Annotated in this window: 105 protein-coding genes and 2 tRNA genes (2 of these 107 running past the window's edge); 55 read left to right on the top strand and 52 right to left on the bottom strand. The window is 60.1% G+C overall.

Annotation, left to right across the window (positions count from 1 at the left end; translation table 11 throughout):
- From SULPSESMR1_RS05950 to SULPSESMR1_RS05940, 3 genes are all read left to right on the top strand, one after another.
- Positions 1–1,017, top strand: partial view of a tripartite tricarboxylate transporter permease gene (locus SULPSESMR1_RS05950; protein WP_089419989.1) — the 3' portion only. The gene continues 474 nt to the left of window position 1, outside the view; the window shows 1,017 of its 1,491 coding nt (coding positions 475–1,491); the start codon falls outside the window, past its left edge; it ends in the stop codon at positions 1,015–1,017.
- Positions 1,018–1,342: 325 nt separating this feature from the next.
- Positions 1,343–2,383: an IS110 family transposase gene (locus tag SULPSESMR1_RS05945; RefSeq protein WP_089419988.1), complete on the top strand. Its 1,041-nt coding sequence runs from the start codon at positions 1,343–1,345 to the stop codon at positions 2,381–2,383.
- 255 nt (positions 2,384–2,638) lie between these two features.
- A complete protein-coding gene (locus SULPSESMR1_RS05940) occupies positions 2,639–3,667 on the top strand; it encodes an IS110 family transposase (protein ID WP_089419164.1) in 1,029 nt (342 codons plus the stop codon).
- A gap of 916 nt (positions 3,668–4,583) precedes the next feature.
- Here the strand turns inward: SULPSESMR1_RS05940 and SULPSESMR1_RS05935 are convergent.
- Positions 4,584–5,603, bottom strand: coding sequence for an IS110 family transposase (locus SULPSESMR1_RS05935; protein ID WP_089419987.1), 1,020 nt, complete (start codon positions 5,601–5,603; stop codon positions 4,584–4,586).
- A 216-nt stretch (positions 5,604–5,819) separates the two neighbouring features.
- Positions 5,820–7,205 (bottom strand): IS1182 family transposase, encoded by a 1,386-nt coding sequence (locus SULPSESMR1_RS05930; RefSeq protein ID WP_089419986.1) that lies wholly within the window; start codon positions 7,203–7,205, stop codon positions 5,820–5,822.
- Between the two features lie 27 nt (positions 7,206–7,232).
- On the opposite strand from SULPSESMR1_RS05930, the gene SULPSESMR1_RS24925 reads away from it, so the two are divergent.
- The gene (locus SULPSESMR1_RS24925) at positions 7,233–7,526 is read left to right on the top strand and encodes a hypothetical protein (RefSeq protein WP_157728973.1); all 294 of its coding nucleotides are present in this window, start codon (positions 7,233–7,235) and stop codon (positions 7,524–7,526) included.
- A 130-nt stretch (positions 7,527–7,656) separates the two neighbouring features.
- Here SULPSESMR1_RS24925 and SULPSESMR1_RS05925 read toward each other — a convergent pair whose 3' ends face one another.
- Entirely contained in the window at positions 7,657–8,379 is a 723-nt protein-coding gene (locus SULPSESMR1_RS05925) for a glycosyltransferase (protein ID WP_240311251.1), read from the bottom strand.
- A 247-nt stretch (positions 8,380–8,626) separates the two neighbouring features.
- Between SULPSESMR1_RS05925 and SULPSESMR1_RS05920 the strand changes: the two genes are divergently transcribed.
- Complete coding sequence (locus SULPSESMR1_RS05920) at positions 8,627–9,970, top strand: sulfatase family protein (RefSeq protein ID WP_217621148.1); 1,344 nt, start codon at positions 8,627–8,629, stop codon at positions 9,968–9,970.
- A 240-nt stretch (positions 9,971–10,210) separates the two neighbouring features.
- Here the strand turns inward: SULPSESMR1_RS05920 and SULPSESMR1_RS25340 are convergent, their stop codons facing one another.
- On the bottom strand, positions 10,211–10,420 hold the full coding sequence (locus SULPSESMR1_RS25340) for a hypothetical protein (RefSeq protein ID WP_157728971.1): 210 nt from the start codon (positions 10,418–10,420) through the stop codon (positions 10,211–10,213).
- A gap of 46 nt (positions 10,421–10,466) precedes the next feature.
- Here SULPSESMR1_RS25340 and SULPSESMR1_RS05910 point away from each other — a divergent pair, with 46 nt between their 5' ends.
- The 4 genes from SULPSESMR1_RS05910 (at position 10,467) to SULPSESMR1_RS05895 (ending at position 13,303) form a co-directional block, all read left to right on the top strand.
- Positions 10,467–11,243: a chromosome partitioning protein ParB gene (locus SULPSESMR1_RS05910; protein WP_217621147.1), complete on the top strand. Its 777-nt coding sequence runs from the start codon at positions 10,467–10,469 to the stop codon at positions 11,241–11,243.
- Positions 11,244–11,494: 251 nt separating this feature from the next.
- Positions 11,495–11,740: a hypothetical protein gene (locus tag SULPSESMR1_RS05905; protein ID WP_157728969.1), complete on the top strand. Its 246-nt coding sequence runs from the start codon at positions 11,495–11,497 to the stop codon at positions 11,738–11,740.
- 242 nt (positions 11,741–11,982) lie between these two features.
- Complete coding sequence (locus tag SULPSESMR1_RS05900; RefSeq protein ID WP_089419980.1) at positions 11,983–12,210, top strand: helix-turn-helix transcriptional regulator; 228 nt, start codon at positions 11,983–11,985, stop codon at positions 12,208–12,210.
- Positions 12,200–13,303 carry a tyrosine-type recombinase/integrase gene (locus SULPSESMR1_RS05895; protein ID WP_089419979.1) on the top strand — a complete coding sequence of 368 codons (1,104 nt, stop codon included), beginning with the start codon at positions 12,200–12,202 and terminating at the stop codon, positions 13,301–13,303. Before SULPSESMR1_RS05900 ends, SULPSESMR1_RS05895 begins: the two co-directional genes overlap by 11 nt.
- 66 nt (positions 13,304–13,369) lie before the next feature.
- On the opposite strand, the gene SULPSESMR1_RS05890 is transcribed toward SULPSESMR1_RS05895, so the two are convergent.
- The 4 genes from SULPSESMR1_RS05890 to proC form a co-directional block, all read right to left on the bottom strand.
- Positions 13,370–13,445 (bottom strand) — tRNA-Val (locus tag SULPSESMR1_RS05890).
- A 44-nt stretch (positions 13,446–13,489) separates the two neighbouring features.
- The gene (locus SULPSESMR1_RS05885; RefSeq protein WP_089419978.1) at positions 13,490–14,062 is read right to left on the bottom strand and encodes a histidine phosphatase family protein; all 573 of its coding nucleotides are present in this window, start codon (positions 14,060–14,062) and stop codon (positions 13,490–13,492) included.
- Positions 14,063–14,158: 96 nt separating this feature from the next.
- Positions 14,159–15,439, bottom strand: coding sequence for a glutamate-5-semialdehyde dehydrogenase (locus SULPSESMR1_RS05880; protein WP_089419977.1), 1,281 nt, complete (start codon positions 15,437–15,439; stop codon positions 14,159–14,161).
- A 22-nt stretch (positions 15,440–15,461) separates the two neighbouring features.
- Positions 15,462–16,241 (bottom strand): pyrroline-5-carboxylate reductase, encoded by a 780-nt coding sequence (proC, locus tag SULPSESMR1_RS05875; RefSeq protein WP_089419976.1) that lies wholly within the window; start codon positions 16,239–16,241, stop codon positions 15,462–15,464.
- A gap of 273 nt (positions 16,242–16,514) precedes the next feature.
- Between proC and proB the strand changes: the two genes are divergently transcribed.
- A complete protein-coding gene (proB, locus tag SULPSESMR1_RS05870; protein WP_089419975.1) occupies positions 16,515–17,675 on the top strand; it encodes a glutamate 5-kinase in 1,161 nt (386 codons plus the stop codon).
- Positions 17,676–17,804: 129 nt separating this feature from the next.
- On the opposite strand, the gene SULPSESMR1_RS05865 is transcribed toward proB, so the two are convergent.
- The 4 genes from SULPSESMR1_RS05865 to tgt form a co-directional block, all read right to left on the bottom strand.
- A tRNA-Val gene (locus SULPSESMR1_RS05865) sits at positions 17,805–17,879 on the bottom strand.
- A 75-nt stretch (positions 17,880–17,954) separates the two neighbouring features.
- Complete coding sequence (locus tag SULPSESMR1_RS05860; RefSeq protein WP_089419974.1) at positions 17,955–18,407, bottom strand: HU family DNA-binding protein; 453 nt, start codon at positions 18,405–18,407, stop codon at positions 17,955–17,957.
- Positions 18,408–18,647: 240 nt separating this feature from the next.
- On the bottom strand, positions 18,648–21,053 hold the full coding sequence (lon, locus tag SULPSESMR1_RS05855; RefSeq protein ID WP_089419973.1) for an endopeptidase La: 2,406 nt from the start codon (positions 21,051–21,053) through the stop codon (positions 18,648–18,650).
- A gap of 507 nt (positions 21,054–21,560) precedes the next feature.
- Positions 21,561–22,688: a tRNA guanosine(34) transglycosylase Tgt gene (tgt, locus tag SULPSESMR1_RS05850; protein ID WP_089419972.1), complete on the bottom strand. Its 1,128-nt coding sequence runs from the start codon at positions 22,686–22,688 to the stop codon at positions 21,561–21,563.
- Between the two features lie 121 nt (positions 22,689–22,809).
- On the opposite strand from tgt, the gene SULPSESMR1_RS05845 reads away from it, so the two are divergent.
- The 5 genes from SULPSESMR1_RS05845 (at position 22,810) to SULPSESMR1_RS05825 (ending at position 26,830) form a co-directional block, all read left to right on the top strand.
- A complete protein-coding gene (locus SULPSESMR1_RS05845; RefSeq protein ID WP_089419971.1) occupies positions 22,810–23,703 on the top strand; it encodes an SPFH domain-containing protein in 894 nt (297 codons plus the stop codon).
- Complete coding sequence (locus SULPSESMR1_RS05840) at positions 23,703–23,978, top strand: NfeD family protein (protein ID WP_089422179.1); 276 nt, start codon at positions 23,703–23,705, stop codon at positions 23,976–23,978. The genes SULPSESMR1_RS05845 and SULPSESMR1_RS05840 overlap by 1 nt, the downstream gene beginning before the upstream one ends.
- Positions 23,979–24,090: 112 nt before the next feature.
- Positions 24,091–24,885 carry an enoyl-CoA hydratase-related protein gene (locus tag SULPSESMR1_RS05835; RefSeq protein ID WP_089419970.1) on the top strand — a complete coding sequence of 265 codons (795 nt, stop codon included), beginning with the start codon at positions 24,091–24,093 and terminating at the stop codon, positions 24,883–24,885.
- Between the two features lie 75 nt (positions 24,886–24,960).
- Positions 24,961–26,340: a 30S ribosomal protein S6--L-glutamate ligase gene (gene rimK / locus SULPSESMR1_RS05830; RefSeq protein ID WP_089419969.1), complete on the top strand. Its 1,380-nt coding sequence runs from the start codon at positions 24,961–24,963 to the stop codon at positions 26,338–26,340.
- A gap of 127 nt (positions 26,341–26,467) precedes the next feature.
- Positions 26,468–26,830: an SUF system Fe-S cluster assembly protein gene (locus tag SULPSESMR1_RS05825; protein ID WP_089419968.1), complete on the top strand. Its 363-nt coding sequence runs from the start codon at positions 26,468–26,470 to the stop codon at positions 26,828–26,830.
- A 152-nt stretch (positions 26,831–26,982) separates the two neighbouring features.
- On the opposite strand, the gene SULPSESMR1_RS05820 is transcribed toward SULPSESMR1_RS05825, so the two are convergent.
- Positions 26,983–28,503, bottom strand: a complete 1,521-nt coding sequence (locus SULPSESMR1_RS05820) for a catalase (protein WP_089419967.1) — start codon at positions 28,501–28,503, stop codon at positions 26,983–26,985.
- Positions 28,504–28,715: 212 nt separating this feature from the next.
- On the opposite strand from SULPSESMR1_RS05820, the gene SULPSESMR1_RS05815 reads away from it, so the two are divergent.
- The 5 genes from SULPSESMR1_RS05815 to SULPSESMR1_RS05795 all read left to right on the top strand — a co-directional run bounded on the left by SULPSESMR1_RS05815 (position 28,716) and on the right by SULPSESMR1_RS05795 (position 32,224).
- A complete protein-coding gene (locus SULPSESMR1_RS05815; RefSeq protein ID WP_089419966.1) occupies positions 28,716–29,927 on the top strand; it encodes a glycerophosphodiester phosphodiesterase family protein in 1,212 nt (403 codons plus the stop codon).
- 197 nt (positions 29,928–30,124) lie between these two features.
- The gene (locus tag SULPSESMR1_RS05810) at positions 30,125–30,730 is read left to right on the top strand and encodes a hypothetical protein (RefSeq protein WP_089419965.1); all 606 of its coding nucleotides are present in this window, start codon (positions 30,125–30,127) and stop codon (positions 30,728–30,730) included.
- Between the two features lie 69 nt (positions 30,731–30,799).
- Positions 30,800–31,462, top strand: a complete 663-nt coding sequence (locus tag SULPSESMR1_RS05805) for a hypothetical protein (protein WP_089419964.1) — start codon at positions 30,800–30,802, stop codon at positions 31,460–31,462.
- 51 nt (positions 31,463–31,513) lie between these two features.
- On the top strand, positions 31,514–31,894 hold the full coding sequence (locus tag SULPSESMR1_RS05800; protein WP_089419963.1) for a HesB/IscA family protein: 381 nt from the start codon (positions 31,514–31,516) through the stop codon (positions 31,892–31,894).
- 6 nt (positions 31,895–31,900) lie between these two features.
- The gene (locus SULPSESMR1_RS05795) at positions 31,901–32,224 is read left to right on the top strand and encodes a TfoX/Sxy family protein (RefSeq protein WP_089419962.1); all 324 of its coding nucleotides are present in this window, start codon (positions 31,901–31,903) and stop codon (positions 32,222–32,224) included.
- Here the strand turns inward: SULPSESMR1_RS05795 and SULPSESMR1_RS05790 are convergent.
- Positions 32,221–33,129, bottom strand: coding sequence for an isopenicillin N synthase family dioxygenase (locus SULPSESMR1_RS05790; RefSeq protein WP_089419961.1), 909 nt, complete (start codon positions 33,127–33,129; stop codon positions 32,221–32,223). The two genes, SULPSESMR1_RS05795 and SULPSESMR1_RS05790, sit on opposite strands and share 4 nt — an antisense overlap.
- A gap of 125 nt (positions 33,130–33,254) precedes the next feature.
- Between SULPSESMR1_RS05790 and tpiA the strand changes: the two genes are divergently transcribed.
- Positions 33,255–34,013 (top strand): triose-phosphate isomerase, encoded by a 759-nt coding sequence (gene tpiA / locus SULPSESMR1_RS05785; protein WP_089419960.1) that lies wholly within the window; start codon positions 33,255–33,257, stop codon positions 34,011–34,013.
- Positions 34,014–34,154: 141 nt separating this feature from the next.
- Here tpiA and SULPSESMR1_RS05780 read toward each other — a convergent pair whose 3' ends face one another.
- On the bottom strand, positions 34,155–34,784 hold the full coding sequence (locus tag SULPSESMR1_RS05780; protein WP_089422178.1) for a LysE family translocator: 630 nt from the start codon (positions 34,782–34,784) through the stop codon (positions 34,155–34,157).
- Positions 34,785–35,080: 296 nt separating this feature from the next.
- Between SULPSESMR1_RS05780 and SULPSESMR1_RS05775 the strand changes: the two genes are divergently transcribed.
- Positions 35,081–35,404, top strand: a complete 324-nt coding sequence (locus SULPSESMR1_RS05775; protein WP_089419959.1) for a YciI family protein — start codon at positions 35,081–35,083, stop codon at positions 35,402–35,404.
- A gap of 202 nt (positions 35,405–35,606) precedes the next feature.
- Here SULPSESMR1_RS05775 and SULPSESMR1_RS05770 read toward each other — a convergent pair whose 3' ends face one another.
- The 5 genes from SULPSESMR1_RS05770 to SULPSESMR1_RS05750 form a co-directional block, all read right to left on the bottom strand.
- Complete coding sequence (locus SULPSESMR1_RS05770) at positions 35,607–36,986, bottom strand: TRAP transporter large permease (RefSeq protein WP_089419958.1); 1,380 nt, start codon at positions 36,984–36,986, stop codon at positions 35,607–35,609.
- Positions 36,987–36,989: 3 nt separating this feature from the next.
- The gene (locus SULPSESMR1_RS05765) at positions 36,990–37,679 is read right to left on the bottom strand and encodes a TRAP transporter small permease (protein ID WP_089419957.1); all 690 of its coding nucleotides are present in this window, start codon (positions 37,677–37,679) and stop codon (positions 36,990–36,992) included.
- 77 nt (positions 37,680–37,756) lie between these two features.
- Complete coding sequence (locus SULPSESMR1_RS05760; RefSeq protein ID WP_089419956.1) at positions 37,757–38,761, bottom strand: DctP family TRAP transporter solute-binding subunit; 1,005 nt, start codon at positions 38,759–38,761, stop codon at positions 37,757–37,759.
- 251 nt (positions 38,762–39,012) lie between these two features.
- Entirely contained in the window at positions 39,013–40,242 is a 1,230-nt protein-coding gene (locus tag SULPSESMR1_RS05755) for a sigma-54-dependent transcriptional regulator (RefSeq protein WP_089419955.1), read from the bottom strand.
- Complete coding sequence (locus tag SULPSESMR1_RS05750; RefSeq protein WP_198362858.1) at positions 40,239–41,990, bottom strand: sensor histidine kinase; 1,752 nt, start codon at positions 41,988–41,990, stop codon at positions 40,239–40,241. The genes SULPSESMR1_RS05755 and SULPSESMR1_RS05750 overlap by 4 nt, the downstream gene beginning before the upstream one ends.
- Positions 41,991–42,050: 60 nt before the next feature.
- On the opposite strand from SULPSESMR1_RS05750, the gene SULPSESMR1_RS05745 reads away from it, so the two are divergent.
- Positions 42,051–43,217, top strand: a complete 1,167-nt coding sequence (locus tag SULPSESMR1_RS05745) for a cytochrome P450 (RefSeq protein WP_089419954.1) — start codon at positions 42,051–42,053, stop codon at positions 43,215–43,217.
- Here the strand turns inward: SULPSESMR1_RS05745 and SULPSESMR1_RS05740 are convergent.
- Entirely contained in the window at positions 43,212–43,673 is a 462-nt protein-coding gene (locus tag SULPSESMR1_RS05740) for an Lrp/AsnC family transcriptional regulator (RefSeq protein ID WP_089419953.1), read from the bottom strand. The genes SULPSESMR1_RS05745 and SULPSESMR1_RS05740 overlap by 6 nt on opposite strands.
- 146 nt (positions 43,674–43,819) lie before the next feature.
- Here SULPSESMR1_RS05740 and cysG point away from each other — a divergent pair, with 146 nt between their 5' ends.
- The 6 genes from cysG to SULPSESMR1_RS05710 all read left to right on the top strand — a co-directional run bounded on the left by cysG (position 43,820) and on the right by SULPSESMR1_RS05710 (position 49,314).
- Positions 43,820–45,214: a siroheme synthase CysG gene (gene cysG / locus SULPSESMR1_RS05735; RefSeq protein WP_089419952.1), complete on the top strand. Its 1,395-nt coding sequence runs from the start codon at positions 43,820–43,822 to the stop codon at positions 45,212–45,214.
- Positions 45,214–45,513 (top strand): DUF2849 domain-containing protein, encoded by a 300-nt coding sequence (locus tag SULPSESMR1_RS05730; protein WP_089419951.1) that lies wholly within the window; start codon positions 45,214–45,216, stop codon positions 45,511–45,513. Before cysG ends, SULPSESMR1_RS05730 begins: the two co-directional genes overlap by 1 nt.
- Positions 45,513–47,180, top strand: coding sequence for a nitrite/sulfite reductase (locus tag SULPSESMR1_RS05725; protein WP_089419950.1), 1,668 nt, complete (start codon positions 45,513–45,515; stop codon positions 47,178–47,180). Before SULPSESMR1_RS05730 ends, SULPSESMR1_RS05725 begins: the two co-directional genes overlap by 1 nt.
- A gap of 15 nt (positions 47,181–47,195) precedes the next feature.
- Positions 47,196–47,966 (top strand): phosphoadenylyl-sulfate reductase, encoded by a 771-nt coding sequence (locus tag SULPSESMR1_RS05720; protein ID WP_089419949.1) that lies wholly within the window; start codon positions 47,196–47,198, stop codon positions 47,964–47,966.
- Complete coding sequence (locus SULPSESMR1_RS05715; RefSeq protein WP_089419948.1) at positions 47,963–48,385, top strand: DUF934 domain-containing protein; 423 nt, start codon at positions 47,963–47,965, stop codon at positions 48,383–48,385. Before SULPSESMR1_RS05720 ends, SULPSESMR1_RS05715 begins: the two co-directional genes overlap by 4 nt.
- Positions 48,386–48,456: 71 nt before the next feature.
- Positions 48,457–49,314 (top strand): ferredoxin--NADP reductase, encoded by an 858-nt coding sequence (locus SULPSESMR1_RS05710; protein WP_089419947.1) that lies wholly within the window; start codon positions 48,457–48,459, stop codon positions 49,312–49,314.
- A 98-nt stretch (positions 49,315–49,412) separates the two neighbouring features.
- Here SULPSESMR1_RS05710 and SULPSESMR1_RS05705 read toward each other — a convergent pair whose 3' ends face one another.
- Positions 49,413–50,141: a hypothetical protein gene (locus SULPSESMR1_RS05705; protein WP_089419946.1), complete on the bottom strand. Its 729-nt coding sequence runs from the start codon at positions 50,139–50,141 to the stop codon at positions 49,413–49,415.
- Between the two features lie 200 nt (positions 50,142–50,341).
- Between SULPSESMR1_RS05705 and infC the strand changes: the two genes are divergently transcribed.
- Positions 50,342–50,896, top strand: a complete 555-nt coding sequence (infC, locus tag SULPSESMR1_RS05700; RefSeq protein WP_434223017.1) for a translation initiation factor IF-3 — start codon at positions 50,342–50,344, stop codon at positions 50,894–50,896.
- A 73-nt stretch (positions 50,897–50,969) separates the two neighbouring features.
- Here the strand turns inward: infC and SULPSESMR1_RS05695 are convergent, their stop codons facing one another.
- From SULPSESMR1_RS05695 to SULPSESMR1_RS05670, 6 genes are all read right to left on the bottom strand, one after another.
- Positions 50,970–52,922 carry an OmpA family protein gene (locus SULPSESMR1_RS05695; RefSeq protein ID WP_240311252.1) on the bottom strand — a complete coding sequence of 651 codons (1,953 nt, stop codon included), beginning with the start codon at positions 52,920–52,922 and terminating at the stop codon, positions 50,970–50,972.
- Between the two features lie 193 nt (positions 52,923–53,115).
- Positions 53,116–53,904, bottom strand: a complete 789-nt coding sequence (locus tag SULPSESMR1_RS05690) for an FAD binding domain-containing protein (RefSeq protein WP_089419944.1) — start codon at positions 53,902–53,904, stop codon at positions 53,116–53,118.
- Between the two features lie 106 nt (positions 53,905–54,010).
- Positions 54,011–56,371: a xanthine dehydrogenase family protein molybdopterin-binding subunit gene (locus SULPSESMR1_RS05685; RefSeq protein ID WP_089419943.1), complete on the bottom strand. Its 2,361-nt coding sequence runs from the start codon at positions 56,369–56,371 to the stop codon at positions 54,011–54,013.
- A 100-nt stretch (positions 56,372–56,471) separates the two neighbouring features.
- Complete coding sequence (locus tag SULPSESMR1_RS05680; RefSeq protein ID WP_089419942.1) at positions 56,472–56,957, bottom strand: (2Fe-2S)-binding protein; 486 nt, start codon at positions 56,955–56,957, stop codon at positions 56,472–56,474.
- 106 nt (positions 56,958–57,063) lie between these two features.
- Complete coding sequence (locus SULPSESMR1_RS05675; RefSeq protein WP_089419941.1) at positions 57,064–58,077, bottom strand: molybdopterin-binding protein; 1,014 nt, start codon at positions 58,075–58,077, stop codon at positions 57,064–57,066.
- Complete coding sequence (locus SULPSESMR1_RS05670; RefSeq protein ID WP_089419940.1) at positions 58,074–59,042, bottom strand: XdhC family protein; 969 nt, start codon at positions 59,040–59,042, stop codon at positions 58,074–58,076. The genes SULPSESMR1_RS05675 and SULPSESMR1_RS05670 overlap by 4 nt, the downstream gene beginning before the upstream one ends.
- Before the next feature lie 161 nt (positions 59,043–59,203).
- Here SULPSESMR1_RS05670 and SULPSESMR1_RS05665 point away from each other — a divergent pair, with 161 nt between their 5' ends.
- The 4 genes from SULPSESMR1_RS05665 (at position 59,204) to SULPSESMR1_RS05650 (ending at position 61,559) form a co-directional block, all read left to right on the top strand.
- Positions 59,204–59,446, top strand: a complete 243-nt coding sequence (locus SULPSESMR1_RS05665; protein WP_089419939.1) for a BolA/IbaG family iron-sulfur metabolism protein — start codon at positions 59,204–59,206, stop codon at positions 59,444–59,446.
- 5 nt (positions 59,447–59,451) lie between these two features.
- On the top strand, positions 59,452–59,697 hold the full coding sequence (locus SULPSESMR1_RS05660) for a hypothetical protein (protein WP_089419938.1): 246 nt from the start codon (positions 59,452–59,454) through the stop codon (positions 59,695–59,697).
- Positions 59,694–60,056 carry a Grx4 family monothiol glutaredoxin gene (grxD, locus tag SULPSESMR1_RS05655; RefSeq protein ID WP_089419937.1) on the top strand — a complete coding sequence of 121 codons (363 nt, stop codon included), beginning with the start codon at positions 59,694–59,696 and terminating at the stop codon, positions 60,054–60,056. Before SULPSESMR1_RS05660 ends, grxD begins: the two co-directional genes overlap by 4 nt.
- Before the next feature lie 615 nt (positions 60,057–60,671).
- On the top strand, positions 60,672–61,559 hold the full coding sequence (locus SULPSESMR1_RS05650; RefSeq protein ID WP_089419936.1) for a hypothetical protein: 888 nt from the start codon (positions 60,672–60,674) through the stop codon (positions 61,557–61,559).
- Between the two features lie 376 nt (positions 61,560–61,935).
- Here SULPSESMR1_RS05650 and SULPSESMR1_RS05645 read toward each other — a convergent pair whose 3' ends face one another.
- Both SULPSESMR1_RS05645 and SULPSESMR1_RS05640 read right to left on the bottom strand, forming a co-directional pair.
- Positions 61,936–62,340 carry a cell division protein ZapA gene (locus SULPSESMR1_RS05645; RefSeq protein WP_089419935.1) on the bottom strand — a complete coding sequence of 135 codons (405 nt, stop codon included), beginning with the start codon at positions 62,338–62,340 and terminating at the stop codon, positions 61,936–61,938.
- Complete coding sequence (locus SULPSESMR1_RS05640) at positions 62,340–62,837, bottom strand: hypothetical protein (protein ID WP_089419934.1); 498 nt, start codon at positions 62,835–62,837, stop codon at positions 62,340–62,342. The genes SULPSESMR1_RS05645 and SULPSESMR1_RS05640 overlap by 1 nt, the downstream gene beginning before the upstream one ends.
- 260 nt (positions 62,838–63,097) lie before the next feature.
- Here SULPSESMR1_RS05640 and tkt point away from each other — a divergent pair, with 260 nt between their 5' ends.
- Positions 63,098–65,116 carry a transketolase gene (gene tkt, locus SULPSESMR1_RS05635; protein ID WP_089419933.1) on the top strand — a complete coding sequence of 673 codons (2,019 nt, stop codon included), beginning with the start codon at positions 63,098–63,100 and terminating at the stop codon, positions 65,114–65,116.
- 191 nt (positions 65,117–65,307) lie between these two features.
- On the opposite strand, the gene SULPSESMR1_RS05630 is transcribed toward tkt, so the two are convergent.
- Positions 65,308–66,291: a DUF808 domain-containing protein gene (locus SULPSESMR1_RS05630; protein ID WP_089419932.1), complete on the bottom strand. Its 984-nt coding sequence runs from the start codon at positions 66,289–66,291 to the stop codon at positions 65,308–65,310.
- A gap of 172 nt (positions 66,292–66,463) precedes the next feature.
- Here SULPSESMR1_RS05630 and gap (SULPSESMR1_RS05625) point away from each other — a divergent pair, with 172 nt between their 5' ends.
- The 3 genes from gap (SULPSESMR1_RS05625) (at position 66,464) to gap (SULPSESMR1_RS05620) (ending at position 68,795) form a co-directional block, all read left to right on the top strand.
- On the top strand, positions 66,464–67,465 hold the full coding sequence (gene gap / locus SULPSESMR1_RS05625) for a type I glyceraldehyde-3-phosphate dehydrogenase (RefSeq protein ID WP_089419931.1): 1,002 nt from the start codon (positions 66,464–66,466) through the stop codon (positions 67,463–67,465).
- 74 nt (positions 67,466–67,539) lie between these two features.
- A complete protein-coding gene (locus SULPSESMR1_RS25205) occupies positions 67,540–67,683 on the top strand; it encodes a hypothetical protein (RefSeq protein ID WP_198362857.1) in 144 nt (47 codons plus the stop codon).
- Between the two features lie 113 nt (positions 67,684–67,796).
- Positions 67,797–68,795 carry a type I glyceraldehyde-3-phosphate dehydrogenase gene (gene gap, locus SULPSESMR1_RS05620; protein WP_089419930.1) on the top strand — a complete coding sequence of 333 codons (999 nt, stop codon included), beginning with the start codon at positions 67,797–67,799 and terminating at the stop codon, positions 68,793–68,795.
- Between the two features lie 8 nt (positions 68,796–68,803).
- On the opposite strand, the gene SULPSESMR1_RS05615 is transcribed toward gap (SULPSESMR1_RS05620), so the two are convergent.
- From SULPSESMR1_RS05615 to SULPSESMR1_RS05595, 5 genes are all read right to left on the bottom strand, one after another.
- Positions 68,804–69,610, bottom strand: a complete 807-nt coding sequence (locus SULPSESMR1_RS05615) for an extensin-like domain-containing protein (RefSeq protein ID WP_089419929.1) — start codon at positions 69,608–69,610, stop codon at positions 68,804–68,806.
- Positions 69,607–70,878 (bottom strand): L,D-transpeptidase family protein, encoded by a 1,272-nt coding sequence (locus SULPSESMR1_RS05610; RefSeq protein WP_240311253.1) that lies wholly within the window; start codon positions 70,876–70,878, stop codon positions 69,607–69,609. Before SULPSESMR1_RS05610 ends, SULPSESMR1_RS05615 begins: the two co-directional genes overlap by 4 nt.
- A gap of 37 nt (positions 70,879–70,915) precedes the next feature.
- A complete protein-coding gene (gene coaD, locus SULPSESMR1_RS05605; protein WP_089419928.1) occupies positions 70,916–71,410 on the bottom strand; it encodes a pantetheine-phosphate adenylyltransferase in 495 nt (164 codons plus the stop codon).
- Between the two features lie 108 nt (positions 71,411–71,518).
- On the bottom strand, positions 71,519–71,953 hold the full coding sequence (locus SULPSESMR1_RS05600; protein WP_089419927.1) for a CBS domain-containing protein: 435 nt from the start codon (positions 71,951–71,953) through the stop codon (positions 71,519–71,521).
- Between the two features lie 63 nt (positions 71,954–72,016).
- Complete coding sequence (locus SULPSESMR1_RS05595; protein ID WP_089419926.1) at positions 72,017–72,916, bottom strand: LysR family transcriptional regulator; 900 nt, start codon at positions 72,914–72,916, stop codon at positions 72,017–72,019.
- A 126-nt stretch (positions 72,917–73,042) separates the two neighbouring features.
- On the opposite strand from SULPSESMR1_RS05595, the gene SULPSESMR1_RS05590 reads away from it, so the two are divergent.
- The 6 genes from SULPSESMR1_RS05590 to SULPSESMR1_RS05565 all read left to right on the top strand — a co-directional run bounded on the left by SULPSESMR1_RS05590 (position 73,043) and on the right by SULPSESMR1_RS05565 (position 79,862).
- Complete coding sequence (locus tag SULPSESMR1_RS05590) at positions 73,043–74,542, top strand: CoA-acylating methylmalonate-semialdehyde dehydrogenase (protein ID WP_089419925.1); 1,500 nt, start codon at positions 73,043–73,045, stop codon at positions 74,540–74,542.
- Between the two features lie 115 nt (positions 74,543–74,657).
- Positions 74,658–75,800 (top strand): acyl-CoA dehydrogenase family protein, encoded by a 1,143-nt coding sequence (locus SULPSESMR1_RS05585; protein ID WP_089419924.1) that lies wholly within the window; start codon positions 74,658–74,660, stop codon positions 75,798–75,800.
- Positions 75,797–76,843 (top strand): enoyl-CoA hydratase/isomerase family protein, encoded by a 1,047-nt coding sequence (locus SULPSESMR1_RS05580; RefSeq protein ID WP_089419923.1) that lies wholly within the window; start codon positions 75,797–75,799, stop codon positions 76,841–76,843. Before SULPSESMR1_RS05585 ends, SULPSESMR1_RS05580 begins: the two co-directional genes overlap by 4 nt.
- Positions 76,744–77,712 carry a 3-hydroxyisobutyrate dehydrogenase gene (gene mmsB / locus SULPSESMR1_RS05575; RefSeq protein ID WP_240311254.1) on the top strand — a complete coding sequence of 323 codons (969 nt, stop codon included), beginning with the start codon at positions 76,744–76,746 and terminating at the stop codon, positions 77,710–77,712. Before SULPSESMR1_RS05580 ends, mmsB begins: the two co-directional genes overlap by 100 nt.
- A 72-nt stretch (positions 77,713–77,784) precedes the next feature.
- The gene (locus SULPSESMR1_RS05570; protein WP_089419921.1) at positions 77,785–78,912 is read left to right on the top strand and encodes an AI-2E family transporter; all 1,128 of its coding nucleotides are present in this window, start codon (positions 77,785–77,787) and stop codon (positions 78,910–78,912) included.
- Positions 78,909–79,862: a transketolase gene (locus SULPSESMR1_RS05565; protein WP_240311255.1), complete on the top strand. Its 954-nt coding sequence runs from the start codon at positions 78,909–78,911 to the stop codon at positions 79,860–79,862. The genes SULPSESMR1_RS05570 and SULPSESMR1_RS05565 overlap by 4 nt, the downstream gene beginning before the upstream one ends.
- Positions 79,863–79,880: 18 nt before the next feature.
- Here SULPSESMR1_RS05565 and uvrA read toward each other — a convergent pair whose 3' ends face one another.
- On the bottom strand, positions 79,881–82,781 hold the full coding sequence (gene uvrA, locus SULPSESMR1_RS05560; RefSeq protein ID WP_089422173.1) for an excinuclease ABC subunit UvrA: 2,901 nt from the start codon (positions 82,779–82,781) through the stop codon (positions 79,881–79,883).
- A gap of 200 nt (positions 82,782–82,981) precedes the next feature.
- On the opposite strand from uvrA, the gene SULPSESMR1_RS05555 reads away from it, so the two are divergent.
- On the top strand, positions 82,982–85,678 hold the full coding sequence (locus SULPSESMR1_RS05555; RefSeq protein ID WP_157728968.1) for a VWA domain-containing protein: 2,697 nt from the start codon (positions 82,982–82,984) through the stop codon (positions 85,676–85,678).
- On the opposite strand, the gene SULPSESMR1_RS05550 is transcribed toward SULPSESMR1_RS05555, so the two are convergent.
- From SULPSESMR1_RS05550 to SULPSESMR1_RS05520, 7 genes are all read right to left on the bottom strand, one after another.
- Positions 85,668–86,837 carry an MFS transporter gene (locus tag SULPSESMR1_RS05550; RefSeq protein WP_089419919.1) on the bottom strand — a complete coding sequence of 390 codons (1,170 nt, stop codon included), beginning with the start codon at positions 86,835–86,837 and terminating at the stop codon, positions 85,668–85,670. The genes SULPSESMR1_RS05555 and SULPSESMR1_RS05550 overlap by 11 nt on opposite strands.
- 355 nt (positions 86,838–87,192) lie before the next feature.
- Positions 87,193–87,957: an SDR family NAD(P)-dependent oxidoreductase gene (locus SULPSESMR1_RS05545; RefSeq protein WP_089419918.1), complete on the bottom strand. Its 765-nt coding sequence runs from the start codon at positions 87,955–87,957 to the stop codon at positions 87,193–87,195.
- Positions 87,958–88,148: 191 nt separating this feature from the next.
- Positions 88,149–89,543: a dihydrolipoyl dehydrogenase gene (gene lpdA / locus SULPSESMR1_RS05540; RefSeq protein WP_089419917.1), complete on the bottom strand. Its 1,395-nt coding sequence runs from the start codon at positions 89,541–89,543 to the stop codon at positions 88,149–88,151.
- 95 nt (positions 89,544–89,638) lie between these two features.
- Positions 89,639–90,235 carry a DUF924 family protein gene (locus tag SULPSESMR1_RS05535; RefSeq protein WP_089419916.1) on the bottom strand — a complete coding sequence of 199 codons (597 nt, stop codon included), beginning with the start codon at positions 90,233–90,235 and terminating at the stop codon, positions 89,639–89,641.
- 115 nt (positions 90,236–90,350) lie between these two features.
- The gene (locus tag SULPSESMR1_RS05530; RefSeq protein WP_089419915.1) at positions 90,351–91,619 is read right to left on the bottom strand and encodes an MFS transporter; all 1,269 of its coding nucleotides are present in this window, start codon (positions 91,617–91,619) and stop codon (positions 90,351–90,353) included.
- A 102-nt stretch (positions 91,620–91,721) separates the two neighbouring features.
- Positions 91,722–92,798, bottom strand: coding sequence for a tRNA preQ1(34) S-adenosylmethionine ribosyltransferase-isomerase QueA (gene queA / locus SULPSESMR1_RS05525; RefSeq protein ID WP_089419914.1), 1,077 nt, complete (start codon positions 92,796–92,798; stop codon positions 91,722–91,724).
- Positions 92,799–92,807: 9 nt separating this feature from the next.
- Positions 92,808–96,260, bottom strand: coding sequence for a YhdP family protein (locus SULPSESMR1_RS05520; RefSeq protein ID WP_089419913.1), 3,453 nt, complete (start codon positions 96,258–96,260; stop codon positions 92,808–92,810).
- 81 nt (positions 96,261–96,341) lie between these two features.
- On the opposite strand from SULPSESMR1_RS05520, the gene SULPSESMR1_RS05515 reads away from it, so the two are divergent.
- The 4 genes from SULPSESMR1_RS05515 (at position 96,342) to SULPSESMR1_RS05500 (ending at position 99,674) form a co-directional block, all read left to right on the top strand.
- Positions 96,342–96,803 carry a peroxiredoxin gene (locus SULPSESMR1_RS05515; RefSeq protein WP_089419912.1) on the top strand — a complete coding sequence of 154 codons (462 nt, stop codon included), beginning with the start codon at positions 96,342–96,344 and terminating at the stop codon, positions 96,801–96,803.
- Positions 96,804–96,814: 11 nt separating this feature from the next.
- Positions 96,815–97,624 carry a ferritin-like domain-containing protein gene (locus SULPSESMR1_RS05510; protein WP_089419911.1) on the top strand — a complete coding sequence of 270 codons (810 nt, stop codon included), beginning with the start codon at positions 96,815–96,817 and terminating at the stop codon, positions 97,622–97,624.
- A 198-nt stretch (positions 97,625–97,822) separates the two neighbouring features.
- Positions 97,823–99,154 (top strand): M23 family metallopeptidase, encoded by a 1,332-nt coding sequence (locus SULPSESMR1_RS05505; RefSeq protein ID WP_089422172.1) that lies wholly within the window; start codon positions 97,823–97,825, stop codon positions 99,152–99,154.
- Positions 99,144–99,674, top strand: a complete 531-nt coding sequence (locus SULPSESMR1_RS05500) for a bactofilin family protein (protein ID WP_089419910.1) — start codon at positions 99,144–99,146, stop codon at positions 99,672–99,674. Before SULPSESMR1_RS05505 ends, SULPSESMR1_RS05500 begins: the two co-directional genes overlap by 11 nt.
- A 78-nt stretch (positions 99,675–99,752) precedes the next feature.
- On the opposite strand, the gene SULPSESMR1_RS05495 is transcribed toward SULPSESMR1_RS05500, so the two are convergent.
- From SULPSESMR1_RS05495 to SULPSESMR1_RS05485, 3 genes are all read right to left on the bottom strand, one after another.
- Complete coding sequence (locus SULPSESMR1_RS05495; RefSeq protein ID WP_089419909.1) at positions 99,753–100,922, bottom strand: HPP family protein; 1,170 nt, start codon at positions 100,920–100,922, stop codon at positions 99,753–99,755.
- Positions 100,923–101,100: 178 nt separating this feature from the next.
- The gene (locus tag SULPSESMR1_RS05490) at positions 101,101–101,652 is read right to left on the bottom strand and encodes a peptidylprolyl isomerase (protein ID WP_089419908.1); all 552 of its coding nucleotides are present in this window, start codon (positions 101,650–101,652) and stop codon (positions 101,101–101,103) included.
- On the bottom strand, positions 101,642–102,151 hold the full coding sequence (locus SULPSESMR1_RS05485; RefSeq protein WP_089419907.1) for a peptidylprolyl isomerase: 510 nt from the start codon (positions 102,149–102,151) through the stop codon (positions 101,642–101,644). Before SULPSESMR1_RS05485 ends, SULPSESMR1_RS05490 begins: the two co-directional genes overlap by 11 nt.
- 131 nt (positions 102,152–102,282) lie before the next feature.
- Between SULPSESMR1_RS05485 and SULPSESMR1_RS05480 the strand changes: the two genes are divergently transcribed.
- The 6 genes from SULPSESMR1_RS05480 to SULPSESMR1_RS05460 all read left to right on the top strand — a co-directional run bounded on the left by SULPSESMR1_RS05480 (position 102,283) and on the right by SULPSESMR1_RS05460 (position 108,054).
- Entirely contained in the window at positions 102,283–103,473 is a 1,191-nt protein-coding gene (locus tag SULPSESMR1_RS05480; RefSeq protein WP_089422171.1) for a phosphoglycerate kinase, read from the top strand.
- Between the two features lie 168 nt (positions 103,474–103,641).
- Positions 103,642–103,941: an FtsB family cell division protein gene (locus SULPSESMR1_RS05475; RefSeq protein WP_089419906.1), complete on the top strand. Its 300-nt coding sequence runs from the start codon at positions 103,642–103,644 to the stop codon at positions 103,939–103,941.
- Positions 103,942–104,038: 97 nt separating this feature from the next.
- Positions 104,039–104,203, top strand: coding sequence for a hypothetical protein (locus SULPSESMR1_RS24915; RefSeq protein WP_157728967.1), 165 nt, complete (start codon positions 104,039–104,041; stop codon positions 104,201–104,203).
- Between the two features lie 119 nt (positions 104,204–104,322).
- Positions 104,323–105,333 carry a pyruvate dehydrogenase (acetyl-transferring) E1 component subunit alpha gene (gene pdhA / locus SULPSESMR1_RS05470; RefSeq protein ID WP_089419905.1) on the top strand — a complete coding sequence of 337 codons (1,011 nt, stop codon included), beginning with the start codon at positions 104,323–104,325 and terminating at the stop codon, positions 105,331–105,333.
- Between the two features lie 3 nt (positions 105,334–105,336).
- Positions 105,337–106,722 carry a pyruvate dehydrogenase complex E1 component subunit beta gene (locus SULPSESMR1_RS05465; protein WP_089419904.1) on the top strand — a complete coding sequence of 462 codons (1,386 nt, stop codon included), beginning with the start codon at positions 105,337–105,339 and terminating at the stop codon, positions 106,720–106,722.
- Positions 106,723–106,734: 12 nt separating this feature from the next.
- Positions 106,735–108,054 carry a pyruvate dehydrogenase complex dihydrolipoamide acetyltransferase gene (locus SULPSESMR1_RS05460; protein WP_089419903.1) on the top strand — a complete coding sequence of 440 codons (1,320 nt, stop codon included), beginning with the start codon at positions 106,735–106,737 and terminating at the stop codon, positions 108,052–108,054.
- Positions 108,055–108,130: 76 nt separating this feature from the next.
- On the opposite strand, the gene cysE is transcribed toward SULPSESMR1_RS05460, so the two are convergent.
- The 5 genes from cysE to SULPSESMR1_RS05435 all read right to left on the bottom strand — a co-directional run.
- Positions 108,131–108,946, bottom strand: a complete 816-nt coding sequence (gene cysE, locus SULPSESMR1_RS05455; protein WP_089419902.1) for a serine O-acetyltransferase — start codon at positions 108,944–108,946, stop codon at positions 108,131–108,133.
- Between the two features lie 92 nt (positions 108,947–109,038).
- Positions 109,039–109,353 carry a DUF7742 family protein gene (locus SULPSESMR1_RS05450; protein ID WP_089419901.1) on the bottom strand — a complete coding sequence of 105 codons (315 nt, stop codon included), beginning with the start codon at positions 109,351–109,353 and terminating at the stop codon, positions 109,039–109,041.
- Positions 109,353–113,276: a baseplate multidomain protein megatron gene (locus SULPSESMR1_RS05445; protein WP_089419900.1), complete on the bottom strand. Its 3,924-nt coding sequence runs from the start codon at positions 113,274–113,276 to the stop codon at positions 109,353–109,355. The genes SULPSESMR1_RS05450 and SULPSESMR1_RS05445 overlap by 1 nt, the downstream gene beginning before the upstream one ends.
- Complete coding sequence (locus tag SULPSESMR1_RS05440; RefSeq protein ID WP_089419899.1) at positions 113,276–113,716, bottom strand: NlpC/P60 family protein; 441 nt, start codon at positions 113,714–113,716, stop codon at positions 113,276–113,278. The genes SULPSESMR1_RS05445 and SULPSESMR1_RS05440 overlap by 1 nt, the downstream gene beginning before the upstream one ends.
- Positions 113,713–114,355: the 3' portion of a DUF2163 domain-containing protein gene (locus tag SULPSESMR1_RS05435; RefSeq protein ID WP_089419898.1), read on the bottom strand. The gene runs 245 nt beyond the window's last position; only the last 643 of its 888 coding nucleotides appear in the window; its start codon lies off the right edge, out of view — the gene reads right to left on this strand; it ends in the stop codon at positions 113,713–113,715. The genes SULPSESMR1_RS05440 and SULPSESMR1_RS05435 overlap by 4 nt, the downstream gene beginning before the upstream one ends.

Here is a 114,355-nt window from a genome sequence, read left to right as displayed (position 1 = left end):
GTAGGCTCTGATCCAGTCAAAGGTATTATGGCCGCGGTGCTGGGGTTGTTAATCGGTACGATGGGTATAGACAATCTGTCGGGTCAGGCGCGGTTCACCTTCGGGCAGACATGGCTTTTGGGCGGTCTTGATCTGATCGTCGTTCTGGTTGGTCTCTACGCATTGCCGCCCGTGCTGCAACTGGCCGAAAAATGTGATCTCAAGGGGCTCTCGGCGGCGCAATTGAAATTGGCGGGCGCGCCGTTCGAGAAGGGCGAGATTCGTGGATTGATCCCGACCTGGCTGCGCGCGTCGGGCATCGGCATCGGCGTTGGCATCCTGCCCGGTGCGGGCGGAAATATCGCGGCTTTCCTCAGCTATAACGCGGCCAAAAACGCCTCGGACGACCCCTCGAGCTTTGGCAAGGGCAACCCCCAAGGCGTTGCCGCCGCCGAATGCGGCAACAATGCCGACAATGCAGCGTCGATGATCCCTGCGTTGGCTTTGGGTATCCCCGGCAACGTTGTTGCGGCGTTGGTACTGAGCGCACTGACCATCCACGGCCTGCAACCGGGCCCGCAACTGTTCCATCAGAACCCGACCCTTGTTGGTGGCTTTATGATGGAAATGCTGATCACCTCAGTCCTGATCTTCGCCCTTGGTGGTGCTCTGGCGACCCGCGTTTTTGCGCAGTTCCAGCGCCTGCCGGGTGTTCTTTTGGTGCCAACAATCCTGATCCTCATGTGCGTCGGGGTTTATGTCATCAATGGGCGGCCTGTCGATTTATGGGTGATGCTTGCCACTGGCTTTGCGGGGTATCTTCTTGAAAAGGTGAATTTTCCGCTGGCCCCTGTTATTCTGGGGATGATCTTGGGACCGATGGCCGAGCAAAGCGTGCGTCGTGCCCTGCTTATTAGTCGCGGTGACCCGACCGAGCTAGTGACGCGCCCTATCTCAGCTGTTCTGGCGATTGTGACGGTTCTTGTGATCGTCTGGCCGCTAGTCAAAATGATCCGTCGGCGTCGTCGGGTGAATTGAATGGTGCTGCTTAAGGCGTAACCGTGCCGGTGGTCGGCTTACGCCCCTTCATGCAGGCAGTCCCTTCATTGTCCCAAAGGGCTTTCCCCTTGGGCTTTTTTCTCCAATTTCGCGCTCGTGAAAAGAAAGGTTCCCCCGCCGGTCCTATGTTGGACTGCTGAGTTTTTGGGATACCCCCCGGGGGGAGGTCATCCCAGACCCCGCATAAGAGACGTCGCTAATGACGTCTTTAACGACATGGTGTGATTGCGGCGGTCGCCCTCCAGTGGCGAACGAGGTCCGGTATACTGGCCTCATGGGAAAACAAGCCGTGAGGAGAACGACTATGAAAAATTATGCCGGACTTGACGTGTCTCTTAAAGAAATTTCGATCTGTATTGTTGACCAAGATGGGAAGGTGGTGGCCCATGGCACCACGCCAGCCGATCCGGAAGGTGTCGCAGGTTGGCTGAAGAACAGGTCACTGAAACCTGAGAGCATCGTGCATGAAAGTGGCCAGTTGTCGACCTGGCTTCAACGCGGTCTGGTTCACTTGAAGTTACCCGCCATCTGCATCGACGCACGCAAAGCGCACAAGAGCTTGTCTGCCCGGCTAAACAAGTCGGACGCCTCTGATGCCGAAGGTCTGGCACAGCTCGCACGAACGGGCTGGTTCACGCCGGTCCATGTGCGCAGCCAAGATTCGGACCGGCTGCGTGCCCTTGTAGGCGCTCGCGAACGGCTGATCCGGCTGCGCAAGGATCTGGAAGGCCACGTACGTGGGGTGTTGAAAACCTTTGGTATCCGCATGAGGGCCGTCAGCCAAGGGCAGCAACGGCAAGACTTTCGCGATCAGCTTGCTGCCGCCGGAGAAACCGATCCAGTTCTCCGCACCATCGCAGACGGGTTTATCGCTGCTCACAGCACGCTGTGCAAAGCCACAGCTGATCTTGATCGTGCGTTGAAGGCGATGTCCAAGAGCCATCCGGTCGCACGTCGGCTGATGACGATCCCGGGCGTTGGCCCGATCGTCTCTCTCAGTTTTGTAGCGTTTGTCGATGACCCTTGCAGGTTCGGAAGGACTTCGGATGTGGGGGCCTTCTTGGGTCTTACACCAAGACGGCACCAGTCTGGCGAAATGGATTGGTCAGGCCGGGTCTCGAAGTGCGGTGATACTGCAATGCGGAGCCTGCTGTTCGAGGCGGCGACCAGTGTTATTCGGCAGGTCAAGCGCTTCTCGACGTTGAAATCATGGGCGGTTCGACTGGCGGCACGGCGAGGGTTTCGAAAGGCCGCAGTTGCCACCGCGCGCAAGATCGCTGTGTTGATGTTGACGTTGTGGAAGTCGGAGACCGACTTCAAATGGACAAAGGAGGCCGCAGCCTGACCTGAATTCCCGCAGCACGCATGGGCGGGAAGCGAAGTCCCGACGGGACGGAGGCAGATTGATCTCGTAAGATACGTTGGGGCGGAGTAACCCTCCTCACCCCGCTAACGACATTGGAGACGATCCGCCACCGAACGCCATAATGAGGCGTAGAACCTACGACCTCGGAGAGATGGGATGGTTGCCGCCCTCCCGAAACGGCATCGCAATGTGCCATATTGATTTTGTTGATGATCAATAAGAGAGGACGGCAAAATGAAGGATACAATGATTGGCGTTGACCTGTCGAAGTCAGTTTTTCAGCTGCACGGCACATCAATGACGGGTGAACTGAAGTTCCGAAAGAAACTGTCGCGACAGGGATTTGTGCGGTTCATGGAATCGCATGATCCAGCGGTGGTCGTTATGGAAGCCTGCGGCGGTGCCAACTTCTGGGCAAGGGAATTGGCCGGGCTGGGCCATGATGTCAAACTCGTAGCACCTCAGTACGTTCGACCGTTTGTTAAGCGGCAGAAAAACGACGCGGCGGACGCGGAAGCGATTGTCATTGCCGCGCAACGTCCGGAAATGCGCTTCGTCGAGCCGAAGACGGAAGAACAGCAGGCAAGAGCAGTTGTCTTCCGTGCACGCGAGCGACTGCTCTACCAAAGGACCGAACTGGTCAACGTTGTTCGCTCCATTCTCTATGAGCATGGCCTCACGTTCCCGACAGGCTTCGAGCAAATCGGACGCATTGAGGCAACGCTTCGTGATCCCGCCACCGTGTTGTCCGATATTGTCCGCACAGAGTGTCTAGATTTGATCGAGCAGATCGCAGAAAAGACAACGCGTATCAATACGAAGACGCAGATGGCCAGGGAACTCGCAAAAGATGCGGAAACGGCGAGACGGCTCCAGACGATGCCCGGTCTCGGACCGATCACGGCATTGGCCATCGAAACCTTCGCGCCGCCAATGGAGACTTTCAAATGCGGCCGCAGCTTCGCAGCCTGGCTTGGTATCGTCCCTCGGCAGCATTCCTCCGGCGGCAAAGCCAGGCTGGGACGTATCTCCAAGGCAGGACAGGCAGACATCCGAAGACTGTTGATCACCGGCGCGATGACGCGATTGAACTGGCTCGGCCGGAAAAGAATCCAGCCCGGTTCATGGTTGGCAAAGATGCTGGACAGAAAACCGAGGCTCCTTGTCGCGATCGCCCTGGCAAACAAGATGGCACGCGCGATCTGGGCGATGCTCACCAAAAAGGAAGACTACCGGGACCCCGCACAAGTTGCGATCGCCTGACAGCACAGCATAACGAAACCCAAAGGGCGGAAAGGAATAGTCCAAGAAGTCGATCCCTCGAATGGGCAAAATGATCGAACAGATCTGGATCGGGAAAACCAGAGTGGTTCTGTGAGCGCTTCAGCTCTGCGGAGAGATTTGGACCCGACCCGCTGATCACCATACCGGCCAGCGGCTTCTTTAGCGCCGCACACCAAGGCCTTATAGAAGACCGCACTCGATCACTCGCCAATAAAGGGAAAGAGTTCTTGCACTACGGGCGGCAACCATAGAAGAACCATGACCCCGGACGGACGCCGCGATCACCCGCTTGACAAAGCCGCAAACAGAGAACGTCTCTTAGATCATCGCCCCAGCCTCAGGCAGGCGGTGCCAATGGCGCGGTTACGATGAAGCCGAATTTGCAGATTTTATCAGGAACTCTGGCACCACGATCTCCGATCTCAGGTGATTGGATAACAGTTCGTAGCCTTGACGCGCGCGAACCGCAAATGGTCAGATATGTCGCGTGGTAACTAAGGGCACTCTACCGTCGTTCGCCGCAGTCTACACGAAGGTCCGCTGTCGGGAAACGGGCCAAACTTTGCAAATTCCGCTTTCTGCGCATCGCTGACCTTGGTGCCTGGGTGCAGCAAGGGGGGCGTTGAACCTGAGCCGTGAATGACCTGTGTGGATAGCTGCTGCAAAGCAAGACATATTTGAAGCTGATTTGCACTGGTCAGAAGCAGACGTGTGTCCGGCCTGTTTGCGCGGCGCACGCGGCCGCTGGCCCTGATGGTTTCCGCAAACCAAGTCCCAAACCGCTTTTCGGACAATAGGGTGTCCCTGACATTCGACGGGGTGTCTTGGCTGACGGGCTGACTGTGCTCCATCATTTCAATGGTCTTGCTGTCTCATGTGTTCTGTTCACCTCTGTTTAGGCAGTGTGCGCTCTGTAGTATTCGTTCTTGGTCAAGACAGCCCAAATGATCCGCGCTGTCTTGTTCGCCATTGCCACGGTGGCAAGGCGGACTGGTTTGCGTTCAAGCAGAGCTCGCGCCCACGGGTCCACGCGTTCCGGGTGTGTCTTCATCTGCCTCAGTCGCGAGGTCATTCCCGTGACGAGCAAACGCCTGATATATTGGTCCCCCATCTTTGAGATGCGTCCAAGCCTTTCCTTGCCGCCACTTGACCGGTTGAGCGGTGTCAGGCCCAGCCAGGCGGCAAATTCGCGACCGTTCCTGAACTGGCTGGCGTCTCCGGCTGTTGCGACGATCGCCGACGCCGTCACTGGCCCGACGCCGGGGATTGTGCGTAGCAACATCACATGGGGGTCCTGCCTCGCCTGGAGGCGCATTCGCATTTCGTACCAACGGACGCGAGGGTGCAGGGCAACAAGCTGATTGCTGAGGTTGCCGAGCACATCAATAGCAACTTCTGGAATGCCTGGCTTGTCGCCATCAAGCACACCCTTCGCGAACTTGACTGCGCTGCCGATCCCCTGCGCAATCACGATGCCGAACTCAGCCAATAGGCCGCGCAGCATATTGCTCAGCTGGGTTCTTTGCCGAACGATCAGATCGCGGGCACGGTGAAGAAACAGGACGCCTTGCTGTTCTTCCGATTTGATCGCGACAAACCGCATCGTCGGACGCGTCACCGCCTCGCAGATGGCAGCAGCGTCGACCGCATCGGATTTCCCCCGCTTCACATAGGGCTTCACATACATCGCTGGGATCAGACGCACATCGTGCCCTAACTTGCTCAGCTCTCGCGCCCAATAATGGCTGGAACCACAAGCCTCCATGCCAACCAGACAAGGCGGCAGTTTTTCAAAGAATGCGAGCAATTGCGCGCGTCGCAAAGCTTGGTTGAAAGCGACTTCGCCATTCTCACTCACGCCGTGGACCTGAAAGATATTCTTGGCCAAATCGAGGCCGACAGTTGTAACCTGCATTGGGTAGCTCCTCTCATAAGCAGTCAATAACAACTGCAGTATGGCGCATTGCGACGCCGGTTGGAGCAGGAGCTATCCACACCATCCGCTTTGTCTGTATTGAGCGTAAAATTTCGCGAATGCAGCGAATGTCGGCAATCCGCCGATTCTGTGGAAAAACAACGTGTTGCAACTGCAGAAAGAAGCGTACTGAACAGGGCGCGAGCGCCTTTCTGGTCAGGCTTTGCGCGTTTGCTGCGGTGCAGGAAAGATCTTGGCTAGTTTGCGGAGATTTTGGGCGGTGGCGGCGAGGAGGAATTCGTCATTTGCGCCGCATGGGCCACGTAATCGCAGGCGCCTCAGTCCGAGAATACGCTTAAGGTGCGCGAAGAGCATTTCGACCTTCTTCCTGAGCTTCATTGCGATCTGGTACTCTTCGGTCTTGGCCAGATCCCTGGCGACCTGACGCGCATCTTCGTGCTCCTCGCGGGTGATCTTGCGCGCATCAGCGTTGGGGCAGCATTTTTGCTTGGACGGGCAGATCTGGCAGACTTCTTTCAAGGCGCGATAGCGTGCGGTGCCCTTGCCCGTCGGTCCCCGGTTCGGATCAGAGTAATTCCGGCGGAACTGCTTGAGCGCGTGACCCTCGGGGCAGATGTATTGATCATTCTCAGCATCCCATTCGAATTCCGTGCGTGTCCAAGTGTCGTCGGGGCGTGCGGCCTTATCGATTACCGGGATGTAGGGGGCGATGTCGCGACCTACGAGCCAGCCGAGCATCGGGCCTGAACCATAGGCGGTATCGGCGATCATCCAGTCAGGGACCAGGCCGAACTTGTCTTTCACCCGTGTTAGCATCGTTTGCGTCGATCCAACCTCAGCTTGCCGGATGGAACGTGTGGGTTCCACATCCAAGATGACACCGTGATCCGTGTCGATGAGATAATTGTCGGAATAGCTAAAGAATGCAGGGCCTTTGCGGGCTGCTGTCCATTGGCTGGCGGGGTCGGAATGTGAGGTGAACTTCGGCTGTACCTCGCTGGCCGCACCGAATGCCGCCTCATCGAGTGTGTCGAGATACTCGCGAACGGCACGAGGCGCATCCGCTGGATCGATACTTGCCGCGTCCCAATCTTCCTTCGGTGTCGAGTTCTGCTTGTTGGCGTCTGCTTCGATCAGGCTGGCGTCCACTGCCATGCGCTGCCCGCTGGCGAGGCCTTCTTCGATACAGCAGGCTACGGTCGTCTCGAACAGATGGCGTAGCAACTCACTCTCTCGAAAACGGCCATGACGGTTCTTTGAGAAGGTCGAATGGTCAGGAATACGGTCGTTCAGATCGAGCCGACAGAACCAGCGATAGGCAAGGTTCAAATGCACCTCTTCGCAGAGCCGTCGTTCGGATCGGATGCCAAAGCAATAGCCCACCAAAAGCATGCGGATCAAAAGCTCGGGATCGACCGATGGACGTCCGGTGTGACTGTAGAAATCCGCCAGATGCGAGCGGATGCTGCTCAGTTCGACGAAGCGATCAATCGACCGCAGCAGGTGATCTTGGGGTACGTGATCTTCCAACGAGAACTCATAAAACAACGCCGCCTGCGCTTCCTGTCTCGGTCCCAACATTCGACAATCCCCCGCTTAATACAGGAATTGAATCAGCAGTTCACTCGTCGATCAAGCAAGAGTTTTTCAACAAAATACGCCGTTGGTGTCGATCAACGCGAACGACCCGAAGCCGCCTTCCAGCAACAACCCCGGATGCTGTGGTGCGGCCCGTCGAAGCGCCCTTTGGTGCATGGTGCAGCATTTTTGTCCACTGAAACGTTGGTGTGCCGGACCTTTGCTGCAATTGCGCCAAGGTCTGCAACGGCGAATCGTTCAACAATTGGTGGTTTGAACCGTTCGACAAACGGTGATTTTTGGAAGACGGTGCAGCGCAGCTAAGGCCTAGCTGAATAACATGGTGGCATTGCTACGGCCGTTATTGGATGAAAAGATAACATTCCCCTACGCGCTCCAATCATTTCTGGACAAGATGTAACTCTAGATTCGAGATCGGAATCTGTCGCGCCTGTCACTTATTTTTCGGCACCTCTAGCACCTTCCATTCAGTAACAATATGTTTCAGGAAGGGAAAATACTTCATCATACTGTCCGGCGAAACAGCATCTTCCTGATAGCGCCCACGACTGTCGTTATCATCATGCAGCGACCGGATATAATACGGCGTCTGCGAATATATTACCCGCGTTGGTCGGTCTCGGGGCACGTTGTTATGCGAGATATTAAACAGATTGTAGCGCGATTTCGACGGCGCCACAATCGCCAGACCAAGGTTGATCGCAGGCTTGTTCAGCCGATGCAGCTCCAGCGTTTCATCCCGAAACAAAGCCGTCAGCCCGTTGGCAAACGAAATGCAGCCGAATTTTTCACCGCGCGACCGCAGGCTTTCAACCGATTTCGCTTCAGCCTTGAGCTTCTCATTGAAATCCATCGACACCGCGTCGTCATCATCCAGAACGACCTGCGCGCACCACTTTTCACTGCTATGATGCTCCCAGCGGTAGGACCGGAAATGCACGCGTGGAGGAGCCTCGGACGCCCCGAAAATGATATGAGCGCGGTCACCCAATATGTCTTTGCAGGCCTCGGTCAGCCGGTTTGCAAACGGTTTTGGCATATCTTCCGATGCCAGAACATTTAAAATGAAGTCTTCGTCGGTCTGATCGGCCAGAGACTGCAGCGTGACTTTCTCGAAAAAATACGCACGCCGCTCCAATCTGCCCGCGTCAAACAACGCATCCTTTTCCTTGCTCGCGGATGACCGCCAGCCGGGTGACGGATGGAAAAAAGAGTAGCGGGTCTGATATATTGTGAGCACGATGTGCTACCTCCGGTTTTCAGGCGTTCGTGAAAAGGCTATAGTGCTTTGGGATGGATCACAGTCTGTCCTGAATCAATTGCTTGAAACTGTTGCAAAAAAAACGAAAGGCGCAGTCGCGGTACACTGTTTGTGTACTTTGTGCTTCCTTTTGCAGACCTGAGTGGAAGAACCTATGCCGAAGCGAAAAAAAAATGTCGTTCTTATCAGCTTAGACGATGCGTTTTCCTTTTGGCGCTACAAAGATCTATTTGGCATCCAGTTGCAGACACCCAACTTGGACAGAATTTGCGCAAGGTCCACGGCCTTTCACGCCGCCTATTGTCAATCTCCGCTATGTGGCCCGTCACGGGCCAGCTTCATGTCTGGCAAACCGCCGCCCCAGACCGGTGTCTACGGCAACCGGACCAAAGCGTTCGAGGTGATGGAGCCCAGCAGCATGTGGCAATGCCGTCTCAAGGACGATGGATATTACTGCTCGTCCGGTGGCAAGGTCCATCATGGCTTCAAACCGCTGCCAAAAGACATCCACGACATCCTGTACTCTGATGAACCCAAACGGTTTCCCATTGATTTGAAACTGCGCAAAAGTATCGCGCAGTCCAGCAATGGGGGGAACGGCGGCGGGATATCCAACATCGACCCCGAAGACGATTCCAGATACTACGATGCGCATAGTTCGAAGTCATTTGTGGACTTTCTCGAAAGCTATGATCGCGAGGAACCATTCTACCGCGAAGTTGGGTTTTTCAGCCCCCACAGCCCGTTCATTACCCCGACACGATTCAAACAGATGTATAACATCACCGACTTTCATTACCCTGAAGCATGGAAAAACGAATTTCACCGCAGCCCCACGGCCGATAAGGTCGTTAGGAAGAACTTCAAAACCGGACATCGACGTAACTGGCGCAAAAGCGTCCGTAACTATTTTTCGGCTTTTAGTCACGGGGATTACCACCTCGGTACAGTCTGGGATGCGCTTATGGCATCCCCCCATGCTGACAATACGGTCGTTATTATATTGACCGATCACGGTCATCATTTGGGCGAAAACGGGCGCTTTGGAAAATCGACGCTTTACGAGCAATCTGCGCTTGTCCCCCTGATCATCTACGACCCTGACCACGCACAGCCCCGTACTGTCCGTGAGCCCGTCGCACTGCTTGATGTCGGACCGACTGTTCTGGAGTACGCAGGCCTCCCAATTCGACCAGACTTTCTGGGCAGATCCCTACGATCCGTCGTGTACGGTGAGACCGCAAACCCTGATCGCGCAGTCGGAACATTCAACACGCACGGAGCCTCGATCCGTAAAGGTAAATTCCGTTTTGTCCGATACAATGACGGTACTAAAGAGCTCTACAACATCGCCGATGACTGGTGGCAGCAGAAAAATCTCGGGTCCGAACATCCCGAGTTCGCAGCTTTGGAACAGGCCCATGCCGAATTATGCAGCACGCACGGATTAGGCTTTGACCAAGATGGAAACGGTACACGCCTTTAACGCTCCGCTTCATAAAGGGAATCACAGCTCGTTTCTGAGGATATTTTCTGATTAGGACCGCGCCACGAACGCTTCTTTATGGTACACTCGCAAAAGGCACCGTTTTCCGCTGCCAAAAACCCCGTTCATGTCGAGGGTCACACCACCTACGCGAGCAGCCCATACCCCCCAAACCCAAAGCGCCCGGAGCGGGATAACCGATCCGGGCGCTTGAGTGATGCTGGCACGTTGCCTTGAGCGCTAGGACCTCCTGGCCCCTTCCTTTTTCCACGGCCGCATCACCGGCATGGCCGGGGTCACCTTCCAACGGCTCAGGTTCTGGTGCGCCTGGAACGTGCTGCGCAGCTCCAGAAGCGCGCCATACCATGCCAGATAGGCACGCCGTGCCGCACCGATCTGGGCTTGTGTCGGGCTGAAGCTGATCGGGCAGATCAACACCGGTACGCTCACCTGTCGTTTGCCCCGTATCTCGATTTCGGTTCCGATACGTTCAGTCTTGGCCCGTCGGCCATGGCGGTTGCAGACCCAGTCCGTGACCACGCACTGCGTGCGCGCATCCGCCATGCAGTCCGGCACCATCCGCGCCCGCGCATATTCCGCCAGCGCCACAGCCATTCTGCGCCCGCCGCAGCTCTCGGGCAGTGTTGCGACTGCCGACGCCACCAAGCCCGAGCTGCTGCTGGACCTGCTGGCCTACCAGATCGAGGCAGAGCTGTCGCCATGGTCGGCACTGCTGGCCGTGGCCCTGACCGATCAGCCCATCATTCCCGAAAAGCATGACGCGGCCGACAGCGCGCTGAGCCTCGACAAACGGCTGACCGACACCAGCAACGCCACCGGAAAGCCCGCGCCCGCAGATATGGCCGCTGACTTCGCGGCGTTCCGTGCGAAGGGCAAGAAGCACCGCAACGAAGTTCTGGCGCGGCATCTGGCCCGCGCAGTCCAGCGCCCGCAGCATGCCACCGCCGCACTGGGTGCAGTGCTGGCTGCGGATCTGTCGATCGACATCCGCAAGACGTGGACGCCAGACGCGCCGATCTACTTCAGCCGGTGCAGCCAACCGAACCTGGTCGACCACTTTGTCGAGATGACAGGCTTCGAGCGCGACGACGATCGCGTGCAGGCTTTCGAGGCGCAGAGCAAGGGTCACAAGGTGAAGGATCTGCACGGCCTGCTGCATGACCACTCGGTGCGCGAAGCCATGGGCCTGAGCCGCGCCGACAACGCGCGGATCGATGCGTGGCTGCCGCCAGAGATCCGGGGGGATATGTGATGCGCCAACACAACGCCACGAATTGCCCTTGCGGACGCCCTGACTGTTTCGGCTGCGGCGCGATGTCCGAGCTGGAATGCCGGTGCGGGGCCAGGGACTGTGAGCTGTGCCGTGCCCGCAGTGTTCCCTGGTGGACCGACGCAGAGAGGCCAAGGCGCAAACACATCGACTGGTGGTCCGTGAGCGCAGTGTTTTTATCCGGCGCCGCGACGGGGTCGGCACTTCATCAGCTGTTCTTCGGAGGTTGAAACATGACCATGCTCACCAGCGGCCTGCACGGGATCAGAACCGGGGACCGCGTACAGAAGCCAAGGGTGCGGTTCAGGATAGCCGGCACCAACAAATACCTGCACCTGTCCGGCACGGGCGTGACCAATGGCACCCGCTACGCCTGGAGCGGGACAAAGGCCCAGGCACGCGTGTTGCGAGACCGGGCATCCGGCCAAGGCGAGGACTGGCCGTTCAAGGCCGTCAAGCGGATCGAGGTGGAGGAATGAGCAGCGGAAGAGAGCTAGAGACCTACAGGGTCCGGTACGACTTCATCGGTTCCCCCAATTATGGACATCATCGCCTTCGCTGGATTGCCGAGCGACGGATTAAGCCGTTTTGGTTGATCGCCATTTGGCGTCCCGTTTCGAAAGCTCCATGGCGGGATCGACCAAACGATGCATGGGATGACGCGGCGCGAGATTATGACCTGCGCCAGTCACTGCATCATGCTCGCAAGGACACTTGAGCCATGCCCGCCCCGCCCGAATACTGCAGCATAAAGACGATCGCGGAACAGCTGGACTGTTCTGTTTCGACCGTTGAAAGCTACACAAATCGCGGGCTATTGCCGCAACCGAAGAAGCGCGGCACATTGGTGCGGTGGAAATGGTCGGAGGTGCAAGAGATGATGGACGGACTAGCCGAAGTGGAACAAGAGCCGCAAGACCCCATTCTGCGCGCCATCCATGCCAGCTGACATCGCACTGGACAAATACGTCCAGCCCAAGAAAGCACGCGGGCGACTCTACTATTATTTCCGCGTTGTCAGGGCCGACAAATCCGAGTTCCGTAAAGCTCTGCCCCACCCCTTCGATGATGGTTATCGTTCCGCATACAGCCTTGCACACTTGGAATGCTTCGGCATCGCCCCGCTTAATCTAAACCCGACCGATGGCCTTGGGTTTCAGGATCTGATCCGACAGCACAAGCTGCATCCCAAGTACCTGAACCTCAGCAAAGACAGCCGCACCCTGCGCGATCTAGCATGTAATCTGCTTCAAAGCACGTTCATTGGCTTTATGCCACGCGATATCCGCCCACTGCACATGCAAGCCCTCTATGACAAGCTGTCCAGCCGCCCGGCGACAGCGAACCGGCGAATGGATGATATGTCCGCTGTGTTCGCTTGGGCGCGGCGCAGAGGATTCTGCGACATCAATCCCTGCGAGCGCATCGAGCGGGTGCAAACCAGCAGCGGCTACGAGCCTTGGCCAGCATGGGCGATCGAGAAGTTGTTCACCGAAGGCAGACCGCACATCGTTAAGGCCGCCGTCGCGGCGATCTACACCGGCCAGCGCCGCAACGATTGCCTGCGCCAGCTTCGCCCGTCGCAAATCACCGATGGCGTCTGGTATGTGAAACAAGGAAAGACCGGCAACCCGACGCCCATCCCTTTGCACCCGATGGTGATGGCGATGATCGATCTACACCAAGAGGAAATGCGCGCCGCCGGCCGAATCGATCCGAACGCGCCGATCCTGACCACGTCGCGCGGAAAGCCGTGGGCGTCGGGCTTTGGGGCATCTTGGGCAAAAGAGCTCGAGCGCCTCGAATTGCACAAGGTTGAACCGCGCCTGACCTTTCACGGCTTCCGCACGACCAACGCCACACTGATCGGCAATGCCGTGGCGAAAAGCGAAGTTATCTTTGGCGGCATCGAGCGCGTGAAATCAATGCTTGGGCACCTTTCGGACCGCATGGCAGAGCACTATGCGCGCCGTGCAGTTCAGGAGCACACGAACGCCGAAACGATCATGCTTTTACCTGATTTTGGGAAACAGATTCTCTGAATTGGGAAACAAGAACAAAACGGAACCAGCGACTCGACGTTAAGCGATTGTAATTATTATGAAAACTGGTGGGTCGTGAGAGGCTCGAACTCCCGACATCTTCGGTGTAAACGAAGCGCTCTACCAACTGAGCTAACGACCCGCCGTTCCGCTCTGTAGCGCAAATCGCGCGCGGCGTTCAAGCCCCTAAGACAGTCTTTGTTGATGTCTTTTGCTCAGATGGTAAATCACCCCCTGCCCGCCCTCCAGCGTTTCGAACATTTCCCAAGGCTGGTCCAGCAAATGACACCTCAAAATCCGGCTGGTGATGCCGTGGGTGACAACCACCGCAGGGCCAGTCAGCGCGTCCAGAAACGCGCGGGTGCGGATGGCGACCGATGCCAGCCCCTCGCCGCCCGGTGCGTGATCATACCAGCTTAGGCTGTCGTCCCGTACAAACAAATGCGGGGCCTGCGCGCGGATATCGGCAAATTCGAGGCCGGTCCACGCGCCGGTGGCAATCTCGGCCAGTCTGGCGTCGGGGGTGATCGCTGCGCCGCTTGGACTGGCCAGCTTTGCCGTGTGCCACGCCCGCCCCTGCGGCGAGGAAAACCAGCGGTATCCGTCGCACCCGAATTCTGCCAGCAACGCGCCCTGACGCCGTGCCTGCGCGCGCCCCGTGTCGGTCAGCGGGCTGTCCTGCTCACCCTGCATCCGACCGGAACGGTTCCATTCGGTTTCGCCGTGACGCAGGATCAAAAGATCGGGATAGTGGCTCATGGCCGTTTTGCTAAGGCGCGGGCCCGCTGCGCGCAAGGGCGTGTGATGGCGATTGCAGTGGCTGGCCTGACAGATACGTCAGGCCAGGCTGCGCGATCAGGGTCGTTTCTGGCCGTCGCCATGCACGAAATACTTGAAGCTGGTCAGTTGCTCGGCGCCGACGGGGCCGCGTGCGTGCATCTTGCCGGTGGCAATTCCGATCTCGGCGCCCATGCCAAACTCTCCACCGTCCGAAAACTGGGTCGAGGCGTTGTGCATCACGACAGCAGAATCCACCGCGGTCATGAACTGGCGGGCGGCGGTCATATCCTCGGCAACAATCGCGTCGGTGTGACCGGACGAATGTGCCTGCACAAAGGCGATGCCCGCGTCCAGACCATCCACGATGCGCACGGACATGATATTGCTTAGATATTCGGTGTCCCAGTCTTCGTCATTGGCGGCGATCATATCCGGCACGATCTTGCACGCCGCCGCGTCGCCGCGCAGCTCGCAATCGCTCAGCGCCTCTGCCAGCAGCGGCAGCGCCTTTTCGGCAATGGCCGCGTCAACCACCACGCTTTCGGTGGCTCCGCAAATGCCGGTGCGGCGCATCTTGGCGTTCTGGACAATGCCAACCGCCTTTTCGATGTCGGCGCTGGCGTGAATATATGTGTGGTTGTTGCCGTCCAGGTGCAGCAGCGTCGGCACCCGCGCCTCATTCTGGACCAGCGACACCAGACCACGCCCGCCGCGCGGAATCACCAGATCAACCGTTTCCGTGCTGTGCAACAGCAGCTTGACCGCCTCACGGTCGCGCGTATCCACCAGTTGCACCGCATCCTCGGGCAGACCGGCAGCGCGCAGGCCCTGCGCCATACAGGCGACAATCACCCGCGAGGATTGCAAGCTTTCCGAACCACCGCGCAGGATCACCGCATTGCCCGACTTGATGCACAGCGCACCGGCATCCGACCCGACATTGGGGCGCGATTCATAAATCATCGCAATCACGCCAATCGGCACGCTGATACGTTCGATCCTTAGCCCGTTGGGCCGGTCAAAGGACGCCAGAGTGCGCCCCAACGGGTCATCCTGTGCCGCAATCGCGTCCAGCGCATCGGCCATGCCTGCCACGCGCTCTGCGTTCAACGTCAGACGGTCGACAAAAGCGGCGTCCTTGCCGCTGTCCTTGATCGCGTCCAGATCCTGCGCATTGGCACGCAGCAGATCATCCGTATGCGCACGCAGCGCCTCGGCGGCCTTGGTCAAAGCCAGATTGCGCTGTTTGCCCGACGCCAATGCCAAGCCCAGCGAAGCCGCTTTGGCCCGATGGCCCAGTCCGGCAACGACCTCGTCGATTCCGTCTTCCGTTCGTTCAAGGGTCGTGGTGTTCATATCCGTCACTCCTTAACATTGCCTACTTCAACTCGGCGGCGCGGGCATAGGCGGCGTGCACAGTGTCGTGCAGCAGCGCGTCCAACTGCCCGTCGCGCATCAGTTGTTCCAGACCGGCCTGCGTGGTGCCGTTCTTGCTGGTCACGGATTTGCGCAAATCTTCCAGTGTCTCGTCGGACTGGCGCGCAGTCTCGACAGTGCCGGTGATGGTGTCGAACACCAGCGCCCGCGCCGTCGCCTCGTCAAAGCCGATGTCCATCGCGGCCGCCACATAGCTGCGCAGAATCTCGAACACATAGCCCGGACCGCTGCCACTAATCGCAGTCAGCCGGTCGATCCGGTCTTCGCTATCGACCGGCACACAGGTGCCCGTCTGCCCGATCCATGCGGTCACGTCGCTCTGCTGCTGTTCGGTGCAGGCGTCATTGGCATAAAGACCAGAAACACCCAGTCCCACCATCGCCGCCATGTTCGGCATCACGCGCACAATCGCGCGGTCGCCCACAATGCCCGAAATCGTGGCAACGCTACAGCCTGCGGCGATGGACACAAAACAGCCGTCGGGTTTCAGCGCAAAGACATAGTCGGGCAGCACGTCCGCGATCATCTGTGGTTTGATGGCAATCAGGATCACGTCGAATTCCGCCTCCGACAAAGATGTCGGTTTTGACACATGACGCACGCCCGCAGGCAGGTCGTGCTTTACCGGATCAGCGACCGTAAAGCTGTTCTCGGCGTCTTTGGCCCACTGGCGCAACATCGCGCCGCCCATCTTGCCACATCCGATCAAAAGTATGTTCATTTTTATCTCCGGTTGGTCCTAAACGTCCTGCACCCGAACACATGGTGCTGTGTCATTCAGATACCAGATCGTCCGGATTTTATTTTTCGTCGCCGCAGAGCAGCATCTGATTGCCGCATCGCAGCACCTGACGGCAGCCCGTTTGCATTCACGTGCAGGGTACGTGTTATACATCGGCGAATCATTGGAAGGCCCAGTGCTACAGGTCAGCGCCGCAATTGGCAAACTGGCGTGGCAAATCTGTGCAAAACCAATAAGATATCGGAGTAGTATATGACCAAGAAGAAAAAGATCGTCGTCAAAATCGGGTCCAGCCTGCTGGCAAACGAAGACAACCTGACCCTGCGCTATGCTTTCATGAACGGATTGATGAGCGATCTGGCGAAGCTGCAAAAAGACGGGCACGACATCATTCTGACATCTTCCGGGTCGGTCGCTTTGGGTTTGAATATGGTGGGAAAACGCCCCGAAGATGCGGGCATTCTGGACAAGCAGGCAGCCGCCGCATGTGGCCAGCCGCTGTTGATGAACGCCTATCGTCAGGTCGCATCCGAATATGAACTGGACGTCGCCCAGATGCTGGTGACCGTCGAAGATATGGAAGATCGCCGCCGTTTTCTGAACATCAAGAACACCATGATGAAATTGTTCGAAAACGACATCCTGCCGATCATCAACGAGAATGACTCGGTCGCCACCCGCGATCTGCGTGTGGGCGACAACGACCGTTTGTCGGCCAAAGTTGCGCAAATGATCCAGGCCGATCTGCTGATCATCCTGACCAGTGTCGAGGGTCTGTATGACCGCGACCCGTCAGACCCCGAGGCCAAGTTCATCGCCGAAGTCGAAGACGTGACCGACCACCTTGAATCCACCACCGGCATCAGCGATCTGGGCAGCGGCGGTATGCTGACCAAGATGCTGGCTGCGAACATGGCCCAGAATGCCGGCTGCGAAACCATCATTGGCGAGGGCATCATCGAACGCCCCCTATCCTCGTTGCTGGCAAACGAACGCCGCTATACCCGCTGTCTGGTCACGGGTGAAACCGCGTCGCCATTGAAAATCTGGCTGAGCAACCGCTTGCAGGTCTCGGGCACGCTGGTGGTATCGAACGCTGTCGCCGACGCGGTCATCGCAGGCGATTGCGGCATCAGCCGTGGCGATGTGATCTCGATTCAGGGCGAATTCACCAAAGGTGACGTGCTGCACGTCTATAACGAAGACGGCGTGGAAATGGCGCGCGGGCTGACCAATTTCTCGTCGGAAGAAATCATGCTGTTGGCGCGCAACCTTGATATGCCGGTTGAAAGTGTGATCGGCTACAAAACCAAAAGCGACGTGGTCGGAGCCGAGAACATTCTGGTTCTCGAAGACAACCACCTGTTGCTGGACGCGCCGGAAGACGACCAGAAACTGGTCGTTCCTGTATAAACGACAACCCAAAGCGCGCTGCGGTTCCTGCCGCTGCGCGCCCTGACCCAGACGATCCGCAATAGCGGACAGGCGTCGGTCAGGCCATCCATCCGGCACGACCTGTCAGCGCGTACTAATGAAGAGGAATGGTGGGTGATAAGGGATTTGAACCCCTGACATCTTCGATGTGAACGAAGCGCTCTACCACTGAGCTAATCACCCCTGCGGGGGCAGATACAAAAATGCGGCCCCCCTTGCAAGAGGCCGCATGAAATATCTGGTTAGTTTGCGCGGAACTTATTCCGACACACTCTCTGCGGCTTCGGCAGCAGCGGCTGCTTCGGCGTTCGCAGCGGCGATTGCTTCGGGTTTGCGCTGGCGGATTTTGGTGGTCAGCACGCGGGCTTTGACCATGTCTTTCTCGCGGCGCACTTTGACGCTGCCGAAGGGATGCAGGTTCAATTCGCGACCGTCGCGCAGGGCGTTGCCCATGACTTTCAGCATCGCTTCGACGACGGGTTTGGCGTCTTTCTTCTTGGCACCCGAGGCGGCCACGACCGCGTCGATCAATTCTTTTTTGCGCATCATCGGACCCGGCGCGATCATTTCAGCGCCGCCAGAAGCGCCGGGTGTTGCAGCGGCTGCCTTGGTGGCGTGCGCTGCTGTGGTGGCCGTTGCGGCCTTGGTTGCCGCGGCAGCGGTGTCTGCGGCGCTTTTAACGGGGATCGGTGTGGTTTTGGACGTTGCCATGTTTTTGCCTTTGGTCACGTGTGAATGTTGAAACGAGCCTACGCTTCTTTTTTCGCAATTGATACCGAACTTTCACGGGTACGCCACAACAGGCCGGATTCTCGACCTTTTCGATCACCCCGCCCAACGAAACATCGGTTTTTTGGGTCTAAAGTGGCACTTTCGACTCCACACGGTCATGATTCAAAAAAACGCCCCGCAGTCTCCTGCGGGGCGTCCTGATTTCGAACAGGGACCGAATCAGTGCGCGGTGGCACCTGTCGCTGCCGCTTTGGAGGCGGCTGCGGCGGCTGCGGTCTCTTCCGCGACTTCGTCCCATTCAATTGCCTCGGGCTCACGTACCAGCGCATGTTTCAGAACCTCTGACACGTGGCTGACGGGAATGATTGTCATCCCTTCCTTCACATTGTCAGGGATTTCTGCCATGTCCTTTTCGTTTTCCTGCGGGATCAGCACCGTCTTGATACCGCCACGCAGGGCAGCCAGCAGTTTTTCCTTCAACCCACCGATGGGCATGGCGTTGCCGCGCAGGCTGACCTCGCCCGTCATCGCAATGTCCTTGCGCACCGGGATTTGCGTCAGCACCGACACGATCGACGTGACCATCGCCAGACCCGCTGAGGGGCCATCTTTGGGTGTCGCCCCGTCCGGAACGTGGACGTGGATATCGATCTTGTCGAACTGGGTCGGCTTCACCCCGATTTTCGGGCTGATCGACCGCACATAGCTGGAGGCCGCGTCGATGCTTTCCTTCATCACATCGCCCAGCTTGCCGGTTGTCTTCATCCGGCCCTTGCCCGGCAGGCGCAGTGCTTCGATCTGCAACAGCTCGCCGCCAACCGAAGTATAGGCCAGCCCGGTGACAACACCGATCTGGTCCTCAAGCTCGGCCAGACCATAGCGGTGTTTGCGCACGCCCAAGAACTCGTCAAGATTGTCCGATGTCACCGAAATGCTCTCGACCTCTTTCTTGACGATCTTGGTCAGCGCCTTGCGCGCCACTTTGGCAATCTCGCGTTCCAGATTCCGCACGCCCGCCTCACGGGTGTAAAAGCGGATGATGTCGGTCAGCCCTTCGTCGGTCAGCTCGAACTCGGACTTTTTCAGACCGTGGTTCTTGATCTGCTTGGCCAACAGGTGATGTTTGGCGATCTCGCGCTTTTCATCCTCGGTGTACCCTGCCAGCGGAATGATCTCCATGCGGTCCAGCAGCGGGCCCGGCATGTTATAGCTGTTCGACGTGGTCAGGAACATCACGTTGCTCAGGTCATATTCGACCTCGAGATAGTGATCGACAAATGTGCCGTTTTGTTCCGGATCCAGCACTTCCAGCATGGCCGATGCGGGGTCACCGCGGAAATCCTGACCCATCTTGTCGATTTCATCGAGCAAGATCAGCGGATTGGTGGTTTTCGCCTTTTTCAGCGCCTGAATGATCTTGCCCGGCATCGACCCGATATAGGTCCGGCGGTGACCACGGATTTCGCTTTCATCGCGCACACCGCCAAGGCTGATGCGGATAAATTCACGGCCCGTGGCTTTGGCCACCGATTTGCCCAAGCTGGTCTTGCCGACACCCGGAGGGCCGACAAGGCACATGATCGGGCCTTTCATCTTTTTGCTGCGCTGCTGCACGGCCAGATATTCGACGATCCGTTCCTTGACCTTGTCCAAGCCATAGTGGTCGTCATCCAGCACCTTCTGGGCGCGGCCCAGATCTTTTTTGACGCGCGACTTCACACCCCACGGGATGGACAGCATCCAGTCAAGATAGTTGCGCACAACCGTTGCCTCGGCGCTCATCGGGCTCATGTTCTTGAGCTTTTTGATCTCGCTGTCGGCCTTTTCGCGGGCTTCCTTGCTCAGCTTGGTTGCAACGATCTTGGCTTCCAGTTCGGCAACTTCGTTTTTGCCGTCCTCGCCATCGCCCAACTCTTGCTGGATCGCCTTCATCTGTTCGTTCAGATAATATTCGCGCTGGGTCCGCTCCATCTGGGATTTGACGCGGGTTTTGATCTTTTTCTCGACCTGCAACACGGACATCTCGCCCTGCATCAGGCCGTAAACTTTCTCAAGCCGCTCGGAAATGCTCAGCGTTTCCAAAAGCTCCTGCTTCTGGTTCACTTCGATGCCCAAATGTCCTGCCACCAGATCGGCCAGTTTGGCAGGCTCGACAGTGTCGCCGACAGCGGTCAGCGCCTCTTCGGGGACATTCTTGCGCACTTTGGCATAGCGCTCGAATTCATCTGCAACAGTACGCAGCAGCGCCTCTGTGGTGCTGACATCGCCTGGCATCTCGGTCAGATACTCGGCGCGTGCTTCAAAGAAGCTATCGTTTTCAAGGTATTCGGTGATGCGCACCCGCGCCTGCCCTTCGACCAGCACCTTGACGGTGCCATCGGGCAGTTTCAACAGTTGCAGTACATTGGCCAGCACACCCGCCTTGTAGATACCCGATGCTTCGGGATCGTCCTCTGACGGGTCAATCTGGCTGGACAGCAGGATCTGCTTGTCATCTGCCATGACCTCTTCGAGGGCGCGCACGGATTTGTCGCGGCCAACAAAGAGCGGCACGATCATATGCGGAAATACCACAATGTCGCGCAGCGGCAGGACCGGATACGATGCGTTAAGGGGCTCTTGCATGCTCTTTTCCTTATCTAGCAAGACAACTGGTCCCTGTTTCGGCAACCTTGGTCGTCTCCTTGTTTCAGACTTGTAAACTGTGTTTGACCACTGCCTGTTTCAAGGTTTCACAATGACGGGGTGTTCGGGGCGGCGCAATGGGACCAAACGAACTGTTCGGGCTTTTTGGCCAAAACAGACGTTTTTTATGCTAAAACACGTTCAAAAAGCGATGTAGCGGGTCGAATTGCACGTAAAAAAAGGCGGCAGGTCAATTCGGCGTGTCCGGTGCAGAACGGAGGCTGCGGGGGCGGAAAAACGGCACATCCTGCCACCGCTACGATTCGCGCGCGCGGCAGGACAATGCCCGCGCATCACCAAGAATTGCACCGAATTAGGAAACAATAATCGTGAAAACAACCTTTTAACGCGCCAATCCATAGTTTCATGTCCGTGCGACAAAACCTACAGGCTGACATTGCAACCGCACCCGCGGGTACAACAGCTGTTGAACAGGATGCTGCCGCGCTAAAGCTGTTCGATGTCGCCGCCCGCACGGTTGGCGTGAAAATCCGCCTGCCAGCGGGTAAAGGTGCCTGCGGCAATCGCCTTACGCATCCCGTCCATGATCTGCTGGAAATAGTGCAGGTTGTGCCACGTCAGCAGCATCGAGCTGATCATCTCCTGACTGCGGAACACATGGTGCAGATAGGCCCGCGAATATTTCGTGCAGGCAGGGCATGTGCAGGCGTCGTCGATCGGGCGCGGGTCGTCCTGATGGCGGGCGTTCTTGATGTTCAGCACGCCGTGGCGGGTAAACACCTGCCCCGTGCGCCCTGATCGCGACGGCAAAACGCAGTCCATCATGTCAATGCCGCGCGCCACGGCACCGACAATATCGTCCGGCTTGCCCACCCCCATCAGATAACGCGGTTTGTCCTGCGGCAACTGGTCCGAGGCAAAGTCCAGACAGCCGAACATGGCCTCTTGCCCCTCGCCCACGGCAAGACCGCCGACCGCATAGCCGTCAAAGCCGATCTCGGTCAGGGCGGCAGCACTTTCCGCCCGCAAGTCCTGCTCTAACCCGCCCTGCTGGATGCCAAACAGCGCATGACCCGGACGATCACCGAACGCATCGCGCGACCGCTGCGCCCACCGCATCGACAGGCGCATGCTTTGTGCAATCCGCGTCTTGTCGGCGGGCAGCGCGGGGCATTCGTCGAAACACATGACAATATCCGACCCCAGCAACTTCTGGATTTCCATCGACCGTTCCGGTGTGATCTCGTGACGCGATCCGTCGATGTGGCTTTTAAAGGTCACACCCTTTTCGGTCAGCTTGCGCAGCGCGGCCAGCGACATCACCTGAAAGCCGCCTGAATCGGTCAGGATCGGTTTGTCCCAGTTCATGAACCTGTGCAGCCCGCCCAGCCTGTCGATGCGTTCCGCCGTCGGGCGCAGCATCAGGTGATAGGTGTTGCCCAACAAGATATCCGCCCCCGTGGCTGCAACGCTTTCGGGCAACATCGCCTTGACCGTGGCGGCGGTGCCCACCGGCATAAAGGCGGGCGTACGGATGTCACCGCGCGGGGTCGACAGAACCCCCGTGCGGGCCTTGCCGTCTGTTGCATCCTTGCGGAAGGTGATCAAAGTCATGGCGCACCTCTTAAGCACTGCTGAAACCGTTTCACGCGCGGCCTAGACCGGATGGTTTAAACTTGCAATCCATAGGTCCGCAGCGGATATTTCCCCATCTTGTCATGAATGGAATTCACCCGTGCCTTTAGAAGATCAGCTGATCGCTCTCGCCCAAGACAATATTGTTTATCTTCTGACCGCCCTGCTGCTGGTGGTGGTGGTCTTTAAATCTGTACAGATTGTGCCACAATCTGAACAACATGTCGTTCAGCGGTTTGGCCGCCTGCGTGCGGTTCTGGGGCCTGGCGTCAATATGATTGTGCCGTTTATCGACCGCGTGGCGCACAGGATTTCAATTCTAGAACGGCAGCTGCCCACCGCCAGTCAGGACGCGATCACCCGCGACAACGTGCTGGTACAGGTCGACACCTCGGTCTTTTACCGTATCACCGAACCGGAAAAGACCGTCTACCGCATTCGTGACGTGGACGGTGCCATTTCGACCACGGTCGCAGGCATCGTGCGTGCCGAGATCGGCAAGATGGATCTTGACGAGGTGCAGGCGAACCGTTCGGCCCTGATCAACACAATCAAGGCCAATGTCGAAGACGCGGTGGATGACTGGGGCATCGAAGTGACCCGCGCCGAAATTCTGGACGTGAACCTTGATGCCGCGACCCGCGCCGCAATGATGCAACAACTGAACGCTGAACGCGCCCGCCGCGCGCAGGTGACCGAAGCCGAAGGATCGAAACGCGCGGTCGAACTTAGCGCCGACGCCGAGCTTTATGCGTCAGAGCAATCGGCCAAGGCGCGCCGCGTTCTGGCAGACGCCGAAGCCTATGCCACCGAAGTTGTGGCCAAAGCCATTGCCGAGCATGGCATCGAAGCCGCGCAATATCAGGTGGCCCTGAAACAGGTCGAGGCGCTGAACACGCTGGGACGCGGCGACGGCAAACAGACGATTGTGGTGCCCGCCGCAGCACTCGAAGCCTTTGGCGATGCGTTCAAAATGCTCAAGGGGCGTGGATGATGGCCGGTCTGGTTGGCATCTGGTGGGTCTGGCTGGCTGTTGCCATCGCCCTGGGCGTGGTCGAAGTGCTGGCGCCCGGCTTTATCTTTCTGGGCTTTGCGCTGGGGGCGCTGGTGATGGCGGCCGTTGTCGGCTTTTTGGCACCGGGGCTGACCCTGGCGTTGGCGCTGGCGATATTCGCGGGCCTGTCGCTGCTGGCGTGGATCGTTCTGCGGCTGGTCTTTCGCCGCCAAAGCTCGGGCGCGCGGCGTGTGCTGCATGACATAAACGACTGAATCACCGGCTTTGCGATTTTTTAAGGCCTGTACCGGCAACGGGGCCCTTGCCCTGTCCGATCGCGTTGCGCACAGGTGCCCCATCGTGGCATGATACGCAAAAGGAGCCTTGATGAACCAGATGCAGTCCCCCGATCTTGTCACCTGCGATGTGACCGATGGCGTGGCAACGCTCAGCCTTGGCGGCGGTGCGGCCCATGCGCTGTCGATGGCTATGATCAAGGACCTGCACCGCATGTTGGACGTATTGGCAACCGATGACGCCGTGCGCGTTGTCGTTCTGACAGGGCCGGGACATATCTTTTGCGCAGGGCACGACATCAAGGAAATCGCCCGCCACCGCGCGGACCACGACAGCGGGCGCGCCTTTCTGACCGGACTGTTCGAGGCCTGTGGTGACATGATGCTGGCGTTGGCAGAACTGCCCAAGCCCACCATCGCGATGGTAGACGGCATCGCCACGGCGGCAGGCCTGCAACTGGTGGCGTCCTGCGATCTGGCCTTTGCCAGCCCGCGCGCCACCGTCTGCCTGCCCGGCGTGACCAATGGCGGGTTTTGCACCACCCCTGCCGTTGCCGTATCGCGCAACGTGGGCCCCAAACACCTGATGGAACTTACCCTGTCGGGCACCCCGATGGATGCAGGCTGGGCGCAATCTGCGGGCCTGTTCAACCGCATCTGTCCGGCGGAAACACTGGCACGGCAAACCACCGGTTTTGCCACGACATTGGCCACCTGCAACCCCGGCCCCATTGCCAAGGGCAAGGCCGCGTTGCACCAGCACCGCGATCTGCCGCTGCGCGACGCCTATGCACTGGCGACGCCTGTAATGATCGACCACTTCATGGATCCCGGCCGCCTTGCCACCGAGGCCGCCAAAGCTGCCGCAAAAGCGTCCAAGGCCTGATCGCCATCCCCTTTTATACCTTTGACACATATGTCGCGCCAAACTGGCGCTGCCCGCCTTTGACAGGAGTTACCAATGGACAGTCTACATTTCGGCTGGGAAGAATGGATCGGCTTGCCCGAACTGGGTCTGCCCGCCCTCAAGGCCAAGATCGACACCGGCGCGCGCACCTCGGCGCTGCATGCCCATGACATCGAAGTCTTTGGCCCTGCGGCCAAGCCCAAAGTGCGGTTCAACGTCTACCCCGTCGCGGGCCAGACGCAGGTGCAGATGACCTGTTCCGCCGAGATCAAGGACCGCCGCGAAATCACCTCGTCCAACGGCGAATCCGAGCTGCGCTATGTCATTGAAACCACGTTGGAAGTTGCGGGCCAGTCTTGGCCCATCGAAGTGACGTTGACCGACCGGTCCGGCATGACCAGCCGGATGCTGCTGGGACGTCAGGCGCTTCAAGATCACATTTCGATCACTGCCACGGAAAAGCGTCTGCAACCGGACCTCAGCTATGATGTCTACCATTCTGCCGCCGTGCGCCGTGCCGCCCCGCAGCGCGCCCTGCGCATTGCGGTGCTCAGCCGCGAGGACAACTATTCCACCCGCCGTCTGGTCGAGATTGGCGAGGCGCGCGGCCACACCGTCGAAGTGATCGACACCACGCGCTGCTATATGGCGATCAACACGATGGCCCCCGAAGTGCATTATGATGGCAAACGCCTGCCCCGCTATGACGCGGTCGTGCCGCGCATCGGCGCGTCGATCACGCCCTATGGCACCGCCGTGATCCGCCAGTTCGAAACCATCGGCACCTATTGCGTCAACGGCAGCGCGGGCATCACCGCCAGCCGCGACAAGCTGCACGCGCATCAGGTGCTGGCCAGCAAGCGCATCGGTATGCCCACCACCGCCTTTGCCGCGTCGCCCAAGGACACCGGCAATCTGATTGGGCTGGTGGGAACCGCGCCGCTGATCGTGAAACTGCTGGAATCGACCCAAGGCAAAGGCGTCGTTCTGGCCGAAACCAAAAAGGCCGCCGAAAGCGTCATCGACGCCTTTCGTGGCCTGCGCGCCAACTTTCTGGTGCAGCAATTCGTCAAGGAATCGGCGGGCGAAGACATCCGCTGTCTGGTGATCGACGGCAAAGTGGTCGCTGCGATGAAGCGCACCGGCGCGGATGGCGATTTTCGCTCGAACCTGCACCGTGGCGGATCGGCCAAAACCGTGCGCATCACCAAAGACGAACGCGACACCGCCCTGCGCGCCGCCCGCGCCTTTGGTCTGGGCAAGGCAGGCGTCGATCTGCTGCGCTCGGATTCCGGCCCCAAAGTGCTCGAGGTGAATTCCTCGCCCGGGTTCGAGGGCATCGAAAAGGCCACGGGCAAGGATATTGTCGGGATGCTTTACGATATGATCGAGGCGCGGGTGAAACCGCAGCCCGTGCGCAAACGCAAAGGCTGAGCGGCCTCTGGCGCAGTGCAAAAACCGCACAACCCGCAGCGCTTCGGTGCGACGCACTGCCCCAGCCCCTCTGGACGCATGCCGGTGTTATCCCTATATAATCAGTCAGGAACCAGAGTGAGGCCAAATGGACCAGTCCAAAGACATGCTAGAAGGGACACCGCTGATCGCGCCGTCCTCCACCGACCACCCGCTGTACGACGCGGTCGTCGAAGCTTGCCGCACGGTCTATGACCCTGAAATCCCGGTGAATATTTACGAGCTGGGCCTGATCTATACCATCGACATCGCTGATGACGGCGCCGTGCGTGTGATCATGTCGCTGACAGCGCCGGGCTGTCCCGTGGCGGGCGAAATGCCCGGCTGGGTCGCCGATGCGGTTGAACCCCTGCCCGGTGTAAAAACCGTCGACGTCGAACTGACGTGGGAACCACCATGGGGCATGGAAATGATGTCTGATGAAGCGCGGCTGGAGCTGGGCTTTATGTAAGGCCGGCGGCGGCACAATCCGCTGTTTATCACAAAGCGGGGCCAATGCCTGGGCCCGCTTTTTCATTTCCGTTGCAGCGGTTTTTGATGCGTACCGCACTCAGCCACCGGAAAGCGGTATGATCCAATCCTTTGTTTTTAATCATATATACATCAGATTCCACTGATACTCTCGGCTGAGGCAAGGCCCGGCGCATCCGATGCCCAGCCCAGTTTTTCGCGCACGCCCGCTTCGATCTTGTCACCGGTCGCGTCGTCGATATTACGCCAGTATTCGAATGCACGTTGCAGCACCTTTTCGCTGACCCCGTCACACAGATGGCCGACCACGTTCGACACCAGACGCGCACGTGCAGCGTCGTCCATCACGTCACGCACCAACGCACCGGCCTGACTCCAGTCGTCGTCATCTGCGCGCAGGGTATACGCCTGACGCATCATTTCGCCGTCCGTGTACCACGACCCCGCCTCGGGCCCCGCCTGAGGGTGCGCCGATGGGCCACCGTAAGAATTGGGCGCATAGACCGGATCGCTGACGGGTTGCGTCCGCCCGGCCCCGTCCTTGGAGTAACTGTTGACCTCGGATGTGGCGCCGTTCACCGGAATCTGCTTGTAGTTCACCCCCAACCGCGCGCGGTGCGCATCGGCATAGGCAAAGCCGCGCGCCAGCAGCATCTTGTCCGGCGACAGCCCGACACCCGGCACCATGTTATTCGGCTCGAAAGCGGCCTGTTCGATCTGGGTGTGAAAGTCGGTGGGGTTGCGTGTCAGCGTCAGCTTGCCAACTTCAATCAGCGGGTAATCCGCGTGCGGCCAGACTTTGGTCAGGTCGAACGGATTGATGCGATAGGCCTTGGCATCCTCAAAGGGCATGATCTGCCATTTCAACGTCCAGCTAGGGTGGTTCCCGTCACGAATGGAATTGAACAGGTCGCGGCGGTGGTAATCGCCGTCGGTTCCGGCCAGTTTGTCGGCCTCGTCCTGAGCAAGATAGTCGTTTCCATCGCCCTGATCGGTCATAAAGTGAAACTTGACCCAGAACTGTTCGCCATCTGCGTTGACCAGCGAATAGGTGTGGCTGGAATAGCCGTTCATGTGGCGCCATGTTTTCGGGATGCCACGATCACCCATAAGATAGGCGACCTGATGGGCGCTTTCGGGGGACAGCGTCCAGAAATCCCACTGCATGTCATGGTCGCGCATATCGTTGTCGGCACGGCGTTTCTGGCTGCGGATAAAGTGCTGGAATTTCAGCGGATCACGGACAAAGAAAACGGGCGTGTTGTTGCCCACCATGTCAAAGTTGCCCTCTTCGGTGTACATCTTGATCGAAAACCCGCGCGGGTCGCGCCATGTGTCGGGGCTGCCGCGTTCGCCTGCCACGGTCGAAAAGCGCATGACCACATCGCAGCTTGCACCCGGCTGGAAAATCTTGGCCTTGGTGTATTGCGACACGTCGCGCGTGGTCACGAATGTCCCGAAGGCACCCGAGCCTTTGGCGTGCGGTTGCCGCTCGGGGATGCGCTCGCGGTTAAAGTTGGCCATCTGCTCGAGCAGATAGTGGTCATTCAGAACAATCGGGCCGTCTGGTCCCACGGTCAACGAATGTTCGTCGCTTTGAACGCGAATGCCTGCGTCCGTTGTTGTGTGGGGGGTGTCTTTGCGACGTGTCATGACCAGCGCTCCAATGTTCCGATTGTTTGGTGGGGAACGGTTGGTGGCACAAAAAGTTCCCCCGGATGCCGGATCAGCGTCGGCGGGTTCTGGCGCAATTCAGCGGGCAGAAAGACTGCGGATGTCACGCGAGCTTCGCAAATGGATCACAGATCTGTTACACTAAACATTCAGAAGGCCTTCACATAACAACCTGACAACTGGAGCTTTCCATGCGTATTTCACTGTTCGCGGCAACCCTTGCCGCCCTGCCCGTTCTTGCCGCAGCCGACGGGCACGGCCAGTCAACTGCTGTCTCATACGGTGCCCGTCCTGCCTATCTCGTTGACAAACTGCCCGAAGGTGCGCTGAAGGACAAACTGGCCAGCTGCATGGCCCAGACGCCAGCCCAAACCGACTTTTCGATCGGTCACCGTGGCGCGGCGCTGATGTTCCCCGAGCATACAGACCAGTCCTTTATCGCCGGTGCGCGTCAGGGCGCGGGCATCCTGGAATGTGACGTGACCTTTACCAAGGATCACGAACTGGTCTGCCGCCACGCGCAGAACGACCTGCACACCACCACCAACATCCTGGTCAGCGATCTGGCCAACACCTGCAACACCGCGTTTACCCCTGCGTCGGGTGATACCAAAGCCAGTGCCGAATGCCGCACCTCGGAATTGACGCTGGAGCAGTTCCGCACGCTGACCCCGAAAATGGACAGCGCCGATGCCACGGCCACCACAGCCGAGGCCTATCAGGGGGGCGTCGCGGGCTTTCGCACCACGCTCTACACCGACGATGCCAAGCTGATGACCCACGCGGAATCGATCCAGTTGATCAAGTCGCTGGGCGCCAAATTCACCCCCGAACTGAAAAGCCCCTCGGTCGAGATGCCCCATGACGGCTTCAGCCAAGCCGACTATGCGCAAAAGATGATCGACGAATACAAGGCCGCAGACATCCCCGCATCGGACGTCTGGCCGCAGTCGTTCAACCTTGAAGACGTGCTGTACTGGGTGAACAACGAACCCGAATTCGGCAAACAGGCGGTGTTTCTGGTAGAATGGTCCGAAGGCTTTGACGAACAGGACAAAGCCACATGGAACGAAGATTTTGCCGACCTGAAAGCGCAGGGCGTGCAGTATCTGGCCCCCTCGCTGAACATGCTGCTGACCGACGACAACGGCGCGCTGGCCGCATCCGCCTATGCGCTGGCCGCCAAAGAGGCCGGTCTGAAGCTGATCGCATGGACACTGGAACGCTCGGGTCCGCTGGCAACCGGTGGTGGCTGGTATTTCCAGTCGGTCGGTGATGTGGTCAAGAACGACAGCGACTATCTGGTGGCGCTGGACGTGATCGCCCAAGACGTCGGCGTTGAAGGTGTGTTCTCGGACTGGCCTGCGACCGTGACATATTACGCCAACTGCATGGGTCTCTAAGCCCCTTTAAGCGAGACGATACAGTGATCAGGCCGTCCCTTCGGGGGCGGCTTTTTCTATGCAGGGCAGATTGTCCGGCGGTGCGGCCTGTGCCGTGTTGCCGTCTGCGATCGCGGCTTTTTCTACCTTTCGCCGCCGTCCGGCAGTTGCATGGCCCCGGATTTGCCCGCACAACTGGTCGGCAAAGAGGATACCCCATGCCGCAACTGGCCGTTCTGACCGGAGATATCGTGAAATCGTCCAACCTGCCCGAGGGCGGGCTGGCGCAGGTCTTTGAGGGACTGGACGCGGCGGCTGCCGCTTTGGCCGGATGGCAGGACGTGGCCCCGCGCCTGACCCGCGCACGCGGTGACAGCTGGCAGGCCGTATGCGCCGCCCCGATGGCCCTGCGCGCGGCACTGGCGTTTCGCGCGGGCGTGCGCATGACCGGCAAGGCGCACGACACCCGCATCGGGTTGGCCACCGGCGGCGGGACCGTCGCGGGGGCCGATCTGTCCGACGCCGAGGGTGCCGCCTTTGTCGCCTCGGGTCGGGCGCTGGATGACATGGCGCGCACCGCCAGACTGTTTACCGACACGGCCCCGAAACCGCTGCAATCCGCCCTGCCCCTTGCCGATCACATCAGCAGCCGCTGGACCGTGCGGCAAGCACAGATCGCGCTGGCGTCGCTGGCGGTGCCAGCGCCCACACAGGACGCGCTGGCCGACCGCTTTGATGTCAGCCGCCAGACCATCCACAGCCTGCAAGAAGCGGCGGGCATCCGTGTGTTGATCGACGTATGCGAGATGTTGGAAAATGACTGACACCCCGAAAAGCAGCCATATTCGACTGCAACATGAAATAGCAGCCATATACGGCTGCTTTTACCCGACATGATCGACACCGCTCTGGCCCTGACGCTGGCGTGGCTGCTGGCCTTTCACCTGATTCCCGCCCGCGCCCCGCTGGCCCTGCGCGTCGGGATCGTTTTTGCGCTGGCGTGGATCGCATTGGGCGGTGCTGCGCAACTGGCAGCGGCGACGGCACTGGGCCATGCTGCGGTGGCTTTGGCCGCAAAACGTCTGCCTGCGCATCTGTGGTCCTATCTGGGCACCCAAGCCGCCCATATGGCCGTGATCCTTGCACTGCTTGCATGGCTACCGGATGCCTTTGCCACAGGTCTCTGGGGGGGCTATGCGCCGTGGCTGCAACCGCTGGCGGTGCTGCTGTGCGGTGTGATGGCCGCAACCGTGCTGGGCGGCCCTGCGGTGGGTCTATTGATGGCGCCGTGGCGTGCGGCGGCACAGATCGAAGGACTGGACAACGCAGGCCGCATCATCGGGCTGATGGAACGCGCACTGATCTATCTGATGGTGATGATCGGTGAACCCACGGGCATCGGTTTTCTAATTGCGGCGAAATCCATCCTGCGGTTCGAGACCGCCTCGCGGGATCAAAAAGCCAGCGAATACGTGATTATCGGCACTTTGGCCTCGTTTGGTTGGGCGCTGGCGTGGGGTTTTGCGACACAAAGCCTCGTCGCGACCCTGCGATAGCTTGAGATTACGGCGCACCACCCCTACATTGCGGTCAAAGGAGTTCTGTTTATGTTTTCCATCCCCGGCAAGCAAGCCGTCACAATCACCCCCCGAGCCGCCGCCCAGATTGCCAAACTTATGGCAGCGGACGGTCACAAGGGGCTGCGCATCGGCGTCAAAAAGGGCGGCTGTGCAGGCATGGAATATACAATGGAATATGTGGACGAACAGGATCCCAACGACGAGGCCGTCGAACAGGACGGCGCGCGGGTGTTGATTGCACCGATGGCGCAAATGTTCCTGTTCGGCACCGAGATCGACTATGAAACCTCGCTGCTGGAATCGTCCTTCAAATTCAACAATCCCAACGTGACCGAAGCCTGCGGCTGCGGCGAATCGATCAAATTCGCCGACCCCGCCGAGATGGCCGAACATCTGGTCAAAGGCTAGGCGCCGATGGCCGTTTCCGATGAAGCGGTCGAGATGGCGCTGGATCTTCTGCGCGATGTGGGGCCTATGTCCACCCGTCGCATGTTCGGCGGCATGGGGTTTTACACCGACGGCCAGATTTTTGCGCTGCTGATGTCCGATGGCCGTCTGATGCTGAAAGGCGTCGGCGCCATGCAAGCACGGTTCGATGATCTGGGCATGGTGCGCTGGACCTATCAGCGCCCCGGCCAGAAGGCTGCCGCGATGCCCTATTGGGAACTGCCCGACAGCGCGCTGGACGACCCCGACGCGGCCACCGGACTGGCCCGTCAGGCCATTGCCTGTCTCTAGGCCCTGCTTTGCAAATGCACGTATGTTTCCGAAAACCGCTTTTCCATATGGTCGCCCGCGCGGATCACATCGCCTGATCCGATGGGCGCCACATTGGTGTCATAGGCCGGATTGAAAAACAGCGGCACCGAGATACGCTCGGCGTTGGTGCCCACCACACGATGCGGCGTTGCCTGAACACGGCCCTTTGTCCACATCTCCATCATCTCGCCGAAATTGATGACAAAATCGCCCGGAGGAGCTTGTACCGCGATCCAGCCGCCGCCGCGTTTGCGCACCTCCAGCCCCGGCGTTCCGTCGGTCGCCAGCAAGGTCAAACAGCCATAATCGGTGTGCGTGGCGATGCCAAAATCCCGCGCCGTCGCCCATGCGGGGCGTTGCGGGTAATAATTCCCGCGCAACAGCGCCATCGGCTTGTCAAACGCACTGTCGAAATAATCGCGCGGGGCGTCGATCGCCTCGGCAATGCCGCGCAGCACCGTCATCGCGACATCGCAAGCATCGCTGTAATAGGCCGCGATCACATCTTGAAACTGCGCCGGTCGGGTGGGCCAGCAGTTCGGCGCATAGACCGGCAATGCGGCCAGCGGATCGCCCTCGGGCAGTGTGAACCCCGCATCAAAGAACTGTTTATAGTCAGGGTTGGCCCCCGGATCGACCTGTTCTGACCCCGCAGCACCCCACCCCCGGTTCGCACCGGTGCGGGCCATGTCCACGTCACGTTTCTGCGCCTCGGGCAGATGGAAGAATGCGCGATAGGTCTCGATCACCTCGCGCACACGCGCAGCCGTCAGCGCGGTGTTGTGAACGGTGGCAAAGCCCGTGTCGCGGGCAGCCTGCGCAAGCGCCGCGATGGTCTGTGCGTCGCGTGCCGCAATCAAAGCCGCGTCCAGTCTGGGGATCATGCCTGTGTCCTTGTCTCGAATACCTGAAGCGGGTGTAAGACCCCGCGTCCCAAAAGCCTACATTGCCCGCCCTGCGCCGCAATGCTAAATCTGGGCCAAAGCAATTTCAAACAGGCGGGACAACGATGCGGCGCAAAATGGCAGCAGGCAACTGGAAGATGAACGGCAGCAGTGCAGCGCTTGGCGTGATCTCGGAACTGGCAGCGGCGCATGCCGACAGCACCGACACCGACACCGACATCGTGATCTGCCCACCAGCGCCGCTGTTGTTCCGCGCCAGCGAGTTGGCTCGATCCAGCGCTCTGACCATCGGCGCACAGGACTGCCACAGCGCGCCATCAGGTGCCTTTACCGGTGACATCGCCGCCCCGATGATTGCGGACACAGGGGCCACCCATGTGATTGTGGGCCACTCCGAACGCCGCGACGCTTACCATGAAAGCAACAGCGATGTGCGCGCCAAGACCATGGCCGCATGGGACGCGGGCCTGACCGCCATCCTGTGCATCGGCGAAAGCGCCGCAACCCGCGAGGCGGGCAACACGCTGGACATCATCGCAGAGCAATTGTCAGGTTCGGTTCCGGACGGCACCACGGGCGGTAATCTGGTGGTCGCCTATGAACCCGTCTGGGCCATCGGCACCGGTGCCGTTGCCACCACTGCGCAAATCAACGAAGTCCACGACTTTATCCGCACCCGCCTGATCCAGCGTCTGGGCGACGAGGTCGGCACTGCAATCCGGCTGCTCTATGGCGGATCGGTCAAACCGGGCAATGCGACCGAGATTTTCCAGTGTGCCAACGTCGACGGCGCATTGGTGGGCGGCGCCAGCCTGAAAGCGCAGGATTTCACGCCGATCATTCATGCCCTGATCGCCAGTTGATCCACCCCCGTCGCGCGTCACAAGTTCTGCCTTTTCGGTCAGGGGTGTTGCCTTTGTGGCGCGACCTGGCGTTTGAAACGGTTATTCGTGGTGGGTGGTTTTAACGTCGGCAATGCGGGACGAAGCCGACCTCCGACGAGGCTACTGTGCTCGCTTGAACGCTGCTGTCGCAACGCCCATGACAATCAGTGCGCTACCGCCAAGACGAGAGAACCAAGCCAAAACCGAAGGGCGTGCAAGCTTGGTCCGCAATTTGTCGGCCAAGAGCGCATAGGCGAGCGCATTGATCGCAGCCAACCCGACAAACGTAACGACGAGAATCGCGAACTGAGGCAGGAGCGGGCTGTCGACGACAACGAATTGTGGCACGAATGCTATGAAGAACACGATGGATTTGGGGTTGAGCGCAGTCACCGCAGCGGCGTGACCAAAGACGCTGGATGCGCTGGTTTCTGTCACCGTCTCCAGATCGCCAAGTGAGGCCCTTGACGCACCTCGAAAGAGCTTAACTCCCAAATATACAAGATAGACCGCCCCGACCCACTTCAGAATAGTGAACAGGGTGGCAGAAGCCAGAACCAAGGCACCGAGACCGGCCAAGGATGCGGACATTGCAATAAGGTCGCCGAGGGCCACGCCACCAACGGTCGCGATAGCTACCCGCTTTCCTTGACTGATCGCATAGCTGAGAACGAGTAGAACCGTTGGCCCTGGAATAAGCAAAAGTGCGATTGATGCTGCAACGAACGCCAGCCAGATTTGAAAATCCACTAGAATGCCTTCCTTACTTTTTGGATGAGCCAGCCACAGCGCAAGTGAACTGTAAAGAAGAAAGTAGCTGAACAAATTCTGCGTCGCCGCATCGGTAATTATAGCCCCGAAGCTGACGTAAGGTGAATCCCCTGTCGCCGCAGTGCAGTTGCGCACAAGCGGATATTAGCAAGGGCCCGCAGCAATGAGGGTGCCAAGGCCTGCCGCGCGGGACGGAGTGTATCGGTGCCGCTTCAAGCAGCATTTGACAAGCTGGTTGCGAGTCAGCACCACACTGAGATCGAAAGGAGCATATGATGCCGAAGTTTTTGACGATCGGTTACGGAGACCGAGACGGATATGACCGGACGCCGGAGGCGATACGAGCCGCTGCACACGAACAAGACGCACAACTTGTCGCCGAAGGGGCGCTGATTGGCGTCGCTGGGCCACCCGTGCAAGTTCGCAATCCAGAAGCGTCTGGTGTCGAGACGAGCCAAGGACAGTTCATGGTCGCAGATCTCCCCGTCGCAGGGTTTGCAGTCATCGAAGCAGCATCCCTTGAGGATGCTATCGAAAAGGTATCAGGTGTTCCTTGCGCCGTTGCACATGGCGTTGTCGAAATCTGGCCTATGGGCTGAAGCTGACATCAAAGCAGCCGTTCGTGCAACGCGCAGCATCCGCCACTATCGGCCCCATTCCGGCTGTTCGCCCCAGAGACAGACCTTTGTGAGCTTGGCCACCCGTGTTCAACGCACACAGGCCGCCCCCTTGCAGGTGCGGCCTGTTTCTGACGCCGGTGTGCGGGGCCAGTGTATTTTTATTGCGTCTATCCCGGAATATCTAATTCGTGATAATCTCTGGCCCCATCATCATCGTTGGCAACCATGTCGAAATTGCCGGAATATAGGTCACCATAATCAGGAACACGAAAAGCACTGCAAGGAACGGCAGGGCCGCGCGCACCACGGACATCATCGGCATCCCTGCCACGCCCGAGGTCACGAACAGGTTCAGACCCACCGGCGGCGTGATCATCCCGATTTCCATGTTCACCACCATGATGATACCCAGATGGATCGGATCAATACCCAGCTCGATTGCAATCGGGAACACCAGCGGTGCCACGATCACCAACAGGCCCGAGGGCTCCATGAACTGCCCGCCGATCAGCAGGATCACGTTGACGATGATCAAAAACACCACCCAGTTAAAGCCCGCGTCCAGCATCGCACTGGCGATCTGCTGTGGGATCTGCTCGTCGGTCAGCACGTGTTTGAGGATCAACGCATTGGCGATGATGAACATCAGCGTCACGGTCAGCTTGCCCGCCTCGAAAAACGCATCGCGGGTGTCGCGGTGCCACAACACCGTGACCAGCGCCCAAGGTCTGGAGAACAGGCTGTGGTTCCGCGCGCCTTCTTCCGTGGCATGCAGCGGCCCCATGTCGCGATAGACAAAGCTTGCGACAAGAAAGGCATAGATCGCAGCCACGGCGGCGGCTTCGGTCGGCGTGAAAATGCCCCCATAGATGCCGCCCAGAATGATGATGATCAGGAACAAACCGCCAGAGGCACTCAGACCCGATTTAACGACTTCCCCCCAGCCCAGCCAATCGCCCTTTGGCAGCTTCTTGATCACTGCCATCGCGTAAATGGTGACCATCAGCATGGTGCCTGCCATCAGACCCGGAATAACACCCGCAAGGAACATCCGCCCCACTGACACATCGGTGGCGCTGGCATAGACCACCATCACGATGCTGGGTGGGATCAGAATGCCCAGCGTGCCTGCGTTGGCGATGACACCGGCGGCGAATTCCTTGGTATAGCCCACCTGCCGCATGCCTGCGATCACGATTGACCCGATCGCCACAACCGTCGCAGGGCTGGAACCGGACAGGGCCGCAAACATCATGCAAGCAAAGACGCCCGCAATCGCAAGACCACCCGGAAAATGCCCGACAATGGCGATGGAAAAGCGGATGATCCGCTTGGCCACACCACCTGTCGACATGAACGTGGACGCAAGAATAAAGAACGGGATCGCCAGCAGGGTGTAATGCCCCGCCATCGCCTGAAACAGCGATTGCGCAACCGACGCCAAAGAGGTGTCGGACAGCACCAGCAGAAACACAATCGACGACATGCCCAGTGACACGGCAATCGGCACACCGATCAGCATCAGGCCGACCACCATGACAAAAAGAACAAGAACTTCCATGGCTTAACCCTCGCGGTTCATATGTGCGACGGCTTCGACGTCGTCTTCGGCTTCGTGGCTGACGATCAGGCTGTCAGACGCACCCGTCCAGACACGCACGCCGGCCTGAACAAAGCGGAACAACAGCAGCGCCATGCCAAAGGGCAGCATTGCATAGGGAATGAAGCGCGGGATTTTCTCGTAGGCCTCGCCTTCGTTCATGATCGGTTCGATCCACGTCAGCCACGCGGGAAACGGAATGTCGATCACCTCGTACCAGCCGCGATAGGACGAGCGTTTCATCTCTTCAAAACCGGTGGGAAACACGGTGCCGGTGGTTTGTGGCAGATTGGCAAAGTTGGCCCAATAGTCCCACGCGCCCTTCAGCAGCAGCACCGCGTAAAAGATGCAAACGGCCGCTGCAACCAGCGCGATGATCCGGCGAACCGGCATGCTGAACAGGTTGATCACCGCGTCCACGCCCAGATGCGCGGTGGTTTTCACCGCATAGCTAACACCGAACAGAACCAGCCACGCAAACAAAAAGGTCACCATTTCCAGGCCCCAGATAAGGCCGGTGTTGAACCCGTAACGCAGCACAACGTTGACAAATGTGATGATAGTCATACCCGCCAGCAGCAGCGCGATCACGGTCTCTTCGATCTCGTTCACGATGCGGCCCAGCCTGGATTTGGGTTCATAGCGCTGTGCCATACCGCCCCTCCGATGATGTGTGAAAGACTGCGCCCGGCCATTTTCAATAACGGCCGGGCGCGCAAGCCTGAAGCGGCTTAGTTGATTGTGGCGTTGATCGTCTGTGCAGCGTCGATGTTCTCTTGGCCCACGTCGCCCTTGAACTCTTCCCAGACGGGTTTCATCGTGTCGACCCATGCCTGACGCTGGTCGGCTGTCAGTTCACGCACAACACCGCCTGCGTCGATGATCGCTTGTTTGGCCTCGGCGTTCACGCGGGTGGATTCTGCGTTGCGCGATGTCGAAACCTCTTCGATGATCGTGGCCAGCTGTGTGCGGGTGTCGTCATCAAGGCTGTCCCAGAAGTCGGTCGAGGTCACCACCAGATAGTCGATGATGCCGTGGTTGGTTTCGGTCACTCCGTCCTGAACTTCAAAGAACTTCTTGCCATAGATGTTCGACCACGTGTTTTCCTGACCGTCCACAACGCCGGTTTGCAGCGCGCCGTACACTTCGGAAAATGCCATCGGCTGGGGCGAGCCCCCCAATGCCGCCATCTGCGCCTTGAGCACGTCCGAGTTCTGCACGCGGAACTTCAGACCGTTGGCGTCGGTGGGTTGCAACAGCGGCACATTGGCCGACATCTGTTTCATGCCGTTGTGCCAGAACGCCAGCCCCAACAGGCCGCGGCGTGTCATCGATTCTTTCATCGCCTGACCGGTTTCCGAAGTCTGGAACTGGTCAACCGCGTCGATGTTGGTGAACATGAACGGCAGATCGAAAATGCGGAACTGTTTGGTGAACTGCTCGAATTTCGACAGCGAGGGCGCGGCCATTTGCACGTCGCCTTGCAGCATCGCTTCCAGCACCTGATTGTCATTGTAAAGTGTCGAGTTCGGGAACACTTCCATGCACACCTTGCCGTCCATCTCGTCGTTCACGCGCTGTTCCAGCAGCGAGGCGGCGATGCCTTTGGGGTGTTTGTCTGTGTTGGTGACGTGGCTGAATTTGATCACGATTTCGCCGTCGTCACAGGCGGCCTGTACGGCACCAGCGGAAACGGACAGGCTCAGGGCCACGGCTGCGGCGGTAAAAAACTTCATGATACTCCTCCCAGAGTTTGCTTTTTGCATATCTGCGCGACCCTCTCCCAAGCGTCGCGTCACGCAAGAGTGAACAGCAGCAAGGGGACGGGACGCAACACTGCGTGAGGCGCGGCAAAAATATGGTAATTTATATATATTTTACAAGTTGTTGCGTGGAGTTTTTAATGCAACCTTTCCCGTCAACCAAACGGCACCGTGCGGAAACCCACACACCATCCTGTACCGCATGTGCGGAAATCCGCACAGGCCTAGCGCCGATAGTCCTCTGCCCGAATCCCGTAGCGGGCCAGTTTGTCGTAGAAGGTTTTGCGCGGCAATTTCAGGGCGGATGCCGCCGCACTTGCATGTCCGTTCTGCCGCCCCAGTGCCGCGATCAACAGCGCACGTTCGACCCGCGCCAATTGCTCGCTCAGCCCCAGTTCGGCGGCCTCGGCCATGTCTTCGGGCATACCCAGCACAAAACGCATGGCTGCACTCATCAACGACCGCGCGTTGCCGGGCCAGTCCTGCGCCATCAATGCCGCAAGGTGATCCGTGCTGATCTCGGGTGTGCTCAGGCCTGCCTGTTCGGCCGCTTGTTCGACATAGTGACGAAACAGCACCGGTATATCCTCGGGACGTTCGGACAGGGAGGGAATACGCACCGGCATCATTTCAATCCCGTAATAGAGGTCGGCGTTCAGCAGCCCGTTGTCGACCGCCGCCTGCAAATCCTGCGTGCTGCCCGCGATCAGTCGACACGGCAAACCGCCCTCAAGCGCGCTGGCCAGTGTCATCTGGGTGGCGGCAGGCATCTGGCTGATCTCGTCGATGAACAGGCTGCCGGCCTGCGCCTCTTTAAACGCTTCGCGTAGCGCGTCCGGCTCCAGCCCTGCGCTGGCGCGTTTGACAAAAGGTGCTTTCGAGCGCGGCGAACACAGATGCACCACCTCGGCCACCTTTGACACACCGGTGCCCGGTGCGCCCTGTACCAGCACCTGCGTTTCAACCGCCGCCAACTGGCGCACCCGCGCGCGCAGGGTATGGGCCAGTTCCGACTGACCGAACAACATCCGCTCTGCGGCATCACCGCTGTGGACCAGCGCCCGCAAACGACGGTTTTCCAGCACCAGGGCACGGGTTTTCAGACCGCGTTCAACCGTCGCCAGCAGGTCGGCGGGCGCGCATGGTTTTTCCAGAAACCCGAACGCGCCCTTGGCCATCGCATCCACAGCCGTAGGAATATCTCCCTGCCCGGTCAGCAAGATCACCGGCAGGTCGCGATCCTGAGCCAGCGCATATTGCAACAAATGAAACCCGTCGCGCCCCGGCATCCGCATATCGGACAGGATCACCCCGTCAAAATCAGGTGTGATGTGATCCTTGGCCGCGACGAACGAACCGGCTGCCAGCGGATCAAGGTCCGCCAGCTCCAGCGTCTGCACCACCGCATCACGCACGGCGGCATCATCATCCACCACCAGAACCCGAATGCTCATGCCGCCTCGCTTTCATCCCAAGGGACCAGTTGCACGGTAAAGGCAGCCCCCTCGCCCGTGTTTTCGCCACGTATCTCTCCGCCAAAGCTTTGCACGATGCCATAGGAAATCGACAGCCCCAGCCCCATGCCCTCGGCACCGCCCTGACTTTTGGTGGTATAGAACGGATCAAAGACCTGATCGGGCACGTCGATGCCCGGCCCGGTGTCGCGCACGGTAACCGAAGGCTGCGCGCCATCCTGAACGGTGATGTGCAGCGCACGGACGGGCCTGCCCTCCATCGCGTCGACGGCATTGGTGATCAGGTTCACAAACACCTGACCCAGCCGCACATCGCCGCCACGCACCCAAACGGGTGTCTCGGGCGCCTGCAATGTCGCGGTCACATCCGCCTCGCGCAGACGCGGGCCGGTGATTTCGAACGCACTGCGCAACACTTCGCAAACGTCCACCTGCACGGAAGGTGAGCTTTCCTGCCGTGCAAAGGCGCGCAGATTGCTGATGATGCGCGCCATCCGCTGCGCCATTTCACTGATCCGCGACAGGTTCTCGCGGGCGCGCTCGGGGCGGTTCTTGTCCATAAAGGTCAGACCGTTTTCCGCAAATGACCCGATGGCCATCAGCGGCTGGTTCAACTCGTGGCTGATGCCCGCGCTGAGATGGCCAAGCGCACCCAACTTGCCTGCCTGCACCAGATCGGCCTGCGCACGCGCCAGCGCCGCTTGCGCTTCTTCACGCTCGGCGGCCTCGCGCAGCAATTGCGCGTTGGTTCCAACAAGGGCGGCTGTCCGCTCGGCCACCCGCGCCTCTAGCAGCGCATTGGCCTGCGCCAGAGTGCGCCGCCGCTCGGTCGCGACCAGCAGCAGTGCACCAAAGGCCAGACAAAGCGCGGCAAAGGCCGCCGCCTGCAACAGCGCGATGCGCTGCGCTGGCGCGATGTCGATCAACGCAGCCCCCAGAAAACCGATGACCGGCAAGGGCCGCGTGATGTGCAAAGCTTCGCGCGGCAGATACGGATCCCACATCTGGTGCCAGATGTCATAGCCTGCGGTCGTATGGTAGGTGAACGCGGGTCTGGTGCCGCGCGGTTGGGACAACGCGCCCTGCCCGCCCTGTCGCTGCCAGAACAACAGCTCGGACCGGTTCGAGACAAAAACCACCCCCTGTGCATCGGTCAGAAACACAGCAGGGTTCGACCCGCGCCAGTCGGCCTCGAGCGCATTGACGTCTGCGGCGACGATCACCGCACCGATCACCCGCCCCGTGGTATCGCCAAATATCGGTGCCGCGTGGTAATAGGCGCGCCCCTGCAATGGCGTCCCCACCCCGTGACCGGTGCCCAACGCCCCTTGCATTGCACGCCGTACATAGGCCGTGCTGCCCAGATTCATTCCTCCGGTTCCGTTCGCCGCCGCCCGCACACGACCCGAAAAATCCACCAGAATCACATCCAGCGCCGACGTCTTGTCAGCCACGTCCTGAAACAATGCATTGGCAGGCGCGGCGCCGCCCCCTTCCAATACGGCCCGCACGGCGGGGTGTTCGGACATGAACACCGCCAGTTCGCGATACCGCTGCAATTGCGCAGTCAGCCGGTCCGACGCCAGCGCCAGATCGGACTCGCCCTGCCGCTGCAATCGGTCCAGCGCCTGAACATAGCCATAGCGCCACAAGCCCAAAGCGGCCAAAGCCACCAAGGCGACAAAGCCCAGCACGATCAGATTGCGTTTGCGGATATGTCCGGTCATGCGCCAGAGTTTACCAACGTCAGCCTTGCAAAGACCAGAGCCACGCTATCATCTGCACCCATGATAACACTTGACCAATCCCCGCTTGATCCCGCCTTTGTGCAAGACCCCTACCGATTTTACGACACGGCCCGTGCCACGGGGCCGGTGCTGTACTGGAATGATTATGGCATGTTGGCGGCCTTTGACCACGCCACAGTCCATGCGCTGTTGCGCGACAAACGGCTGGGCCGCGAAATACCGGACGAGTTGCGGATGCCGGTGCCGGACCATCTGACGGACTTTTACGCAGTCGAAGAACATTCGATGCTGGAACACGAACCGCCCCGCCACACCGAACTGCGCGGGCTGGTGCTGCGTGCGTTCACGTCGCGCCGGATTGCGGGGCTGCAAGGCGACATCGAAGAGATTTGCGCGGACCTGATTGCCAGATTTCCCCGCGATGCCGATTTCGACCTGATCCCCGCCTATTGCACCGAAGTGCCGGTGCGGGTGATTGCGCGTTTGCTGGGTGTCCCCGAAGAGATGGGCCCAGACCTGTTGCGCTGGTCCTCGGCGATGGTGGCGATGTATCAGGCGGGCCGGGACCGTGCGATCGAGGATGCGGCCAACACCGCCGCGCGCGAATTTTCCGACTTTTTGCGCGGCTATATCGACGCGCGCCGCGATGATCCGCGTGATGATCTGATCACCCGGCTGATCGCCGCCGAAGAAGACGGCCAGAAACTCAGCACCAACAGCCTGATTGGCACCTGCGTGCTGCTGCTGAATGCGGGCCACGAGGCGACGGTACATTCGCTGGGCAACGCCGTGCATTGCCTGCTGCAAAACAGCGTGCCCGCGATCACTCCGCAAGTTGTCGAAGAGGTTCTGCGCTTTGACCCGCCGCTGCACATGTTCACGCGCTACGCCTATGAGCAGGTCACAGTTGGCGACCAGACGCTTTCTCCCGGCGATCAGGTGGCACTGATGCTGGGCGCTGCGGGGCGTGATCCGGCGGTCTATACCGCCCCCGACCGCTTTGACCCCGACCGCAAGGCGACGGCGCATCTGGCCTTTGGCGGGGGAATGCATTTTTGCGTGGGTGCACCGCTGGCGCGGTTGGAAATGCAGGTGGCGCTGACAGCGCTGTTCGACGCCTGCCCCGACCTGCACGAGGCTGACGCGCCGCGCTACGCCGACAGCTTCCACTTTCACAAGCTGGAACAGCTGATGGTCCGCCTATAGCGGTAGCATCGTGGTCGATTTGATTTCTTCCATCGACAACAGCGCCGTGACGTTGTGGACCTTCACCTCGGAAATCAGCGCCTGATAGAACACGTCATAGGCGCGGGCGTTCTTCACCCGCACCTTCAGGATATAGTCGATGTCGCCCGCCAGCCTGTGCGCCTCTTGCACTTCCGCGCGGTCTTTCAGTGCCTTTAGAAACCGCGCCTGCCAAGCGGCGTCATGTTCGGATGTGCGGATCAGCACGAAAAAGCACGCCTCGAACCCCAGCGCGTCGGCATCCAGAAAAACCGTGTGCTGACCGATCACGCCACCATCACGCAATTTGCGAATCCGGTTCCAGACAGGTGTCTTGGAACTGCCGACTGCTTTGGCAATTTCGTCCAGTGACTGGCTGGCATCGCGTTGCAGTTCTGCCAAAATCTTCCGGTCTGTATCGTCGATGCGAACAGTCATTCGCGCATTCCTCTCATGTCAGTACGGGTGTTCCTCTTGCACCGCAGTACAGAACGTATGTCCTTATCTGCGCGAGCATATGGCGTCACAGGGGGAATATTTCCTATATATACACTCAAGTCAACGAAGCACGGGATCGCAGCGCCATGAACCATTTTCCGATCTTTCTGGCCACCGAGGGCCGCAGCATCGTCCTTTCGGGCGGTGGCGAAGCCGCATTGGCCAAGCTGCGCCTGCTGATGAAATCGCAGGCTGCGATCACCGTGTTCGCCGCCCGTGCCGACGCGCAGATCGAAATATGGGCGTCCCAAGGCAAGCTGACGCTGGTGCGCCGCGCCTTGCAGGCCGGTGACGCGCGCAATGCTGCGCTGTTCTATGCCGCCGACGAAGACGAGGCCGAAGACGCGCGCACCGCCGCCATCGCCAAGGCCGACGGCGCGCTGGTCAACATCGTCGACAACCTGCACGACAGCGAATTCATCACCCCCGCCATCGTCGACCGCGATCCCGTGACAGTCGCCATCGGCACCGAAGGGGCAGCCCCCGTGCTGGCCCGCGCGATCAAGGCCGATCTGGAAGAACGCCTGCCCACCACTCTGGGCACACTGGCCCGCATCGGCAAAGCCTTTCGCGGTGCCGCCGACGCCCTGCCCTTTGGACGCCCGCGCCGCGATTTCTGGCGCGATTATTACTTTACCGCAGGCCCCCGCGCGATGGCAGCGGGAGAAGACGCCGTGCGCCCCGCGTTGGATGACCTGCTGGAAACCCATCTGGCCCGCACTGCCCGCGAAGGCCACGTGGCCTTTGTCGGTGCCGGCCCCGGTGACCCCGAACTGCTGACGCTCAAGGCCCGCCGCGCATTGGACGAGGCCGACGTGGTCATTCACGACCGCCTGATCAGCCCCGAAATCCTGGAACTGGCCCGCCGCGAGGCGGTGATGGTCGACGCTGGCAAAGAGGGCTTTGGCCCATCGATGTCCCAAGATGACATCAACGCGCTGATCGTCGAACACGCCCGCACCGGCGCGCAGGTGGTGCGCCTGAAATCGGGTGATGCCACCGTTTTTGGCCGTCTGGACGAAGAGATCGACGCCGTGACCGACGCGCAAATCGGCTGGCATATCGTACCCGGTATCACCTCGGCCTCTGCCGCCGTGGCCGCCATCGGTCAAAGCCTGACCAAGCGCAACCGCAACTCTTCGGTGCGGTTTCTGACGGGCCACGACATGAAAGGCTTTGCTGATCACGACTGGGCCGCACTGGCCCGGACCGGCGAGGTTGCCGCGATTTATATGGGCAAGAAATCCGCCCGCTTCATTCAGGGTCGCCTGATAATGCACGGTGCCGACCGCGCCACACCGGTGACCGTGATCGAAAACGCCTCGCGCCCCGAACAGCGGATCATCGGCACCACGCTGGCCTGTCTGCCGCAAACCCTGACAGATGCCTACATGACCGGCCCCGCCCTGATGTTCTATGGTCTCGCTCCGCGCGCGGCCGCAGCCCAACCCATCGCCCAAATTCTGCAAGAGGCCCTGTGATGCCCAAACCGTACACACCCAAAGTCGTAACTGCCAACCACCTTCTGGCGGGCGACGTGATCTATCAAACCCGTGACGGCTGGAGCCGCCAACTGGCCGATGCCGAAGTGCTGACCGACGAAGCCCACGCCGACCTGCGGCTGATCGAAGCCGCACAGCAAACCGGCGAAGTCGTTGGCGCCTATCTGGCCGATGTGGACACGTCGAACGGTGCGCCCGCGCCCGCCCACTTTCGCGAAGCCTTTCGCGCCAAAGGCCCCTCCAACTATGCCCACGGCAAACAAACCGAGGTGAACTGATGTATTCCTATACCGATTTCGACGCCGCATTCGTCGCCGAACGCAACCGCCAGTTCCGCGCGCAGGTCGAGCGCCGCGTTGACGGCAGCCTGACCGAGGACGAGTTCAAGCCGCTGCGCCTGATGAACGGTCTTTATTTGCAATTGCACGCCTATATGCTGCGCGTGGCTATCCCCTATGGCACGCTCTCCAGCCGCCAGATGGACCAGCTCGCCTATCTGGCCGAGAAATGGGACAAGGGCTATGGCCACTTCACCACGCGCCAGAACATCCAGTACAACTGGCCCGAACTGCGCGATGTGCCCGACATGCTGGACGCCTTGGCCGAGGTGCAGATGCACGCGATCCAGACATCCGGCAACACCATCCGCAACGTGACCGCAGACCACTTTGCCGGTGCCGCCGCGGACGAGGTCGCAGACCCGCGCCCGGTGGCCGAACTGGTGCGCCAGTGGTCCACTGATCACCCCGAATTCCAGTCCATGCCGCGCAAGTTCAAGGTTGCGGTGACCGGCGCGGAAAACGACCGCGCCGTGATCCGCGCCCATGACATCGGCCTGCGCATCGTCGAACGTGACGGCGTGATCGGCTATGAGGTCCTGGTGGGCGGCGGTCTGGGCCGCACGCCGATGATCGGCAAGGTCATCCACGACTTCCTGCCCGAAGAAGACCTGCTGCCCTATCTGGAAAGCGTCGTCAGCGTCTGGAACCAGATCGGTCGTCGCGACAACAAGTACAAGTCCCGCATCAAGATCACCGTCCACGAGGTCGGTCTGGAAGAGATCCGCCGTCTCGTCGAAGAACGTTTCGCGCTGGTCAAACCGATGTTCGCAGGCGTCGATCAGGATCACTTTGCCCGCATCAAGGCACAGTTCGAAGCCCCTGATTTTGCGCATAAATCCGTTGGTCCGTTCAATCAGGCCTATAACGATGATCCGGTGTTTCGTGCTTGGGCAGACACCAACCTGACCGCGCACCGCGCCGAAGGCTATTCCATCGTGTCGATCTCGCTGAAAGCGCATGGCGCCACGCCGGGCGATGCCACCGCCGGGCAGATGCGCGTGATGGCCGATCTGGCCCGCCAGTACGGCCATGATGAATTGCGTATCAGCCACGAGCAGAACGTGATCCTGCCCCATGTCCACCGCGCCGACCTGCCCGCAATCCATGCAAAGTTGAAGGAACACGGACTGGCCACGGCCAACATCAACCTGATCTCGGACATTATCGCCTGCCCCGGCATGGATTATTGCGCGCTGGCCACCGCCCGTTCGATCCCGATCGCTCAGGAAATCGCCACCCGCTTTGACGACATCAAGCTGGAACACGACATCGGCGAGCTGAAGATCAAGATTTCGGGCTGCATCAACGCCTGTGGCCACCACCATGTCGGGCACATCGGCATTCTGGGGCTCGACCGTGCGGGCGTGGAAAACTATCAGATCACGCTGGGCGGCGACCACACGCAAACCGCCGCTATCGGTGAACGCGCAGGCCCCGGCTTTTCCGCCGATGCCATCGTGCCCGCCATCGAACGTCTGGTCGATGCCTATCTGGATCACCGCGCCGACCGCTCGGAGACCTTCCTGCAAACCTATCGCCGCCTCGGTATGGCACCCTTCAAGTCCGCCCTGTACCCCGAAGCCAAATCCGTCGCGGCCGAGTAAGCACAAGTGAAACCCATGCTTCATCTTGCCCAAGAAACTCTCCCCGAAGGGCCGGTTCCCACAGACCTGCACCTTCAGGCAGAGGCGCTGAACAACCGGTTGCGCCATCACGGCGCGACCGACGTGCTGCGTGCCGCGGTGAACGAGATCGAGGGGCTGGCCCTCGTCTCGAGCTTCGGCGCGGAATCGGTTGTGCTGCTGCACCTGCTGGCGATGGTGGACCCGTCGGTTCCGGTGCTGTTCATCGACACCGAAATGCTGTTCACCGAAACGCTGGTCTACCAACAAGAGGTTGCCGAACGGCTGCGCCTGAAAGACCTGCGCATCATCCGTGCTGCGGACAGCGAGGTGTCGTTCGAAGATCCCGACGGCACCTTGCACCAGTTCGATACCGATGCCTGCTGCGCTCTGCGCAAGACGCGCCCGCTGCAAAAGGCGCTTGCAGGGCACGGCGGCTGGATCACGGGGCGCAAGCGTTATCAGTCGGGCCAACGCGCCCAGCTGGAGTTTTTCGAGGTCGAAGACGCCCCCACAGGTGCCCGCATCAAGGTCAATCCACTGGCCCGGTGGACACCCGAAGACGTGCGTGAATACATGATCGAAAACCGCCTGCCCCGTCACCCGCTGGTGGCGCAGGGCTATCCGTCCATCGGCTGTGCGCCCTGCACCTCGCCCGTGGCCGAAGGCGAAGACCCCCGCGCCGGACGGTGGCGGAATTCACAAAAGGACGAATGCGGCATTCACTTTGTCGATGGCAAAATGGTTCGCACAGGAGCACAACAATGAGCATTATCGTGACCGACACGGGCTTTGGCCCCGACACATGGGAACAGGGCTATACCACATTCGGCGAGGCCACCAATGATGTGGCCGCGCTGGATGTGCCCAGCGACGTCAACCCCGCCGACATCACCCTGTCGTCCAGCCTGAAGATGGTGCGCATCGACTTTCCCTCGTCGCATGACGGGCGCGGCTTTACCATCGCGCGGATGTTGCGGCTGCGTGGCTACACGGGCCGTCTGCGCGCGCGCGGTCATGTGATCGCCGACCAATACGCGATGGCGCGCCGCTGTGGCTTTGACGAGGTCGAAATCAGCCAGACGCTGGCCGCCCGCCAGCCCGAGGACCAATGGCTGTTTCGTGCAGACTGGCAGGCCCATGATTATCAGGCCCGCCTGCGCGGCCAGACCAACGCGGCCATCTGACACCTTTCGCCCGAATATCCTTCCCGTTACTACAAGGCACGCAAGACCAAATCTTGTGTGAAAGTGAACAAATGACCGAGCAAACACCCGTGAACCAAGTTGCTGCCATCAAGGCCCCGACCCTGCCCGATGCCCAGACCGTCACCTCGGTGACCCACTGGACCGACCGCCTGTTTTCCTTCCGGGTGACGCGCCCTGCGTCGCTGCGGTTCCGGTCGGGCGAGTTTGTGATGATCGGCCTGATGGGCGACCCGCACCCCGAAACCGGCAAGCAAAAGCCGCTGTTGCGCGCCTATTCCATCGCATCCCCCGCATGGGACGATGAATTGGAGTTCTATTCGATCAAGGTGCAGGACGGCCCGCTGACTTCGAAGCTGCAACATATTCAGGTCGGCGACGAGATCATCCTGCGCCCCAAGCCCGTCGGAACGCTGGTGCATGACGCGCTCTTGCCCGGCAAACGGCTGTGGTTCTTCTCCACCGGCACCGGGTTTGCGCCCTTTGCGTCGCTGCTGCGCGAACCGGATACATACGAAAAATACGACGAGGTGATCATCACCCACACCTGCCGCGATGTGGCCGAACTGGCCTATGGCGCCAAGCTGATCGAAGACCTCAAGGCCGACGAGCTGATGCAAGAGCTGATCGGGCCCGAAAATCTGGCCAAGATCCGCTATTACCCGACCACCACGCGTGAACAAAGCCCCAAGATGGGCCGCATCACCACCCTGTTGGAAGACGGCACCGTGTTTGCCGATCTGGGCGTACCTGAGATCACGGCAGACACCGACCGCGCGATGGTTTGTGGGTCGCTGGCGTTCAACAAGGATATTCAGGCACTCCTCGAAGGCTATGGCCTGAAAGAAGGTGCCAACAGCGAACCGGGTCACTATGTGATCGAAAAGGCGTTTGTGGGCGACGGGGTCTAACTTCGAACCCGTCGGGCAGCCGTTCGATACCCGGACATAAAAAAAACCGCGCCCTGTCCGGGGCGCGGTTTTCTGTTTTCTGCGATACAGCGAGTGGCTTACATGCCCATCGCTTCGCGGATTTTCGCCAACATAAGCTCCAGCGCTTCGGGGTTGTCGCGAGCTTTTTCCAGACCGCTGGTCAGCAGCTGTTTCTCCACAGCACCCAGATCCGAACCCTCGATCATCGCGCTGACCTTGTCATAGTCAAAGCCCTCGGCGGTCAGCAGGTCCGCCATTGATCCGGTTTCAGCCGACGCTTCCGCAGTCACATCAACGCTTTCGGCTGTACCTTCGGTGCCTTCGGCAACGGCGGTTGTGGTGTCATTCGACGCATCCGCAGTTGTGTCAGCCGGTTCTGCGGCATCTTCGGTTACAACTTCTTCGGTCGCAGGTGCCGCATCTTCGGTAGCAGTTGCTGCTTCACTTGCCGCATCCTCGGTCGCAGTCGCTGCATCGCTTGCCGCTTCACTTGCCGTATCAGCCGCATCCGACGCCGCTTCGCTTGCTGCCGCAGCCGCGTCACTTGCGGTTTCGGCGATTGCTTCCGACGCCTGCTCGGCTGTATCCGCAGCCGCTTCGCCAGCAGCATCAACTGCGTTGGCCACAGCGCCTTCGGTGGCCTCGACCGCAGCACCCACAGAATCCGATGCGCTGTCCAGCGCTTCGGGTGCATTCACGGCATCTGCCGCTTCGGTCGCAACTTCTTGAATGCTGCGGCCAGACCACAACAAATACGCACCAAGCGCCACCGCAGCAGCCACAACAATCCACAACAGATTTTTCATAACAAAGTCCCCTTCACAGTATTCAAGCCGGTGTTCACACACCGCATTGTTCCTTCACCTTTCAGATGCGCACTGTTTTGCACAGGTGCAAGGGGAAATTCGACCATTTCGGACCCTCCGAGCCGTTTTGCGCCTTGAATGAAGACAGGGCTGCGTCTAGTTTGACACCTTGAAAATATTGCAATGATCAAAGGACCTTCATCATCGCTCGCAGACCACATAACGCGCCGCCGCAACGTGACACCGGCCCGCGCATCAATGAAAAAATCCGTTCGAACGAAATCCGCCTGATTGGCGCAGAGGGCGAGAACGTCGGTGTTGTGACACCGGCCCGCGCAATGGCTATGGCCGAAGAGGCCGGCTTGGACCTGGTCGAGATTTCGCCCAATGCCGTGCCGCCTGTGTGCAAGATCATGGATTTCGGCAAGTTCAAATATGAGCAGCAAAAGCGCGAGAGCGAAGCCCGCAAGAAGCAAAAGATCATCGAGATCAAAGAGGTCAAGTTTCGTCCCAACACGGACACCAATGACTATGACGTCAAGATGCGCAACGTGTTCAAATTTCTGGAAAACGGCGACAAGGTAAAGATCACCCTGCGCTTTCGGGGCCGTGAAATGGCACACCAGAATCTGGGTCGCGAGCTGTTGGAACGTGTCGCCGAAGACACCAAAGAAGTCGGCAAGATCGAGAACTTTCCCAAGATGGAAGGCCGCCAGATGGTCATGCTGATCGGGCCGGTCGCCTCCAAAGGCTGAAACCCCCGACATTCCCATGTAAAAGGGCGCTGCTTCTCGGCAGCGCCCTTTTTCGTCTGATTTGGCTGCGGTCTTAGCGCAGCAGCGAAGTCACATTGCGCACGGCAGCGCGGCGGTTGGCGCGCTCGGCCAGTTGGGTGCGAATCTTCAGCGTGCTTTCCCCATAACCTTGGGTCACAAGGTTTTCCGGCGGCACGTCGAAATACTCGGTCAACGCAAGGGCCACGGTTTCCGCACGACGGTCTGACAGCGCCAGATTATAGGCATCGTTGCCCACGGCGTCCGTGTGACCTTCGATCAGGAAAATCGCACTTGGATCACGCTCGATCGCATCCACGATCGCGCCGCCCACCTCTGCCAGCTCTTCTGCTTGGCTGGTGCGAATGGCCGCTGATCCTGTGTCGAACGTCACGCTGTTCAGTTCGATTGTTGGCACCAGTTCACGCACGGCACGAATTTCACGCACCTGACTCAGCGAGAATGTCCGGCCAGCGGTGTTTTCCTGCCCGGCAGACAGCGCAGAGCGCAGTGCCGCCACATCAGCCGAGTCGGCAGACGTGGTTGTACGGGTGTTGCGCGATTCCAAAAAGGACACAGCCACCGGTTCCACATCGACCGTATCGTCGATCAGGGTGATCTCGGTCCCGTCGGTGCGGCGCAAGAAGCGTTCGACCACGGTGCCGTCAGCAGAGGAAATGGTCACAACCTGACTGCCATCCTGACGGGTGACAGTGGTGCGGGTGGACCCGTCGTTAAAGCTTTCGGTGCGCACATCCGAGCCGGGCTGACGCAGCAACTCGTTGTCGTTTTTCAACACGCGCAGATCGCCGTCACGGCGCACAACCACACGGTCGCCCGAATTTGACACAACTTCATCGCCATTGCTCAACACCTTGCCGACAACCACGGCACCCAGCCCCAAAAGCAACGCTTTTTCAAACTTGCTCAGACCACCGCTGTCTTGCTCGATGGCCGCCTCGGCGTTGGCTTTGGTGTCGAACTCCTCATCGCTTGAACGGCTGGTGGACTCGGTCACGGTTTCGGTCACGACGTCCTCCGCTTCGGCGTCTTCCTGCGCGGCACGCGCCTCTTTACGGGCCGCCTGACGTTCTTCCTGACGCGCGGCACGACGCTCCGCGATGCGGGCTTCCTCGGCGATTTCCTCTTCGGTCATCTCGGCCTGTGCCTCTTCCGCAGCTTCGGCGTCTACATCGGCATCTGCTTGCGTATCAGTCGCGGTGGTATCGGTGGTCGCAGCTTCAGCCTCTGCTTCTATCGCCTCCTCGGCACGCTCTGCATTGGCATCAGCCTCGACATCTGCGGTCGCCTCAGCGTCGGCGTCGGCGTCGGCGGTCGCTTCAGCTTCGGCGTCTGCGGTCGCAGCACCAGTGTCGGCAGCGGCAGCTTCGGTGTCTGCGGTGACATCAGCTTCGTCATCTGCGGTCGCATCAGCCTCGGCGTCTGCGGTGGCATCAGCTTCGGCGTCTGCGGTCGCATCAGCCTCAACATCTGCGGTCGCAGCATCAGTGTCGGCAGCGGCAGCTTCGGCGTCTGCGGTGGCATCAGCTTCGTCGTCTGTAGAGGCGTCAACCTCGGCGTCTGCGGTGGCATCAGATTCGGCGTCTAGGGTGGCATCAGCCTCGACGTCTGCGGTCGCAGCGTCGGCAGCGGCAGCTTCAGCTTCAGCGGTCGCAGCGGCGGCTTCGGCGGTCGCAGCGGCAGCATCTGCTTCAGCTTTCAGCTTCGCTTCGCTATCAGCCGTCGCAGCGGCAGCCGCTTCTGCGGCTTTCTCGGCTTTGCGCTCGGCCTTACGGGCTTTTTTGGCGGCCTTGGTCGCTTCGTCATCAGCTGCGTCGATCTCGTCAGAGACATCCACATCGGCAGACACATCTGCATTCGCACCCAGCTTCATCAGCGGGTTGCTTTGCGTTTCATCTTGGGTTGTCGTTTGCGAATATCCGGGAACAGGCACAACCAAAGCCGTGCACAGCACCATCGCAGTCGTACGTTTAAGAATAGATGTCATGATTATGACCTTTCTTTGTGCATTCAAACATTTCAACGCTCTGCCTCTCAACGCGAGGCATCAGTGTTGCGTTCCCAAGAAAGGTGGGGGCAAGCGCCCTTGTTATACAATATCAGCGCGATAAAGCCCTGTTTCCCATATAAAAAAGGCCCCCGCCATCGGCGAAGGCCCGCTCATTACACCACGCAAGTGATCAGCCTGCCGCAGCGACCGCCCGCTTGGCCATAACGCCCACCAGATGAGCACGATAAGCCGCCGTGCCATGCAGGTCGCTGATCATGTCGTCACTGGGCAGCGTCAGCCCGTCCAGCGCATCTGCGGCAAAGTTCGCCGCCAATGCAGCCTCTGCTTCGGACCAGCGGAACACACCGTTGTTCGACGCCCCTGTTACCGCCACACGCACACCGTCCGCGTATCTGGCCACGAACACCGCAACCAAAGGGAACCGCGACGCAGGCTGCGCAATTTTGGCATAGGCCGAGGCTTGCGGGATCGGAAAGCGCACTTCGGTGATGATCTCGCCCTCTTCCAGGGCTGTGGTAAACATCCCCTGAAAATAGCCATCCGCCGCAATCTCGCGGGTGTTGGTGACAATCGTCGCCCCTGACCCAAGTGCTGCCGCCGGATAGCAGGCAGACGGGTCATTATTGGCCAGTGATCCGCCGATAGTGCCACGGTTGCGCACCGCAGGATCGCCGATACCGCCCGCCAGAGCAGCCAGCCCCGGATAGGCCCCCGCCGCCTCTTCCGCCACGACCCGGTGCGTGGTCCCGCCACCGATCACGACGCTGTCACCGCTTTTCGTCACGCCCTTCATGTCGGCGATGCCGGTCAGGCTGACCAGCCGCGACGGGCTCGCCAACCGCTGTTTCAGCGTGGGGATCAGCGTTTGCCCGCCCCCCAGCGCCTGCGCATCCTCATCGGCCAGCGCCTTTACAGCTTCGTCGACCGTTGTCGGTTTCACAAAATCAAAGTTGTACATATTCCGCGTCCTTTCCGTACAGCCATCAGACCGGCCTTGCCCGTATCTTTTGGCCAAAAATATCTCGGGGGTCCGGGGGCAGCGCCCCCGAAACCACCCATCGGCTCTATTGCATCGCCGCCCAAACACGCGACGGCGACAGCGGCATATCGATGTGCGTCACATCCTTGCCCGCCGAACGCAGCGCATTGACCACAGCCCCGACAACCGCTGGCGGCGATCCGATCGCCCCCGCCTCGCCGCAGCCTTTCACACCCAACGGGTTGTGCGTACACGGAGTCTGGCACGAATGATCCACGTCGAAAAACGGCATGTCATAGGCGCGCGGCATCGCGTAATCCATATAGGACGCGCTCAGCAGCTGGCCGTTCTCGTCATAGGCGCAGTTCTCCAGCAATGCCTGCCCGATCCCCTGTGCAATGCCGCCATGCACCTGACCCGACACGATCATCGGGTTGATGATATTGCCAAAATCATCTGCCGCTGCAAAACGTTCGATGGTCACCTGTCCAGTGTCGCGGTCAACTTCGACCTCGCAGGCATAGGCGCCCGAAGGATAGGTAAAGTTCGACGGGTCGTAAAACGCCGTCTCCTCCAGACCCGGTTCGATATCCTCCAGCGGATAGTTGTGCGGCACGTAGGCGGCCAGCGTCACATCGCCCCAAGCGACCGATTTGTCGGTGCCGGCCACGCTGAACGCGCCGTCCTTCAACTCGATATCGTTTTCCGAGGCCTCCAGCAGGTGGCTGGCGATCTTCTTGGCCTTGGCGATAATCTTTTCGGTTGCCCGCACCATCGCCGATCCGCCCACCGCGATAGAGCGTGAGCCATAGGTGCCCATGCCCATCGGCGTGTTGGCAGTGTCGCCATGCACGATCTCGATCATGCTCTCGTCGATGCCGATCATCTCTGCAATCACCTGTGGGAACGCGGTCTCATGACCCTGCCCGTGGCTGTGGCTGCCCGTCATCACGACCAGACCGCCGGTGGCATTGACGCGCACCGTTGCACTTTCAAACAAACCCGCCCGTGCGCCCAACTGCCCGACAAGGTTCGACGGCGCGATACCGCAGGCCTCGATATAGCAGTTGACACCCAAGCCGCGCAGCTTGCCGCGCGCTTCGCTTGCCTTGCGACGCGCGTCGAAACCGGCCAGATCGGCAATCTCGGTCAGCTTGTCCATCGTCGCCACATAATCGCCGGTGTCATATTCCACCGCTACAGGCGTGGCATAGGGGAACTCGGTGATAAAGTTCTGACGGCGCAGCGCGACCGCATCCACCCCCAGTTCGATCGCGGCCTTATCGATGACACGCTCCAACTGGAATGTCGCCTCGGGTCGACCTGCGCCACGATAGGCATCGACTGGCACCGTGTTGGTGAACACCGCTTTGACATTCACATAGATCAGTGGTGTGCGGTAGTTGCCCGCCATCAGCGTGCCATGCAGCCATGTGGGCACCGACGGCGCAAAGGTGCTGAGATAAGCGCCCATATTCGCATGTGTGTCGGTGCGCAGCGCGGTAAAATTGTTGTCCGCATCCAGCGCCAGCTGGATTGTCGTCACATGGTCGCGCCCGTGGGCGTCCGACATGAACGCTTCTGACCGGCTCGATGTCCATTTGACCGGACGGTTGCACGCCTTGGCCGCGAAAGTCACAAAAGCTTCTTCCTGATAATGGAAGATCTTGGTGCCAAAGCCGCCGCCCACATCGGGTGCCACCACGCGCAGCTTGTGCTCGGGAATGCCCAGCACAAATGCACCCATCAACAGACGGATCACATGGGGGTTCTGGCTGGTGGTATAAAGCGTGTGGTCGCCGGTGCCGCGGGCAAAGTCGCCCACCGCCACGCGCGGCTCCATCGGGTTGGCCACCAGACGGTTGTTGCGCAACTCCAGCGTGGTCACATGGGCCGCGTTCTGAAACGCCTCTTCGACCGCGGCCTTGTTCTCCTCGACAAAACCCCAGTCATAGCACAGGTTGCCGGGCAACTCGTCATGCACCTTGGGCGCATCCGCCTTCAACGCGGCCTTCATGTCCACCACGGCGGGCAGTTCCGAAATATCCACGTCAATCGCTTCGGCCGCGTCACGCGCCTGTTCCAGCGTCTCGGCCACGACGGCGGCAATCGGTTCGCCCACATGGCGCACCTTGCCCGTCGCCAAAATCGGATGCCCCGGTTCCTGCATCGGATCGCCGTGCTTGTCGGTCACCTGCCAGCCGCAGGGCATTCCGCCCACGCCTTCGAAATCTTTCGATGTAAAAACCTTCACAACACCCGGCATCCCTTCAGCCGCTGCAGTGTCGATGCTGTTGATCGTTCCGTGTGCAATATCCGACCGCAGAAAAAACACATGTGCCTGTCCGCGCAGATTGATGTCGTCGGTATAATTGCCTTCACCGGTCAGAAACCGGACGTCCTCGCGCCGTTTTGAGCTGGCGCCGATGCCTCCGTCTTTTGGCATAATTTAGTCCTCCCTAAATGCGACCCTCTCCCACGCCCCCTGTTTCTTTTGGCGTTCAATATCCCGGGGGCTTGGGGGCTGGCCCCCAATTGATTTCAGATTATTCAGCGGCGATGGCACTGACATCCTGACCGGATGCCGCGAGGATCGCTTTGACAATGTTGTGATAGCCCGTGCAGCGGCAAATATTCCCCTCCAGATAGTCGCGCACTTCGGTCTCGGTGGGCTTGGGGTTGTCTTTCAACAGCGCCGCCGCACTCATCACCATGCCGGGGGTGCAGAACCCGCATTGCAAACCGTGGTGGTCCTGAAACGCCTGCTGGATCACGTTCAGCGATCCGTCGGCGTTGGCCTGCCCTTCGATGGTGTTGACCTGCGCGCCATCGGCTTCCAGCGCCAGCATGGTGCAGGATTTTACCGCCTGACCATCCACATGCACGACACAGGCGCCGCACTGGCTGGTGTCACAGCCCACGTGGGTGCCGGTCAGCCCTTGAGCGTCGCGCAAGAATTGCGCCAGAAGTGTCCGACCCTCGACGTCGCCGGACGCCGCCTTGCCGTTCACGGTCATGTTGACCTGTGTCATGATGTTCTCCCTGTTCAACTCTCCATTGAAGGAAGTTAAGCACGCGGCCTGCGTTTTGAAAACTGCAAACTACGCAGCAATGTTCACAATGCGCTAACGGAACGGGTCAGGATTTGGGTGTAACGCGCGGGCGCGGACGTGTGGGGATCTCCTTGAGCAGGCCTCCGACGCCCATCGCGGAAATATCGCTCTGATCCAGATCCAGACCACAGACCAGCCGTTCCAGCACCCAATCCGCGCCATTCAGTGCGGGCGAGCGTGCACAACCGGGCAATCCAATCACGGGTTTGACGCCGATTCGCCCGAAGAACAGCAGGTTACCGGGATCGACCGGCATGCCAAAGGCCGCCACCTGCCCCCCCGCCACGCGCAGCGCTTGCGGCGCCACATCGTCCGGGTCCGAAGTGGCCGAAGCGGTCAGCACCAGCACAAACGCGCCTTCAGCCCTTTCGATCGCCGCGGCCAATGCTTGGGGAGTGTGATCGCAGATCACCCTGTCTGTCAGGGTCATATTCAACCGCGCCAACCGTCCGGCCATCGCGTCACGCCCCTTGGCCGCAGGCGCAGACCCGCCCACCTGACTTTCAATCAGCGTGGCAGTGGCATAGCGCGGCGGCGCGATGCGCAACGCCGCACGGCCCGCCGCAGCGGCTTGCGCCAGAGCTGCGCGCGGCACGCCATATGCAATGATCTTGATCGTGGCGACCATGCCGCCATCGTCACAGCGGTGATATTGCGGCACCGTAGCAAGGGTAATCATCGGATGCACCGCATTCAGCGCATCAATTGCCGTCACATCCATCACCGCCACACCGGGTGTCGTCGCATAAAGGTTCACCCGCCCCGCACCGGCCCCCGAGATACGCAGACCCTGCCGATCTGCGTCGGGCACCAGCGACTGCGCCAGTTCCAATGCGGCGGCGTTCTCTTCAACGTCGTCCCCGCCCAGTTGGGCGACCACCACATGATCGCGCCCCGCTGCGGCCAGATCGCGCAGGTGATCGGCAGTCAGAACCGTGCCCTTGGCAATACGGTGTGGCTGGCCGTCTTTCAGCGCGGGCATAGAATGGGCAAGGATCGCCCCTTCTGCCTCGTCCAATGGCACCTCGCCAAAGATCATGCGCCGCGCCTCAGTGCCCGTACCATCTGTGCCAGGATCGACACCGCGATCTCGGGCGGGCTGGCCGCGCCGATATCCAACCCCACGGGGCCGTGAATACGGTCGATCGCCGCTGCGTCAAAACCTGCAGCATCCAACCGCGCCACGCGGGACGCATGGGTGCGTTTCGACCCCAAAGCGCCGATATAGAACGCCTTGGAGTTCAGCGCACGGTGCAACGCGGGATCGTCCAGTTTCGGATCGTGGGTCAGCAGCACCAGCGCCGTGCGCGCATCCAGCCCCACAGCGTCCAGCGCTTCGTCGGGCCAGTCGTCCAATATCGTTTCGCCGGGAAAGCGTGCCTGCGACCCGAAAGCCCCGCGCGGGTCGATCACCACCGGATCATAGCCCGCAATCCGCGCCATCGGCAGCAGCGCTTGCGCGATATGCACCGCCCCCACCACGATCAGCCGCAAGGGCGGGTTGTGGATGTGAACAAATGTGGTCCCGTCATCTTCAACGCCCGAACGGTCCATTGCAAAGCGGGTGTCATAGCCATCGCTGACGACCGCGCGCGACCAGTCGGCCGTGTTCACCACATAGGCCACCTGCCTGCGCGCCGCGCGTGCATCGACGATCTGTTCCAGCAACCGGGCGTCCAGCGCGCTGCCCACGGGTTCCACCAAGATGCGGATTGTACCGCCACAAGCCAGCCCAACGGCAAAGGCATCGCCGTCGCTGACCCCGTATTCCAGCAGCCGCGGCGCGCCTTCGGCCAGCGCGTCCTGCGCTTCCAGCACCACGGCCCCTTCAACGCAGCCCCCCGAAACCGAACCCATCATTTCGCCGTCGCCCGACACCACCAGCATCGCGCCGGTACGACGTGGCGCGCTGCCCCAAGTCTCGACCACCGTGGCCAATGCGGCACCCCGACCCGCGCGGTGCCATTCCAGCGCCAGCTCCGGTGCGTTTTCAAAGATATCCATGCTCATTCTCCTTGAGGCCCGCGATCTGCCAGCAGCGCACACGCCTCTTTTCACCTCAAGGTAGGCAGCGCGCGCCGCCCCCGCAAGCTTAGTCGCTTGCACAGCACCCCTATGGCCCCTAAATCTAGATAGAACATCACGATCACACTGGAGTGCCGCACATGGCCATTCAAGCCAAGGATATCGAAGACCTGATCCGGTCGTCCTTTCCTGACGCCAAGATCACGATCACCGACCTTGCGGGGGACGGCAACCACTATGCCGCCGAGGTGATTGACGCATCTTTCAAAGGCCAGAACCGCGTGCAGCAGCAACGCGCCGTCTATGCCGCCCTCAAGGGCAAGATGGACGGCAACAACGGCGAATTGCACGCGCTGGCCCTGACCACCAAAGCGCCGGAGTAGCCCGTATGGAGTTCACCCTCATCATCGTTCTAAGCGGCGCGGTGCTGCTGTTTGCGGTGCTGCGGGCGGCCCAGTCGATCCGGCACCACAAAGACAGCGAACGCGGCTCTGATCCCGGCACGGGCTATCACGAGATCGAAGCCAACTATCACTCTGGCGGGGCCGGTGGCGGCCATTCTTACACCTTCAAGGTGCCGCGCGACCCGCAGGAATATGCAAAAACCTTTGTACCAAGGAAAAAACGCAAATGACCGACGCAACAAAACAAATCAAAGACACCGTGACCAGCAACGACGTTGTGCTGTTCATGAAGGGCACAAAGTCCATGCCGCAATGCGGTTTCTCCAGCCGTGTGGCGGGGGTGCTGAACTATATGGGCGTGGAATTTACCGATGTGAACGTGCTGGCCGATGATGGCATACGTCAGGGCATCAAGGACTATTCCGACTGGCCCACCATCCCCCAGCTTTACGTCAAAGGCGAATTCGTCGGCGGCTGTGACATCATCACCGAAATGACCCTGTCGGGCGAGTTGGACACATTGTTCGAACAGAACGGCGTGACCTATGACAAGGATGCCGCCGAAAAGATCCGCGAAGCCAACGGCTGAGGCACTTGCACCGCATGTCTTGAGGGCCAGCACTGCGCTGGCCCTTTTGCGTTGTAGTTCGGATTTTATGGCCGTCTTGCCTGTCTCCCCGCCTGCACCCCGACTGTGCGGTGTCAAATGTCGGGCAAAACGGGCCGTCCCTCCAGATCGCATCTGCGCAGGGCAAAACAGTTGCTTGTACTTAATGCAGCGAAGGTCTGGGAGGAGGCCAACGTGACTGCGCCACACGAGGGCAGCGCACGACTGAAAAAGCGCATCGCAACTTAGGTAGATGCCGTTGTATCTCACCGCTTCGGGGAGCGGATAATGAATGGTGATTACAGTTCAAAGCACCCGCTATGGGGCAGGTGTTCGCCCTACGAACACCAAGAGGTCGGTGGCACGGCGTGCCTTGATTTCGGGCGGAGTGTTGGAGGGCGAGGTTCGCACCGCCGCCGTTCGAGTCAATTGGGCAAGCGTCACGCCTGACAAAAAGTGTCATGCGTGACGGCTGTGAGCCCAAGTTGACCAATGCTACTCTATAGAGGAATGGCGGCTTGCCGTAGGTCTAAGATAACCAACATTGACGGGATTCTAGTGAACATGTCACCATATCGAATGTTTAAGCTCGCAATAATGTTTTCCATCTTGTTCGCAGGTGTCGGGCGCGCCGACGAGGATGCCGTCGCAAAGTATCGTGACTATCTGCCCGGACATCTTCTCACATTATCCGAGGATGAACGGCGCAGTTCAGTCCCGATGATGTTCAGCGGCGCAGCTAACCTGGTGGCGTCGCCTGCCGGCGATCTTGTCATGCAGGCCAACTTGAACTCGCTGATGTATGACGGTTTTGCTGATTATGATGGTGCAAAACGGGCCTTTCAGGCGGATTTAGGCGAGGAACCCACGGGCACGCTGACCGTTTGGCAGATTCATTTGCTCGGATACCGCGCTTCGCGTGTGAACATGACTAGTGTCAGTTTTTTCCCGTTCGACTTCGGTGGAACGATGACCGAAAACTGGGCTTCCGTGAAAGGCACGGTTGAGATCATCGACGACAAGATCGCCTATCCGATCAATCACGTCGAAATTGAATGCAGTCGCAACGAAGGCAAGTGTGAGTATCGCCAAATCGCGCTGACGCTGCCTGACGAAAACTCGTGGGTGCAGTCCTACCATGTCGGAGAAATCGCGGACGAAATATATTGGATCACACGATGGGAAGGGCAACTCATCGATGCCGTTCCGTTGAACAACAGCGCGTGCCGAACCAATCAACTTAGCCTCAACTTCGACACGCAAGAGTTCTTCGAGGTCGCCCGAAACAACACGGTGGGAGAATGCGAAACCATGCTCGGCTCGACGCTCCCGCTCCTAGAAAAACCGCGTGTGTCGAGGATTGTCGATGGGCGCGAAATCGTCAGTGCTGAGTTTGAGGCGATCAGCGAAGAAACACTTACGTTCTTTTCAAGTTCGTTTCGTAGTCGTGTCGAGGAATTTGTTTCCAAGGCAGGGGGAGACTAGGCCTTACACGATCGCCAAAGCGGACGTTGTGTAGCCAACCTGCAACGGCAACTAAGTCCGCACACCCGCCATTAAGCAGATGCACAGCATCCGTCTGCGGATAATCAAAATCCGTTGGCGTTCGGGGGCGAATTGTTTGATCCGTCAAAACCTGAACACCAACCTGCTTGAGTTCGTCGGCTGCCGATAGGCAGATATGCGCGGCGTTCGACACGCGGGGGGCGTATTGCGACGTGCCAGACAATCGGACAGGGTGTTCTGCCATCAACAACCACACCAAGACAACTTGAACCATCACCGTAGGAGATCAACGCAAGCCATTGATACTATAATATTTTAGACATACGAAGGCTCAAACCGTCCTGCACCGAAAGTGTTAGCCCTCGTAGGTGCCGTCCAGCCGTTCCTGCACTTCTTCAGCCAGCGATTCCGCCCGTGCGGCCAGCTCTGCCAGCGTGTCGGTCACCGACTGGGGCACCACGGGAATTTCGATGCGCTCGGGTTCGATCACCTGATTGCGCAGCCCTTCCAGTTCGGCCTCGCGTTCATCCAGTCTGGCCTGAATTTCGGCGACACGGTCCTCGACGCTTGCGGTTTTGTCGGCCAGCATCAGTCCGGCCATCAACAGCATCCGCGCTTCGGGCATCCGTCCGACCTGATCGGACAGAACCTTGGCCTCTTCGTCCAGCATCTTTGCGGCGGCTTGCAGATAGGTGTCTTCGCCTTCCTGACAGGCGACCTCGAACTGGCGGCCACCGATGGAAATGATCACTTCGGGCATCAGGCGTCCCCTTCTTCTTTGGCTGTGTCGTCGTCGGTGGCGGGCTCTTTCAGTAGCGGTGTCATCGCTGCAATGATGGTGTTCGCCTCGGACAGGTCGGCGGCATGGGTCGCGCGCAGTGCCTCAAGCTCGGCCATCATGGCCTTGTTGATCAGATGCGGTTCGGCCACGCCGGCGGCATTGGCGTCGCGCAATGCCTGATTGGATTGCGACAGCTGGATATTCGCCTTGCGCAACCGCTGCAAATCCGTGTCCAGCTTGCTCAGCTGCGCCTGTGTGCCCTCGGTGGCCTCGCGCAGTTTGGCCAGATCGCTTTCGTGGCGCTGGCTGAGCATTCGGATACGTTCCGTCAACTGAGCGGTTACGATCTTTTCCTCTTCCAGCGCCTGTTGGGTTGCGCTGTCGCCTCCCCCGGTGCCTGACAATTCCCCCAGCCCGCTGGCCACCCTGTCCATCGCGGCCATGATCCGGCGCTGCAACTCGATAATATCGCTCATCCGTCGTCCCTGTTTACGTTCTGCTTTTGTCGTTTCTCTATCGTTTTTCAGGCTTTGGCCACCGGCGAATCGCTCGGGTGACCCCGAATAGGCAAAGTCTAGCGAAACGGTACTGTAATTTCGCCCTCTTTGCGATCAACCACTTGCAGGCGGCTATTGATGTGCGCAACGGCGCCAACGGCCTCCGGCGCTTGACCCCTGCCCACGGGCTGATATGGAGCAGGGCAAGCTCGCCCATTTACAGCCAAAGGACTGCTGCCGTGGATCTCAAAGCACTTGCCAAAGCCAACCCTGACCACTGGTCCAAAGCCACCGCCATCCGTGCGCTGACACTGGATGCAGTCGCCGCTGCCAATTCCGGTCACTCGGGAATGCCGATGGGCATGGCCGACGTGGCCACCGTCTTGTTCGAAAAACACCTGAAATTCGACGCCTCCGCCCCCAACTGGCCGGACCGCGACCGGTTTATCCTGTCTGCGGGCCACGGCTCGATGCTGCTGTATTCGCTGCTGCACCTTGTGGGTGATGTCCAGTTCCCCCTGGAAGAGTTGAAGAATTTCCGCCAGGCGGGCGCGCGCACCGCGGGTCACCCTGAAAACTTCCTTGCCGATGCAATTGAAACCACAACCGGCCCGCTGGGTCAGGGTCTTGCCAATTCGGTCGGCTTTGCGATGGCCGAAGAAATGCAGCGCGCGCAATACGGACGCAAGGTTGTCGATCACTATACCTATGTGATCGCGGGCGACGGTTGCCTGATGGAAGGTGTCAGCCAAGAGGCGATCACCCTTGCGGGCCGTCACAAGCTGGGCAAGCTGATCGTGATGTGGGACAACAACAACATCACTATTGACGGCACCGTCGAGCTGAGCGACCGCACCGATCAGGTCAGCCGCTTCAAGTCCGCAGGCTGGCAGGTTCTGGAAATCGACGGTCACAACCCCGAAGAGATCGACGCCGCTCTGACGCAGGCCAAAAAGGGCTCGAAGCCGACGATGATCGCATGCAAAACCCACATCGCTTTGGGGCACGCGGCGCAGGACACCTCGAAGGGTCACGGCGCATTGACCGATCCCGAGCAGTTGCAAGCCGCCAAAGCTGCCTATGGCTGGACCACCGGCCCGTTCGAAATCCCTGCAGATGTAAAATTGGCGTGGGAAGAGATTGGCAAACGCGGCGCCGCCGAACACGCCGAATGGCAGACCCGCATCGAGGCGATCAGCAACACCAAGCGCGCCCAGTTCGAGCGCGCCTATGCGTTGGACGCCCCCAAGAAGCTGAGCGCCACGATCAAGGCATTCAAAAAGCAGATGTCGGAAAGCGCGCCCAAGCTGGCGACCCGCGCCAGCAGCGAAAAAGTGTTGGAAGTCGTCAACCCGATCATGCCCGAAACCGTTGGCGGCAGCGCCGATCTGACCGGTTCGAACAACACCAAAACCGGTGATCTGGGTGTTTTCGATGTGGACAACCGCAAGGGCCGCTATGTCTATTGGGGCATTCGCGAGCATGGCATGTCGTCCGCAATGAACGGTATGGTTCTGCACGGCGGCATCCGTCCCTATGGTGGTACGTTCATGTGCTTCACCGACTATGCCCGCCCTGCCATGCGTCTGGCGGCGCTGATGCAGGTGCCGACGGTCTTCGTGATGACTCACGACAGCATCGGTCTGGGCGAAGACGGCCCCACCCACCAGCCGGTCGAACATCTCGCGATTTCACGCGCGACGCCGAACACCTATGTGTTCCGGCCCGCCGACACCATCGAGACCGCCGAAGCGTGGGAAATCGCGCTGACCTCGAAATCGACGCCGTCGGTTCTGTCGCTGACCCGTCAGGGCCTGCCGACCGTGCGGACCGAGCATAAGAACAAGAACCTGACCGCACAGGGTGCCTATGTTCTGGCCGAAGCGGTGGGCAAACGTCAGGTGATCCTGATTGCCACCGGTTCCGAGGTCGAAGTGGCGTTGAAAGCCCGCGAGGCGCTGCAAGCCGATGGCATCGGCACCCGCGTGGTGTCCATGCCCTGCATGGAGCTTTTTGCCGAGCAGGACGAAGCCTATCGTCGCCGTGTTCTGCCTGCGGGCAGCGCCGTGCGCATCGGCATCGAAGCGGCTGTGCGTCAAGGCTGGGACCAGTGGTTGCTGGGCGAACGCGGTCGCGCGAACAAGGCTGATTTCGTCGGCATGGACCGGTTCGGCGCGTCGGCACCGGCAGAAGAGCTGTTTGAAAAGTTCGGGATCACCGCAGAGACCGTTGTGGCCAAGGCCAAAGTACTGCTTTGATCCAAGGCCTTATTACAGACTAAAACGCGCCGGTCGGGAAAGCCTGACCGGCGCGTTTTGCGTTTCGGGACGCGCGTGACCGGGCCACCGATGGCAGCGCCCACCCGTCACGCCAAAGACGTACTTTCGGGGGATGAACAGGCGGAGTTACCCACGCGGGTTTCTGACGGATTAAGCCAGCGTAAGGGTTATCAGGCCTGCAACTTCTTGCGATGGAACACAGCGCGCCACAGCGGGGTAACGATCTTTTCCCCGATGGGGATCAGAACCAGCCCAAGACCCAGACCGAATACACCATCCATCGCGGCCTTTGTCGCCCATTCGGCTGCCCCCTGCCATGTCTCGCTGACCGCATGGCCGGCGGCAGCGGCCCAATCGTGGGTAAAGTGCCCCAGCGTGTCATAGCCCAAAACTTCAAGCCCGTGGACGATGATATTGCCCCCCACCCACAGCATCGCGGCGGTGCCGACCACCAGCAGGGTCTTTAGCACCCAAGGCATCGCATGTACGATCCCGCGACCCAGCGAACGAGTCGGTGCAAAACGCCCGTGACTGGCCATCGCCAGCCCCAGATCGTCGGCTTTGACGATCAACGCGACAGAGCCATATACCGCCAGCGTGATGATGATCGCTACACCGGCCAAGGTTGCCGCCTCCATCCAGAAGGTGCTTGCCGGAATGGCGGCCAATGCGATGGTCATGATTTCGGCGGACAGGATGAAATCGGTCTTGATGGCACCTTGGGCCTTTTCTTCCTCAAGGTGCGCCGGGTCGTCGGGTACTTCTGCGGCTTTTGGGTGGTCGGTATGCCCGTGCCCGCCTATGCCGACGGCATGGGCCACCTTTTCGGCCCCCTCGAAGCACAGGTAACAGCCCCCCAGCATCAGCAGCGGCGTGATCGCCCAAGGCGCGAAGGCCGACAGCGCCAGCCCCGCAGGCAGCAAGAACACCAGCTTGTTGCGCAGCGATCCCTTGGCGATGCGCCAGATGATCGGCAGCTCGCGGTCGGCGGAAAAGCCGGTCACATATTTGGGTGTCACGGCTGCATCGTCGATCACGGCACCTGCCGCCTTGGCGCTGGCCTTGGCGGCCTGACCGATCACATCATCGACCGAAGCCGCCGCCACTTTGGCGATCGCCGCCACATCATCCAATAGGGCCAGAAGTCCGCTCATATCGTTCCTTTCGAGGTGCTTGGCTTACAGCTAACACTGCCGTCGCGAAAGACAATCGTGCAATCGCAGCAAATGGGCCACAGGTTTATCGCTAACAGCTTGTTTTCAGGTGTTTCGCCGGTTTTGGCCTGTCGCTATACAGCCCCTAACATCCCACACAAGGACGCAGAACATGACCATCAGAGTTGGAATCAACGGGTTTGGCCGCATCGGCCGCTGCACCCTGTCCCACATCGCCTCAAGCGGTCGCAATGACATTCAGGTGGTCAAGCTGAACGCCACCGGCCCACTGAAAAGCGCGGCACACCTGATCAAATACGATTCCGTTCACGGCCCGTTTCCCGGCATGGTCCAGATTGGCGACAACACACTGGATCTGGGCCGCGGCCCGATTGACGTGATGTCGACCTATGACATGGACGCGCTGGACTGGGACGGCTGCGATGTCGTTCTGGAATGCACCGGCATGTTCAACGACGGCCTCAAGGCGAAATCCCACATCGAACGCGGCGCAGGCAAAGTGCTGCTGTCAGCCCCCGGCAAGAACGTCGACCGCACCGTGGTCTACGGCGTCAACGACAAGGAACTGACCAGCATTGACCGCATGGTCAGCAACGGGTCGTGTACCACCAACTGTCTGGCCCCGCTGGCCAAGGCGCTGGATGATGCGTTCGGCATTGAAAGCGGGTTGATGACCACAATCCACAGCTATACCGGCGACCAACCGACACTGGACAAGCGGCACAGCGATCTTTACCGCGCCCGCGCTGCCGCTATGAGCATTATTCCCACATCGACCGGTGCGGCCAAAGCCTTGGGCGAAGTGCTGCCGAAACTGGCGGGCAAACTGGACGGCACCGCCATGCGCGTGCCCACGCCAAACGTCTCGGCTGTGGACCTGACCTTTATCGCAGGCCGCGATGTCACGGCCGAAGAGGTGAACGCCGCGATGAAGGCCGCGTCCGAAGGCCCGATGAGCCGCGTTCTGGCCTATGACGACGAGATGAAAGTCTCGGTCGATTTCAACCACACCGAACATTCGTCGATCTTTGCCCCAGACCAGACCAAAGTGACCGGCGGCAATCTGGTGCGCGTGCTGGCGTGGTATGACAACGAATGGGCATTCTCGTGTCGCATGGCCGATGTGGCCGTGGCCATGGGCCGTTTGTCGTAACCATCACCGCCACTTGCGGGAACGGGGTGGGGCTGTCACAACAGCCCTGCCCTTTTTGATTGAGCTTGCCCCTGATGACCAACACTTTGTCGCTAATACTGGCCGCGTTCCTGATTGCCGGGATCAGCTATGACGTTGTCACCAATGACAGTGCAAATCTGGTGTTTCTGGGCAAAGAGTTGTTTGATTTGATCGAATGGATGGCTTTCTGGCGCTGACGCACTGCCCATTCCGCCCCTGATGTGCCAGACTGAAAGCGCGTCGGAAGTGCGGTTGACAATATAGTCGCGCCGCATATGTTAGCGCTAACTTGAAAATTGGGGGCCAGAACATGCCGACGAAAATCGCAATCAACGGATTTGGACGCATCGGACGCAACGTGCTGCGCGCGCTGATCGAGCGCGGAGGGGACGACCTGCAAGTGGTTGCGATCAACGATCTGGCCGAACCTGCCACCAACGCGCATCTGTTCGAATTCGACTCGGTGCATGGCCGCTATAACGGCACCGTCAACCTAAGCGGTGATACGATGGACGTGGGCGCAGGCCCGATCCGCATGAGCGCCGAGCGTGATCCGTCGAAACTGAACTGGGGCGATGTGGACATCGCGCTGGAATGTACCGGCCTGTTCAAAACCGACGAGACCGCAGGCGCACACCTGAAAAACGGCAGCAACAAGGTTCTGATTTCCGCGCCCGGCAAGGGCGAGATGAAAACAATCGTTTATGGCGTGAACCACGATATTCTGACCGCAGAGGACAAGATCGTTTCGAACGCGTCCTGCACAACCAACTGTCTGGCCCCCTTGTGCAAAGCGCTGCACGAAGAGTTCGGCATCGTACGCGGCACCATGACCACGATCCATGCCTATACCGGCGGCCAACCCACCCATGACCGCGCCAACAGCGATCTGGCACGGGGCCGCGCGGCGGCGCTGTCGATGGTGCCCACCTCGACAGGTGCGGCCAAGGCGATCGGTCTGGTGATGCCCGAGCTGGACGGCCGTATCTTTGGCACCTCGTTACGGGTGCCCACACCAAATGTCTCATGCGTGGACCTGACGGTGGAAGTGTCGAAAGAGACCGACATCGCAGGGGTGAACGCCGCCCTGTCCAAAGCCGCCCGCGCATCGGGTGGCGTGTTGGAAGTCGAAGCCCGCCCGCTGGTATCGGTCGACTTCAACCACACCGCTGCCAGCTCGACCGTGGCGCTGGACCAGACCCATGTGCAGAACGGCACAATGGTACGCATCCTGTCGTGGTATGACAACGAATGGGGCTTTTCCAACCGGATGCTGGACACCGCACTGGCGATGGCAAACGCCAAGTAATCCGGACGCTATTGGCAGAGGCGAAAGCCGCCCTGCCGGGCGATCACGTCCAGATGCAAGTGGTCACTGTGTGAGTCATCTGACCCCGGTCCCAACACAGTTGTGAAATGCAGGCATGCCGTCGCCCGCACGGCATCCTGAAAGCTTTCGGCCAACGTCCCATCGCGCGCGCGGGGGGCCACCTTGATCTGCGATCCGTCCTTGAACCGGAACGCCATGATGTCGATGGCATTGCCATAGGCGTGTTCGGACAGCTTTCCGTCCGGCTGGTTATTGCGCCCTCGGCAGTCATAGCCACTGCCTTTGGTCAGTTTCACCACCGGACCACGCTTTAATGTGGCAGCGGCAGGTTGGACAAAATCGCGCAGCCATGTGCCCAAGGCCGCCGCTGTTTCGCAACGCATCAATGCGGGGGTGTCAATTTCAATACCCTGCACCGGCTGCGTCAGGCGCACAGGATTGGCGATGCCGCAATCGCGGTCATCTCCGGTGCGCGGATCATCAAGTTTGTAGACCGCACCCAATTCATTCAGCGTACCCAGACAGGAAACAAGCGCGGCGTTGGTCTCTTGCAGTGTCTGCCAGGCCGACGGGGCCAGTGGTTCCGGCGGCGCTGCCACTTCTGGCGCCTCTTGTGATGGTGCGTCGGCCTCGGGCGGGGTCTTGGATAGCTCTGGCGCTTCTGCGCTGGCCTGTGTCTTTGCCACAGGTTTTTCCGGTGGCACCAGCGACGCATCAGGCGCGCCCTGCCCCGACGCGCCCCCCGGTGCCATCATCACAGACAACGCCAAAGACACAATCGCTGCACGGATCATTCGCGAAACTCGACCGTCACACCGGTGCCGACCAAGGACGCCAGTTCCTGCGCGTCCCAGTTCGCCATACGCACACAGCCGTGCGAATGCGCGGTGAACAGGCTGGCCGGTTCGGGCGTACCGTGAATTCCGTAGGTGGGTTTCGACAGATCAATCCACACCAGACCCACAGGGCCGTTCGGTCCGGGCGGCAAGGTCAGCGGCTTGTCGTTCTCGCCCTGCTTGAAATTCACGTCGGGATTATAGTGATAGGTCGGCTCTAGCGCCACAGCCTCGACCGTCATGTTCCCCGAGGGCGACGGCGTTCCGGCCGAGCCCACGGCCACTGGATAATTGGCGATCTCTTGGCCCGTCGCATCCCATGCCCTCAAACGCCGGTCGGATTTGTCGATGATGATCTTGGTCACCTGCCCAATCGCGTTAGTGCCGGGTTCAACCACCACGATGGTTTCACCCGCATAGAATCCGGCCTCCGGGTTGACCAGTTTCAGGAACCCCTCGCTCATGTGGAAGCGTTCAGCCAGCTTTTCCGAAACGCGGGTAAAGCCCATGCGGTCCAGTTGCGCCAATGCGCCATAATCGCTTGGCAGCGGTGCGGACAGGCCCGAAGCATCGTTTTCGGTGATCGTATATTCTTTCATATAGATGTCGACATTGTTGCCGCCCAGCATATCCCAGACCTGCGCATCCAGCAGACCGTCGACCGGCAGACCCATGCGCGTTTCATAGGCTTTTAGCGCGCTTTCGGTCATACCGCCTTTGACGCCGTCAATGATCGACACCGAAACACCGGCGCGGTCCAACAACACTTGTAGTTTGACTGTTACGGGGCTGCGTCCTTCAGGCAGACCACCCTCGCCTGCATAGCTGGCGGCGTTGACGGTCGCGGGGGTCACGGGCTGCGAAGGTATTTCAGTCGTCTGGGTTGTGGGGGATTGGTCGGTGGGGGGCTGTTCCGGAACGCTTTGCGGCACCCCGTCAGGGGTTATAACACCTTGCGTCTCCGCGTTTTCCTGTTCCGACAATGCCCTAGACAGTTCCGAAACGCTGGGCACGTCTGAACGGGTCTGCGACGGGTCGGTGTCGTCCAGCGCGGATTCGGCCATCGGAATGATCGGATCGGCGGGCACGGGCACGGGCTGCTCTTGCGTGGCGGGCGGCACGGTTGGCGCAGGATCAAGCTGGGTAGTTGTCGGGGTCTGTGCGACCAGAGGGGACGCAACAAGCGTCAACAGGGCGATGCGGGCGATGTGCGATGTGTATGACATGCCAACAAACGTGGCCGCTGTTGTCCCGGTTCCCGCGTCAGCCTGAAAGTTTCGTGATCAACGCGGTATTAACCTGCGGCGTGACAAATTTGGTAACATCGCCGTCCAGCCGCGCGATTTCCTTGACCAGCTTCGACGCGATCGCCTGATGCGTCGCTTCGGCCATCAGGAACACAGTCTCGATTTCGTCGTTCAACTGGCGGTTCATGCCGACCATCTGATATTCATACTCAAAATCCGCCACAGCCCGCAGACCCCGAATGATCATCTGCGCACCGACATCCGACGCGCAATCAATCAACAGGTTCTCGAAAGGATGAACGATAATCTCTGTCTTGGTCTGTTCGGCCAGCTTGGCGCATTCTGCCTCGATCATGGCGACCCGCTCTTCCAGCGAGAACAGCGGCCCCTTGTCACGGTTGATCGCAACCCCGATTACCAGCCTGTCGACCAGCGACGTTGCGCGGCGGATAATGTCGATATGTCCCAAGGTGATGGGGTCGAATGTGCCGGGATAAAGGCCAACGCGCATGGGCGTGCTCCGTGGTCAAGGTAATATTATTTCGCGGCAAGCAACCACTTGGAACACAAGAATGCAAGCGCCAAGACGTAGCGTCAGACAGTTATGACAACCGGCACGTCAGCGCCCCATGATCATCCCTTGCAAGGCGTCCTTTTCCATCGACACTTTGGACAAACGCGCCTTGACCACATCCCCTTGGGTGATCAGGCCGACCATTTTGCCGTCTTCAATCACGGGCATGTGGCGAAAACGCCCGTCTGACATATTCTGCAACACGCTTTCGACGCTGTCCTGACGTGTGCAGGTGACCAGTTTTTTGGTCATATAGGCCTCGACAGGGTCTTCGAGACAGCCGGCGCCACGGCTGGCAAGTTCGCGCACGATATCACGCTCGGACAGGATACCGTCGGCGGTAGAACCGTCTTTGGACACGACCACGCTGCCGAACTTGTGCTTGGCCAGAATTTTGGCAGCATCCGAGACGCTGGTGCCCGGTTTGACCGTGATCACCGCGTCACTGGATTTCGATTGCAGGATGTGATGGACAAGCATGGGAAACCTCGTGTGATGGTTTAACTGGCAATATACTGATCGTCCCCGCAAACCCCTTTTGAGTCAAGCGTGTGCCTCGAGTCGGGCCAGTTCCACGCGCAAGCCCGCCACCAGATCATCGGCAAAACGCGTCAGCCGCGCATTGTTGCGATCATCTGCATGACGGATCAGGTAAAAGGCACGGGTCAGGCTGATCCGGTCGGTCAGGATGCGGCGCAGACCGGTGGCTGCGGGCAATGCAAAGTCGTGGACAATTCCCACCCCGCCCCCCGCGCGCAACAGGTTCAGCTGGACCGAAACCGAATTCGACGCCAGTGCCGTGCGCGGCAGGCCGATGTCGGCCAGATAATCCAGCTCGCGATCAAAGATCATATCGGGGATATAACCGACGATCCGATGCCCTTGCAGGTCAGCGGCGGTCGTTATCTGCGGATGCCGCGCCAGATAGCTGTCGGCAGCGGCGAGATGCAGGCGGTAATCGGTGATCTTTTGCACGGTCAGCCGGCCCGCCGTGGGCGCGCTGACGCCGATGGCCAGATCCGCCTCGCGGCGCGACAGGTTGAAGACGCGCGGCAAAGCGACCACCTGGATGTCCAGATCGGGGTGCAGATCGGCCAGATCGGCGCAAACCTGCGGCATCAGATAGTTGGCACAGCCATCAGGTGCCCCGATGCGCACCTGCCCCGTCAGCCGGTCCGACTGTGCCCCCGACAGCGTCGATGTGGCCGCGCGCATCGCGGCCTCGGCTGCCTCGGCCTTGTCCATCAGGGTCACGCCTGCTTCGGTCAGCGCATAGCCTTGGGGGGATTTCACGAACAATGTGGCCCCCAATGACGCCTCCAATCGCACCATCCGGCGGCCCAGCGTGGCGGGGTCCAGCCGCAGCGTCTTGCCCGCTGCGGTCAGGCTGGCCTCGCGGGCGATGGCCAGAAACAGCCGCAGATCGTCCCAACGGGTTTCCATGTAGTCACGCGCCCTTCCCGATCCATTTTGCAAAAATGCAGGACTGTTTTGGTAAGATGCGTCTTTTCCATGTGTTTTTGCAAGGCTAGACTGCGCCCAACAGAACACCAACCCAAAGGATATTCCATGCAAGAGTTGACCCACTATCTGAACGGCGAACACGTCAAAGGCACCTCGGGCCGCTTTGCCGACGTGATGAACCCGTCCACAGGCGAGGTGCAGGCCCGCGTACCGCTGGCCAATGGCGCAGAACTGGACAAAGCTGTGGAATACGCTAGTGCTGCCCAACCCAAATGGGCCGCCACCAACCCCCAGCGCCGCGCCCGCGTGCTGATGAAATTCGTCGACCTGCTGAACCGAGACATGGACAAGCTGGCCGAAGCGCTCAGCCGCGAACACGGCAAGACCCTGCCCGACGCTGCCGGTGACGTTCAGCGCGGTCTGGAAGTGGTTGAATATTGCATCGGCGCGCCGCAATTGCTCAAAGGTGAATATACCGACAGCGCAGGCCCCGGCATCGACATGTATTCCATGCGTCAGGCCCTGGGCGTGACGGCGGGCATCACGCCCTTCAACTTTCCCGCCATGATCCCGATGTGGATGTTTGCGCCCGCCATTGCCTGCGGCAACGCCTTTATCCTCAAGCCGTCCGAGCGCGACCCCTCGGTGCCGCTGATGCTGGCCGAACTGCTGGAAGAAGCAGGCCTGCCCAAAGGCATCATTCAGGTGGTGAACGGCGACAAGGAAGCCGTTGACGCGATCCTGCACCACGATGTGATCCAGTCGGTGGGCTTTGTCGGCTCGACCCCGATTGCGGAATACATCTATGCCACGGGCTGCGCCAACGGCAAGCGCGTCCAGTGCTTTGGCGGTGCCAAGAATCACATGATCATCATGCCCGACGCCGACATGGATCAGGCCGCCGATGCGCTGATCGGTGCCGGTTACGGTGCGGCCGGCGAACGCTGCATGGCAATCTCGGTTGCGGTGCCCGTGGGCGACGAAACGGCCGATCGTCTGATGGAAAAACTGATCCCGCGCGTCGAAAAGCTGAAAGTTGGCCCCTACACGGCTGGCAACGACGTGGATTACGGCCCCGTCGTGACGGCTGCGGCCAAGGCAAACATCGAGCGTCTGGTACAAACAGGCATCGACCAAGGCGCAAAGCTGGTTGTCGATGGCCGTGGATTCAAGCTGCAAGGCTATGAAGACGGCTATTTCATCGGCCCGCACCTGTTCGACCATGCCACCAAGGATATGGACATCTACACACAGGAAATCTTTGGCCCCGTTCTGACCTGCGTGCGCGCCAAGGATTACGAAGAGGCGCTGGGTCTGGCGATGGATCACGAATACGGCAACGGCACCGCGATCTTTACCCGCGATGGCGATGCGGCGCGTGATTTCGCCAACCGGATCAACGTCGGCATGGTCGGCATCAACGTGCCGATCCCTGTGCCGCTGGCCTATCACACCTTTGGCGGCTGGAAAAAATCGGTCTTTGGCGACCTGAACCAGCACGGCCCCGACGCGTTCAAATTCTACACGCGCACCAAAACCGTGACCGCACGCTGGCCCTCGGGCATCAAGGAAGGCGGCGAATTCTCGATCCCTGTTATGGAATAAGCCCGCGACCAAACTAAGACCTGCTCCGGTGCCAATGGCGCCGGGGCGACATTCGGGGCCCGCGTCACGCGACCTGACAGCAAAAGCGCCTATTTCGACGATCAGGGAGGATGCGATGGATTTCGCACTGACAGACGAACAATCAGCCATTTTCGACATGGCCTATGGCTTTGGCCAAGATGCCATCGCACCCCATGCCCGCGACTGGGAGGCCCAAGGCACCATTCCCAAAGACCTTTGGCCCCAAGTGGGTGAATTGGGCTTTGGCGGGCTGTATGTGTCGGAAGACGCAGGCGGTGCCGGCCTGGGCCGTCTGGACGCCACATTGGTGTTCGAAGCGCTTAGCATGGCCTGCCCATCCGTCGCCGCGTTCCTGTCCATTCACAACATGTGCGCGCGCATGATCGACAGTTTTGCCAGCGACGAGATGAAAGCGCGGGTGCTGCCCGATGTTATCGCGATGAACACTGTACTTAGCTATTGTTTGACCGAACCGGGATCGGGATCGGATGCCGCCGCGCTGAAAACCCGCGCTGAACGGACGAACGAAGGCTACAGCCTGAATGGAACCAAAGCGTTCATTTCGGGCGGTGGCTATTCTGATGCCTATGTTTGCATGGTGCGCACCGGTGATGCAGGTGCGGGCGGCGTCAGCACCGTCTACGTCAAGGACGGCACAAAGGGGCTGTCCTTTGGTGCGTTGGAGGACAAAATGGGCTGGCGGTCGCAGCCCACGGCCCAAGTGCAGTTCGACAACTGCAATATCTCCAGCACCGATTTGATCGGGGAAGAGGGCAAGGGTTTCAAGTATGCGATGATGGGACTGGACGGGGGGCGTTTGAACATTGCCGCCTGTTCACTGGGTGCGGCCCAGACCGCATTGACCGCGACACTGAATTACATGGGTGAACGCAAGGCATTCGGCCAAAGCATCGACCAGTTTCAGGGCCTGCAATGGCGTCTGGCCGATATGGAGATCGAACTGCAAGCTGCACGGGTCTTTTTGCGTCAGGCCGCGTGGAAAATGGACCAGGGTGCGCCTGACGCCACCAAATTTTGCGCGATGGCTAAAAAGTTCGTGACCGACACCGGATCAAAGGTTGTCGACCAATGCCTGCAACTGCATGGCGGCTATGGCTATCTGGCCGATTACGGCATCGAAAAACTGGTGCGCGATTTGCGTGTTCACCAGATCCTTGAAGGCACCAACGAAATCATGCGCGTCATCGTCGCACGCGATATGTTGAAAAACCGATGAGCGATATTTCCATCAGAACGGTTGGCGTCGCGGGCCGTATCACCCTCACCCGCCCCAAGGCGCTGAACGCGATGACCTATGACATGTGTCTGGCCATCGAAGACGCGTTGGACCGGTGGCGCGATGACGCTGCGGTGAAACTGGTGATCATCGACGCCGAAGGCGACCGCGCCTTTTGTTCCGGCGGGGATATTGCCGAACTCTATGCCACAGGGCGCAAGGGCGATTTTGCCTATGGTCAGAGGTTCTGGGCTGACGAGTACCGTCTGAACGCCAAGATTTTTACCTATCCCAAGCCCATCGTCAGCTTCCTGCAAGGCTTTGTTATGGGCGGTGGCGTGGGCATTGGCTGTCACGGCTCGCACCGGATTGTGGGCGAAAGCAGCCAGATCGCCATGCCCGAGGTTGGCATCGGGTTGATCCCTGACGTGGGCGGTACGCTGATGCTGGCCCTGGCTCCGGAACGGCTGGGTGAATATCTGGGCACCACCGCTGCACGCATGGGGCCATCTGATGCGATTTTCGCAGGTTTTGCTGATAGTTACACTCCACAGCTAAAGTGGCCTGCGTTGATCGAACAACTGGAAAGCACCGGTGATGTCACCCTGTTGAACACCACGTCCGAGACACCCGAAACCGGCCCCCTGCAAGCGCAGTTGGACGACATCAACCGCCACTTTGGCGGTGAGTCGCTTGGCGATATCCGGCGTTCGTTGCAGGCAGAAGACAGCGACTTTGCCCGCGCCGCGCTGAAATCGCTGGATCGCAACAGCCCGCTGTCGATGGCCTGCACCATCGAGGCCCTGCACCGCCTGCGCGGTCCGTCCCTGACCATCGAAAAGGCGTTGGATCTGGAATACCGATTTACCGCGCGCGCGATGGAGCATGGCGATTTTCTTGAAGGTATCCGCGCTGCGATCATCGACAAGGACCGCAACCCTGCGTGGCAATATGCAGACACCGATGTACCGCCAAGCGCGGTCAGCAAGATGCTGCGCCCGCTGGGCGACAACGCACTGAAACTGGGAGGAACAGACCAATGAAAATCGGATTTATCGGCCTTGGCAACATGGGCGCGCCGATGGCGGCCAATCTGGCACAGGCGGGCCACGATGTAACAGGATTTGACGTCGCAGGCACCACTGCAGAAGGTGTGGCGCAAGCCGACACAATCAACGCCGCCGCCACCGGTATGGATGTGGTAATTACCATGCTGCCCAACGGCGCAATTTTGCGCGATGTAGCGGCCCAGATCATTCCGCTGATGTCCAAGGGCGCGTGTTTTATCGACTGTTCCACCGTAGACGTGGACAGCGCAAGGGCCGTGGCACAAGACGCTGAAAAGGCAGGGATTCTGGCCGTAGACGCCCCCGTTTCGGGCGGCGTTGGCGGCGCCTCGGGCGGCACGTTGACCTTTATGGCGGGCGGCAGTGCAGATGCCTTTGCCAAGGCCGAACCGCTGTTTGACATCATGGGCCAAAAGGCGGTGCATTGCGGCGCGGCAGGTGCCGGACAGGCCGCCAAAATCTGCAACAACATGATCCTTGGCGCCACCATGATCGCCACCTGCGAGGCCTTTGCGCTGGCCGACAAACTGGGGCTGGAGCGACAGAAGATGTTTGACGTGGTCAGCACATCCTCGGGCTATTCATGGAGCATGAACGCCTATTGCCCCGCCCCGGGTGTCGGGCCGCAATCGCCTGCGGACAACGATTACAAGCCGGGCTTTGCAGCCGAACTGATGCTGAAAGATCTGGGGCTGAGCCAGCAGGCCGCCGAAACCGCCGACGCGGACACGCCGATGGGGCAACTGGCGCTGTCGTTGTATAAAACCTTTGTCGAGGACGAAGGCGGCAAAGGCCGCGATTTCAGCGCGATGCTACCACGGTTTTCCAAACGTGGCCGCGGCTGACAGCCTAAGGAACCGTTTACACGCATAAGGCGTTATCCCCTGAACCATGCGTCCTTGGGGGGCAACGCAACCATGAGCCAGAACTCCACGGCTTTGCCGGTCGTCGGCATCTTTATCATCATGCTGATCTACGGGCTTGTCGCTGCGGCCTCATTTCTGATTCCGGTTACTGCGGCCGTGCTGGCCTATTTCGTGCTCAGCCGTCCGCGTCGCGGTCTGGAACGCCTTGGGATTCCCAGTGCGCTGATCGCATTTTGCTTTACCGGCCTGATCATCAGCCTGATTTCCCTGTCACTTTATTACTTTTCGTCACCTGTCAGCATGATGGTGCGGGACGTGCCCGAACTGCTGGAACAAATGCAAAACCGCATCGGTGCGGCACAGAATGGCACGATCAAGGCCGTGGCGGAAGCCGCTGAAGCTGTTGATAACATGATCGAAAACAGCGACGGTTTGGCGCAAAAACCCGTCGAAGTGGCCGTCGTGGACGAGGACAACTCGAAACGCCAGATCCTCACACTTGCGCCGCAACTGGTCAGCCAGTTGTTGTTTGCGGTGCTTTTGCTGTTCTTCCTGCTCAGTTCGGGCGACTTTTTCCTGCAACGCGCCGTGGAAAGCATCGGCCAGACCAAGGACAAGACCCGCGCGCTGGAGTTTGTCACCACAATTGAGCGCAGATTGGGCCGCTATCTGGGTGGCATCACCCTGATCAACGCAGGGCTAGGGCTAACCATCGGCTCATGCCTGTATGCGCTGGGTGTGAACCAATATATCGCAATTGGCGTGATGGCCTTTGCGTTGAATTTTATTCCTTACTTCGGGGGCTTGGCGGGGGCGTGCATCGCGGCCCTTTTGGCGTCGTCGCAATACGGTGCAATCTGGTCGCCAGTGCTGGTTTTTCTGGTCTACATGACTTGCACCAGCATCGAGGGACAAGTGGTCACGCCGCTGCTTATCTCGCGGCGGATGCACCTGAACGCGCCCGTTCTGTTTCTGGTGGTGGCATTTTTTGCCTATATCTGGTCCGTTATCGGCATGATCGTGGCGGTTCCATTGCTGATCGTGGCCAAGATCATTCTGGACGAGATCGAGCCGATGCGCCATCTGGGCCGGTTTCTGGGCGATGCACAAGACATCGGAGCCAATTCACAAACGAAACTGGAAATGGACATTCTCAAACAAGGAACAAAATCCAAATGAAACATCTCCTCATCCTTGTCGCGTCGGTTGCTGTTGCCAGCACAGGCTTTGCCGTGCCCGCCCTTGCCGCCACCGCGACCCCCCGCGTCCACATCAAAAGTGATCCGGTTTTGCTGATTAAGAACGACAAAAATAACCCCGGAAAATCCGAAAAAGGCAAAGCCAAGGGCAAGGGCCCCAAAGCCGACAAGCACAATGACGGACCGAAGAAAGCCAAAAGCCACAAAGACACAAACCGAGGACACGTCAGAGGCAATAACGGTCCCCGCAAGTCCCGCGACCGCACCGATCTGGACCGCGTCGCACGCGAAATCCTGAACGTACAGGCCCCAAAAGACCGCGACCTGCGCAGCATCATCACTGCACTGCCGCTGGCGCTGTTGGGACTGGACACGGTTTATGCCGATATTCCCGAAGAAGCCCGCTTGCGCTATCGCAACTGCCCCCCCGGTTTGGCCAAGAAAGACCCGCCTTGCGTTCCACCCGGACTGGCCAAACAAGGTGTGACCTATGAACAATGGGTGGATCATGACGACCGCTACTATGACCGATTGCTGAATGACCGAGTAGACATCTACCGCGACCGCGACATTCAGCCTTATGATCAGTTGCTGCTGAGCTCCGGTCAGATCGCAAACCTTTATGATCTGGCACCTGCGCCCTTGAACCAGCGCTACGCGCTGATTGACGGCATGCCAGTACTTCTTAGCATGAGGGAGTACGATACTTTATTGAAAGTCAATAGCTTGGCGCGCGTTGTTGATCTACCCGACGGGGTGGGTCTGGCGCCTACAGCAGCGCTGACACAGGCCGAGATTCAGCGTATGTACCGTCTGCCAGCACCCGCCACCGGATATAACTATGCAACTGTGAACGGCGAAGTTCTGGTACTGGAGGATGACGCTTTCGAGACGCTGCAACTGATCCGCATCGCTCGCGCCGTTCTTTGACGCCTCAGGGTCGCCGCCCTATTCGGCGGCGACCTTGCGACCTTGCAGCATCGGTTTGAGATAACGGCCCGTGTGGCTGGCCGCGACTTCAGCGACCTCTTCGGGGGTGCCTGTGGCCACCACCTGCCCGCCGCCGTCACCGCCCTCTGGGCCGATATCGATCAGGTAATCGGCGGTTTTGACCACATCCAGATTGTGTTCGATCACCACGACCGAATTGCCCTGATCCACCAGTTCGTGCAGTACTTCCAACAGCTTGCGCACATCCTCGAAGTGCAGGCCGGTGGTAGGTTCATCCAGAATGTAAAGCGTCCGGCCCGTCGAGCGTCTGGCCAGTTCTTTCGACAGCTTTACCCGCTGCGCCTCGCCACCTGAAAGGGTCGTCGCTTGCTGGCCCACCTTGATATAGCCCAGCCCGACGCGCATCAGCGCGTCCATTTTTTCACGGATCGACGGGACCGCCTGAAAGAAGGTTTGGGCGTCTTCCACCGTCATATCCAGCACGTCAGCAATCGACTTGCCCTTGAAGGTGACCTCAAGCGTTTCGCGGTTGTACCGCTTGCCCTTGCAGGTTTCACATTCGACGTAAACGTCGGGCAAGAAGTGCATTTCGATCTTGATAACACCATCGCCCTGACAGGCCTCGCAGCGCCCGCCCTTGACGTTAAAGCTGAAACGCCCTGGCTTATAGCCGCGCGCCTTTGACTCAGGCAGGCCCGCAAACCAATCGCGGATCGGGGTAAAGGCACCGGTGTAAGTCGCTGGATTCGACCTCGGGGTGCGCCCGATGGGGCGTTGGTCAATGTCGATAACCTTGTCCAGATGCTCCAACCCCTTGATCGTTTCGCAGGGCGCTGGTGTCTGGCGCGCACCGTTCAACCGCATCGAGGCGGTTTTGAACAGGGTTTCGATCGTCAGCGTGGATTTGCCGCCGCCCGACACACCGGTGACGCAGACAAATTTGCCCAGCGGGAAGTCAACCGTGATGTCCTGAAGGTTGTTGCCCGAGGCCTTGACCACCTTCACCGACTTTTTCTTGCCCTTCCGACGGGTCGCGGGCACAGCAATCTCGCGTGCCCCGGTCAGATACTGGCCGGTGATGCTGTCAGGGTTGGCGGCGATCTGGTCGGGCGTGCCGTGGGCCACCACGCGCCCGCCGTGCACCCCTGCCCCCGGTCCGATGTCAAAAACATAGTCCGCCTCGCGGATCGCTTCCTCGTCGTGTTCGACCACAATGACCGTATTGCCCTGATCGCGCAGATTTTTCAGCGTGCCCAGCAGCCGGTCGTTGTCGCGTTGGTGCAGACCGATGGACGGCTCGTCGAGCACATAAAGAACCCCTGTCAGCCCCGAACCGATCTGGCTGGCCAGCCGGATTCGCTGGCTTTCGCCACCCGACAATGTACCGCTGTTGCGGCTGAGGGTCAGGTATTCAAGCCCGACATTGTTCAGAAAACCAAGCCGCTCGCGGATTTCCTTGAGGATCGCACGGGCGATTTCGTTTTTCTGCTTGGTCAGGTTGTCTGGCACGGTTTCGCACCACGCATAGGCCTCGCGGATCGACATTTCGACCACCTGACCCGCGTGCAGCAATTCGTCCGGCCTGTCGGCAGGGCCGATTTTCACAGCAAGCGCCTCGGGGCGCAAACGGTAACCGTGGCAGGTACCGCAGGGGCGGTTGTTCTGATAGCGTTCGAACTCTTCGCGGACCCAGTTGCTGTCGGTCTCGCGGTAGCGACGTTCCATATTGGGAATGACCCCTTCGAACGTGCGCGTCACCGAATAAACGCGCCCGCCTTCGTCGTAACGGAACGGGATTTCGTCCTTGCCCGAACCGAACAGGAACACCTGTTGCACATGCGCATCCAGATCCTTCCACTTGGTCTGAGGGTCAAATTCGTAATGCTTTGCAATGGCTTCAATCGTTTGCAGGAAATAGGGCGACTTGCCCTTGCGCCACGGCGCCAGCGCGCCGTCGTAAATCTTCAGGTTCTGGTCGGGCACCACCAAACGTTCATCAAAGAACAGCTCGACCCCCAGCCCGTCGCAATCGGGGCATGCGCCAAAGGGCGCGTTGAAGGAGAACAGGCGCGGTTCGATCTCGGGGATGGTAAAGCCGCTGACGGGGCAGGCGAATTTCTCGGAAAACGTCATGCGTTCAGGCTCGTCCGCGTCGTCATTGCCACCGGCCCCAACCGGCGCGGTTTCCAGAACGGCGATGCCGTCGGCCAAATTCAGCGCAGTGCGCAAGGAGTCAGCAAGTCGCGTTTCCAGCCCCTCGCGCACCACAATGCGGTCCACGACCACGTCGATGTCATGGCGGAATTTCTTGTCCAGCACCGGGGGCTCGTCCAGATCGTAAAATTCACCGTTCACCTTGACCCGCTGATAGCCTTGCTTGCGCAACTCGATGAATTCCTTGCGGTATTCGCCTTTGCGGTCGCGGATGACCGGCGCCAGAAGATAGGCGCGCGTGCCCTCCTTCATCGCCATCGTACGGTCGACCATGTCCTGAACCTGCTGTGCCTCGATGGGCTTGCCGGTGGCGGGCGAATAGGGCGTACCGACGCGGGCGAACAACAGCCGCATATAGTCGTAAATCTCGGTCACGGTGCCGACGGTCGAGCGGGGGTTCTTCGACGTGGTCTTTTGTTCGATCGAGATCGCGGGCGACAGGCCACTGATGTGGTCCACGTCCGGTTTTTGCATCATGTCAAGGAACTGGCGCGCATAGGCAGACAGCGATTCCACATAGCGGCGCTGCCCTTCGGCATAGATCGTATCGAAGGCCAGCGAGGATTTGCCCGACCCCGACAGGCCGGTGATCACCACCAGCTGGTCGCGCGGAATATCCACGTCAATGGATTTCAGGTTGTGCTCGCGCGCACCGCGCACTTCGATGTTTTTCAGCTCTGCCATATCCGCCCCAAGGTTAACGGTCTGTACATAGGTGCCCGTGGCGGATTCTCCAATGATAAAAACAGAACCAATGGGGAACATGGCTTGACCACTGACACAATATGTCAGCAGCCGCCCTCTACGGGGGGCTGGACCGACTCGCAAAGGCGTGATCTTTTGACCGCATATTGAACGGCACATTTTTTGAAGAGGGTTTGAACATGCGTTTTCTGCTGGCAGTTTTTGGTGTGTTGGGTCTGCTTGCGCAGCCTGTGATGGCGCAAGATCGCTCGAATACCATTTTGGTCCTTGATGGATCAGGGTCGATGTGGGGACAGATCGACGAAGTGGCCAAGATTACCATCGCCCAAGAGGTTGTGACCAAACTTTTGACGACCATCCCCGATGATCAGCAGTTGGGGCTGACAGTCTACGGCCATCGCACCCGTGGCGACTGTACCGACATCGAAACCATCGTGGCACCCGGCCCCGACACCCGCAATGCCATCGGGGCAGCCGTCCGCGCGATCAAACCACTGGGCAAGACACCGATGACCGATGCGGTCATCGCCGCAGCCCAAGCGCTGCGCTACACCGAAGAAAAGGCCACCGTTATTCTGGTCTCGGACGGGATCGAAACCTGCAACCCCGACCCTTGTGCAGCTGCGCGCCTGCTGGAAGAGGCAGGCATCGATTTCACCGCCCATGTCATCGGCTTTGACGTCACCGACGCCGAGGCCTTGGGACAGATGCAATGTCTGGCCGAGGAAACAGGCGGCACCTTTCTGACCGCCGCCAACGCAGACGAGCTGACCACTGCCCTGACCACCATCGCCGCCACGCCAGAGCCCGCACCGGTGCCCGTCACCACCACGATGCGCGCGGTCGAGGGTGACGCCAGCGCGCCGCTGCTGGAGGATCCGGTGCTGTGGACCGTGACCGGACCGGATGGGTCCGCTTTGACCACCGACCAGCAGGTTAACCCGCTGGTGCTGGACCTGCTGCCCGGTGCCTACAAGATCACCGCCTATCGCGCTCAGGTCGAAACGGCGCTGGAAGGCCAGTTGCAAGTGATTGCGGGCGAGGATGCGACCCTGACGGTTGTATTCGAAAAACCCGCCGTGACTGCAACGCTCGAGGCGGCGGACACTGCACCGATGGGTGACACCATCCCCGTAAGCTGGGCGGGCCCCGCCGAACGGAATGACTATGTTGCCATCGCTGACCCGCAAGACGACAGAAACCGCGCGATCAACTATTCTTATGTACGCGACGGCAACCCAGTCAGCCTGTTGATGCCCCCACGCGCAGGCACGTTCGAACTGCGCTACTACCAAAAAGACGGCACCATCATCGGCACCCGCCCGATCACCGTCACTCCCGTCACTGCTACACTTGAGGCAGCGGACACAGCCGTGGCAGGCGCCTCTGTCGCGGTCACATGGAGTGGCCCCGATTACAACAGTGATTTTATCGCAGTGGGCGCACCTGGCGCGGCATATACCAACTACGCCTATACCCGCGACGGCTCCCCTGCCTCGCTGCCGATGCCCACCGAAGCGGGCACCTACGAGCTGCGCTATATCATGAATCAGGACCGCACTGTGATTGCCAGCCGCACGATCACCGTGGTCGATGTGAAGGCCAGCGTCACCCCGCCCGCCGAGGCAATCGCGGGGTCGGTGGTTCCGGTCCCGTGGGAAGGGCCGGATTACAAGAACGACTTTATCGCCATCGGCAAGGTCGGTGAGAAATACACCAATTACACCTACACCCGCGACGGGTCGCCCGTGCAACTCACGATGCCGACCGAGCCGGGGGAATACGAGGTCCGCTATGTCCTCAACCAAGACCGCGAAGTGATTGCCACTGCAATGATCACGCTGACAGAGGTGAAGGCCAGCGTCACCCCGCCCGCCGAGGCGGTCGCGGGGGCGGTGGTGCCGGTCCCGTGGGAAGGGCCGGATTACAAAAACGACTTTATCGCCATCGGCAAGGTCGGTGAGAAATACACCAACTACACCTACACCCGCGACGGGTCGCCCGTGCAGCTGACGATGCCGACCGAGCCGGGGGAATACGAGGTCCGCTATGTCCTTAACCAAGACCGCGAAGTGATTGCCACTGCGATGATCACGCTGACAGAGGTGAAGGCCAGCGTCACCCCGCCCGCCGAGGCAATCGCGGGGGCGGTGGTTCCGGTCCCGTGGGAAGGGCCGGATTACAAAAACGACTTTATCGCCATCGGCAAGGTCGGTGAGAAATACACCAACTACACCTACACCCGCGACGGGTCGCCCGTGCAACTGACGATGCCGACCGAGCCGGGGGAATACGAGGTCCGCTATGTCCTCAACCAAGACCGCGAAGTGATTGCCACTGCGATGATCACGCTGACGGACGTCAATGCACAGATTACCGCGCCGCAGGGCGCGGTGGTGGGCGCGACCGTCGTCGTCCCATGGGAGGGACCGGACTATCGCAGCGATTTTATAGCCATTGGCAAACCCGGCGAGAAATACACCGGCTATACCTATACCCGCGACGGCACGCCTGCGCGGGTGGAGATGCCGCCCCTGCCCGGCGACTACGAACTGCGCTATGTGTTGAATCAGGGCCGCAAGGTGATTGCCACTGCGCCGGTGACTGTCACTGACATCACCGTTACGCTGAATGCACCGCAAAGCGGGGCGGCAGGCAGCAAGGTCGCAATCCCCTTTGACGGGCCGGGGTATCAGCGTGACTATATCGGCATCGGCGCACCGGGGTCCGAGGCCTATGAAACTTATGTCTATGCCAGAAAGGGCGAAATCGCGCTGCTGACCCTGCCTGAAACACCGGGCGACTACGAGCTGTTCTATGTGATGAACGCGGGCAGGCGGGTGATGGCGCGCCAGCCCTTTACTGTCACGCCCTGACCGATGCGCGCTGTGCTGCCAGAATAAGATGCAGCACCAGCCCTGCGGCAAACGCCGTTCCTGCCAGCAATGGCAGGGCGGAATAGCCCAACCCCGCCAAGGCGGCCGCCATCACCGGCGTGCCCAGCGTGTTGCCCAGATTGCCCATCTGCGCCATCGCCCCGTTGGCCTGCGCCTGCGTGGCGGCTGTATCGTTCAGTTGTGGCACGGCGGCAAAGGTCGCCCCCTGGATCAACCCCATCGCCGCCGCCAGCGCCAGACAACCCAGCGGCAAACCCGGCTGCACCCAGAGCCAGCCAATCGACAGCACGCTAAGCCCGAAGCCCCAGCAGACCACCCAGACCGCACTGCGCCGCCCCAACAACCACACGCCCAAGGTCATCGAAACGGCAATCGACGTCAGCGGCATCGCTCCCATGACCAGTGCGCGGACCTCAGCGGGGATATAGGGTGGCAACACCGTCAGGATCGACACAAAGCAAAATGTGTAGAACAGCCAGCCCAGCCCCGGTGCCGCAATCCGCGCCGAACCGTAGATCGTCAGGTGGCTGCGCAAAACGTGGCCCAGTGACAGCGGCGAGTCCGGCCCCTTGCCCGGCAGGGACCGCAGCCAAACCATCAGCACCACGGCAAAGGTCGCCAGATACAGGCTGTGCGCCACGAACAGTGCAGGTACACCCCACGCCGCCACCAGCGGCAGCCCTGCCCATGTAAGCACCGCAAAGGCCACGCCAAAGAACGTCCCCCACAGGGTCAGCGCCCAGCCGCGATCCTTGGGGGCGGTGATCTGGGCGATCAGTGTCGGTATGGCCACCACCAGCCCCAGATGTGACAGCCCCTCAAGCGCACGCAGGGCCAGAAACCAGTGAAACGACGGCATTGTCGCCTGCACCGCCGACACCGCAGCCCCCAGCCACAGCGACATCAGCAGCGCCCGACGATAGCGGATACGCGCCACCAGAATGCCCGCAACAACACCAAAGATGATACCGAGAAGACCCACTAGCGACACCGCCCAGCCGACAGCCGCGCCCGCATCGGGGTAAATCTGTGGAAACTGGTCAAAGATCACGCTGATCTTGCCATATTGCGCCGCCGCCCCCAGCCCCGCGCCCCAAAGTGCAAATACAAGGGCGACGGGGGTGCGGGTGCTGGTCACGGGGCGGGCGCTTTCACAGGACGGGGTTGTGTCCGTTCTGACAGAGGATGCGCGGATGGGAAAGGTGTGACGGGGGATATCAGGATGCGTATGGGACGGCTTTGGGGATAAAACTGCACTTTGTTCATACCCCTCAAGCAACTGTCAGCTGGTTACGCGCCGAGCATTCAACAACTTGGGCGAGCTTAGGGACGCTTGGTAATCTGACAGTCCAAGGAAAGGCCAAACCGGGTAGTGTCCCGCATTGAGAAAGTTTTCTGCATTTGCGCGGCTTACACCAAACAGAAGCCATCCAAAGTAATGACCAACACGACAGCACTATGCGCGGGTGCTACCCTATGTGGCATAGTTCCTCTCAGACGTGCTGCCCGCCGTTGATCGGAATCTCGGCGCCCGTCACATAAGACGCTTTAGCGCTGCACAAAAAGCTGACGACTTCAGCCACTTCTACCGGGCTGCCCAAGCGTTTCATCGGCACCTGCTGCTCGACCATCTCTTCGGTGCCTGCGGACAGGATCGACGTGGCAATTTCGCCCGGAGAGACGGCGTTGACCCGCACGCCCTTGTCACCCAGTTCAAAGGCCAGTTCGCGGGTCAGCGCGGACAGGCCGGCCTTGGACACCGCATAGGCCGATCCGGCAAAGGGATGGATCTGCTGCCCCGCAATCGAGGTTACGTTGACCACCGCCCCCTTGGCCTGTTGCAACGGGCCCAACAGCTCGCTGCACAGCATCATCGGGGCCATCAGGTTAACCATCATCACCCGCTGGAAATCCTCAAGCGAGGTGCCGGTTGCGGACATCCGCCCGCCATCTTCCGCCTTGGGCGAGATACCGGCATTGTTCACCAGCGCGTTCAGACCGCGATTGCCCAGACGTTTCTTCAGCTCTGCCAGACTCGCGCGAATCGACACCGGATCAGCCAGATCAATTTCGATGTGTTGGACAATGCCCTCGGCCCAAGGGCACACTTCGGAAAACGGTGTGCGGGCCAGCGTAAAGACCTCCCAGCCGGAGTTGTGGAATTCCTTGACGATGGCATGACCGATGCCGCGGCTGGCACCCGTCACGGCCACGGTGGGTTTCTTGAACGGGCTGTTGTCTTGGGTCTTGTCAGACATGGCAGATTATCCTTGATGGCCGGATGGTTTGACCGCGCACGGGTCTTGGGGTTTCCTACGCCCTTGTTCAGCGATGGAAAAGCTGTAGCGGCGCAGGGCATCCTATTCAGGCATTCGGACGCCCAAAAAAGAACCGCCCGCAGTGTAACAGTGCAGACGGTTCCAATATCGCTGACAGGCCCCTGCCCGTCTTACATATGAATCACGCGGCCATAGGCATCCAGCACGCTTTCGTGCATCATCTCGCTGAGAGTCGGATGCGGGAAGACGGTGTTCATCAAATCCTCTTCCGTGGTTTCCAGCTGGCGGCCTATAACATAGCCCTGAATCAGTTCGGTCACTTCCGCGCCGACCATATGCGCGCCCAACAGTTCACCTGTTTTGGCGTCAAAGACGGTTTTGACCATGCCCTCGGCCTCGCCCAATGCAATCGCCTTGCCATTGCCGATAAAGGGGAAACGGCCCACTTTGACCTCATAGCCCAGTTCCTTGGCCTTGGCTTCGGTGTAGCCGACCGACGCAACCTGCGGATAACAATAAGTGCAGCCTGCGATGCTTTCGGGTTTGACCGGATGCGGATCCATCCCTGCCATCAGTTCGGCCACCATCACGCCCTCGTGGCTGGCCTTGTGGGCAAGCCACGGCGCGCCTGCAATGTCACCAATGGCATAAAGCCCGTCGACACCCGTACGACAATATTTGTCGGTGACCACATGGGTGCGGTCGATTTTCACGCCCAAGTCTTCCAGCCCCAGATCCTCGACGTTGCCGACGATGCCCACGGCAGAAATCACAGTGTCGAACTCTTGGGTTTCCACCTTGCCACCCGTTTCGATATGCGCAGTCACCTTACCCTTGGCGCGGTCCAGCTTTTTGACCATCGCCTTTTGCATGATCTTCATGCCCTGCTTCTCAAACTGCTTTTTGGCGAATTTCGAGATTTCTTCGTCTTCCACTGGCAACACGCGGTCCATCACTTCGACGACGGTCGTGTCGGCACCCAGCGTGTTGTAAAAGCTGGCGAATTCGATCCCGATAGCACCCGATCCGATGACCAGCAGCTTCTTGGGCATCCGCTTTGGATCCAGCGCATGGCGGTAGGTCCAGACCAGATCGCCGTCAGCTTCAAGCCCCGGCAATTCGCGGGCGCGCGCGCCCGTGGCCAGAACGATGTTCTTGGCGCTTAGGTCCAGCGTTTCCTTGTCGGTCTTGACCTTCACCTTGCCTTTGGCGGGCAGTGTGGCGGCCCCCATGAACACGGTGATCTTGTTCTTTTTCATCAGATGGCCAATGCCACCCGACAGTTGCCCCGCCACCTGACGCGAGCGTTTGACAACGGCGGGCAGGTCGAAATCTACATTCTCGGCCTTCAGCCCGAATTCCTTGGCGCGGTGCATCAAATGGAACACTTCGGACGTGCGCAACAGCGCCTTGGTGGGAATACAGCCCCAGTTCAGGCAGATACCGCCCAGGTTTTCGCGCTCGACTATGGCCACTTTCATGCCCAGCTGTGCGCCACGGATCGCTGCGACATAGCCGCCGGGGCCTGCGCCAATCACGATCAGATCAAAGGAAGTCTCGGCCATATGTGTCCTCGCTGGCTGCGCAATGGGATATAGTTTAGCGTTAAACCATATCCCATCACGTCACAACCGCAAGGGTCTGTCGCGTCATTCGGATTTCAGGCTGCCTGAACTTGTTCCAGCGCGCGGACGGTGGTGCTGTAACCACCGTTGTCCACATAGGCCACTTCGAGCGCGGTCGAACTGCGCCCAAGTGCGTCGTTGCGATAGGGAAAGCGGCCAAACTGGCGGATCACTTCACGGTGGGCCCGCGCGTGCAGTAGGTTGGTGCCACCGTCGTTCATCCGCTTGCACATCAGACGCACGCAGCGGTCCTGATCACACAGGTTTTCCGAATGCATCAGTGGCAGGTAAAAGAACTGGCGTGCGGGTGTGTCGATACGCAGATCCCACCCCTTGTCGATTGCCGATTTGGCTGCGGCCTTGGCAATCCGGTCACTGGCAAAGGCTTTGCCCTGACCGCGAAACATATTGCGGGGGAACTGGTCGGCCAGAATGATATAAGCCAACGCACCACTGGGATAGGTCAACCACATCGAAAAGTGACCCGCGCACAGGTATTCCCAAGCCCCCTCGAACCGTGTTCGGATCTGGTCGTCAAAGGCATCTTCGGCCTTGTACCAGTCTGCGGGCGTGCATTCGTCCAACCAGAAATTCAGGACGTCGTCCGGGGTCACTTCACTTTGCTGTGCCATGGGCTACTCCGTTTGCACCTGCGCTGCTTTTGACTGTTAAAGTTTTGTAACAATGCTGCAATTCACGAAATGCAACAGCGCCGACATAAATCCGGCACTGTTGTAAAACGGATGCTCAGGCTGTTTCGGAGCCGTCGTCTTCTTCCTGCGCAGATTCGATGGCCCATTCCTGTGCGATTTCCATGCCCACCACTGTGGTGCCCGCCGGAGACATCGCCACGAACGACCCGGTTTCATCCACCGGAATCGCCGCACGCTGGGTCGAGCGGTAGATCGCATAGACCACAAGGGCCGCAAACAATACGGCGGTGAACAGATAAAAGCCCGACGGCCCCACATTATCCATCAACCAGCCGGTGATCAGCGGACCGGTAATTGCGCCCAAGCCATTGATAAATATCATGCCCCCCGACGCAGCGGCCATATCCTCGGGCTCCAGAAAATCGTTGGTGTGTGCGATCAGCAGCGAATACAACGGGTTCGACATGCCCCCCACCACAAAGGCCGAGATCAGCAACATGGTGAACTGATGGCCCAGCAATATCCCCAGAATCGAGCCGGCACCGCCGATGGCGCTGACTGCGACGATCAAAAGGCGGCGGTCCATACGGTCGGAAATCCAACCGATGGGGTATTGCAGCACCATAGCACCCACAAAGAACATCGCCACAAAGGTCGAGATTTGCGCAATGCTCAGCCCTGCCTGCGCGCCGTAAACCGAGGCCATGCCGAACTGTGCCGAAAACACGCCGCCCAGCAGAAACATGCCGACGCAACCCAAGGGCGAGAAATTGACCAGCTGGCGCAGCGACATCGGCTTGGTGGTTTCAAAAGCCGGTGTCGGGCTGATCGAGAGCAAAATCGGCGTTATCGCAAGGCTGACCAACACCGAAGGGATCACAAACAGCACATAGCCGGACGGGTCCGCCGTTACCATCAGCGCCTGCGATGCGACAATGCCCAGCGTTTGCACGATCATATAAAGCGACAGCGCCTGGCCACGGTTTTCGTTGGTGGCCGCATTGTTCAGCCAGCTTTCGGCGGTCACATAGACAGCCGAGAAACAAAAACCGATCAGAACACGGCCCACAGTCCACGCCCATGGATCGGCAAATGTCGGATACATGATCATCACCGCCGAGATCAACGAGGCCAGAGCCGCGAACACCCGCACGTGGCCCACGCGCCGGATCATGTTGGGCGCCATACGGCTGCCACCCAGAAAGCCGACGAAATAGGCCGACATGACAATCGACATCTCAAGGGTCGAAAACCCTTCGATATTGCCGCGAATCCCCAGCAGAGTGCCCTGCATCCCGTTGCCGAGCATCAAAAGCCCCATGCCGAACAGCAAGGCCCATGCGCTTGAAAGAACTGAAAACATAATGCGCTCCGATATGTGTCGCGGGTTTGGCTGATGCTGCGGCGGTAGGACAGTCGCACCCCTGTCTCACACCAAAGGGGTGCGGTCGGGGATGAAAGCGACTTATTGCGGTCTGTTTGGGTCGTCTGTCCCAAGGGGAAGCAACAGCGACGCATCTCCATAGCTGAAAAACCGATATTTTTCAGCAATTGCGTGCGCATAAATTTCGCGGATGCGGTTTTGCCCGATCAGGGCCGCCACCAGCATCATCAGCGTGGACTTGGGCAGGTGGAAATTGGTCACCAGACCGTCCGCCACCTGAAAGGTGAAACCGGGATAGATAAAGATGTCGGTCGTGCCGTCCCACGGCTGAACGGTGCCATCTTGTGCGGCGCTCTCTATCAGGCGCAGGGCGGTGGTGCCCACGGGAATCACGCGCCCGCCTGCAGCCTTGGTCGCGGCAATCTCGGCGGCGGCGGTGGCGCTGACATGGCCCCATTCTGCGTGCATCTTGTGGGTGGTCACATCATCCACCTTGACTGGCAGAAAGGTGCCCGCGCCCACATGCAGGGTGACATGGGTGAATGCCACGCCCATCGCCGCCAGTTCTGCCAGCAAGGCGTCATCGAAATGCAGCGACGCCGTGGGGGCGGCCACCGCACCGGAATGACGCGCCCAGACGGTTTGATAATCGTGTTTGTCCTGCTCGTCGGCAGGACGTTTGGCCGCAATATAGGGCGGCAGCGGCATCGCACCGGCCTCGGCCAGCGCAGCGTCGAAATCATCGCCCGCAAGATTGAATCGCAGGTGGCCCTGTCCGTCCTCTACGCCGTCCAGCGTCGCTGACAGCGCATCAGAGAACTGCACGACCTCGGCAATTTTCAGCTTTTTCAACGGCTTGACCAACGCCGACCACGTACCGTCGGCACGCGGCTCCAGCAGGGTTACTTCGATCCGCGCCTCGGTGGCACCCTGCGCCGACATGCGGGCGCGCAGTCCGGACAGGCGCGCAGGAATCACGCGGGTGTCGTTCAACACCAGCCGGTCGCCCGCGCGCAACCATCTGCCCAGGTCGGAAACCCGTGCATCGTGGATTTGCGCCGTATCCGCCACCAGCAATCGCGCCGAAGTGCGCGGCACCGCAGGGCGGGTCGCGATCAGCTCGTCGGGCAGGTCAAAGTCAAAGTCGGTCAGTTTCATGGCCTGCCCTTAACGCCCATAATTCGGGCTATCAAGGCGCTGTTGTTGGGTGGTCGCAGGCGAGACCGGCCTCTCGGTCGGGACAAAGGCTTCGGGCACGTCGATGCCGGTCTGGCCTTGCGGGCCTTCCAGATCGGGCAGTTCCGGCGGTGGACGGCGGAAAATTTCACGAAACAGGCCCGGCGTCAGTGCCGACAGCGGGTTCACACTGACCCTGGGCTTTGCGGCGGCGCCGGTCAGCCGGTAGTTGAACCCGATCAGCCCCTCGCCCTTGCGGGTAAAGATCGCGCCGATTCCGTTCAGCAGATAAACTGGCGAAATCACGCCCTGCATGTCGAGGGTGGAGTCATTCAGATTATAAATGCCATCCATCGACAGGCCCAAAGACGGGCCGGTGGCGCTGGCTTTGGTCAGGGTCATGCGGTCGGGCGTCAGACGGAACGACCCTTCGACGTCGGAAAAGACGATGCCATCACCGCTAAGCTGTTCCACCAGACCGACAATCGAGATGGCGGCCAACAGATCGGCAATGGCGGGCGCATCTTTGACGCGGGTATTGCGAATGGTCAGTTCGCCGTCAAAGGCACCGTTCTGGCCCACGGGCAACAGCGTCAGGTTCAGATCTCCGCCGCGCGCGTTCTGGATGATGCCCGCAGATGCCACGACCCCGCCCGCATCCTGTGAGGTGACCCGCACCGCACTGCGCCCGTTTTGCGGCACCACTTGGCCCGCGACCGCCGCACCGCCATTGATCCTGCCGGTAAACTTGCCGTCCAACCCGTTCGCGGTTCGGAATGTGCCCTGCATTCCGGTCAGCGAGATTGTGTCGGTGATCCGCAACTGGTCAAGCGACAGGATCAGCGGGCCAGCAGACTGGCCGCTGCCTCCCGCACTGTCCGACCCGAAGTTGGCGGTGCGCAGGTCGATGGTGCCACCCCGCACGCGGATTTCGGGGGCGGCATTGCGGCCACGTCCCACGATGTCGACCGGTGCGTTCAGCCAACCGCCCACTTTGACTTGCGAAAAACGGGCCAGCTGCAGCGCGCCAGAGGCGTCGAGCTTTACCGTGCCCGCGGCAGATAATCCGGCGGCGTTCAGGCTGATGGCGGTGATTTCAGGACGGGTGCCCAAGGTCGCTTCGATGCGCAATGACCCTGCGGTCGCCGCCGCCTTGGACCAGCCCAGCGGGGCCAGCCGCATGCTAAGCCCCCGCAAGTTCGAAGTCAGCACCATGCGCGGCGCACCGCCGCCCTTGGGCAAGTCCACCACGATCTGGCCCACGCCTTTGCCCCGAATGGACCCCGGCGGCAGGGCGATGTTGAATTCGTCCAGCGTGGTCTGCGAAATCTCGACCGTGCCGCGCACCTGACTGCCCCCTGCGGCCTCGACGCCCAATGGCTGGTCCCACGCCACGTCAAAGGGCACATTGCCCAGACGCCCCTGCCCCGACACCCGCACACCTTCGTTCGTTGCACTTAGGTCAAGCGCGCTGGCCGCCAGCGTTTCGTTGGGGACCAGACCATCGGTGCGCACGTCTTCAATCCTACCAGTGACCTGATATGTGACATCCCCCGGCTTCAGCCCCTTGATCAGTGGCAGCGCAATGGTGCCGTCCAGCGCCACCCGTCCGTCTGCCAGCCCCACGGGCAGGCCCGATTTGTTCATAACGTTCAGCGGTTCCTGATCCAGCAATGACAGGGCAGCAGTCACGGTGCTGGTGGTTTCAAGGCGGGCAATCGCGGGGGCGCCGCCCTTGACCGTGACGTCGGGAATGATGAAGGACGATCCTGCCATGCCCACGCGCCCGCCTTCGGGGGCTGTGACGAAGCCAGCATCAATCGAGGCAACAAAGCGGTTGCGCAGCAGGCTGGCATGACCCGAACCCTGTTGGATCGGTGGCATCGTTTTCATGAATTTCACCTCGGCATCGGCAAAGTCAAAACTCAGATAGCTTTCCACCGGCCTGTCTGGCGCACCGCGCAGGGCCAGATCCACCTCGCGCAGTTGCCCGGCCAACAGGTTGTCGGCAACCCAGTCACGGGTACGGGTGACCAGCTTTTCGGGCCACAGCGCCAGCAGCCGTTCGGGGGCCATCTCGTCCAGTTTTGCATCCAGCGAAAACCGCCAGCCTTCGCGCTCGGCGATAAAGCTGCCGCTGGCGCGCAGCCACTGTCCTTGATCCGACACCAGCATTTGCCCCAACGTGACGCGGAACGGGTTCAGGTCCAGCCGGAAATCCAGTTCGGCCCCATCCAGTACCACCGGCTGTGGAAACAGATCGCGCGGATTGAACTTGAGGTCCGAGACCGAAAATTGGCCGATCAGTGTGTCAACCTGCCCGCCTTCGCTGCCGATTCCGCCAACAATCGCCTGACCTTCGGCGCGGCCCGTGACCCATTTGCTTATAACGCTCAATTCGTCAAAGCGCAGCACGCGCGAGGCGGGATTGTAGCTGAAATAGGTGCGTGCGGATTGGAACGGGATCGGACGGGTTTCGTTGTTGGGCTGCACCACACCCTGCCCGATCCGCAAGGTCGCACTGATCGGGGCCAGCGCACCATCGGCCAGCACACCCGAGCGCAGCGCCCCCGAAATCGGCGCACGCAGCGCATCCAGCCACGCAAACGCAGGCCCTTGCGCGGCAATATCGGCGGCCGCCACATCCGCCAGCGTCACGCCAAAATCAGCTACGGGTGATCCGATGCGGCTGGCATAGTTCGCTTCGAGCGTGGCAACACCCGTGCCGCCAGACAACAGCGCCAGATCGGCAGAAACCGCCAACTCATCGCCCGCGCGTGTCATCCGCAAACGGCCCCCGTCTGCTGTCCACGCACGATCGGCGCGCGCATCCTCATAGCGCAGGGTTACGCCGTAGATGTCGGCGGCGCTCAGCGCTTGCAACTGGGGCTGCATCAAAGCTGCGTCCAGTGATGCGATCAGACCCGGCACGGATGTGGCGCGGGTATTCTCACCCAGAAGCCCCTGACCGCCGTACAGCGTCACCACACCTTCGACGTCGCGGCGCAGGGTCACAAAAACGCCGGTCAGTTCGATGGTTTTTGGCACCACCTGACCGGACAGCAGCGGCCGCATCGCAAGGCTGGTTTCCAGTTCGGAAAAGCTGACAATTTCGGCACCTTCGTTGGTGCGCAGGGTCACGTTGCGGATGCGCGCGCGGGGTCGCCAACCTTTGTTCACGACAATCTCGGCCTCGTCAAAGGTCAGTTGCGTGCCCTGCATCAGGCCATTCACCCGCGTTTCGATCCGCTGTTCCAGCCATTCGGGGGCGGCAATCGGCTTGCCCACCAGCACGGTGATCAACACCACTGCTGCAACCCCCAACAGCGCAATCAGCACAAGCGTACCCAGCCCCACATGCTTGGCAATGCGGCGCTTGCGGCCCGTGGCCTTGACCTTTGGCAGGTCGGCCACAGAGGGTTTTGGCGACTTGGTGTCGGTCATGTCTTTATTCTTGCTGCTCCAAAGCTACTATGACAGTCAGTTTCGCGCATGCCCAGATGGGCCAGTATGACAAGGACCGTCATGATAGAAGTAGCTTCCCCTGCACCCGATTTCACCTTGCCGCAAACCGAAGGGCCGGATGTCACGCTGTCTGCGTTGCGTGGCACCCCTGTAGTTCTGTTCTTTTATCCCAAGGATAATACGCCGGGCTGCACCAAGGAATCCATTGCCTTTTCCGACCACTTGCAAGCCTTTGCCGATGCGGGTGCGCAGGTCTATGGCATTTCCAAGGACAGTTTGAAGAAACACGCAAATTTTACCGCAAAACACGACCTGACGGTGCCGCTATTGTCCGACGAAAACGGCACGGTTTGCGACGACTACGGCGTGTGGAAAGAAAAACAGATGTATGGCAAGACGTTTCTGGGGATCGAACGGACCACGGTCCTGATCGCCGCCGATGGCACCATCGCGCGGATCTGGCCCAAGGTCAAAGTGCCGGGCCACGCCGAAGAGGTGCTGGAGGCGGTGAAGGCGCTGTGAGAAACGCGGATATGCTGCCCCTGGCCCAGATGGCCGACACCGTACTGCGCTGTGGCGATGCGCGGGCCAAAACCGCGCTGTCGCGCAAGCTGGCCGCGCAGTGGCAAGCTGCCCGCGCCGCCGGAGAGACGCCGGACGTGGGCACAGCCAGCCCGCCACTGCAGCCAGCACGCCCCGCACGGCCCGAACTGCTGGCGCCGCGCGATGTGCCCCACCGCAAGCCCGGCAGCCCCGAGGGACGCATCGCGCTGCTGCACGCGGTGGCGCATATAGAACTGAACGCGGTTGACCTGCACTGGGACATCATCGCACGGTTTTCCCACGTGCCGATGCCGATGGGATTCTTTGACGACTGGGTCAAAGCTGCTGATGAAGAATCCAAACATTTCAACCTGATGGCCGATTGTCTGGAAGAGGCGGGCAGCCAATATGGTGCCCTGCCCGCGCACGCAGGGATGTGGCGCGCCGCCGAAGATACGGCAGAGGATCTTATGGGCCGGCTGGCCGTGGTGCCGATGGTTCTGGAGGCACGGGGGCTGGACGTGACGCCGAACATGATCCGCATTTTCAAACAGGCCAAGGCCGCCAGCGCTGTCGCCGCACTTGAAACGATCTATGCCGAGGAAGTGGCGCATGTGGCCTATGGCTCGAAGTGGTTCCATTTTTTGTGCGGACGCGAGAATACCGACCCCAAAGAGGTCTTTCACACGCTGGTGCAAAAGTACTTCCACGGCGCGCTCAAGCCCCCCTTTAACGAGGAAAAACGCGCCGAGGCTGGCATTCCGCCCGACTTTTACTGGCCCCTAGCAGTTTCTACCTGAGGTAGGCCGACTTAAAGATCGCCCGCTAAGCTGATTTGATTAAGCGGTTTTCTGCCCATTTGCCCGCGAATCTGCACGAAACCCCCTAACAAGGTCCAAAGCGGTTGCCCGATTGAACCGGGGTCTTTATGCAACAGTCCGAGGCGACTGCGTTGGGGAACGTACCGCCCGTATGGGATGGGAAAAAGGACGGGCATTTTGCGCACACGTCTCGCAATAAAAATCGACACCGTTCTTGATCGGTGGTTTCCGGAACGCAGGGTCTTCCTGAAGTCAGACACCGACACGCGTTTCATACGCTTGCATCCGGGCACTCAGTTGGTGGCCTTTGCGGGATCATCCCTGCTGGTTGCTTGGGCAATTGTCGCAACTGCGGTGATCTTGATGGACAGCATCGGGTCGGGCAACTTTCGCGAACAGGCCAAACGCGACCAGCGCACCTATCAGGCGCGATTGAACGATCTGGCTGGGCAGCGCGACTCGCGGGCTGCCGAAGCACATGCGGCCCAAGAACGCTTTAACGCCGCCCTTACCCAGATTTCCGTGATGCAATCCGAACTGCTGGAAAGCGAAACACGCCGCCGCGAACTGGAGACCGGGATTGAAGTGATCCAGTCGACCCTGCGCGGCACCATGAAAGACCGTGAAACCGCCCGCGAGCAGATTGTCGCCCTTAGAGAGCGTATGGACAATGGCGACGCCAGTATGGCGATGGACAATTCCGGTGCAGGCGCGCCGATGGATTTTGTCGCCACCGCTCTTGCCGAAACCGCAGCCGAGCGTGACCAGATCGCCCGCGATGCGCAAGATGCCCTACTGGCCGCCGACGAACTGTCTGAACAGATCGCCATGATGCAAGACCAGAACGACGCGATTTTCCGCCAGTTGGAAGACGCGATGACCATCTCGGTTGCGCCGCTGGACAAGATGTTCCGCGATGCAGGGATGCCCACCAAACAGATTATCGAACAGGTGCGCCGCGGCTATTCCGGTCAGGGTGGCCCGTTGACGCCGCTGTCTTTCTCGACACGCGGTGAAGAACCCAACGCCGATGCGCTGCGGGCCAACCGTTTATTGGGCCAGATGGACCAGTTAAATCTGTACCGTATAGCGGCGCAAAAGGCACCCTTTGCCGTTCCGGTGAAAAACTCCTTCCGCTTCACCTCCAGCTTTGGCTTTCGCCGCGACCCCAAAACCGGCGGTCGACGGATGCACAAAGGTGTTGATTTCGCCGCGCCGAACGGCACACCGCTTTATGCCACCGCCGATGGTGTGGTGGTTCACGCAGGCTGGTCCAGCGGTTACGGCCGCTTGGTCAAGATCCAGCACGAGTTCGGAATCGAGACCCGTTACGCCCATATGTCGAAGCTTCGCGTGAAAGTTGGCCAAAGGGTCTCGCGCGGGGATCGTATCGGTGATATGGGAGCGTCTGGACGGGTGACCGGCGTGCACCTGCACTACGAAGTCCGCGTTGGCGGCAAAGCTGTAAACCCCATGATCTATATCAAGGCTGCAAACGATGTTTTCTAAGAGCAAAATCAACGATCCCGGACCCAAAGACGACGCAACCAAGACCAACGCACCTGCTGCTGCGGCACAAACTGCGTCGGCTACGCCGAAGTCCAATGAATTCAAGGCCAGCGCGCCCAAGGCAAAGCCACCTGCCTCGGTCCTGTCCTCGGATCTGCACATCACCGGCAACCTCAAGACAACCGGTGACATTCAGGTCGAGGGAACGGTGGAAGGCGACATTCGCGCCCACCTGCTGACCATCGGCGAAACCGCAACCATCAAAGGCGAAGTAACCGCCGATGACGTGGTGATCAACGGCCGCATCGTTGGCCGTGTGCGTGGCCTGAAGGTTCGCCTGACATCGACCGCACGGGTCGAAGGCGACATCATCCACAAGACTATCGCAATCGAAAGCGGTGCGCACTTCGAAGGGTCGGTTCAGCGTCAGGACGATCCGCTGAACCCCGGTGGTGCCAAATCCGCACCTGCCGCCGCGGCGCCTGCCCCCGCCAAACCGCAAGGCCAGCCGCAAAGCTGAGGCCTGCCGTACAATTGAATAGGAAACGGGTGTCCGGCATTGCCGCGACGCCCGTTTTCGTTTGCGCGGCTTGCCCTGTCAGCTGTGCTGATCGGGCTGATGCAGGCTGAGCTTGGCCAAGGCCGCAATCAGATCGGTGCGGGTGACGATCCCCCGCAGACGCCCCCGCTGCAACACGGGCACTGCGTCCACGGCCCCTTCGGCCATCAGCGGCAACAGTGCCGCAATCGGCGTCTCTGGCGTGGCGCGTGGACCGGCCACGCCCATGATCTCATGCGCCTGCGCCGGACGATCACGGCTGCGGTCCAGCATCCGCGCCATCGCCGCGCCAAAACCACGGTTCAAGCGCAGTGCGTCGTCACGGGCGCGGTCGATCAGGTGCATTTGAAAGATCACACCCAGAAACCTGTCCTCGGGACCAACCACAGGCAGAGAGGTGCATTTGTGCCGCCGGAACAGGTCGGCCACCTCTGACACAGGCGTATCAGCCGCCACTGTGACCAGATCACGCGACATGACGTCGGCAGCTATCATTGGACTGGTGCGATGTCCTGCCGCCTGCAATTCAGCGGCCCCGATCAGTCGGGCCAGATCCTCGACGCCCATGTTGAACGACTGGCGATAGCGCTCAAGCAGGTCGGTCAACTCGGCCTCGCTCAGCCCCAGACGTTGGATCGACGCAGGGTCTGTCGTGCCTTGGGCGTTGCGGTCTTCGAAATGCCGGAACGGATAGCGGCGACCGGTCAGGCGCGCATAGATCATCGCCAGCACCACCAGCGCAACGGTGCCCAAGGCCACAGGTGCCAGCGCAAACCAGAACCCAAGCCTGTCCACTGCTTCAGGGTTCATTGCGGCGGTCATCGCCACGGCCCCTGCGGGTGGGTGTACTGCGCGGCACAGGATCATCACCGCAATCGACAGCCCCACCGCCAGCGCGATTCGCATTGCCGGCTCGGGAACCGTCATGCAAACGGCCACGCCAATCAACGCCGCCAGCGTGTTGCCCACCACCGCAGACCACGGCTGCGCCAGTGGCGCGTTGGGCACGGCAAACAACAGCACCGCGCTGGCTCCGAACGGGGCAATCAGGTAGAGACCCGTTTGCAGATCGACCACCGGTGACAAGACGAGCATCCCTACCACGGCCAGCCCGATAAAGGCCCCGACACCAGCACGCAGCGCCTCGACGGGATGGACAGCGGGCAAGGCCGGACCCAAGGCCCGCATAAGTCGCGCAACAATCTGCATGGTGTCGAATGCTCCTTGGCCCTGTGGCGTGCAGTCAGGTTGGCACCCGTGTGACAAAGGATGCACAAAAGATAAAGCCATACGGAAGCGCATGTCAGGTCCACATAAGCAACAGGCCCCCGCAGATCACTGCGAAGGCCTGCCGAATGGGTCGGGGAACAGAGCGGTTAAGCCCCGATCACTCGGTGACAGTCACCGATTTCATCACGTCATGCTGCCCGTCGATGGCACCGGACCGCGGGTCGCCCAGTTTCAAACTGTCGAGTACGTCCAGTCCTTCGGTCACACGGCCCACCACAGTGTATTGGCCATTCAACGAGGGATATTCGGTAAACATGATGAAAAACTGGCTGTTGGCGCTGTCCACGCTTTGCGAACGCGCCATGCCCACCACGCCACGCTCGAACGGGATGTCCGAGAATTCTTGCACGAGGTCGGGCTGATCCGATCCGCCCATGCCTGCGCGGGACGTGTCTCCGCCAGATTTGCCGAATTCCACATCGCCGGTCTGGGCCATAAAGCCGTCGATGACGCGATGGAACACCACGCCGTCATAAGCGCCCGACTTTGCCAGTTCGGCGATACGCGCCACATGTCCGGGCGCCACATCGTCCAGCAGGTCGATCTGGATCGTGCCACTGGCAGACTCGCCTTCCACCTCAATCGCAAGACCGGTGGCCAGCGCAGGGCTGGCCACAAAAGCAAGAGGGATCAGAAGGTTACGCAACATCTGCGGCAACCTTGACGCTGATCATGCGGTCGGGCTGCGCGGGCGGCTCGCCACGGGTCAACGCGTCGACATGCTCCATGCCGGAAATGACCTGACCGTAAACGGTGTATTGGCCGTTCAGGAAATCATTGTCTTTGAAGTTGATAAAGAACTGGCTGTTGGCGCTGTTGGGGTTGGCCGAACGGGCCGCACCGATGGTGCCACGCGCGTGCGGCACCTTGGAGAATTCGGCAGGCAGGTCGGGCTTGTCCGACCCACCGGTGCCAGCAGCGCGGATGTTAAAGCCGTCTTCCATATCGCCATTCTGCACATCACCGGTCTGGGCCATAAAGCCGTCGATGACGCGGTGGAACGCGACGTTGTCATATTCACCGGCGCGGGCCAGCTCCTTCATGCGCTCGACATGTTTTGGGGCAAGGTCGGGCAGCAGCTGGATGGTGACGGTGCCACCCTTCAGTTCCATAAGGATGGTGTTTTCCGGGTCTTTGATCTCGGCCATTTTCGGCTCCTCTGTCTTGGTATTGCTTGGATACCTAAGCTGCGCACCCGCTTTTGCCAAGCCGCTGCATTGACCTGAGCGCCAAATGCCGCGAAACACCGCGCAAGGGATTGGATCAAGGGAACGAAACGATGGCTTGGAAGACACTGGACGACATGGACCTGAACGGCAAACGCGTGTTGTGCCGCGTGGACATCAATGTGCCGGTGGAAAACGGCCAAGTGACCGACGCCACCCGCATCGAGCGGATCGTGCCGACAGTGCAGTATATTCTTGACCAAGGCGGCACGCCCGTTCTTATCGCCCACTTTGGGCGTCCCAAGGGCAAAGTAGTGCTGGATCTGAGCCTGCGGGTTGTTGTCCCTGCCCTGTCCAAGGCGTTGGGGCGCAAAGTACGTCTGATCGAAACGCTGGACGCCGCAGAGGCTGGCACCGACGAGATCTTAGGCGCCGAAGTGCTGCTGCTGGAAAACATCCGCTTCAATCCCGGTGAAGAAAAGAACGATCCCGATTTTGCCGCGCGCCTTGCAGGTCTGGGTAACATCTATTGCAACGATGCGTTCTCCGCAGCGCACCGTGCGCATGCCAGCACCGAAGCACTGGCGCGGTTGCTGCCCGCCTGTGCGGGCCGTTTGATGCAGGCCGAGCTGCAAGCGCTGGAAGGCGCGTTGAGCGCGCCCGAGCGTCCGGTTGGCGCAGTCGTCGGCGGGGCCAAGGTGTCGACCAAGATCGACCTGCTGCAAAACCTCGTACAAAAGCTGGATATTCTGGTGATCGGCGGCGGTATGGCCAACACATTTCTGGCCGCGATGGGCGCAGACATGGGCGCATCGCTGCGCGAGGATGATCTGCTGGACACCGCCCGCGCCATTCTGGACGAGGCGAAAACACGCGGCTGCCGCGTGATCCTGCCCGTCGATGGCCGCGTGGCGCGCGAATTTGCCGCTGGTGCCGCCTATGAGGTGGTAACGCTGAACGCTAGCACCGCGCTGGCCGCCGACCAGATGGTACTGGACGCGGGCGACGCCGCCGTGGTCGAGATCGTCGCCGCCTTTGAAAGCTTGAAAACGCTGATCTGGAACGGCCCGCTGGGTGCATTTGAAATCGCGCCCTTCGACACCGCCACCGTGGCCGCAGCGCTGGCCGCCGCCAAGCTGACCCGCGACGGCGCGCTGGTGACCGTTGCAGGTGGCGGTGACACGGTTGCCGCCCTCAATCAGGCCGGAGCTGCGGACGATTTTACCTATATCTCCACTGCGGGCGGCGCGTTTCTGGAATGGATGGAAGGTAAGGAATTGCCAGGCGTGGCCGCGCTGTCCTGATCCCTCGCACGCCCGAGTGCTGCGGCACAAAGAGCCCAAGTGTTGCGCGAACGGTTCACCCGCTCCGATTGTCTTCGAAAGCGGCGAATCGGGGGATTCCCTTTGCGAATCAAACGTGGCATAACTGGACCATCGCCCACCCAAGAGGCGGCATTGAAGGCAGCACTCATGACCCGCATCGCGCGCCCTGCATTTGGTAGATTCATTTTTTTCGCTGTGGCTTTTGCCCTGTGCGTCTATTTTACCTTTGCCGCCGTGCAGGGGGATTTCGGATTGTTCCAACGGGCGCAGATTGATGCCGAGGCGCGCGCGTTAACTGTTCAACTTAAAGATGTTAGTGCCGATGTGTCCAGAATGGAAAACCTTACCCACAGGTTGTCCGACGATTATCTGGACCTTGATCTTCTGGACGAGCAGGCACGCAGTATCCTTGGAATGGTAAGGGCTGACGAGATCGTCATTCGTTAATTTCAGAGCGTTCGTCTAAAAGCTTCCAACGCCCACCCTACAGTTTTATGCGAAGTTAACTTTTGTTCAAAAAGTGCGATCTCATGTGGAATCCCCGTTGTCCGTTTCGCTGCCTGCCCTGTTTACCAAGAACGACAACGCTACGTTTGACAGCGGCACGCTGATCCCGAGCGGCACCAACAGGCGCATCGGCACCACAAGCACCCTGCGGGAGCACTGGCGTTTTACCCCAGTCCGCTGGTTCAATCCGCATGAAAACTAGGCATTGCACCAACATACGGGCGCGGATTGTCTTTTGCTCATATAACCTCTCGCATGACAGCACCGAATCCGATAAAAGATAGTTTAACGCTAAACTATTAACGTCAGGGAGGGTCGCGCATGGCCGCCAGAAAGACCACCAAGAAGCCGAATGTTTCGGCAGAGGAGCTTAAGGCCTATTACCACGACATGCTGCTGATCCGGCGTTTCGAGGAAAAGGCAGGACAGCTTTACGGCATGGGGCTGATCGGCGGTTTCTGCCACCTCTACATCGGTCAGGAGGCCGTTGTTGTCGGTCTGGAAGCCACTGCAAAGGAAGGCGACAGCCGCATCACCACCTACCGCGACCACGGCCACATGCTGGCCTGCGGCATGGACCCCAACGGCGTCATGGCCGAGCTGACCGGCCGCGAGGATGGCTATTCCAAGGGCAAGGGCGGCTCGATGCACATGTTCTCGAAGGACAAGCGCTTTTACGGCGGTCACGGCATCGTCGGTGCCAACGTGCCGCTGGGCGCGGGGCTGGCCTTTGCCGACAAATACAAGGGCAACGACGCCGTCACCTTCACCTATTTCGGCGATGGCGCGGCCAATCAGGGTCAGGTTTACGAGACCTTCAACATGGCCGCACTTTGGCAGTTGCCCTGCATTTTCATTATTGAAAACAACCAGTACGCCATGGGCACATCGCAGCAACGCTCGACCTCCAGCGCCGAAATCTGGGAGCGCGGCAAGGCGTTCGGCATTCCCGGCGAGGCTGTGGATGGCATGGACGTGCTGGCGGTGAAAGCCGCAGGCGAGACCGCCGTGGCCCACTGCCGTTCGGGCAAGGGCCCGTATATTCTGGAAATCAAGACCTACCGCTACCGCGGCCATTCGATGTCGGACCCGGCAAAATACCGGACCCGCGAGGAAGTGCAGAAAATGCGCGACGAGCGTGACCCGATCGAGGCCGTGCGCACACTGCTGCTGCAAGGCGAGCATGCGACCGAAGAGGATCTGAAAGCCATCGACAAGAAGATCAAGGACATCGTGAACGACAGCGCCGAATTCGCCAAGAACAGCCCCGAACCCGCGCTCGACGAGCTGTGGACCGACATTTACGCAACCGAAATTCCGCAGGAGGCTTGATCCATGGCAACCGAAATTCTGATGCCCGCCCTGAGCCCCACCATGGAAGAAGGCACGCTGGCCAAATGGCTGGTCAAGGAAGGTGACACCGTCAAATCCGGTGACATTATGGCCGAGATCGAAACCGACAAGGCGACGATGGAGTTCGAAGCCGTCGACGAAGGTGTGATCGGAAAGATCCTGATCGAAGAAGGCACCGAGGGTGTGAAAGTAAACACCACCATCGCGATCCTGGTCGAAGAAGGCGAAGAGGTCGGAGACATCGAGGTCTCGAAACCCTCAGAGCCCGCCAAGGCAGAGGCCCCCGCCGCCGAAAAAAGCGGCGACAACGCCCCCGCTGGCATGGACCACCCTGCCCCCGCAGCGCCCGAAGCCGATACCACCCCGGACTGGCCCGAGGGCACCAAACTGAAACAGCAGACGGTGCGCGAGGCCCTGCGCGACGCCATGGCCGAAGAGATGCGCCGCGACGAAAACGTGTTCCTCATGGGCGAAGAGGTGGCCGAATACCAAGGCGCCTACAAGATTTCCCAAGGGTTGCTGGATGAATTCGGCGCCAAGCGGGTCATCGACACGCCGATCACGGAACACGGCTTTGCCGGTATCGGCGTCGGTGCGGCCTTTGGCGGTCTGCGCCCGATTGTCGAGTTCATGACGTGGAACTTCGGCATGCAGGCCATCGACCAGATCATCAACTCGGCGGCCAAGACGTTGTATATGTCCGGCGGCCAGATGGGCGCGCCTATGGTGTTCCGTGGCCCCAACGGTGCCGCCGCCCGCGTCGGTGCACAGCACAGTCAGGATTATGCCGCGTGGTACATGCAGATCCCCGGCCTGAAAGTGGCGATGCCCTATTCGGCATCGGACTACAAAGGGTTGATGAAATCCGCGATCCGCGATCCGAACCCGGTGATCTTTCTGGAAAACGAAATCCTCTATGGCCGCAGCTTTGATGTGCCCGAGGATGATGACTACACCGTGCCCTTCGGCAAGGCCCGCATCTGGCGGGAAGGCAGCGACGTGACCATCGTCAGCTTTGGCATCGGCATGACCTATGCCCTGGAAGCAGCCGGAAAACTGGCCGAAGAGGGCATCGAAGCCGAGGTGATCGACCTGCGCACGCTGCGCCCGATGGACACCGCCAGCATCATCAAATCGGTGCAGAAAACCAACCGCTGCGTGACCGTCGAAGAAGGCTGGCCCCAAGGGTCGGTCGGCGGCTACATCAGCGCGGTTCTGATGCAGGAGGCGTTCGATTACCTCGATGCGCCGGTGATCAACTGTACGGGCAAGGATGTGCCGATGCCCTATGCTGCCAATCTGGAAAAACACGCCTTGGTCACCACCGCCGATGTTATCGAAGCGGTCAAAACCGTGACATACAAATAAGGAGCGCGCGATATGCCCATTGAAATTCTCATGCCCGCGCTTTCGCCCACGATGGAAGAGGGCACATTGGCCAAATGGCTGGTGAAAGAAGGCGACACCGTCAGTTCGGGTGACCTGCTGGCCGAAATCGAAACCGACAAGGCAACGATGGAATTCGAAGCCGTGGACGAAGGTGTGATCGGCAAGATCATGGTCGAGGAAGGCAGCGAAGGGGTCAAGGTGAACACCGTGATCGCCGTGTTGCTGGAAGAAGGCGAAAGTGCCGACGACATAGGGTCTGCCAAGGCCGCTCCCAAGGACGCCGCGCCGAAAGAAACGGCTTCGGCGGACACATCCGACGCCCAAAGCCCCGCGTCTGACAAAACCGAAGCTGCAGCAGCACCACCAGCCCCGAAAGACGGTGATGGCAAACGCATCTTCGCATCGCCTCTTGCCCGTCGCATCGCGGCAGACAAAGGCGTGGATTTGGCCGGTGTTTTCGGCTCTGGCCCGCACGGGCGCATCGTCAAGGCCGATGTCGAAGGTCTCGCTGCATCTGACAGCCCCAAGGCCGAAGCATCCAAATCCACCGCCGAAGCCCCCAAAGCTGCAATGGCCTCGGGTCTCTCGGCCAGTGCTGTCGCCAAGATGTACGAAGGGCGCGATTACGAAGAAGTCAAACTCGACGGTATGCGCAAAACCATCGCCGCTCGCCTGACCGAGGCCAAACAGACCGTGCCGCACTTCTATCTGCGCCGCGACATCCAGCTTGACGAATTGCTGTCCTTCCGCGGAACGCTGAACAAGCAGCTTGAAGCCCGCGGCATCAAGCTGTCGGTCAACGACTTCATCATCAAGGCCTGCGCCATCGCGCTGCAACAGGTGCCCGATGCCAATGCTGTCTGGGCCGGTGACCGCATCCTGAAGCTGACCCCGTCAGACGTGGCTGTGGCCGTCGCCATCGAAGGCGGGCTGTTCACGCCCGTCTTGCAGGACGCGCACCACAAGTCGCTGTCGGCCCTGTCGGCGGAAATGAAGGATCTGGCCGCCCGTGCCCGTGACCGCAAACTTGCCCCCCACGAATATCAGGGCGGCAGCTTTGCAATCTCGAACTTGGGTATGTTCGGCATCGACAACTTCGACGCAGTAATCAACCCGCCACACGGTGCGATCCTTGCTGTGGGTGCCGGTGTCAAGAAACCCGTTGTTGGCAAGGATGGCGAGCTGGCAGTGGCAACCGTGATGTCGGTGACCCTGTCGGTCGACCACCGCGTCATCGACGGCGCGCTGGGGGCGGAACTGCTGAACGCGATCAAGGACAACCTTGAAAACCCGATGTCGATGCTGGCCTAACGGCACGGCTGCGTCCCAAATACAAAAAGCCGGAGCAGATGCTCCGGCTTTTTATGTTTCAAGCTGCGCAGGGCGTCTACAACTCTTCGTTCTTACCCAGCATGTGGTTCATCGAAATCGCCGGCTGGTCGCATCCCGCCTCTCCGACGATCCGTGCGGGAATTCCTGCAACGGTCTTGCAGGGTGGCACAGCCTCCAGCACCACAGAGCCCGCTGCAATACGGCTGCAATGTCCGATGGTGATATTGCCCAAAACCTTGGCCCCCGCCCCGATCAGCACGCCGTCTCCGATCTTGGGGTGACGGTCCTGTTCTTCCTTGCCAGTTCCGCCCAGCGTCACCGAATGCAGCATCGACACGTTGTCACCCACCACTGCCGTTTCGCCGATCACAACCGAATGGGCGTGGTCGATCATGATGCCTTTGCCAATGCGCGCGGCGGGGTGGATGTCCACGCCAAAAATCTCGCTTACCCGCATCTGGAAGAAATAGGCCAGATCGCGGTGCCCCTGTTCCCACAGAAAATGCCCGACGCGATAGGCTTGAACAGCCTGATAGCCTTTGAAATACAGAATCGGCTGCAACAGACGGTGGCAGGCCGGATCACGTTCAAAGACCGCAACCAGATCGGCGCGTGCGGCGTCGATCAGGTCGGGTGACGCGGCATAGGCTTCGTCCACAATCTCGCGCACGACGACCATCGACATCTCGTTCGACGCCAGTTTAGCCGCGATCCGATAGCTCAGCGCCTTGTCGATGGATTTGTGGTGCAGAATACACGCATGGACAAATCCGCCCACCAAAGGTTCGTCTTGCACCGCCAAGCGGGCTTCGTCGGTGATCTGGTCCCACACCGGATCCATCGCAGAGACGTTCGTTCGCAATTCAGCCATGACACCTGTCCTTTCGCGCTTCTTGATAGCGCAATAGAGGTAAAATGACCAAACGCAAACCTGTGAAGGTACACATTCTCAATTCAGATGAGTCAACCTTTGCGGTGTTGCAACAGGCCTGAAGTCCGCGCAGAACTATCCCTAAGTCCCAGTAAAACAAGGACCATACACTCGCAATAGTGCGCATCATCCAGCATCGGCTCGTCTGCCAGAACCCGTTTTCTGGCCGCATCGGACAAAGTGCCATTGCCCCAAAGCGGGTGCGGACGCCCCGTCCGGCGCACATGATGCTCGGCCCATGTGGCCTCTTTCAGCATCCGCCTGCACAGGTACAACCGGTCCTGTGCAGGCCGCGCAAGCAGCGCGCGCGCCGCATCGCGCAAATCGGTATGCAGCACCGGTCGCATTACAGCGCCACCGTGATCCGCCCCGCCAGCCCTGCCCCATACCGCGTCGACAGTTGCGCCACCTCTACGTCGACCCCGCCCAGCGCCGCATCAGCGGCCTGCTCTGCGGCACCATAGATCCAATGCGTTGCCCCCACCGTCTCCTCGCGCAGCACCGCTCCGTCCCTCAGCACACGGACACGGTAGCTTTCGACATCCTCGCCCAGCGGCACCTCAGGTGTGTCCCAACCATCTCCGTCAATGCGCGTCCGCCTGATCCATGTCACCTGAACATCCCCGGGCCCCAGCAGATTCACCCGCAGATGCACCGGCGCATAGGGCCGCAGCCCGTTCCCGTCAAAGGCCTGCACCCGCGCGACAAAGCTTGGATCATCCAGACCACGCTGTGCGGGGCCGATCCGGTAATGTTGTGCCACCCGCCGCAAGTGCGTGGCCATCTCGATCTGACCGGGCGTACCGTTCAACAGCACCACCCAAGACCCCGCAGGCCAAGCGTCCGGCATCAGCGCATCCGTGCCCAACTGCCCGCGTAACCGGCGTCGCAGCAGATAGCTGTCCGGCCCGATCAACTCGGCGTCCTGAAACTGGAACAGTTCCCAATTGTCACTGCTGCCATCACCAATCGCACACAGGTTGCGCCCGTTCAGCACCGCGGCTTCTGACGCCGCCGATAGCGTCCCGTGCAACAGCCGCACCTCCAGCGCATCCCCGTCGTCCCAAATCGCTGGTGCATGTCGCACCAGCGGCGATTGCGTCAACCCGATCACCGCCTCCTGCGCGATGATGGTGTTCAGCGAATAATCCTCATCCGTGGGCGCGCTATAGACCGCCACGGTGCCCGGCCACGGATTGGCCGTTACCGCCAGATGTGGCGCATGTGGCACCTCGTCGCCGGTCATCAACGGCAGATCCAGAAACAACGGTGACACCGGCACCGGCTGCACAAAATTCCGCACCTTGGCCAGCGCATCATCAAGGTTTGAAGGCAGGTAAATCCCCGGCTCGATCCGCACCGCCTCAAGCATCTGAAGTGTACCCTGTTCGGCGCGGTCCACACGGTACGTCGCCGTGTCTGTCCCCTCGCCTGCCAAGGCGATGACATCCCCCGCCCCAATTGCCATTCGCGACGGCGGCAGCGCCACGCGCACCGCATCACGCGCCACCCGCGCCTCGATCAACCAGCGCTCGGCCACCTGCCGCCCTTCGGCGCGCGTCATGGCCAGCGCCACTTCAGAGGTGGCCACCGCATGGGTCGCCTGGTCAGGCAACACCGCCTCTTCCGCAATGGTCTCGAAATTGCCATCGGCCTGCACAAATCGCAGCCGCACCCGCCCCGCCATTTCCGCCTCGGCCTCGCGGATGTGATCCAGCGTGCCTTCCATCTCGTCGCTCAGAGCGAAATCTGACGCGGGTACGTCCAACGGCACCTGCCCGCCGCGCTGCCGGAATGACAACACCCCGTCCCGCTCGATCGCATCAAAGCCATACCGCAACATCAGCGGCTGTAAAGACGCCCGCGCATCGCCAACCTCGCCCACCACATAGCCGCGCACATAGCCGTGCAGCGCCGAGGTGTCATAGGCCGACAATCCCGCATTCTCGCAGATCTCGCCCACCACCGACGCCAGCGTCCGCGCGCCGGTGCGTCCGTTGATCCAATGACCACGGGTATAGTTTTCGCCGTCGCTCCACTGTGTCGTGTTGTTGGGAAAGAACGGATAGGGCCGCGTGTCCCATGCCCACACAAAGCTGTGCGACAAATCCAGCATCGGCGCGCCATATTCAGCCGATGTCGGATTGTGGCTCTCATCACTCCAATAAGAGTACATCGCACGCAGATACCGCTTCTGGATCAGATCATCACGCGTGCCGTCCGAATAATACGGCACATCACTTTCCGAGGATTTCGCATCCAGAAACTTGTTCGGCTGGTTGGTGCCCTTGTCCACCGCCGCACAGCCCATCTCGGTAAACCAGAATGGCTTTGACTGCGGCTCCCAAGCGGTGGACAACTCACTTCGGGCGCCACCCACCCGTTCGTGGTGCGTGTTCTGCCACCAGTTGCGCATGTCCTTGTATCGGTACACCCAAGGCTCGTCATAAGCCCCGTCGGTGATCGGCGTGCGGATCTGCGCATTGCGCGCATCGCCCGAGTGGTAATACCACGCGTACCCTTCACCGCCCTCGATGTTGGACCGCAGATAGTCGAGGTTATAAATCTCCCCCCAGTCTGCATCCAGATGGGCGGCACCTTCGCGCCAATCCGACATGGGCATGTAGTTGTCGATACCGATAAAGTCGATCTGGTCATCCGCCCACAACGGATCAAGATGAAAGAACACATCCCCCGACCCGTCCCGAGGCTGATAGCCAAAGTATTCCGACCAATCGGCCGCATAGCCAATCTTGGTCTCGGCCCCCACCAGATTGCGCACTTCGGCAGTCAACGCGCGCAAGGCCTGCACAAAAGGAAAGCTGTTGCCCGCCCCCCGCACCTGACTGAGCCCGCGCAGTTCCGACCCGATGCAAAATGCGTCAACGCCCCCTGCTGCGGCACACAGCGCAGCATAATGCAGGATAAACCGCGACAGGCTCCACTCCTCGGGGCCGGTGTAGGTGACCGTGCCATCCCCCAATGTGAAATCAGCCGCCGTGACAGTTCCCACAAACGCTGCAACCTCTGCCGCCGCAGCAGCACTCCCGTCAGGCGACCCAGCCTGCCCCACCGCCTTTGACGTGGTAATTCGCCCCCTCCACGGCAGCGCGGGCTGTGTCTGTGCGTCAGAATAGGGATCAGTCAACGTGTTCCCCCTCAGTTGGTCCATCAGAACAAAGGGATAGAACATCACTGCCTTACCCGCGTCATTCAGCGCACGGATCGCTTCAACCACTGCCGCATCCGCCGTAGTGCCCCCATAGACCGGACGGCCATTGAACTCGGCAATCTCCAACGCCAAAGCGCGCGTCAAACCCGAAACCGCCCAGGGCATGTTCTCGCCCTCGGCATTCTTGCGTTCCACCTTGGGCCGGATCGTACACCGGTCACAGCGCAGATCATCACCGAACCACGACACCACCACTGATACCGCCCCGCAATTGTGCAATTCGCCGTCCAGCACTTCCAGCGACTGGACAAAATCCGGCTTGCCCGCAGGCGTGTTTACATTGGCGCTCCAGCGCCCGCCCTTGCCATCGGCATAATAAACCGGCGTTGTCGCCAGCGCATATTCCCCCGTTCCTGGGATCAGCGCCACACCCTGCACCGCTTGCGCCATCTCGTCGTCATAGCCGTCCTCGTCGGGTTGTTCCGCACGGACCACCTCAAAGGAAAACTGCGGCACCCGATTGCCAAAGCGCTGCAACGCCAGATCGTCCATCACCACATAGGCCGTCCCTCGATAGGCCGGCACCATCCCCGCCCCCTCGACCGCCTCTATGGTCGGATCAGGCAGTTGATCAGGCGTGCCGGTGTAGACGCGCATATTCAGATCATCTGCCGCCAGTTCCTCTCCATCTGCCCAGACGCGGCCCACCCGCAAAATCTGCCCGGCGCACAGCGCGATCGCCAGCGACACCGAATAGCTGTAATCGCGCGTTGCAGGGCGGCTGGGCGCCCCCTTGCCCCCGCCCGACTGCGCCACCACCTCGCGAAAGGCCGACGCCCAAATCACCTGACCGCCAACCCGCATCCGCCCGTAGATCTGCGCCACGGGGTCACCTTCGCTCGCACTGGTCAAACGAAAGCGATCCACCCGCCCCGTCTCGACCACGTCCGAGCCTTGGCCCATCAGCTGCTGGTCGATCACCTTGCCCAGCGTCGCCCCCACCGCGCGCCCGATGGCCACAGAAGACAACCCTGCCAACGTACCCCCGATCGAGCCGCCAACTGCCGCACCCACCGCCGAAAGAACTATCGTCGCCATCAGGAATCCTCCTCGGGAAATTGAAACCGCGCAACCAAACGTCGCCGCCAAGGTGCGCTGAGCGGACTTTCGACCACACCGTGACCCGAATAGGCATGGATAAAACTGGGTCGCGCGTCGATGCCCGCCGCCAACCCCAAATGTTTGGCCACCGCCCCGTCACGCATCCGGAACAGCAAAATGTCGCCCGCTGCGGCATCCTCTAATGCCTTGGGCTGCAAATGGCGCAAGGCCGCTGTCCAAAGACGCTCGTCGCGCTGCGGCTCGGCCCAGTCCATCGAATAGGCGAGCGGCACTTCTGGTTCCGCTCCCACCACCTCGCGCCAGATGCCGCGCACCAGCCCCAGACAATCTGCCCCCGCCCCGCGACACGACGCCTGATGTACGTAAGGCGTACCAATCCAGCGCCGCGCAGCCTGTACAGCCCGCGCCCGGTTCATCGCAAACTCCCACCGGTATTGGCGCCGTCTGCACGTGGCACCGCCATTACCCAATCTTCGCCCGGAGTATCCGGGAAACCTTGAAAGTTCAGCAGGTTGTTAAACTTCAAACGACAGGTCTCTGTGCGCTTGTCACAGCCAGCCACCACGCGCACACGGTCCCCCGCCAGCAACGGCACCCGCAGCTTTTGCCACAGCTCGATCCGTCGTGCGCCTGTCTCCAACGTGTCATGTTTGATAGCGCCCCAAAGACCTGCCGCAGCACCGGAAAGCACATCCAGCCGTCCGCGCCGGAACCATTCGGGTTCAAACGCACCCGGGTCTTCCCAGACAAAATGCAAACCGTCACTGCCGGACTCCAGCGTGACATCGGCAAAATACCCCGGCGTTGCAGTATTGAACTGGCACTGACCGTTACCCAAAACCGCCGTACACGGCTTTTGATAGGTCCGGCCCAGCGGACGGTTCAACGCCTCGGTCAACCCCCGCAGTTCCGCCTGAAACGCGCCACCCGCACGCCGCAACTCGCCAATGGTGCCGCGAAACTGCAACCAGCGCTGGTCCACGTCCTGCCAGTTCACCAGCCACGCCCGCACCTCGGCCCCGTCGAAACGCCCCGCTTCTATGTCCGCCTCGGTC

Source organism: Pseudosulfitobacter pseudonitzschiae, from assembly GCF_002222635.1.
Classification (GTDB): Bacteria; Pseudomonadota; Alphaproteobacteria; order Rhodobacterales; family Rhodobacteraceae; genus Pseudosulfitobacter; species Pseudosulfitobacter pseudonitzschiae_A.
This window is presented reverse-complemented; position numbering and strand designations above follow the sequence as displayed.

Bases quoted from the DNA above. Each gene is read 5' to 3' on its own strand.
- SULPSESMR1_RS05945 (WP_089419988.1), top strand. From the start codon at position 1,343: ATGAAAAATTATGCCGGACTTGACGTGTCTCTTAAAGAAATTTCGATC.
- SULPSESMR1_RS05940 (WP_089419164.1), top strand. From the start codon at position 2,639: ATGAAGGATACAATGATTGGCGTTGACCTGTCGAAGTCAGTTTTTCAG.
- SULPSESMR1_RS05935 (WP_089419987.1), bottom strand. From the start codon at position 5,603: ATGCAGGTTACAACTGTCGGCCTCGATTTGGCCAAGAATATCTTTCAG.
- SULPSESMR1_RS05930 (WP_089419986.1), bottom strand. From the start codon at position 7,205: ATGTTGGGACCGAGACAGGAAGCGCAGGCGGCGTTGTTTTATGAGTTC.
- SULPSESMR1_RS05905 (WP_157728969.1), top strand. From the start codon at position 11,495: ATGACCATGCTCACCAGCGGCCTGCACGGGATCAGAACCGGGGACCGC.
- SULPSESMR1_RS05900 (WP_089419980.1), top strand. From the start codon at position 11,983: ATGCCCGCCCCGCCCGAATACTGCAGCATAAAGACGATCGCGGAACAG.
- SULPSESMR1_RS05895 (WP_089419979.1), top strand. From the start codon at position 12,200: ATGCCAGCTGACATCGCACTGGACAAATACGTCCAGCCCAAGAAAGCA.
- SULPSESMR1_RS05885 (WP_089419978.1), bottom strand. From the start codon at position 14,062: ATGAGCCACTATCCCGATCTTTTGATCCTGCGTCACGGCGAAACCGAA.
- SULPSESMR1_RS05880 (WP_089419977.1), bottom strand. From the start codon at position 15,439: ATGAACACCACGACCCTTGAACGAACGGAAGACGGAATCGACGAGGTC.
- proC (WP_089419976.1), bottom strand. From the start codon at position 16,241: ATGAACATACTTTTGATCGGATGTGGCAAGATGGGCGGCGCGATGTTG.
- proB (WP_089419975.1), top strand. From the start codon at position 16,515: ATGACCAAGAAGAAAAAGATCGTCGTCAAAATCGGGTCCAGCCTGCTG.
- SULPSESMR1_RS05860 (WP_089419974.1), bottom strand. From the start codon at position 18,407: ATGGCAACGTCCAAAACCACACCGATCCCCGTTAAAAGCGCCGCAGAC.
- lon (WP_089419973.1), bottom strand. From the start codon at position 21,053: ATGCAAGAGCCCCTTAACGCATCGTATCCGGTCCTGCCGCTGCGCGAC.
- tgt (WP_089419972.1), bottom strand. From the start codon at position 22,688: ATGACTTTGATCACCTTCCGCAAGGATGCAACAGACGGCAAGGCCCGC.
- SULPSESMR1_RS05840 (WP_089422179.1), top strand. From the start codon at position 23,703: ATGGCCGGTCTGGTTGGCATCTGGTGGGTCTGGCTGGCTGTTGCCATC.
- SULPSESMR1_RS05835 (WP_089419970.1), top strand. From the start codon at position 24,091: ATGAACCAGATGCAGTCCCCCGATCTTGTCACCTGCGATGTGACCGAT.
- rimK (WP_089419969.1), top strand. From the start codon at position 24,961: ATGGACAGTCTACATTTCGGCTGGGAAGAATGGATCGGCTTGCCCGAA.
- SULPSESMR1_RS05825 (WP_089419968.1), top strand. From the start codon at position 26,468: ATGGACCAGTCCAAAGACATGCTAGAAGGGACACCGCTGATCGCGCCG.
- SULPSESMR1_RS05820 (WP_089419967.1), bottom strand. From the start codon at position 28,503: ATGACACGTCGCAAAGACACCCCCCACACAACAACGGACGCAGGCATT.
- SULPSESMR1_RS05815 (WP_089419966.1), top strand. From the start codon at position 28,716: ATGCGTATTTCACTGTTCGCGGCAACCCTTGCCGCCCTGCCCGTTCTT.
- SULPSESMR1_RS05810 (WP_089419965.1), top strand. From the start codon at position 30,125: ATGCCGCAACTGGCCGTTCTGACCGGAGATATCGTGAAATCGTCCAAC.
- SULPSESMR1_RS05805 (WP_089419964.1), top strand. From the start codon at position 30,800: ATGATCGACACCGCTCTGGCCCTGACGCTGGCGTGGCTGCTGGCCTTT.
- SULPSESMR1_RS05800 (WP_089419963.1), top strand. From the start codon at position 31,514: ATGTTTTCCATCCCCGGCAAGCAAGCCGTCACAATCACCCCCCGAGCC.
- SULPSESMR1_RS05795 (WP_089419962.1), top strand. From the start codon at position 31,901: ATGGCCGTTTCCGATGAAGCGGTCGAGATGGCGCTGGATCTTCTGCGC.
- SULPSESMR1_RS05790 (WP_089419961.1), bottom strand. From the start codon at position 33,129: ATGATCCCCAGACTGGACGCGGCTTTGATTGCGGCACGCGACGCACAG.
- tpiA (WP_089419960.1), top strand. From the start codon at position 33,255: ATGCGGCGCAAAATGGCAGCAGGCAACTGGAAGATGAACGGCAGCAGT.
- SULPSESMR1_RS05775 (WP_089419959.1), top strand. From the start codon at position 35,081: ATGCCGAAGTTTTTGACGATCGGTTACGGAGACCGAGACGGATATGAC.
- SULPSESMR1_RS05770 (WP_089419958.1), bottom strand. From the start codon at position 36,986: ATGGAAGTTCTTGTTCTTTTTGTCATGGTGGTCGGCCTGATGCTGATC.
- SULPSESMR1_RS05765 (WP_089419957.1), bottom strand. From the start codon at position 37,679: ATGGCACAGCGCTATGAACCCAAATCCAGGCTGGGCCGCATCGTGAAC.
- SULPSESMR1_RS05760 (WP_089419956.1), bottom strand. From the start codon at position 38,761: ATGAAGTTTTTTACCGCCGCAGCCGTGGCCCTGAGCCTGTCCGTTTCC.
- SULPSESMR1_RS05755 (WP_089419955.1), bottom strand. From the start codon at position 40,242: ATGAGCATTCGGGTTCTGGTGGTGGATGATGATGCCGCCGTGCGTGAT.
- SULPSESMR1_RS05750 (WP_198362858.1), bottom strand. From the start codon at position 41,990: ATGACCGGACATATCCGCAAACGCAATCTGATCGTGCTGGGCTTTGTC.
- SULPSESMR1_RS05745 (WP_089419954.1), top strand. From the start codon at position 42,051: ATGATAACACTTGACCAATCCCCGCTTGATCCCGCCTTTGTGCAAGAC.
- SULPSESMR1_RS05740 (WP_089419953.1), bottom strand. From the start codon at position 43,673: ATGACTGTTCGCATCGACGATACAGACCGGAAGATTTTGGCAGAACTG.
- cysG (WP_089419952.1), top strand. From the start codon at position 43,820: ATGAACCATTTTCCGATCTTTCTGGCCACCGAGGGCCGCAGCATCGTC.
- SULPSESMR1_RS05730 (WP_089419951.1), top strand. From the start codon at position 45,214: ATGCCCAAACCGTACACACCCAAAGTCGTAACTGCCAACCACCTTCTG.
- SULPSESMR1_RS05725 (WP_089419950.1), top strand. From the start codon at position 45,513: ATGTATTCCTATACCGATTTCGACGCCGCATTCGTCGCCGAACGCAAC.
- SULPSESMR1_RS05720 (WP_089419949.1), top strand. From the start codon at position 47,196: ATGCTTCATCTTGCCCAAGAAACTCTCCCCGAAGGGCCGGTTCCCACA.
- SULPSESMR1_RS05715 (WP_089419948.1), top strand. From the start codon at position 47,963: ATGAGCATTATCGTGACCGACACGGGCTTTGGCCCCGACACATGGGAA.
- SULPSESMR1_RS05710 (WP_089419947.1), top strand. From the start codon at position 48,457: ATGACCGAGCAAACACCCGTGAACCAAGTTGCTGCCATCAAGGCCCCG.
- SULPSESMR1_RS05705 (WP_089419946.1), bottom strand. From the start codon at position 50,141: ATGAAAAATCTGTTGTGGATTGTTGTGGCTGCTGCGGTGGCGCTTGGT.
- SULPSESMR1_RS05695 (WP_240311252.1), bottom strand. From the start codon at position 52,922: ATGACATCTATTCTTAAACGTACGACTGCGATGGTGCTGTGCACGGCT.
- SULPSESMR1_RS05690 (WP_089419944.1), bottom strand. From the start codon at position 53,904: ATGTACAACTTTGATTTTGTGAAACCGACAACGGTCGACGAAGCTGTA.
- SULPSESMR1_RS05685 (WP_089419943.1), bottom strand. From the start codon at position 56,371: ATGCCAAAAGACGGAGGCATCGGCGCCAGCTCAAAACGGCGCGAGGAC.
- SULPSESMR1_RS05680 (WP_089419942.1), bottom strand. From the start codon at position 56,957: ATGACACAGGTCAACATGACCGTGAACGGCAAGGCGGCGTCCGGCGAC.
- SULPSESMR1_RS05675 (WP_089419941.1), bottom strand. From the start codon at position 58,077: ATGATCTTTGGCGAGGTGCCATTGGACGAGGCAGAAGGGGCGATCCTT.
- SULPSESMR1_RS05670 (WP_089419940.1), bottom strand. From the start codon at position 59,042: ATGGATATCTTTGAAAACGCACCGGAGCTGGCGCTGGAATGGCACCGC.
- SULPSESMR1_RS05665 (WP_089419939.1), top strand. From the start codon at position 59,204: ATGGCCATTCAAGCCAAGGATATCGAAGACCTGATCCGGTCGTCCTTT.
- SULPSESMR1_RS05660 (WP_089419938.1), top strand. From the start codon at position 59,452: ATGGAGTTCACCCTCATCATCGTTCTAAGCGGCGCGGTGCTGCTGTTT.
- grxD (WP_089419937.1), top strand. From the start codon at position 59,694: ATGACCGACGCAACAAAACAAATCAAAGACACCGTGACCAGCAACGAC.
- SULPSESMR1_RS05650 (WP_089419936.1), top strand. From the start codon at position 60,672: ATGTTTTCCATCTTGTTCGCAGGTGTCGGGCGCGCCGACGAGGATGCC.
- SULPSESMR1_RS05645 (WP_089419935.1), bottom strand. From the start codon at position 62,340: ATGCCCGAAGTGATCATTTCCATCGGTGGCCGCCAGTTCGAGGTCGCC.
- SULPSESMR1_RS05640 (WP_089419934.1), bottom strand. From the start codon at position 62,837: ATGAGCGATATTATCGAGTTGCAGCGCCGGATCATGGCCGCGATGGAC.
- SULPSESMR1_RS05630 (WP_089419932.1), bottom strand. From the start codon at position 66,291: ATGAGCGGACTTCTGGCCCTATTGGATGATGTGGCGGCGATCGCCAAA.
- gap (WP_089419931.1), top strand. From the start codon at position 66,464: ATGACCATCAGAGTTGGAATCAACGGGTTTGGCCGCATCGGCCGCTGC.
- SULPSESMR1_RS25205 (WP_198362857.1), top strand. From the start codon at position 67,540: ATGACCAACACTTTGTCGCTAATACTGGCCGCGTTCCTGATTGCCGGG.
- gap (WP_089419930.1), top strand. From the start codon at position 67,797: ATGCCGACGAAAATCGCAATCAACGGATTTGGACGCATCGGACGCAAC.
- SULPSESMR1_RS05615 (WP_089419929.1), bottom strand. From the start codon at position 69,610: ATGATCCGTGCAGCGATTGTGTCTTTGGCGTTGTCTGTGATGATGGCA.
- SULPSESMR1_RS05610 (WP_240311253.1), bottom strand. From the start codon at position 70,878: ATGTCATACACATCGCACATCGCCCGCATCGCCCTGTTGACGCTTGTT.
- coaD (WP_089419928.1), bottom strand. From the start codon at position 71,410: ATGCGCGTTGGCCTTTATCCCGGCACATTCGACCCCATCACCTTGGGA.
- SULPSESMR1_RS05600 (WP_089419927.1), bottom strand. From the start codon at position 71,953: ATGCTTGTCCATCACATCCTGCAATCGAAATCCAGTGACGCGGTGATC.
- SULPSESMR1_RS05595 (WP_089419926.1), bottom strand. From the start codon at position 72,916: ATGGAAACCCGTTGGGACGATCTGCGGCTGTTTCTGGCCATCGCCCGC.
- SULPSESMR1_RS05590 (WP_089419925.1), top strand. From the start codon at position 73,043: ATGCAAGAGTTGACCCACTATCTGAACGGCGAACACGTCAAAGGCACC.
- SULPSESMR1_RS05585 (WP_089419924.1), top strand. From the start codon at position 74,658: ATGGATTTCGCACTGACAGACGAACAATCAGCCATTTTCGACATGGCC.
- SULPSESMR1_RS05580 (WP_089419923.1), top strand. From the start codon at position 75,797: ATGAGCGATATTTCCATCAGAACGGTTGGCGTCGCGGGCCGTATCACC.
- SULPSESMR1_RS05570 (WP_089419921.1), top strand. From the start codon at position 77,785: ATGAGCCAGAACTCCACGGCTTTGCCGGTCGTCGGCATCTTTATCATC.
- SULPSESMR1_RS05565 (WP_240311255.1), top strand. From the start codon at position 78,909: ATGAAACATCTCCTCATCCTTGTCGCGTCGGTTGCTGTTGCCAGCACA.
- uvrA (WP_089422173.1), bottom strand. From the start codon at position 82,781: ATGGCAGAGCTGAAAAACATCGAAGTGCGCGGTGCGCGCGAGCACAAC.
- SULPSESMR1_RS05555 (WP_157728968.1), top strand. From the start codon at position 82,982: ATGCGTTTTCTGCTGGCAGTTTTTGGTGTGTTGGGTCTGCTTGCGCAG.
- SULPSESMR1_RS05545 (WP_089419918.1), bottom strand. From the start codon at position 87,957: ATGTCTGACAAGACCCAAGACAACAGCCCGTTCAAGAAACCCACCGTG.
- lpdA (WP_089419917.1), bottom strand. From the start codon at position 89,543: ATGGCCGAGACTTCCTTTGATCTGATCGTGATTGGCGCAGGCCCCGGC.
- SULPSESMR1_RS05535 (WP_089419916.1), bottom strand. From the start codon at position 90,235: ATGGCACAGCAAAGTGAAGTGACCCCGGACGACGTCCTGAATTTCTGG.
- SULPSESMR1_RS05530 (WP_089419915.1), bottom strand. From the start codon at position 91,619: ATGTTTTCAGTTCTTTCAAGCGCATGGGCCTTGCTGTTCGGCATGGGG.
- queA (WP_089419914.1), bottom strand. From the start codon at position 92,798: ATGAAACTGACCGACTTTGACTTTGACCTGCCCGACGAGCTGATCGCG.
- SULPSESMR1_RS05520 (WP_089419913.1), bottom strand. From the start codon at position 96,260: ATGACCGACACCAAGTCGCCAAAACCCTCTGTGGCCGACCTGCCAAAG.
- SULPSESMR1_RS05515 (WP_089419912.1), top strand. From the start codon at position 96,342: ATGATAGAAGTAGCTTCCCCTGCACCCGATTTCACCTTGCCGCAAACC.
- SULPSESMR1_RS05510 (WP_089419911.1), top strand. From the start codon at position 96,815: ATGCTGCCCCTGGCCCAGATGGCCGACACCGTACTGCGCTGTGGCGAT.
- SULPSESMR1_RS05500 (WP_089419910.1), top strand. From the start codon at position 99,144: ATGTTTTCTAAGAGCAAAATCAACGATCCCGGACCCAAAGACGACGCA.
- SULPSESMR1_RS05495 (WP_089419909.1), bottom strand. From the start codon at position 100,922: ATGCAGATTGTTGCGCGACTTATGCGGGCCTTGGGTCCGGCCTTGCCC.
- SULPSESMR1_RS05490 (WP_089419908.1), bottom strand. From the start codon at position 101,652: ATGTTGCGTAACCTTCTGATCCCTCTTGCTTTTGTGGCCAGCCCTGCG.
- SULPSESMR1_RS05485 (WP_089419907.1), bottom strand. From the start codon at position 102,151: ATGGCCGAGATCAAAGACCCGGAAAACACCATCCTTATGGAACTGAAG.
- SULPSESMR1_RS05480 (WP_089422171.1), top strand. From the start codon at position 102,283: ATGGCTTGGAAGACACTGGACGACATGGACCTGAACGGCAAACGCGTG.
- SULPSESMR1_RS05475 (WP_089419906.1), top strand. From the start codon at position 103,642: ATGACCCGCATCGCGCGCCCTGCATTTGGTAGATTCATTTTTTTCGCT.
- pdhA (WP_089419905.1), top strand. From the start codon at position 104,323: ATGGCCGCCAGAAAGACCACCAAGAAGCCGAATGTTTCGGCAGAGGAG.
- SULPSESMR1_RS05465 (WP_089419904.1), top strand. From the start codon at position 105,337: ATGGCAACCGAAATTCTGATGCCCGCCCTGAGCCCCACCATGGAAGAA.
- SULPSESMR1_RS05460 (WP_089419903.1), top strand. From the start codon at position 106,735: ATGCCCATTGAAATTCTCATGCCCGCGCTTTCGCCCACGATGGAAGAG.
- cysE (WP_089419902.1), bottom strand. From the start codon at position 108,946: ATGGCTGAATTGCGAACGAACGTCTCTGCGATGGATCCGGTGTGGGAC.
- SULPSESMR1_RS05450 (WP_089419901.1), bottom strand. From the start codon at position 109,353: ATGCGACCGGTGCTGCATACCGATTTGCGCGATGCGGCGCGCGCGCTG.
- SULPSESMR1_RS05445 (WP_089419900.1), bottom strand. From the start codon at position 113,276: ATGGCGACGATAGTTCTTTCGGCGGTGGGTGCGGCAGTTGGCGGCTCG.
- SULPSESMR1_RS05440 (WP_089419899.1), bottom strand. From the start codon at position 113,716: ATGAACCGGGCGCGGGCTGTACAGGCTGCGCGGCGCTGGATTGGTACG.